General features: G+C 63.2%; 86 protein-coding genes and 17 pseudogenes (2 of these 103 cut by a window edge). 35 read left to right on the plus strand and 68 right to left on the minus strand.

Features of this window, described 5'->3' with window-relative positions:
• The 11 genes from OYT95_RS41885 to OYT95_RS41935 form a co-directional block, all read right to left on the minus strand.
• On the minus strand, positions 1-1,172 hold the 5' portion of the coding sequence (locus tag OYT95_RS41885; protein WP_268792465.1) for an acetyl-CoA C-acetyltransferase. The gene continues 52 nt to the left of window position 1, outside the view; 1,172 of the gene's 1,224 nt are visible here — the first part of the coding sequence; the start codon lies at positions 1,170-1,172; its stop codon lies off the left edge, out of view.
• A complete protein-coding gene (locus OYT95_RS41890) occupies positions 1,165-2,004 on the minus strand; it encodes an MBL fold metallo-hydrolase (RefSeq protein ID WP_037235769.1) in 840 nt (279 codons plus the stop codon). The genes OYT95_RS41885 and OYT95_RS41890 overlap by 8 nt, the downstream gene beginning before the upstream one ends.
• Before the next feature lie 5 nt (positions 2,005-2,009).
• A complete protein-coding gene (locus tag OYT95_RS41895) occupies positions 2,010-3,875 on the minus strand; it encodes an acyl-CoA synthetase (RefSeq protein ID WP_268792466.1) in 1,866 nt (621 codons plus the stop codon).
• A gap of 139 nt (positions 3,876-4,014) precedes the next feature.
• The gene (locus tag OYT95_RS41900; protein ID WP_268792467.1) at positions 4,015-4,290 is read right to left on the minus strand and encodes an enoyl-CoA hydratase/isomerase family protein; all 276 of its coding nucleotides are present in this window, start codon (positions 4,288-4,290) and stop codon (positions 4,015-4,017) included.
• On the minus strand, positions 4,280-4,816 hold the full coding sequence (locus OYT95_RS41905) for an enoyl-CoA hydratase-related protein (RefSeq protein WP_268792468.1): 537 nt from the start codon (positions 4,814-4,816) through the stop codon (positions 4,280-4,282). Before OYT95_RS41905 ends, OYT95_RS41900 begins: the two co-directional genes overlap by 11 nt.
• 46 nt (positions 4,817-4,862) lie before the next feature.
• Positions 4,863-5,297: a MaoC family dehydratase gene (locus OYT95_RS41910; RefSeq protein ID WP_268792469.1), complete on the minus strand. Its 435-nt coding sequence runs from the start codon at positions 5,295-5,297 to the stop codon at positions 4,863-4,865.
• The gene (locus OYT95_RS41915) at positions 5,294-6,613 is read right to left on the minus strand and encodes an MFS transporter (RefSeq protein ID WP_037235764.1); all 1,320 of its coding nucleotides are present in this window, start codon (positions 6,611-6,613) and stop codon (positions 5,294-5,296) included. The genes OYT95_RS41910 and OYT95_RS41915 overlap by 4 nt, the downstream gene beginning before the upstream one ends.
• Positions 6,614-6,919: 306 nt before the next feature.
• Positions 6,920-9,031 carry a 3-hydroxyacyl-CoA dehydrogenase NAD-binding domain-containing protein gene (locus tag OYT95_RS41920; RefSeq protein ID WP_268792470.1) on the minus strand — a complete coding sequence of 704 codons (2,112 nt, stop codon included), beginning with the start codon at positions 9,029-9,031 and terminating at the stop codon, positions 6,920-6,922.
• A 28-nt stretch (positions 9,032-9,059) separates the two neighbouring features.
• Positions 9,060-9,848, minus strand: coding sequence for a crotonase/enoyl-CoA hydratase family protein (locus OYT95_RS41925; RefSeq protein WP_037235759.1), 789 nt, complete (start codon positions 9,846-9,848; stop codon positions 9,060-9,062).
• A gap of 33 nt (positions 9,849-9,881) precedes the next feature.
• Positions 9,882-10,661 (minus strand): SDR family oxidoreductase, encoded by a 780-nt coding sequence (locus tag OYT95_RS41930; RefSeq protein WP_268792471.1) that lies wholly within the window; start codon positions 10,659-10,661, stop codon positions 9,882-9,884.
• Positions 10,662-10,753: 92 nt separating this feature from the next.
• Positions 10,754-12,529, minus strand: a complete 1,776-nt coding sequence (locus OYT95_RS41935; protein ID WP_037235755.1) for an acyl-CoA dehydrogenase family protein — start codon at positions 12,527-12,529, stop codon at positions 10,754-10,756.
• 269 nt (positions 12,530-12,798) lie between these two features.
• On the opposite strand from OYT95_RS41935, the gene OYT95_RS41940 reads away from it, so the two are divergent.
• Positions 12,799-13,431: a response regulator gene (locus OYT95_RS41940; protein WP_037235754.1), complete on the plus strand. Its 633-nt coding sequence runs from the start codon at positions 12,799-12,801 to the stop codon at positions 13,429-13,431.
• 18 nt (positions 13,432-13,449) lie between these two features.
• Here OYT95_RS41940 and OYT95_RS41945 read toward each other — a convergent pair whose 3' ends face one another.
• The 4 genes from OYT95_RS41945 to OYT95_RS41960 form a co-directional block, all read right to left on the minus strand.
• Complete coding sequence (locus OYT95_RS41945; RefSeq protein WP_037235753.1) at positions 13,450-14,556, minus strand: PAS domain-containing sensor histidine kinase; 1,107 nt, start codon at positions 14,554-14,556, stop codon at positions 13,450-13,452.
• 83 nt (positions 14,557-14,639) lie between these two features.
• Positions 14,640-15,110: a winged helix-turn-helix transcriptional regulator gene (locus tag OYT95_RS41950; RefSeq protein WP_037235752.1), complete on the minus strand. Its 471-nt coding sequence runs from the start codon at positions 15,108-15,110 to the stop codon at positions 14,640-14,642.
• A gap of 228 nt (positions 15,111-15,338) precedes the next feature.
• Positions 15,339-16,010, minus strand: coding sequence for a hypothetical protein (locus OYT95_RS41955; protein ID WP_037235921.1), 672 nt, complete (start codon positions 16,008-16,010; stop codon positions 15,339-15,341).
• Positions 16,011-16,103: 93 nt separating this feature from the next.
• On the minus strand, positions 16,104-16,370 hold the full coding sequence (locus OYT95_RS41960) for a hypothetical protein (RefSeq protein ID WP_156046646.1): 267 nt from the start codon (positions 16,368-16,370) through the stop codon (positions 16,104-16,106).
• Positions 16,371-16,754: 384 nt separating this feature from the next.
• Here OYT95_RS41960 and OYT95_RS41965 point away from each other — a divergent pair, with 384 nt between their 5' ends.
• A complete protein-coding gene (locus OYT95_RS41965; RefSeq protein WP_037235918.1) occupies positions 16,755-17,630 on the plus strand; it encodes a hypothetical protein in 876 nt (291 codons plus the stop codon).
• An 11-nt stretch (positions 17,631-17,641) separates the two neighbouring features.
• Positions 17,642-17,851 carry a hypothetical protein gene (locus tag OYT95_RS41970; RefSeq protein ID WP_037235748.1) on the plus strand — a complete coding sequence of 70 codons (210 nt, stop codon included), beginning with the start codon at positions 17,642-17,644 and terminating at the stop codon, positions 17,849-17,851.
• Between the two features lie 127 nt (positions 17,852-17,978).
• On the opposite strand, the gene OYT95_RS41975 is transcribed toward OYT95_RS41970, so the two are convergent.
• The 3 genes and pseudogenes from OYT95_RS41975 to OYT95_RS41985 all read right to left on the minus strand — a co-directional run.
• Positions 17,979-18,404 (minus strand): YciI family protein, encoded by a 426-nt coding sequence (locus OYT95_RS41975; RefSeq protein ID WP_268792472.1) that lies wholly within the window; start codon positions 18,402-18,404, stop codon positions 17,979-17,981.
• A 726-nt stretch (positions 18,405-19,130) separates the two neighbouring features.
• Positions 19,131-19,552 (minus strand): annotated as a pseudogene (locus tag OYT95_RS41980) (hypothetical protein); the annotation flags it as partial.
• Positions 19,553-19,716: 164 nt separating this feature from the next.
• A pseudogene (locus tag OYT95_RS41985) lies at positions 19,717-20,213 on the minus strand (SDR family NAD(P)-dependent oxidoreductase); the annotation flags it as partial.
• Positions 20,214-20,324: 111 nt separating this feature from the next.
• Here OYT95_RS41985 and OYT95_RS41990 point away from each other — a divergent pair.
• From OYT95_RS41990 to OYT95_RS42015, 6 genes and pseudogenes are all read left to right on the plus strand, one after another.
• Positions 20,325-20,813 carry a MaoC/PaaZ C-terminal domain-containing protein gene (locus OYT95_RS41990; RefSeq protein ID WP_037235739.1) on the plus strand — a complete coding sequence of 163 codons (489 nt, stop codon included), beginning with the start codon at positions 20,325-20,327 and terminating at the stop codon, positions 20,811-20,813.
• A gap of 141 nt (positions 20,814-20,954) precedes the next feature.
• A pseudogene (locus OYT95_RS41995) lies at positions 20,955-21,808 on the plus strand (SDR family NAD(P)-dependent oxidoreductase); the annotation flags it as partial.
• Between the two features lie 162 nt (positions 21,809-21,970).
• Positions 21,971-22,654, plus strand: a complete 684-nt coding sequence (locus OYT95_RS42000; RefSeq protein WP_217999448.1) for a group II intron maturase-specific domain-containing protein — start codon at positions 21,971-21,973, stop codon at positions 22,652-22,654.
• Between the two features lie 6 nt (positions 22,655-22,660).
• Positions 22,661-22,949: pseudogene (locus tag OYT95_RS42005) on the plus strand (IS1380 family transposase); the annotation flags it as partial.
• A gap of 372 nt (positions 22,950-23,321) precedes the next feature.
• Positions 23,322-24,446 (plus strand): oxidoreductase, encoded by a 1,125-nt coding sequence (locus OYT95_RS42010; protein WP_255221592.1) that lies wholly within the window; start codon positions 23,322-23,324, stop codon positions 24,444-24,446.
• 633 nt (positions 24,447-25,079) lie between these two features.
• Positions 25,080-25,415: pseudogene (locus OYT95_RS42015) on the plus strand (transposase); the annotation flags it as partial.
• A gap of 1,604 nt (positions 25,416-27,019) precedes the next feature.
• On the opposite strand, the gene OYT95_RS42025 reads toward OYT95_RS42015, so the two are convergent.
• The 6 genes from OYT95_RS42025 to OYT95_RS42050 form a co-directional block, all read right to left on the minus strand.
• Positions 27,020-28,156, minus strand: a complete 1,137-nt coding sequence (locus tag OYT95_RS42025) for a MalY/PatB family protein (protein WP_081792478.1) — start codon at positions 28,154-28,156, stop codon at positions 27,020-27,022.
• A gap of 375 nt (positions 28,157-28,531) precedes the next feature.
• On the minus strand, positions 28,532-30,238 hold the full coding sequence (locus OYT95_RS42030) for an ABC transporter substrate-binding protein (protein WP_052033373.1): 1,707 nt from the start codon (positions 30,236-30,238) through the stop codon (positions 28,532-28,534).
• Between the two features lie 45 nt (positions 30,239-30,283).
• Positions 30,284-31,864 carry a dipeptide ABC transporter ATP-binding protein gene (locus OYT95_RS42035; RefSeq protein ID WP_306303773.1) on the minus strand — a complete coding sequence of 527 codons (1,581 nt, stop codon included), beginning with the start codon at positions 31,862-31,864 and terminating at the stop codon, positions 30,284-30,286.
• A 35-nt stretch (positions 31,865-31,899) separates the two neighbouring features.
• Positions 31,900-32,685, minus strand: coding sequence for an ABC transporter permease (locus OYT95_RS42040; protein WP_268792473.1), 786 nt, complete (start codon positions 32,683-32,685; stop codon positions 31,900-31,902).
• 53 nt (positions 32,686-32,738) lie between these two features.
• Complete coding sequence (locus tag OYT95_RS42045) at positions 32,739-33,650, minus strand: ABC transporter permease (RefSeq protein WP_052033372.1); 912 nt, start codon at positions 33,648-33,650, stop codon at positions 32,739-32,741.
• Between the two features lie 135 nt (positions 33,651-33,785).
• The gene (locus tag OYT95_RS42050; protein WP_081792476.1) at positions 33,786-34,721 is read right to left on the minus strand and encodes a sulfurtransferase; all 936 of its coding nucleotides are present in this window, start codon (positions 34,719-34,721) and stop codon (positions 33,786-33,788) included.
• Positions 34,722-35,017: 296 nt separating this feature from the next.
• Between OYT95_RS42050 and OYT95_RS42055 the strand changes: the two genes are divergently transcribed.
• On the plus strand, positions 35,018-36,319 hold the full coding sequence (locus OYT95_RS42055; RefSeq protein ID WP_037235904.1) for an NtaA/DmoA family FMN-dependent monooxygenase: 1,302 nt from the start codon (positions 35,018-35,020) through the stop codon (positions 36,317-36,319).
• An 85-nt stretch (positions 36,320-36,404) separates the two neighbouring features.
• Here OYT95_RS42055 and OYT95_RS42060 read toward each other — a convergent pair whose 3' ends face one another.
• The 7 genes and pseudogenes from OYT95_RS42060 to OYT95_RS42080 form a co-directional block, all read right to left on the minus strand.
• A complete protein-coding gene (locus tag OYT95_RS42060; RefSeq protein WP_255221590.1) occupies positions 36,405-37,436 on the minus strand; it encodes an aminotransferase class I/II-fold pyridoxal phosphate-dependent enzyme in 1,032 nt (343 codons plus the stop codon).
• A 108-nt stretch (positions 37,437-37,544) separates the two neighbouring features.
• Positions 37,545-37,739: pseudogene (locus tag OYT95_RS44940) on the minus strand (GntR family transcriptional regulator); the annotation flags it as partial.
• A gap of 253 nt (positions 37,740-37,992) precedes the next feature.
• Positions 37,993-38,304: pseudogene (locus tag OYT95_RS44945) on the minus strand (transposase); the annotation flags it as partial.
• 54 nt (positions 38,305-38,358) lie between these two features.
• Positions 38,359-38,826: a hypothetical protein gene (locus tag OYT95_RS42065; protein ID WP_081792473.1), complete on the minus strand. Its 468-nt coding sequence runs from the start codon at positions 38,824-38,826 to the stop codon at positions 38,359-38,361.
• A gap of 10 nt (positions 38,827-38,836) precedes the next feature.
• Positions 38,837-39,625 (minus strand): annotated as a pseudogene (locus OYT95_RS42070) (IS110 family transposase); the annotation flags it as partial.
• Between the two features lie 549 nt (positions 39,626-40,174).
• On the minus strand, positions 40,175-41,215 hold the full coding sequence (locus tag OYT95_RS42075) for an LLM class flavin-dependent oxidoreductase (protein ID WP_037235727.1): 1,041 nt from the start codon (positions 41,213-41,215) through the stop codon (positions 40,175-40,177).
• Between the two features lie 80 nt (positions 41,216-41,295).
• On the minus strand, positions 41,296-41,601 hold the full coding sequence (locus OYT95_RS42080; RefSeq protein WP_231914093.1) for an ArsR/SmtB family transcription factor: 306 nt from the start codon (positions 41,599-41,601) through the stop codon (positions 41,296-41,298).
• A 177-nt stretch (positions 41,602-41,778) separates the two neighbouring features.
• On the opposite strand from OYT95_RS42080, the gene OYT95_RS42085 reads away from it, so the two are divergent.
• Entirely contained in the window at positions 41,779-43,050 is a 1,272-nt protein-coding gene (locus OYT95_RS42085) for an MFS transporter (protein WP_063748250.1), read from the plus strand.
• Positions 43,051-44,282: 1,232 nt separating this feature from the next.
• On the opposite strand, the gene OYT95_RS42090 is transcribed toward OYT95_RS42085, so the two are convergent.
• The 10 genes from OYT95_RS42090 to OYT95_RS42135 all read right to left on the minus strand — a co-directional run bounded on the left by OYT95_RS42090 (position 44,283) and on the right by OYT95_RS42135 (position 53,613).
• The gene (locus tag OYT95_RS42090) at positions 44,283-44,579 is read right to left on the minus strand and encodes a WhiB family transcriptional regulator (protein WP_081792488.1); all 297 of its coding nucleotides are present in this window, start codon (positions 44,577-44,579) and stop codon (positions 44,283-44,285) included.
• A 533-nt stretch (positions 44,580-45,112) separates the two neighbouring features.
• The gene (locus tag OYT95_RS42095; protein ID WP_037235718.1) at positions 45,113-45,973 is read right to left on the minus strand and encodes a fumarylacetoacetate hydrolase family protein; all 861 of its coding nucleotides are present in this window, start codon (positions 45,971-45,973) and stop codon (positions 45,113-45,115) included.
• Positions 45,974-46,161: 188 nt separating this feature from the next.
• Complete coding sequence (locus OYT95_RS42100) at positions 46,162-46,701, minus strand: YbhB/YbcL family Raf kinase inhibitor-like protein (protein ID WP_037235715.1); 540 nt, start codon at positions 46,699-46,701, stop codon at positions 46,162-46,164.
• 150 nt (positions 46,702-46,851) lie between these two features.
• Positions 46,852-47,838, minus strand: coding sequence for an alpha/beta hydrolase (locus OYT95_RS42105; protein WP_217999447.1), 987 nt, complete (start codon positions 47,836-47,838; stop codon positions 46,852-46,854).
• A gap of 123 nt (positions 47,839-47,961) precedes the next feature.
• Positions 47,962-48,990 carry an NAD(P)-dependent alcohol dehydrogenase gene (locus OYT95_RS42110; RefSeq protein ID WP_268792474.1) on the minus strand — a complete coding sequence of 343 codons (1,029 nt, stop codon included), beginning with the start codon at positions 48,988-48,990 and terminating at the stop codon, positions 47,962-47,964.
• Between the two features lie 84 nt (positions 48,991-49,074).
• Complete coding sequence (locus OYT95_RS42115) at positions 49,075-50,415, minus strand: MFS transporter (protein ID WP_268793295.1); 1,341 nt, start codon at positions 50,413-50,415, stop codon at positions 49,075-49,077.
• Complete coding sequence (locus tag OYT95_RS42120; protein WP_037235705.1) at positions 50,415-50,834, minus strand: RidA family protein; 420 nt, start codon at positions 50,832-50,834, stop codon at positions 50,415-50,417. The genes OYT95_RS42115 and OYT95_RS42120 overlap by 1 nt, the downstream gene beginning before the upstream one ends.
• Positions 50,835-50,901: 67 nt before the next feature.
• A complete protein-coding gene (locus OYT95_RS42125; protein WP_037235702.1) occupies positions 50,902-52,524 on the minus strand; it encodes an FAD-dependent monooxygenase in 1,623 nt (540 codons plus the stop codon).
• A gap of 94 nt (positions 52,525-52,618) precedes the next feature.
• A complete protein-coding gene (locus OYT95_RS42130; protein ID WP_037235699.1) occupies positions 52,619-53,062 on the minus strand; it encodes a cupin domain-containing protein in 444 nt (147 codons plus the stop codon).
• Positions 53,063-53,211: 149 nt separating this feature from the next.
• Positions 53,212-53,613, minus strand: a complete 402-nt coding sequence (locus OYT95_RS42135; protein ID WP_268792475.1) for a hypothetical protein — start codon at positions 53,611-53,613, stop codon at positions 53,212-53,214.
• A gap of 230 nt (positions 53,614-53,843) precedes the next feature.
• On the opposite strand from OYT95_RS42135, the gene OYT95_RS42140 reads away from it, so the two are divergent.
• Together OYT95_RS42140 and OYT95_RS42145 are read left to right on the plus strand one after the other, a co-directional pair.
• Positions 53,844-54,890 carry a helix-turn-helix domain-containing protein gene (locus OYT95_RS42140; RefSeq protein WP_037235696.1) on the plus strand — a complete coding sequence of 349 codons (1,047 nt, stop codon included), beginning with the start codon at positions 53,844-53,846 and terminating at the stop codon, positions 54,888-54,890.
• Positions 54,891-55,386: 496 nt separating this feature from the next.
• Positions 55,387-55,680, plus strand: a complete 294-nt coding sequence (locus OYT95_RS42145; protein WP_037235895.1) for a hypothetical protein — start codon at positions 55,387-55,389, stop codon at positions 55,678-55,680.
• A gap of 54 nt (positions 55,681-55,734) precedes the next feature.
• On the opposite strand, the gene OYT95_RS42150 is transcribed toward OYT95_RS42145, so the two are convergent.
• Positions 55,735-56,241, minus strand: coding sequence for an Lrp/AsnC family transcriptional regulator (locus tag OYT95_RS42150; RefSeq protein WP_037235693.1), 507 nt, complete (start codon positions 56,239-56,241; stop codon positions 55,735-55,737).
• Positions 56,242-56,404: 163 nt separating this feature from the next.
• On the opposite strand from OYT95_RS42150, the gene OYT95_RS42155 reads away from it, so the two are divergent.
• Positions 56,405-59,878, plus strand: a complete 3,474-nt coding sequence (locus OYT95_RS42155; RefSeq protein ID WP_037235690.1) for an indolepyruvate ferredoxin oxidoreductase family protein — start codon at positions 56,405-56,407, stop codon at positions 59,876-59,878.
• Positions 59,879-59,913: 35 nt separating this feature from the next.
• On the opposite strand, the pseudogene OYT95_RS42160 reads toward OYT95_RS42155, so the two are convergent.
• A pseudogene (locus OYT95_RS42160) lies at positions 59,914-60,781 on the minus strand (transposase); the annotation flags it as partial.
• Between the two features lie 135 nt (positions 60,782-60,916).
• Between OYT95_RS42160 and OYT95_RS42165 the strand changes: the two are divergent.
• From OYT95_RS42165 to OYT95_RS42175, 3 genes are all read left to right on the plus strand, one after another.
• A complete protein-coding gene (locus OYT95_RS42165) occupies positions 60,917-62,626 on the plus strand; it encodes a sigma-54-dependent Fis family transcriptional regulator (protein WP_268792476.1) in 1,710 nt (569 codons plus the stop codon).
• A gap of 100 nt (positions 62,627-62,726) precedes the next feature.
• The gene (locus OYT95_RS42170; RefSeq protein ID WP_275887629.1) at positions 62,727-64,232 is read left to right on the plus strand and encodes an aldehyde dehydrogenase family protein; all 1,506 of its coding nucleotides are present in this window, start codon (positions 62,727-62,729) and stop codon (positions 64,230-64,232) included.
• A gap of 149 nt (positions 64,233-64,381) precedes the next feature.
• Positions 64,382-65,206, plus strand: coding sequence for a GntR family transcriptional regulator (locus tag OYT95_RS42175; protein WP_037235688.1), 825 nt, complete (start codon positions 64,382-64,384; stop codon positions 65,204-65,206).
• 42 nt (positions 65,207-65,248) lie between these two features.
• Here OYT95_RS42175 and OYT95_RS44950 read toward each other — a convergent pair.
• A pseudogene (locus OYT95_RS44950) lies at positions 65,249-65,970 on the minus strand (IS481 family transposase); the annotation flags it as partial.
• Positions 65,971-66,022: 52 nt separating this feature from the next.
• On the opposite strand from OYT95_RS44950, the gene OYT95_RS42180 reads away from it, so the two are divergent.
• The 8 genes from OYT95_RS42180 (at position 66,023) to OYT95_RS42215 (ending at position 76,630) form a co-directional block, all read left to right on the plus strand.
• Positions 66,023-67,546, plus strand: a complete 1,524-nt coding sequence (locus tag OYT95_RS42180) for a sugar ABC transporter ATP-binding protein (protein WP_052033366.1) — start codon at positions 66,023-66,025, stop codon at positions 67,544-67,546.
• Complete coding sequence (locus OYT95_RS42185) at positions 67,543-68,682, plus strand: ABC transporter permease (RefSeq protein WP_268792477.1); 1,140 nt, start codon at positions 67,543-67,545, stop codon at positions 68,680-68,682. The genes OYT95_RS42180 and OYT95_RS42185 overlap by 4 nt, the downstream gene beginning before the upstream one ends.
• A gap of 18 nt (positions 68,683-68,700) precedes the next feature.
• Entirely contained in the window at positions 68,701-69,822 is a 1,122-nt protein-coding gene (locus OYT95_RS42190) for a sugar ABC transporter substrate-binding protein (RefSeq protein ID WP_162181214.1), read from the plus strand.
• 132 nt (positions 69,823-69,954) lie between these two features.
• Positions 69,955-71,580: an FAD-dependent monooxygenase gene (locus tag OYT95_RS42195; RefSeq protein ID WP_268792478.1), complete on the plus strand. Its 1,626-nt coding sequence runs from the start codon at positions 69,955-69,957 to the stop codon at positions 71,578-71,580.
• A gap of 70 nt (positions 71,581-71,650) precedes the next feature.
• Positions 71,651-73,270, plus strand: a complete 1,620-nt coding sequence (locus OYT95_RS42200) for an FAD-dependent monooxygenase (RefSeq protein ID WP_052033364.1) — start codon at positions 71,651-71,653, stop codon at positions 73,268-73,270.
• A 553-nt stretch (positions 73,271-73,823) separates the two neighbouring features.
• On the plus strand, positions 73,824-74,375 hold the full coding sequence (locus OYT95_RS42205) for a YceI family protein (protein WP_052033363.1): 552 nt from the start codon (positions 73,824-73,826) through the stop codon (positions 74,373-74,375).
• A gap of 3 nt (positions 74,376-74,378) precedes the next feature.
• Positions 74,379-74,975, plus strand: a complete 597-nt coding sequence (locus OYT95_RS42210) for an NADPH-dependent FMN reductase (RefSeq protein ID WP_268792479.1) — start codon at positions 74,379-74,381, stop codon at positions 74,973-74,975.
• Between the two features lie 569 nt (positions 74,976-75,544).
• Complete coding sequence (locus OYT95_RS42215) at positions 75,545-76,630, plus strand: alpha-hydroxy acid oxidase (RefSeq protein WP_328286575.1); 1,086 nt, start codon at positions 75,545-75,547, stop codon at positions 76,628-76,630.
• Positions 76,631-78,462: 1,832 nt separating this feature from the next.
• On the opposite strand, the gene OYT95_RS42220 is transcribed toward OYT95_RS42215, so the two are convergent.
• Entirely contained in the window at positions 78,463-79,152 is a 690-nt protein-coding gene (locus OYT95_RS42220; RefSeq protein ID WP_037235682.1) for a nitroreductase, read from the minus strand.
• A gap of 108 nt (positions 79,153-79,260) precedes the next feature.
• On the opposite strand from OYT95_RS42220, the gene OYT95_RS42225 reads away from it, so the two are divergent.
• Positions 79,261-79,851, plus strand: a complete 591-nt coding sequence (locus tag OYT95_RS42225; RefSeq protein ID WP_037235680.1) for a TetR/AcrR family transcriptional regulator — start codon at positions 79,261-79,263, stop codon at positions 79,849-79,851.
• Positions 79,852-80,179: 328 nt separating this feature from the next.
• Here OYT95_RS42225 and OYT95_RS42230 read toward each other — a convergent pair.
• Positions 80,180-80,515, minus strand: a pseudogene (locus OYT95_RS42230) (winged helix-turn-helix transcriptional regulator).
• A 120-nt stretch (positions 80,516-80,635) separates the two neighbouring features.
• Here OYT95_RS42230 and OYT95_RS42235 point away from each other — a divergent pair.
• Positions 80,636-80,968 (plus strand): annotated as a pseudogene (locus OYT95_RS42235) (peptidase M48); the annotation flags it as partial.
• A gap of 24 nt (positions 80,969-80,992) precedes the next feature.
• Here OYT95_RS42235 and OYT95_RS42240 read toward each other — a convergent pair.
• Both OYT95_RS42240 and OYT95_RS42245 read right to left on the minus strand, forming a co-directional pair.
• Positions 80,993-81,622, minus strand: a complete 630-nt coding sequence (locus tag OYT95_RS42240) for a DsbA family oxidoreductase (RefSeq protein WP_442972586.1) — start codon at positions 81,620-81,622, stop codon at positions 80,993-80,995.
• Between the two features lie 144 nt (positions 81,623-81,766).
• Complete coding sequence (locus tag OYT95_RS42245) at positions 81,767-82,912, minus strand: citrate synthase 2 (RefSeq protein WP_268792481.1); 1,146 nt, start codon at positions 82,910-82,912, stop codon at positions 81,767-81,769.
• 694 nt (positions 82,913-83,606) lie between these two features.
• Between OYT95_RS42245 and OYT95_RS44955 the strand changes: the two are divergent.
• A pseudogene (locus tag OYT95_RS44955) lies at positions 83,607-83,734 on the plus strand (IS3-like element ISRhosp5 family transposase); the annotation flags it as partial.
• Between the two features lie 86 nt (positions 83,735-83,820).
• Here the strand turns inward: OYT95_RS44955 and OYT95_RS44960 are convergent.
• The 12 genes and pseudogenes from OYT95_RS44960 to OYT95_RS42310 form a co-directional block, all read right to left on the minus strand.
• A pseudogene (locus OYT95_RS44960) lies at positions 83,821-84,343 on the minus strand (transposase); the annotation flags it as partial.
• A 261-nt stretch (positions 84,344-84,604) separates the two neighbouring features.
• Positions 84,605-85,469: pseudogene (locus OYT95_RS42260) on the minus strand (HpcH/HpaI aldolase/citrate lyase family protein).
• A gap of 183 nt (positions 85,470-85,652) precedes the next feature.
• Complete coding sequence (locus OYT95_RS42265) at positions 85,653-86,930, minus strand: Glu/Leu/Phe/Val family dehydrogenase (RefSeq protein WP_268793297.1); 1,278 nt, start codon at positions 86,928-86,930, stop codon at positions 85,653-85,655.
• A 156-nt stretch (positions 86,931-87,086) separates the two neighbouring features.
• Entirely contained in the window at positions 87,087-88,625 is a 1,539-nt protein-coding gene (locus OYT95_RS42270; protein ID WP_268792482.1) for an AbgT family transporter, read from the minus strand.
• Between the two features lie 246 nt (positions 88,626-88,871).
• Positions 88,872-90,122 carry a lyase family protein gene (locus OYT95_RS42275; RefSeq protein ID WP_268792483.1) on the minus strand — a complete coding sequence of 417 codons (1,251 nt, stop codon included), beginning with the start codon at positions 90,120-90,122 and terminating at the stop codon, positions 88,872-88,874.
• 439 nt (positions 90,123-90,561) lie between these two features.
• Positions 90,562-91,689: an ABC transporter ATP-binding protein gene (locus OYT95_RS42280; protein WP_268792484.1), complete on the minus strand. Its 1,128-nt coding sequence runs from the start codon at positions 91,687-91,689 to the stop codon at positions 90,562-90,564.
• Positions 91,686-92,498 carry an ABC transporter permease gene (locus tag OYT95_RS42285; protein ID WP_052033530.1) on the minus strand — a complete coding sequence of 271 codons (813 nt, stop codon included), beginning with the start codon at positions 92,496-92,498 and terminating at the stop codon, positions 91,686-91,688. Before OYT95_RS42285 ends, OYT95_RS42280 begins: the two co-directional genes overlap by 4 nt.
• Entirely contained in the window at positions 92,495-93,307 is an 813-nt protein-coding gene (locus OYT95_RS42290; protein ID WP_268792485.1) for an ABC transporter permease, read from the minus strand. Before OYT95_RS42290 ends, OYT95_RS42285 begins: the two co-directional genes overlap by 4 nt.
• Positions 93,308-93,387: 80 nt before the next feature.
• The gene (locus tag OYT95_RS42295) at positions 93,388-94,347 is read right to left on the minus strand and encodes an extracellular solute-binding protein (protein WP_268792486.1); all 960 of its coding nucleotides are present in this window, start codon (positions 94,345-94,347) and stop codon (positions 93,388-93,390) included.
• 403 nt (positions 94,348-94,750) lie between these two features.
• Positions 94,751-95,404: a GntR family transcriptional regulator gene (locus OYT95_RS42300; RefSeq protein ID WP_268792487.1), complete on the minus strand. Its 654-nt coding sequence runs from the start codon at positions 95,402-95,404 to the stop codon at positions 94,751-94,753.
• An 807-nt stretch (positions 95,405-96,211) separates the two neighbouring features.
• Positions 96,212-96,550, minus strand: coding sequence for a hypothetical protein (locus tag OYT95_RS42305; RefSeq protein WP_268792488.1), 339 nt, complete (start codon positions 96,548-96,550; stop codon positions 96,212-96,214).
• Positions 96,551-97,165: 615 nt separating this feature from the next.
• Complete coding sequence (locus tag OYT95_RS42310; protein WP_268792489.1) at positions 97,166-97,876, minus strand: GntR family transcriptional regulator; 711 nt, start codon at positions 97,874-97,876, stop codon at positions 97,166-97,168.
• Between the two features lie 143 nt (positions 97,877-98,019).
• Here OYT95_RS42310 and OYT95_RS42315 point away from each other — a divergent pair, with 143 nt between their 5' ends.
• Positions 98,020-99,441 (plus strand): aspartate ammonia-lyase, encoded by a 1,422-nt coding sequence (locus OYT95_RS42315; protein ID WP_268793298.1) that lies wholly within the window; start codon positions 98,020-98,022, stop codon positions 99,439-99,441.
• Positions 99,442-100,016: 575 nt separating this feature from the next.
• Here the strand turns inward: OYT95_RS42315 and OYT95_RS42320 are convergent.
• The 3 genes from OYT95_RS42320 to OYT95_RS42330 all read right to left on the minus strand — a co-directional run bounded on the left by OYT95_RS42320 (position 100,017) and on the right by OYT95_RS42330 (position 104,946).
• Positions 100,017-103,280 carry a protein kinase domain-containing protein gene (locus OYT95_RS42320; RefSeq protein ID WP_268792490.1) on the minus strand — a complete coding sequence of 1,088 codons (3,264 nt, stop codon included), beginning with the start codon at positions 103,278-103,280 and terminating at the stop codon, positions 100,017-100,019.
• A gap of 292 nt (positions 103,281-103,572) precedes the next feature.
• Positions 103,573-103,965, minus strand: coding sequence for a hypothetical protein (locus OYT95_RS42325; protein ID WP_268792491.1), 393 nt, complete (start codon positions 103,963-103,965; stop codon positions 103,573-103,575).
• Positions 103,966-104,544: 579 nt separating this feature from the next.
• Positions 104,545-104,946: a MerR family transcriptional regulator gene (locus OYT95_RS42330; protein ID WP_268792492.1), complete on the minus strand. Its 402-nt coding sequence runs from the start codon at positions 104,944-104,946 to the stop codon at positions 104,545-104,547.
• Positions 104,947-105,058: 112 nt separating this feature from the next.
• On the opposite strand from OYT95_RS42330, the gene OYT95_RS42335 reads away from it, so the two are divergent.
• The 3 genes from OYT95_RS42335 (at position 105,059) to OYT95_RS42345 (ending at position 108,689) form a co-directional block, all read left to right on the plus strand.
• On the plus strand, positions 105,059-105,769 hold the full coding sequence (locus OYT95_RS42335) for an SDR family oxidoreductase (RefSeq protein ID WP_268793299.1): 711 nt from the start codon (positions 105,059-105,061) through the stop codon (positions 105,767-105,769).
• A gap of 659 nt (positions 105,770-106,428) precedes the next feature.
• Positions 106,429-107,664, plus strand: a complete 1,236-nt coding sequence (locus OYT95_RS42340; RefSeq protein ID WP_268792493.1) for a winged helix DNA-binding domain-containing protein — start codon at positions 106,429-106,431, stop codon at positions 107,662-107,664.
• 734 nt (positions 107,665-108,398) lie between these two features.
• Complete coding sequence (locus OYT95_RS42345; protein WP_268792494.1) at positions 108,399-108,689, plus strand: hypothetical protein; 291 nt, start codon at positions 108,399-108,401, stop codon at positions 108,687-108,689.
• Between the two features lie 12 nt (positions 108,690-108,701).
• Here the strand turns inward: OYT95_RS42345 and OYT95_RS42350 are convergent, their stop codons facing one another.
• The 3 genes and pseudogenes from OYT95_RS42350 to OYT95_RS42360 form a co-directional block, all read right to left on the minus strand.
• On the minus strand, positions 108,702-109,025 hold the full coding sequence (locus OYT95_RS42350) for a ribbon-helix-helix domain-containing protein (protein WP_268792495.1): 324 nt from the start codon (positions 109,023-109,025) through the stop codon (positions 108,702-108,704).
• Positions 109,026-109,137: 112 nt separating this feature from the next.
• Positions 109,138-109,413, minus strand: coding sequence for a hypothetical protein (locus OYT95_RS42355; protein ID WP_268792496.1), 276 nt, complete (start codon positions 109,411-109,413; stop codon positions 109,138-109,140).
• A gap of 55 nt (positions 109,414-109,468) precedes the next feature.
• Positions 109,469-109,607 (minus strand): annotated as a pseudogene (locus tag OYT95_RS42360) (N-formylglutamate amidohydrolase); the annotation flags it as partial.
• Positions 109,608-109,684: 77 nt separating this feature from the next.
• On the opposite strand from OYT95_RS42360, the gene OYT95_RS42365 reads away from it, so the two are divergent.
• Positions 109,685-110,938: a hypothetical protein gene (locus OYT95_RS42365; protein ID WP_268792497.1), complete on the plus strand. Its 1,254-nt coding sequence runs from the start codon at positions 109,685-109,687 to the stop codon at positions 110,936-110,938.
• A 280-nt stretch (positions 110,939-111,218) separates the two neighbouring features.
• Entirely contained in the window at positions 111,219-112,127 is a 909-nt protein-coding gene (locus OYT95_RS42370; protein ID WP_268792498.1) for a hypothetical protein, read from the plus strand.
• A gap of 124 nt (positions 112,128-112,251) precedes the next feature.
• On the opposite strand, the gene OYT95_RS42375 is transcribed toward OYT95_RS42370, so the two are convergent.
• Complete coding sequence (locus OYT95_RS42375; protein ID WP_268792499.1) at positions 112,252-112,707, minus strand: YciI family protein; 456 nt, start codon at positions 112,705-112,707, stop codon at positions 112,252-112,254.
• A 64-nt stretch (positions 112,708-112,771) separates the two neighbouring features.
• Positions 112,772-113,571 (minus strand): annotated as a pseudogene (locus tag OYT95_RS42380) (phosphoadenosine phosphosulfate reductase domain-containing protein).
• A 174-nt stretch (positions 113,572-113,745) separates the two neighbouring features.
• Here OYT95_RS42380 and OYT95_RS42385 point away from each other — a divergent pair.
• Positions 113,746-115,343 carry the 5' portion of a hypothetical protein gene (locus tag OYT95_RS42385; protein ID WP_268792500.1) on the plus strand. 211 nt of this gene lie beyond the right edge of the window, so the window shows 1,598 of its 1,809 coding nt (coding positions 1-1,598); the start codon lies at positions 113,746-113,748; its stop codon lies off the right edge, out of view.

A 115,343-nucleotide genomic window follows, 5' to 3' on the forward strand; every position in this document is an offset into this window, starting at 1 on the left:
ATGGTTTCGAGTCCGAACTGCTTGTCGTGGAATTGCAGCGAGTTGATCAGGGTTGTCGCGATGCGCGCACCCGTCATCCCGAACGGATGCCCTACCGCGATACCGCCACCATTGACGTTGAGTTTGTCCATGTTGATGCCCAGTTCGCGAGCCGAGGGAATGACCTGGGCAGCGAACGCCTCGTTGATTTCGACGAGGTCGATGTCGTCGATGGTCAGGCCCGCGAGCACCAACGCCTTGCGGGAGGCTTCGATCGGCCCGAGACCCATGATTTCGGGGGATAGTCCGGACACCCCCGTCGACACGATCCGGGCAAGCGGTGTGAGCCCCAGTTCCGCTGCTTTGGTGTCGCTCATGATCACCAGGGCGGCGGCGCCGTCGTTGAGGGGGCAGGCGTTTCCGGCGGTGACGGTGCCGTCCGGGCGGAAGACGGGCTTGAGTTTCGCGACCGCCTCGAGCGTGGTTCCCGGGCGGGGGCCGTCGTCCTGGCTCACGACCGTGCCGTCCGCCAGGGTTACGGGCACGATCTCCCGGTCCCAGAATCCGTTGGCCTGGGACTTCTCGGTGAGGTTCTGCGACCGGACGGCGAATTCGTCCTGCTCAGCGCGGCTGATGCCCTTCAGTTGTGCGACGTTCTCGGCGGTCTGCCCCATCTGGATGTAAACGTCGGGGAGCAGTCCGTCGGCGCTCGGGTCGTGCCAGGTGTCGGCTCCGGCGTCGGCGCGGCGTTCGGACCGGGTGAGCGCGTCGGCGAAGCGCGGGTTCTTGGTGCCGGGCAGGCCGTCCGAGCGTCCAGCGGCCATGGAGCGGCTGACCGATTCCACGCCGGCCGAGATGAAGACGTCGCCTTCACCGGCCTTGATCGCGTGGAACGCCATCCGGGTGGTCTGCAGGCTCGAGGAGCAGTAGCGGTTGACCGTCGTACCGGGCACCTCCGTCAGGCCCGACAGAATGGATACCACGCGGCCCATGTTGTATCCGGCTTCTCCGGCCGGTTGTCCGCAGCCGAGGATCAGGTCGTCGATCTGGGTTCGGTCGAGCGCGGGAACCTTGTCCAAGGCTGCTGTGACCATTTGGGCGGTGAGGTCGTCGGGACGCACGTCTTTGAGCGACCCCTTCACGGCCCTGCCGATGGGAGAGCGGGCGGTCGACACGATGACTGCTTCAGGCATGAGTGTTCGTCTTTCTCTTGAATGCGGCTGCGGCGGAGCCGATGAGCGCGCTGAGGTTTCCGTAGTCGGGGAAGAGGGAGTGCACGTGGTGGACGACGTCCCGCGCGGTGTCCTTGTCGTCGACGGCGCCCATGAACGCTTCGATGAACGCGCGGGTCCCGCCGAGGGAGGCAGTCGGGTCGTCATCAGGGAGGTCGGGGCGTTTGTGGCCGGCGACGACGATTCGGGGAGACAACGCGGCTACCTCGTCGATACTGGCGATCCACTGCGGCCACTCGTTCGGGCCGGAGGCGGCAAGAAACGGATTGATCCCGTTGTAGACGATGTCGCCGGCGATCACCGCCTCGATCGCCGGGATGTGGACGACCGTGTTGTGCGGGATGTCGCCCTGGCCGATCGTGAGGATCCGCAGCTCCTCTCCGTCGAGAGGCAACACGGTGCCCTCGAGCGGCTCCGGGACGGCCGAATTGTCCAGTGCGAGGCCGCCGAACATCGCCGTCCAACGCCTCCGGGTGAGTTCGAGGTCCTGGGCGATCTTCTCCGCGACAGCGGGGACCGCCACTGCACGTGCCTGGGGGAAGCGTGTCAGCAGCCATTCGAGTCCGAGGTAGTGATCCGGGTGCGCGTGGGTGATGTAGATGGTGGTCAGCGACCGTGCGGATCTTTCGAGGCGAGAGGTGATCTCCTGCACGTCCTCGAGGGTGTATCCGGTGTCTATCAGGACCGCCTCGGTTGGGCCGAGCACCAGGGTCGCCGTCGTGGGGGAGAACGAGCCCCCGGCGGGTAGGTCGCGTTGCGGACTGGTGTAGACGTCGAGTGTCAGGGTCGGCATAGAGGTCACCTTGTGGTCGAGTGGATTCGGTGCCGGACGGTCACCGAGGACAGCGCGGCCTGGGCCCGGTCGAGCAGCGCCGGGTCGTCGGCGAGCAGTCGCACGACGACGTCGATTCCCGCGGCGCCTTGATCCTGGGAGTGCAGCTCGTATCGGCTGTGTAGTCCGGCCTCGTCGAGCAGTCGCGTGAAGGCACGTTCGACCGCGTCCACCCGCAGTTGGTTCTTCAGGATCTTGCCGACCGGCGATTTCGGCAGTTCGTCGAGGACGAAGAACTGCTTGGGCTGTGCTGCGCGTTCGCGCACCCGCTCCCGCATGTGCGAGGCCAGTTCGTCGACATCCAGATGCGCGCCCTCGACTACGACAACATAGGCGACCGGTACCTCCCCGGCATCGGGATCCGGCATCCCGACCACCGACGCCTCGGCGACGCGGGGGTGTTCGAAGAGGGCTTCCTCCACCGGGGCGGGATCGATGTTGTGGCCGCCACGGATGATCAGATCCTTGGCACGCCCGGTGATCCGGAGGAACCCGTCGGCGTCGATGCTGGCGAGGTCGCCGGTGTTCAGCCAGCCGTCGTCGAGGACGACCCCGTCGTTCTGTCGGGCGTCGAGATAGCCCGCGAACACCCCGGGGCTGCGCAGCAGCAGGATTCCCGGCTCGTCGGTGGCGCACTCGTGGTGTTCGCCGTCCGGGTTCTGCTGGACGATCCTGGCGGCGGTGTACGGTGCCGGAATCCCGATGATGCCGGGTCGCGGCTCCACCCCCCGTGGGCAGCCCACGACCGCGCCGGAGGTCTCGGTCAGGCCGTATCCCTCGGCGATGCTGACTCCGGTGAGGGCTCGGAAGCGGTCCGCCACCTCCATGGACAGCGGCGCGGATCCGCTCGTGACTCGGTCGAGGGTGTGGTTCGCCGGGACTGTATCCGGCCGCTGGACGAGCCTGTTGGCGATGGTCGGCAACAGGGGCACGCTGGTTACCGAGAACCTCTGCACAATCGGCCAGAAGTTGTCGACCACCCCGGGTCCTCGCCACCCACCCGATGTCGGGAAGATGTCGGTCCCACCGAGGGCCAGCCCGGTGAGTTGCGTGACGGCGATCCCGTGAACATGGAACGTCGGAGAGGCGCAGAACCGCACCGAGCCTACCGGCACCTGGTGCGATACGGCCATACCCCACGAGGAGTAGATCTGGCCGCCGTGGGTGACCCGGGCCAGTTTCGGGGTGCCGGTAGTGCCACCGGTGCCAAAGATCGCTCCGACGGTGTCCCACTGGATGTTCCTGGGTTCGATCAGTGCGTCGCCGGGGTGCTGGTCGAGTTCGTCGACCAGTTCGAGGAATCGCACACCACCGGGTACGGGGCCGGATCGCGAGCCGCCGGCCCGGATCACCGTGTCGACGGTCGGTGCGTGGGCGAGGATCGCCTCGATCTTGGGCCACACATCCGTGGGGGCGTCGCCGCCGAAGCTGACCAGGATCGTCGATCCGGCGGCGGTGATGAGTTCGCCGAGCAGTTCCGGCTCGAGCATCCAGTTCAGCGGATTGGCGATTCCGGCGGTCTGGGCGCCCCACAACGCGAACTGTGGTTCGGGCGTGTTGGCCGTCAGGATCGACACGACGTCCTCGCCGCGAACGTCGAGGGAGTGAAACAGGTTCGCGGCCTGGGTGATCCGGTGCAGTACCTGCCGATGGGTGATGTGTTCGACGTCGTCGAGATCATTCATGTCAGGGAGGTAGGTGAAGGCGATCGCATCCGGGTCGATCGTGGCGCCGTTGCGGATGTAGTCGTACACACTGGTCGGGAGGCCTCGCTCCGAGAGCGGGGTTCGCTCGTACTCTTCGATCTTGGCCCGGCTCGACACATCCTGCATGGCCCAATAGGGCGGGATGGGTGCGCCTGCAGTGCCGTCACAGTCACTTGTTCGATCGTTTTCGCGGGTCGCACTCTGTGCGTTGATCATCTGGGGTTCTCCGTCGCTTCCAATCGTGGCTGCCTGCGTCGATGACCGACTACGCCTTGGCGGTGAAGCGACCGAATGCGGCCTTCGCGTCATCGCTCACAAGTCGCTCGGCGAACACCGTGTACTCGTCGGTGAGCGCGTCGCGCACGGCTGTATGTCGGTGCTTGCGGAGCAGTGCCTTCGTCGCTTCGATAGATCCGGCCGGAAGTGCGGTGAGACCTGTTGCTCGGTCCAGAGCTTCGTTCAGTGCAGCTCCCTGGTCGACGACACGATTGATCAATCCGGCCTCGGCCGCAGCACCGGCGCCGAATATCTCACCCAGCAACAGCAGTTCCGCGGCACGTTTGTCGCCCGCAAGGCGGGGCAGTAGATAGGTCGATGCGCCCCTCTGGGCTCAACCCCAGTGAGGTGAAGGGAAGCCGGAATCGGGCGCCGTCGCCGGCGAACGCGAGGTCGCAATGCAGCAGCATGGTGACCCCGATGCCCACCGCGTAACCCTCCACCGCGGCGATGACCGGCTTGCGGGCATCAAGGAGAGCACCGAACAGCAGCGTTCCGCCGCGCGGCTCCGGTTGCGGGGTGCGCCGGAAGTCGTCGATGTCGTTGCCGCTGGTGAAATTTCCGTCGGCACCGGTAAGCACGATTACACGTACGGTGGGATCGTTGTCGGCCTGCTCGATTGCGTTGGCGAGTGCGACGTAGGTCGCGTGATCGAGGGCGTTGCGGCGAGTGGGTCGGTCGATCGTCATCAACCGCACGCCGTCCCGCACGTCCTCGATGCGCAGGCTTCCGTGATCGCCGGCCGACGGTGCGCTGCGGGGCGACGATGCTGCCTGCTGAATGCTCGTCATCAAATTTTCTCCTTGCGTTCCAAACGATTCAGGGAAGAAGTAGGGATTAGGTTTCGGCCACGCAGGCCGGCTTGTCGCTGCCTGCTCGCTCGATCGTGATTCGTGTGCGGCATCGGGTGCCGGATGTGCCGGTAGTGAGGTCGCGCGACTCCACGCCGGCGCGGAGTCGCGACCCCACCCGCACGACCGAGGGGAACCGCACCTTCTCGCTTCCGTAGTTGATGCTCATGGTGAGACCGTCGACCTTGTACACCTGCCACACAAGGGGCGGGATCAAGGACACGGTCAGAAAGCCGTGGGCGATCGTGGTCCCGAACGGCCCGTTGGCAGCCCTCTGTTCGTCGACATGGATCCACTGGCGATCGCCGGTGGCCGCCGCGAAGCGATCGACCTGGCTCTGAGTGACCTGGTGCCAATCGCTGTATCCGAGATGGGTACCGACGACTTCCTCGAGTTCGGAGATCCCAGCGAAGGTTCTCACACCGCCTCCGTGTCTGCTGTCGTCGCCGGGAGTACCCGGAGTCGATCTCTGTCGGGGTTGATGAACGTCAGCGCGAGCAGAGCGAACACTCCGGCGGCCGCACCGAGAATCTGGAAGGAGAGCGCGAACCCGTCCGCCTTTGTTGCGGCGTGGTCGACGATGACTCCGGCCAGCCAGGGGGCGATCAGGCCGCCGACCGACATGATCGCCATGTACACCCCCAACGTTCCGGCCAGCTGCCGCTGGGGGCAGATCACGCTGACCGCGGTATTGAGCAGCGGAGCGGCACCAGATGCGACACCGTAGGCCAGCGAGATCATTGCAACCACCACCAGAGGTGAGTCGACGTACGGGACGAACAGCAGGATCACGGCGCCGAGCGCTACACCGGAGGCGGCGACGACCGCGCGCGCCCGCCGTATGGTGGAGCCGCGGGCGATCAGGCGGTCGCTCACGCGCGAGATCGTCAGCATGTAGACGAGGGCGAAGATGCTGGGGATCCCGAACATCGACCCTGCCTGCTGGGCTGAGAAGCCCAGTCCGAGTTCGAAGTACGACGGCAGCCAGGTCAGAATCACCGTCTGCAGCGCGTAATAGGCCATGAACAGCAGGGCGCCGAAGATGAAGGTGGGCGTGCGGAAGATGGACAGCCACGGCACGGTGTTGTCGGACTGCTGCTCGCCCGTGGACTTGGCGGCCGGCGCCAAATGCGGTCCTTGCGACCAACTGGTCACCCACAGGATGCACCACAGGGCACCCATGATCGCCATGGTGATCAGGGCGGCCCGCCAGCCGAAGGAAACGGTGATGTAGGTCAGCAGTGGCGCGAAGACGATCTTGGCGATCGAGACGGAGCTGAGAAGAAGCGCACTGGGGAAGCCGCGCTTGTCCGGTGCATGCCAGGAGTACACCGCGGTGTGCATGAGGGCCGCACTCGGGCCTTCGGCGAAGCCGAGGAGCATCCGGCTGGCGATCAGCACCGCGAGGGTGGCCGACAGCACCACTGGCAGGACTGTGGCTGACCAGACCAGCGCGAGCGCCAACAGTGCCCAGCGCAGACCGAACCACCGGCTCAGGAGCCCTGAGGCGAAGCCGCCGATGGTGAACATCAGGAAGAACAGGCTGCCCACCATGCCGATCTGCGACGACGTCAAGCCCAGCTCACGAGCAAGCGGCTGGGCGATGATGCCGTACACGGCCTTGTCGGCGTAGTTGATCATGTACAGGAGAATGACCACCGCGGTCATCGACCAGGCAGTTCTCCGAGTCCCGGTCGACTGCGCGGCTGCCGTCTCCTCGAGTTTTCCGACGGTCACTGGATGTTTCCTTCCGAATGCGGGGCCGGTAGGCGCCCCGACGATGACGACACCCCCCGATGTCCGTGGCATGTGATCCGCGCCACGAAGAGAATTCTCGCCGGATGCCGTCACGGTGTCTGTAGGACAACCGAGGCCGCTCGTGTCGGAATCTTCTGACACCGCTTCCGGATGGCTGCCCGCAGGAAGAGAAGAGACTGTTCCTCTACCTGCGGGCAGGCCGATACCGGTGTCGGCCTACCCAGCTCCGAACGGGAGACGACACCGGTATGAACTGCCGCGCTGCGCCTTTCGCGCAGTGGCGGTCTACTGGAAGGTGGTTTCCCCGTCGCGGACGAGCTTTTCGAGCAGCGGCGCGGGAGTCCAGCACTCCCCATGCGTTGCTTCGAACTCGCGGATCTTGCGGAGCACCTCGGCAAGGCCGAGGTGCTCCGCGTAGTACATCGGCCCACCCCGGTAGGCCGGGAAGCCGTACCCGTCGACGTAGACGACATCGATGTCGGACGCGCGCTGAGCGATGCCCTCACCGAGGATCTTCGCGCCCTCGTTCACAAGCGCGAGGATGCACCGGTCGACGATCTCGGCGTCACTGATCTCCCGGCGCTCGATCCCGTCTTCTGCGGCGCAGCGCCGGATAACCTCCTCGACCACCGGATCAGGCACCGGATTCCGGCTGCCATCCCCGTACCGGAAGTATCCGGCAGCGGTCTTCTGTCCGAAGCGGCCACTCTCACAGAGAACGTCGGCAACCCGTGAGTACCGCAAGTGCTTGGGCCGCGTCGGAGCCAGGCGCTTGCGGGCTGCCCATCCGATGTCGAGCCCGGCCAGGTCGGACATGGCGAACGGTCCCATGGCGAGGCCGAAATCCCTTAGGACGCTGTCGATCCGATCCGGCGTGGTGCCTTCTTCGAGAAGGAAGTCCGCCTCGCGGCGGTACGGCGAAAGCATCCGGTTCCCGATGAACCCGTCACACACCTTCGACAACACCGGAACCTTCGCGATCTTCTGCGCGAGCGCCAGGCTCGTCACGACGACGTCGTCCGCCGTCGCGTCGCCGCGCACCACCTCGAGCAACTTCATCACATTCGCCGGACTAAAGAAGTGCAGACCGATGACGTCCTGCGGCCGGGAGACCGACCGGGCGAGTTCGTCGACATCCAACCGGGAGGTGTTCGAGGCCAGCAGCGCGCCCGGCTTGCAGAGGGCATCGAGTTTCGCGAACACCTCCTTCTTCACTGCCATGTCCTCGAAGACCGCTTCCACGACGAGGTCCGCCGTGGACGCGGTTCCGAGTTCGAGGCTCGGCGCGATCAAGGCGATTCGCTGCTCCACTTGTTGCGCGGTCAGCCGACCCTTTGCGGCGGTGGCCTCGTAGTTACGACGGATTGTCCTGACTCCGCGATCGAGAGCATCGGTGTTCTGCTCGATCAGATCTACCGGGAAGCCTCCGTTGGCGAAGGCCATCGCGATACCCGTGCCCATGGTGCCGGCGCCGATCACAGCAATCCGGTTGATCGGCCGTGGAGCCGTGGCACGGTCGATGTCGGCGACCTTGGCCGCTTGTTTTTCGGCGAAGAAGACGTGGCGCAGTGCCTTCGCTTCGGGGCTGTCGACCAATCGCACGAATGCGGTGCGTTCGAGCGCCAGGCCTTCTCCGATCGAGTGAGTGGTGGCAGCCTCGACCGCATCGATTGCCGCGAGCTGTGCCACCCCATTGCGCGTGCTCGGCCGAACGCGGCGGCGGGCGGCGTCAAAGTCGACGCCCTCACTGCTGGCCGGCGGGCGATCGTCGATGAGCGGGGCCCCCGCGCCCTCGGGGACGCTGTTGCTCAGGAAGGCCAGTGCAGCGTCGAGGGGGTCACCGGCCACACAGTGGTCCATGATCCCGAGTTCGGCGGCGCGGGCAGCGGTGACGGTGGCACCGTTCTGGATCATCTCCAGGGCCTGCCCGGTGCCGATCAGCCGCGGCAGGCGCTGGGTGCCGCCGGCCCCGGGGAGCAGACCCACGTTGACCTCGGGAAGCCCGATCGTCGCCCCGGTCTGGGCGATGCGGTAGTTGCACACCAACGCCAGTTCGAGGCCGCCGCCGAGGGCGAAGCCGTGGATGGCGGCCACCACCGGTTTGCGCAGAGCCTGAATTTGGTCGAACACCTCCGAGACGGACGGCTTCACGGCGGCGGCCGGTGTTCCGAACTGCCGCAAATCTGCCCCGCCGCAGAATCCCTTGCCGTCACCGACGATGACCACTGCTCGGATCGCATCATCGTGCGCCGCGGAGATCCCTGCGGACAGTCCGGTGCGGATGGTGTCACCGAGTCCGTTCACCGGGGGATTCGCCAGCCGGATCACCGCGACATCACCTCGCACCTCGTACTGCACGGTCGGTGACAGGTTGACGATCTGCGTTGTCTCACTCATACGAAAGCTCTTCTCTTTCTGATCCGGTTCAGCGACCCTGGAACACGGCTTCACGCCGCTCGATGAAGGACTGGATACCTTCCTTGCAATCCTCGGAGTTCATCACTTGCTCGCGAATGACCGGGATCTGCGCGATCGCGGCCTGCTCGGCCGCGTCCAGGAAGGCCATCGCACCGACCTTCGTCGCGCGGATCCCCAGGGGTGCGTTCTTGCAGATCTGACGGGCGAGTTCGATCGCGCGGTCGATCTGCTGCCCGAACGGTACGACCTCCTGGACGAATCCCATCCTCAGGGCGGTATCGGTGTCGAACTGGTCGCACAAGAACAGGTGGTACATCGCGTTTCCCCAGCCGGTGCGCGTCAGGTAGCGGAAATGGGCGCCACCGATCGGGGCGATGCCCCGCTTGGATTCGAGTTGCTGGAAGCGCGCCGTGTCGGCGGCCACGACGATGTCGGCGGCGAGCATCATCTCGATGCCCACCGTGAACGTGAGGCCCTGGACGACCGCGATGACCGGCTTGCGGCATCGACGGCCGAGCCCGAACGGATCGACCTTCGCGGGATCGCGGGGCTTCGCCGTCGCATTCGGACCGAAGAACTTGGGCATGTCCAGGCCAGCGGTCGTATCCTTGCCCGCCGAGCAGAACACGGCCACCCACAGATCGTCGTCGTCATCGAACGTCGTCAGATGCTCGCTCAGCTGTTCCATCATCTCCGGGGAATACGAGTTCTTCTTCGCCTCGTTCTCGACGGTGATCACGGCGATCCGGCCGTCGATCCGCAGGGTGACTTCGCCGGGCTTCGTGTCGGTGGTCATCGGGTACCTTTCGTGGAAGACAAAATAGGGCGGTCAGATCGCCGTGGCGCCGCCGTCGACGGCCAGAATCTGGCCGGTGATGTGCTTGCCGGCGTCACTGGCAAAGAGCAACGCGGCACCCTTGAGGTCGTTCTCGTCGCCGATCCGGCCCTGCGGAATGCGCGCGGTGATCGAGTCGAGCCGCTTCTCCAGCGTGCCGCGGGTCATGTCGGACGGAAAGAAGCCGGGTGCCAACGCATTCACGGTGATGCCATGGGGAGCCCACTCCGCGCCGAGGGCTCGGGTGAAGTTGATGACCGCGGCCTTGCTGGTGTTGTAGGCGATCGTCTTCGCGCCGGTGGGGGCGTTACCTTTCATGCCTGCGATCGAGGCGAGGTTGATGATTCGCCCGTAACCGGCCGGGAGCATTGATCGCTTGCCGATCTGCTGCGACAGCAGGAACAGCGAGCGGACGTTCAAATTCATGACCTTGTCCCACGCGGCGAGCGGGAGATCCTCGGCCGGCGACCCCCAGGTTGCACCGGCGTTGTTGACAAGGATGTCGATCGTGCCGACTCGCTCGAGGGCCTCGTCCGCCAACCGCAGGACCTCCTCCTCGCGGCTCGAGTCTGCGGCGATCCATTCACACTTGATTCCCTTGGCGGACAAACGCTCCTGCGCGCTGCGCAAGGAGTCGGCCTTGCGTGAGCTGATCACCACGCGAGCGCCCTGCTCACCGAGTGCCTCGGCGATCTGCAGGCCGAGGCCACGCGATCCCCCAGTGACAAGGGCGGTGCGTCCGTCGAGAGCAAACAAATTCTTGGTGTTGGTCATCGTGTGCGGCCTTCTGTGATCGTGCCTCGAAGAATCGATGTCATCGAGGCGTGCGGAGAGGAGGAGAGTCCAGTGGTGACGCGGCGGAACCCTTAGAAGGCAATGGCTGCGTCGTCCATCAAAATCCTTGTGTCCGAGCGGGCTCGGACCAGCAGCGAGAACGTATCGGGCAGCAGCTTGTCGAAATAGAAGCGCGCGATGGCGAGTTGCTGACGGTGAAAGTCGGTGGCCTGATCGCCCAGTTGCAGCACGGTGTCCGCGGCACGCGCCCAGAAGTAGGCGAGTACGTAGTAACCGACGAGATTGAGGAAATCGACCGCACTGGTCCCGACCCGGCAGTCGTCATCCTGCGCCCAACGGGCCAGGTCGGTGACGAGGGTGTCGATCTCCCCGGCCAGCGTTATGAGAGCGACCCGGAAGAGATCCATCTCCTGCCGGCCGTCGAGTGTCTGTGCATAGCCACTGACCATTTCGACGAGCTGCTTGAACCGGCGACCGCCGTCGCTGAGTACCTTCCGTTGCAGCAGGTCGTGGGACTGCACACCGTTGGTCCCCTCATAGATCGGGAGAATCCGGGTGTCCCGGAAGGTCTGCTCGGCGCCGTAATCGGCGATGTAGCCGGCGCCGCCGTGGACCTGCATCCCCAACGAGGCAGAATCGACCGCACGATCGGAGACGAATGCCTTGGCCACCGGGGTCAGCAGGGACAGCATGTCTTCGGCGTACTCGCGGACCGACGGATCGGGCGACGACTTGCGGAGGTCGACCTGCAATGCCAACCAGTACAGGAACAGCCGCGATCCACCCGACCAGGACTTCTGGGTGAGCAGCATGCGCCGCACATCCGGTTGATCGATGATCGGGTCCGCGGCCTGATTCGGTGTGCGCATCGACTCCGGGGCCCGAGACTGGATGCGTTCACGGGCGTACGTCAGGGCCTTCTGGTTCGCCACCTCGTTCATCCCGAGCGCTTGCACACCGGTGCCCAGCCGGGCGCCGTTCATCATCACGAACATCGCCGCCAAACCCTTGTTCACCTCGCCGACGAGGTGTCCGACGGCGTTGTCGAAGCGCAGCACGCAGGTCGCGCTTCCGTGCAACCCCATCTTGTTCTCGATGCTGTCGCAGAACACACCGTTGCGGTTGCCGACGGCGCCGTCGGGGTCGACCGTACGTTTCGGGACGACGAACAGGCTGATACCCCGGGTGCCCTTGGGGGCATCCGGGGTCCTGGCCAGCACGAGGTGCACGATGTTCTCGGCAAGGTCGTGTTCACCGGACGTGATGAACATCTTCGCCCCCTTGATCCGGTAGCTGCCGTCATCGGCCGGTACCGCGCGGGTGGTGAGTAGGCCCAGGTCGGTGCCGCAATGCGGCTCGGTCAGGCACATGGTGCCGGTCCACTGACCGGAGGCCAGTTGCGGCAGGTAGCGGCGCTTGAGTTCCTCTGACGCATTGGCGTTGAGGCATCGGTACGCGCCGGCGGACAGGCTCGTGTAGAGGGTCCAGGAGGGATTGGCCGACGCGAGCATCTCCTTGATAGCGGAACCGACGGTGGACGGCATACCACCGCCGCCGTGCTCGACATCGCAGTCCACAGCCGGCCACCCGCCGGCGACGTACTGGTCGTACGCCTTCTTGAACCCCGGGGGAGTCACCACCGTGTCGCCGACCAGACGGCACCCGTCGCGGTCACCCACGGTGTTGAGCGGAGCGAGTATGCGAGCACAGAAGTCGCCGGCACCCTCGATCACTCCGTCGATGGTGTCGCGGTCGACGTCGACCCCGGCGCCTTGAAGCGTAGCGGCGGCGTCGAGCACCTCGTGCAGTACGAACTGCATCTCACGGATCGGAGGTGTGTAGTTCATCGGGTTTCGGCCCTTCCCACTGGTATGCCTTGGCAAGGCCGATACTTCCGCGGTTCGCCCCTCGGTGTCTGTCGGAAGAACACCACGCTCGGCGTCGGAGTTATCCGACACACATCGACATCGATCGTCCGATCGTCACGCCGGAAATGCCGATCACGGGTTCTGCGTAAACCCGCCCGGCATCGGCACGCCCGGAAAATTCCAGGGTCCGGCGGTGCTCGGCGGGTCGCTACCATCAGGACCGACTATTCGGGAAGGGCACCGAGAAAATGATCAACGTGTTGCTCGTGGACGACCACACCATCTTCAGAGCCGGACTTGTGCGCCTACTCGAAGAAGACCGCAGCATCGACTCCGTGATGCAGGCCGCCGACGGAACCACCGCGTTGAAACTCATCCGAGAACATTCGTTCAGTGTGGTTCTCCTCGACATCAACCTACCGGTCCGCAGCGGTCTCGAACTCCTGCCCGCGATCGCGCGCATCGCACCGCATCTGCCGGTCATCATGTTGAGCATGTACTCGGCCAAGCAGTACGCGCTTCGCGCCTTCGAGGCCGGCGCGAGCGGCTATGTGTCGAAGGACATGGACGCCGAGGTGCTCATCGCCGCGATCCGTAAAGTGGTGGCGGGCGGCCGGTACATCACTCCCGACGTTGCGGAGCAGATGCTCGAGAACGTCGACGTCCTGCAGAGCGAAAATCGGCACCTGACACTGTCGGAGCGTGAATATTCGGTCATGATGCAGATTGCCAATGGCGTCAGTCTGACCGCTATTGCGCAGGAAATGCACGTCAGTATCAAGACGGTCAGTACCTACAGGTCCCGGCTGCTGAAGAAGATGGGGCTGGACGGAAATGCGGCGTTGGTGCAGTACGCGGTACGTAATCGACTCATCGATTGACCCCCCCGGTGCTCGTGGCTACTTCGCGAACGCCCACGGGACCCGTACCTCGATGCGTGCGCCACCCGCGGTCGAGTTTCCGATCGTCGTGTGCCCTCCGATACGCCGGGCGCGTTCGCAAATTCCCGCCAGACCCAGCCCGTCGGTCGACTCCTCGATTGAGGTCGGAAGCCCGACGCCATCGTCTTCGATCGTCGCCTCGAGGGTGTCGTCGTCACGCACGAGCGTGATGGTTACCTTCGTCGCAGATGCGTGTCTGGCGACGTTCGTCAACGCTTCCTGAATGATCCGGAACAGGTCTCGTTCCGACGCCGGGTCGGCCGCGGACTCGGTCTGCGGAACGGTGACCGAACAGCAAATGCCGTAGCGTGCCTGGAACTTCGCGGCGTGATCGCGGATCGCGTCGAGCATGCCCAGGTGATCGATGAGGGAAGGGCGCAGCTCATCCGAAATCCGGCGCACCGCGTCGATCGCTTCCTGCGCCGTACCGGAGATCTCGTGCGTCAACTGCAATAGTCCAGCGATGTCGGTGGGCTCCGATCGGGTTCCGGAATTCGGCGCATCCGCATCCGTAAGGCGTCGCCGCAGTCGCGCAACATCGAACTTCAACGCCGTCAGCAACCCCCCGATATCGTCGTGCAGCTCCAGGGCGATGTGCGCGCGCTCGGTGTCCTGAATCGTCTCGACGGCCGACATCAACGCCCGCAATTGCGATCGAGACGCCTCAATGTCCTTGAGCGCCTTCTCGCGTTCGGTCACATCGATACCGATCCCCACGACCGCCGACCGGTTGCGATAAATCACCTGCCGCCCATGGATCTCGATCAAACGAGGGCCTCGGCGTCGGACATTGGCACGAATGAGAAAATGAGACCCCTGGTCCGAGCCCTGAACTCGCCTTTCGTATTGCGCCACCAAACTCTGGCGTTGCTCAGGCGGAGCAACATCTGCCAACGGTCTACCGATGAACCGTGCAGGCGTGGTCCCGAAAAAGTCCGCGAACTTATCGTTCACGTACTGCATCGTGCCGTCCTGAATAAGATAGATACCAGCAACAGACTGCTCGACAATACCGTGAAACAATTGCGCGATATTTGCATGATCGCCGTCTTCGAATCCGTTCACCGCTCATACTTTCCGTCTCGTATTCGACTCTGCGCACGAACAACCGCTCGAGGGTCGTCACTTAGCCTGTTCCAGCGGCCTGGCTACCTCTGCAGGGCGCGGGCTGCAGGGCCGGGGACCGCCTGTGCATCACGTGGATGCTGCAGGTCATGTCCACCGGTGCAGCGCACAATCGCCTCGACCGGGTTTCCGCACTCGCGGTGTTGCACGGTCACCGCGGGACCCTCTGGATCGATGCGGTACTGGTCGCCCCACTGCATCAGGGCGATCAGTACCGGATACAGGCCACGACCTTTGGTGGTGAGTCGGTACTCTTGCCGCGTTCGCCTACCCGATTCTCGGTACGGCACCGTCTCGAGCACCTCGGCGTCGACGAGCCTTCGCAGCCGATTCGACAGTACTGGCTCCGAAATACCTGTGTGCCAGCGTATCTGGTCGAAACGGCAAACGCCGTTAAACAGCTCGCGGAGCACGATCATGGACCATTTATCGCCGACGACATCCAGCGTTCGCTGGATCGAGCAATTGTCAGTGCTGTAGTCGAGCCAGTGCATGTACGTAGCCTATCTGAATGTTATTTTGACAGTCAGCTCCCGAGGATCCTAGCTATAGACCCAACAGTTTGGAGGGGAGCACTCCACTCGGGGCGCCTTGCTTGGGCTGGGGCCGTGGTGCCACCGATGGGACGGCGGCCGCAGTGCCGACCGTCGTCGGTTCGACTCCCTGCGTGCTGCATTCGCGAAAGGCTTGGCCCGGTTTGCATGCGGCACCTCATGGCAGAGTTACGGCCGCTGTTGCAGGGTGCGGGGGACGGTGCTGTGTGCGCGGAGCCAGGTCTCGATCGTCGGGTCGATCCATCCGAGGATGGTGAGGAGTTCGTCGTGGAGGGCGGCGATGTCCTTGCCGGTGTCCCCGATGGTGGGTCCGTGGATGGGTTCGTGGTGGGCGATGCGGTTACGCAGGGTGTTGAGGTGATCGAGACGGGTGTAGACGTCGCTGCGGCGGCGCGGTGTTTGGTGGGGGTAGGCGTGCCGCAGGCTGGGTGTCCACAGTGTTGCCTCGTAGGACCTCGAGTGCAGGAAGCGCCAGAACCCGAACATCAGCTCGGCGACCACGCGGCCGTCGGTTTCTGGCCGCCGTCCGCGCGTTGCGCGGGTGCGGGCTTTGGTGACATCGTCTGCCGACCGCGGGGACAGGGCGGGGTGCCGATACCAGGGGACGGTCGAGTTCTGCCTGGCCGCCCACTGTTGGAGCTGGCGGTGGCAGGCGTTGCGCAGGATGACTTCGAAGTAGCTGAAGTCTGCGAAGAGTGCGGCGCTGACCTGGGTGTTCCATTCGTACAGGTCGAGAGCGCGATCGATGTTTCCACCCGCCGCGCGCAGGTAGGGAGCCAGCCTTTCGCTGGTCAGCCCGGTTTGCAGGCTGGTAACAAGGGCAGGGGGGCGGTTCGTCATCTCACTCCGGGTCGTGTACCGTTGATCGCGAAGACCCCGGATCGGCCTCTGCACTTCGTGCATGTCACCGGGGTTTTGTACTTTCTGGGGTTTCTACGATCCGTTCAGGTGGCCGGCGGATCCGCCCCCATCGTCCGGGCTTCCCTCACCACCAGCGTGAGCGTCCCAAGCTCCCTCGGGCGGCGGACTCATGGTCGGATCCCACGGCGATCGTGCGAGGCTGTCGAGCTCATCGAGAACCTGATCGACACTGGTGGTCGGGATGCGGAAGTCCTCGCCCTCCGACGCCCGGAGGCGGTCGCGTACGTAGGCGAGCATGGCGAGTTCACGCTCGAGGTCTGCTGCGGTTCGGTGGCTCACGACCCAATCCTGCCCTGAGCCGGTGGTGATCGAAATCGTGCCCTTCAATGGGTTCGCGAAGAAGGCCGCCGGTGCGGCGTTCACACCCAACCCCTACTTCAGGGGACATGCCGTCGCTGCAGGTCAACAGCCAGAACGGTGACACTCCGTCCGAGGGTGAGTGGATCGGATTTCCCACCGTGGGTTTCGGTATGCTCGAGTCGTCGTCAGCAACGCTGACGGTGCGCGTGGGAGCGAGTTACTGGTTTGGTCACCGGAATGCTTCTCCCTCGGTAGACCCGTCCTCTGGTTGGGTCCGAGCGTGGCAGGCCGTCAATTGGGACATTAATGCCTGCCACGCTTCGTCATATCTGGGGTGTGTTCGACGCAGCGGGAGGGGATCTGGTGGCGTACAACGTGAGTCCGGACGCGCCTCCGACCCGGTTGGATCCGGAGGCCGGCACCAGCAGCACGCCCGCATCGAAGCCCGCCGGCTATCGCCCGGCCGCCGCGTACAAAGACCGCGCACAGGAGCGTGATTCGGCGCGGGAACTGGACCGGATGGTCGAGGATGCCGAATTCACCCGTGCTCGGAAAGACCTGGAGCGGGCCTTCCCCCGAGCGACAGTGCCCGAGGTCTCCGAACGTAAACGCCGGGACTTGTCGATCCCGGATTCGATTCGCCAGCCGCTGAGTTCACGTCAGCGCAAGGTGCGCTCGGTGAACAAGCACAGGGCGCAGTCGCGGTTGCCGGCGGTCGGTTACACCGCCGTGCAGACCCTGATCGACAACCCGGACCGGTGGAACAACGTCGGCGAAGCCTTGTCGAAGGCACGCGGTGACGCCCAGCACCTCGACGAGAAGACCCGCTCGCAGGTCCAGCGGGTGGACCGGGCAATTCAGACCGCGGAACGGTGGGGCGACCGAGGGCACATCCTCTACTGCGCAGTCACCCTCCCGCACACGGCGCCGCAGGAAGCGGTCAACTTGCCCTCGACCCTGCAGCCGGGATCGCGGTTGGACTTCGACCGGCACACGATGGCCACCCACGCGGTTCATCAACTCGATCAGACACTCGGGGAACGGGATGTGGTGTTCGAGATCGAGACCGACCGCGGGATGTACTTGGGCCGATCGGACACCGTCGATGACACCGCGCACCTGTTGCCGCGGGGGATGCGCTTTGAGGTGGTCTCGTCCGGTGAGGGGCGCTACCGTCGCCCGGATGGCAGCATCGGCCGGCGGATGATCGTGCAGCTGCGGGACGTCACCGAAGACTGAGGAGGTTCGAGATGGGACTGTTCACCGACGACAAGGGCCGCCCCGAGCTGGTCGTGCACCCGGACATCGTGCTCGGGCGTGCGACCTTTCGACCGGTCGACGACGAGCCCGAACCAGAGGAGACCCCGAAGCAACGCGCCCGCCGGGAGCTGAAGAAGCGAATGACCGAGGAGCGGCTCGCGAAACAGAAAACCGAAGGCACCAACCCCGAGAAGGGGTAAACGCCTCCGGCTCATCCTGTGCATCGGCAGTGTTCAAACTCTAGCCCACTCTTGCTCACGCACTAGACAGCACGCCCTTGTTCGAGCGGCCCCCGGCACCGCGATCAGAGGATCGGGGGACGTGTCATCATCCCTGGTGAAAACCGCACTCCGTAGTGGTCGGTGCGGCGGTCAGGAAGGGGCGCACCTCGAGCCACTCGTGGATCGGCTTGCCACCCGCACCTGGGGCTGCGGACAACTCGCCGGCCAGCTCGAGCGCTCGCTCGTGGGTGTCGACGTCGATCACCATCCAGCCGGCGATCACGTCCTTGGTCTCCGCGAACGGGCCGTCGGTCACCGGCGGCCGCCCCTCGCCGTCGTACCGGACGAACATGCCCTCCGCGGAAAGTGCCTGACTGTCGACGAACTCGCCGGTGCCCTCCAGCCGGGCGGCGAAGTCGTTCATGTACTGCACGTGGTCCGAGATCTCCTCCGGCGTCCACTGGTCCATCGGTACGTCGTTGACCGATGCGGGCGCGCCGCTGTAGTGCTTGAGCAGCAGGTACTTAGCCATCGTGTTCTTCTTGGTGCGGTACGGCCCATTTGCGGCCGTGTTCGCTCGGGGGCCCGTGGCGGTCCGTGTGAGGCGATGACGGGGCGTGCCGGGAGATCGTGCGGCTAGCGTCGAACCTCTCTTCTGTGGCGAGATCCATTGCGCTTGTCCGGGATTGGGTGTTCTCCCGTCAGAGCCTCGATGACGCCGATGAGATCTGCCTCTGACAGGCTTTGCCGGTTGAGCGCCGCCTCTTGCTTCCGTTCCGAAGGGGTCTTGCGCTGGGTCGGGGGAGTAGGTGTGTTCATGGGTCCTCGATGTGGGTTGGGGAGCGCGACCGGGCAGCACTGAGCTGCCGATTAGAGGTCTCTGCCGACCGTTTCCGGACAGCGAACCAGATGGAGACGTCACCTGCCGTCCCGGAGGAAGCATCCATGCAGCCTGCTTCCCGTCAGACGACTACGCAGGCCGAAAAGAGGATTGGAGGTGTGGGGTGGTGACTTCAGGCTGGTGGCAACGACCCTGGTGTGGTCGTCCCGTCCCAATTCGGAGACGGGCGTAACCAGGCTCGCCGGGAGGCGTTCGGGGCTCGCGTCATGCAATGGTTGAAGCGAATCTGAGATCTGGGATCCGCTCCGGACGCTGAAGGGCGCGTTCCATGAAAGCCGACAACCGGCGACGGCCACGACCGATGGGAGCAAGGCGAAAACGACTGCGATGTCCTCGCCTCCCATGCTGTTACCCATGCGGATAGATCTTGTCCCCGTCGACATCGGCCAGGGCGGAAAGGTGCGGATCGGCGTTGGCGGCTAGGAAGTCGTCCCAGGCATGGACGATCAGGTCGTACAACTCTGAATGCAGGAACCCTTCGGGCACCAGGCCGTGATCGACCATGCTGAGGCCCGTACCCCTCGGCGCGATCTGCTTCGCCCGGTCGTGCCAGGGCGACGACGGGAGCCCGGCGTATCCGGGCACCAGGCCGGTCTCGTTCGCAGTTGGATACGACGGGAATCGACTTCGATGACCGTCGCACCCAAAGCCGTCGGGTCCTCGGCCGCTTTTTCCCGCAACGCGATGATCCAGGCACGGGTCTCGATCGGCTCGGCGGCGCCGGGGTCCTTGTTGATGTACATCCTCGGGACACCGAGCCGTGTACCTTGCAGCGCGCCGGGGTCGAGAAGAGCTGCCGGTAGTCGGCCGGTTCCACGCGCACAGAGTTGAGCACGTAAAGAGTAGGTCTGCGATGCGCTCGGGAGGTGACGATGCATGGTTCGCCGATCGATACCGAGGCTGCGCGCCAGGACGAGAGGTGCACCTAGGGTTAAGGGTCCGGTCAAGTGATGGTGATGCCGCCGTCGACAACTATCGTCTGTCCGGTGACGTAACCGCCCGCCTCGGATGCAAGCCACACCACCGTACTCGCCAACTCTTCTGGTTCGCCGGTTCGTCCGAGGAGCATGCGTCTTTCCAGTTGTTCGATGTGGCTTCTGGGTATTTCCAGCTGATGGCATCTGTGAAGAAGCCCGGCGCAATTGCATTGACGCGAATACCTTTTCGGCTACCCCATTGTTGCGCGAGGTCTCGGGTGACCCCGGCGATGGCAGCCTTGCTCGCGCTGTAGGCAGCTTGCGGCATGCCCGTGTTCGTGATTCCCAGAATGCTCGAGATGTTCACTATCGAGCTCCCCGGTTGCATCACCCGCCCGCATGCCTGTGCCGCCCAGTAGGAACCGTGTAGGTTCACATCAATCACGGATCGGAACCCGTGAACGCTCTCGCCGATCGCAGGTCCCACGGTCACGAGTTCGGCGTTGTTGACCAGGACATCGACCCCGCGCGGCACACCGACTTCGTGTAACCGCACGGGAAGACTGACAAGTGCGTCGAAGTCGCCCGCAATCGCTGCGCAGAGCGCCCAGCCGCAGCAGGGAAGGAAGTCGGAATGAACCATGCCGCACCCGGTGACGGCCAACTGCGCTATGCCGAGGACCTCGTCGTAGGAGACGAGTACGACCTCGGGGAGTACCTCGTAACTGCGGAGGAGATCATGTCGTTCGCCGACCACTGGGATCCTCTGCACATTCACACCGACGTCGCACTCGCCGAAGCAAGCCACTTCGGCACGATTATCGCGAGCGGCGTCCACACACTCGCGGTATTCCAACGCCTCGCTGTCAACCGAGTATTCGGAAACTGGCACGTCGTTGCAGGCGGAGCACTGCGTGAGGTGCAGTTCCGCGCACCGGTCCGTGCCGACACCTACCTGCGGGGTTCTTTCAGTATCACCGCAATCGGCAATACCCACCCTCACTGGGGTCGGGTGACCACCATCGGAACCCTATCGTCACGAGACTCGCAGCCTGTCATGACGCTTCAGATGGAGATGTACGTTCGTCGCCGTCCGCCTCCGAACGAACACAGCGCCCTCTAGTTCACGGGCGAGAGGCGGCACGCGGACGGTTCTTTTCATCTACGAGTATCCGAATCAAACTGACTCGGCAAGGAGATCACTATGACTGGTCGTCTGGAGGGCAAAGTCGCCGTAATCACCGGTACCGGCCGCGGAATGGCGCGGCAGGTCGCGTTACGGTTCGCGGCCGAAGGAGCGTCGATCGTCGGGTGCGACATCAACGCGGAAGCCGCCGAGGAAACGCTCGCAATCGTGCGCGCGGCCGGCGGACGGATGGAATCGCTGCACCCAATCGACCTCTCGAACGAGGAGGACGCGCACCAGCTACTCGAGTTCGCCGTCGAGAAATTCGGCGGCATCGACGTCCTACACAACAGCGCGATGCAGTTACGATTGGGAACAGTCGAAGACTCCAGCCTCGCGGCTGGAAATTCACCCTCGACCACACACTGACCGTTCCCTTCCTGGTCTCCAAACACGCCATTCCCCACCTCCGCGCACGCGGCGGCGGCAGCATCATCTTCATGGGCTCGGTGGCCGGTTCCGATATAGGGACGGGGTACCCGGGCAACCTCCCCATCATCCAGGCCTACTCGGTGGCCAAAGCTGGTGTCATCCGGTTGGCAAGCTGCCTGACGAACGAAGTGGCCAGCGCGAACATCCGGGTGAACACGATCTCACCAGGCTGTGTGGCAACCCCGAACGGCCTGCTGTTCTACGGCACGGAAGGCACCGAACAACGGCGCGTTACCATGACACCGAATCTGATTCCGCGCCTTGGGCAACCCGAAGATATTGCCAGCGCGGCTGTATATCTGGCCTCAGACGAGGCCTCCTGGGTTACGGGGCTCAACCTGGCCATCGATGGTGGTTCTTACGCATCCGGCGGCGCCGGCTTGGCGCGCCCGGAAGACATCGCCGCCTACGCACCCGGGATGGCCGAAATGTCCGAGGTCGACCACTGGGCTACGAGTGGGCAGCGCGTCCAATCCGGTGATACCCCTCTTCGTCAGTAACACCGGGAGGACCGTCAGGCCGGGCCCGAGTGATGGTGTGAGCGTGCAGTATCGGCTTCTTGACCTCACTGGAACCCGGATACGAGATGTGAGACCTCAGCGCTGAACCTCGTGAGAACGCCGATCTACTGTAACGGCCATGCCTGTCGCTGAGCAAACAGGATGGGGCAGGTCGGGTTGCGGTTGCATCCTGACAAGACACGGATCGTCTACTGCAAGGACGGCACGCGGCGCGGCTCGCGCGAGCACACGTCGTTCACGCTTTTGGGGTTCACGTTCCGTCAGCGCAGGGCGCCGAACAGGAATGGTGAGCACTTCAGCGCGTTCCTGCTCGCGGTCGGCAAGGACGCTGTGAAGAAGATCGGTGCGGCGGTGCGGTCCTGGCGGCTGCAGACCCGCTCCGGTCACGCCTTTCGGCCACGCCGAGCGACGCATCAATCCGATCGTGCGGGCTGGATGCAGTATTACGGGGCGTTTCACCGCTCTGCCTTGTATCAAGTCCTCTCACGCATCGACGCCTACTTGGTGCGGTGGATCCGCAAGGAATACAAACGGCTGCGAGCGGAGAAGAAACCATCGAGTGCTGGCAGGGGATCATCGCACGGTGTCCCCGCATGTTCGCGCATTGGAAATGGGCTCCATCCGTCTCGTCTGTCTGGTGACCAGAATGACAAGAGTCCGGTGACGGGAGACTGTCGCGCCGGGATCTGTTGGGAGCCCGGGGTGCGATTCCCCCGGGCGACCCGACCAGAGGGTACGGGGTGGGTCGTGACGGCGAGATATCTCTACGTTTTTGGAGGATTGGGCTTGTCTAAGGTCCGGTCCCAGAACGGGGAGCGTCTCTGAGGTGCACTATCCCGTACCCGCCCGGTGACCGTCCGGCGTTCGAGGACCGCAGTCTTCTTGCCTCGGCCGGGTTGGTTCCGGCGTTGGGGTTGGCCCAGCGATGCGGACTCGGAGCCCTGCCGACGACGGTCTGGCAGTGCCGACCGACAAGGGCGCGCGTGGGCCTCAAGGTGGGCGCACTGTCGCGGGCATGGTCACCGCCGACGACAGGAGTCGACCTGGCGCTTCTGTGGCACGGCGCCATGCCGTCCGTGTTCGACGCCCGTATGCCCAGTCGACTGTTGGCGCGGTTCTCGCCGAGAGCACTGTGGATCGAAAGCCCGCCGTCATCCCGGGCTCGGTGTCCTTGGCCGCTCTCGCGGCGCCAGCAGCGCGGGCAATACTCCGGAATTGGCCGAGGCGGTGACGCCCGCGGCGCAGTTCCTCCTCGCCGGGGCGGACTTGAGCCGTTCAAGGTTTGAACACCATTCACTAAGGCTCTGCGGAAGTGTGCAGTATCAGAAGAACGGGTGGCCGCAGCTTTCGGCGGGGCACCCGATGCAGAGATAGGGACGATCGAGATGGATCTCACGCTTACCTGGGTTGGCGCCGTCCCACGCGTCCACCCGGAGAAAGAGGCCCGAGTGAAACAGGATATTAACGCGCTGTCTAGGGTGAGGGATTGAGAGTGGAAGTGATTGACGACAAGCGGCTGCAATCCTTGTTCACGCCGGTGAGCGTGGGCACGCTGACACTGCCGAACCGGTTCGCAATGGCCCCGATGACTAGGTTCGCGTCCCCAGATGGTGTGCCGGGCCCGGACGTGGCCGCCTACTACGCCCGCCGGGCCGCAGGTGGAACCGCGCTGATCATCACTGAGGGCGTGCGCATCCCGCATCCGGCGGCTGGGCCGGACAGCGTTCCGCTTATCGATGGGGCCGAGGTATTGCGGAGTTGGCGCGCGGTGACCGATGCCGTGCATGCCGAGGGCGGCGCTATCGCGGCTCAACTGTGGCACGAGGGCTCGCAGCGCGACGTCCTCGACGGTGCGAGGGAAGGACAGGAGGCGGTCAGCCCATCGGGTATCGACGTTGCAGGTAACCAGGTCGGGCGGGCGTTGCGCATCGACGAGCTCGGTGCGCTCGCCGACGTGTATGCGAAGGCTGCCCGCAACGCGCGTGACGCCGGATTCGACGCCGTTGAAGTGCACGGCGGTCACGGCTATTTGCTCGACCAATTCCTCTGGGGGAACACTAATCGCCGCACCGACGGCTACGGCGGAACACTCACTGCACGTACCCGGTTTCCTGCCGAGGTGGTGGCTGCGGTGCGGGAGGCTGTCGGTTCGGGTTTCCCGATCATCTTCCGGTTCTCGCAATGGAAGATCAACCGCTATGACGCCCAATTGGCTTACTCTCCAAGCGATCTCGAGAAGTTACTCACCCCCTTGGTCGAGGCCGGGGTCGATGTGCTGCACCCGTCCACTCGTCGCCACTATCAGCCTGCTTTTCCCGATGACGATCCACGGCTGGGTATGGCGGGCTGGGCCAAGAAGCTGACCGGGCTGCCGGTCATCGCAGTAGGCTCGGTGGGTCTGGACACCGAGTTCGGGTTCTCGCTCGGCGAGGCAAAGCGGATCTCCCCGGCCCCGGTTTGCCGGCTGCTCGACCAATTCGATGCGGGCGAATTCGATATCGTCGCCATCGGTCGGGCGTTGCTTGCCGATCCTGGTTGGGTCAGCCGACTGCGTGACGGTGCGCTCGACGACTTCGCCGGATTCGACGCCGACACTGCGCTGGCGCACTTATATTGAGCTCACGAGCTGAGCCTAGTCTCGATCTTCGTCTTGCGCACTGACCTTCGAATAGATGGCCGGTAGTGAGGTCCTTCGGGCATGGCGTGCGGGAGCTCACCGGCGCTGCTTCGCCAGTTCTCCGTGGGTGGTCGGTGGGGGCGATGCGGAGCGTGGTCCAGGCGGTATCGATGCGGTGGTTGTAGGGCGAGCCTCTGGAAGTCGGAGTAGTTGTTTCCGGCCCGTGCGGATGGCTCGTCCTGCGACGGTGAGGATCCGCAGCGCGCCCAGCCGGAGCTGTTTGGGCCGGCGCCTCCGACCCGACAGTGTCACGACTGATCACCGCCCTCGCTGGCGACGTCGAGGCCGTTGTGCCCACGATCAGGGCTGCCCGCGCATGGGCCCACCGGGATGCGGCCGTTCACGACGGACGATGCCCCGCATCCCGGGGGGCTAGTTCTTCAGGCCGGGACGGGTGGCCCTGGCCGCCCTCACCGAGCTGCTCGCATCTGTCGTGTCGAGATGGAAGAAACGTGGCACCGTGCCCCGCCACGTCCTGTATTTGGGAGGTTACCGAACAGCGGGGTGCCGCGGATCGAGAGTTTACTTTTGGGCTGTACCGCGATCGACTGCTCTCGGACGAGAACCTCGGCGGCCATACCCACAGTTCGCCGTGCTCGGTTGCTGCAGCGCCGCAAGCGTGCCGAACGTGCCCTGACCTCGGTGGTGGCCACCTGCGACCTGCTCGGTGTCTCGACCCCGACGGATGGAGAAGGTCGTCGAGTCCCTCGGCATCCTCAGCCTGTCGAAATCCAAGGTGGCCGTGATGGCCGATGACCTCGACGCGAAGGTGGAGGCGTTCCGCAGCCGACCCTGGATGCCGGCCACGCAATTCGTCGCCGCGGACGCCCTTGGTGCTCAAGGTCCGGGAGAACGGGCGGGGTGGTCAACATGCACGCACTGGTCGCGGCCGGGGTCAACGCCGAGGGCTAGCGGGCGATCCTCGAAGTCGTGGGCACTGGTCATCGCGTGGTGCTTTATCGAGTGACCATGGTCGGTCTGAGTCACGCCGCGTTCACTGGGGCTACGACACGCCGGTCAGATCCGAATCCGGTCCGTACACAATCTTCATGGACACAACCTGCTTCTCGCGACTGATGTGAGCTTTGGGCTGTGCAATCTGGCTTCCCTACTCCGCTGCCGTTTAGGACTCCCTCCGAGAGCCCTAAACGGGTCGCTGGCGTCGACACACCACAGAAGCTAGCCGCGAGCCGAGGCGTCTTCCGGAGCGGACGCTCGCCGTTTGCTACCAGCTGCTACAAGATCAAGCAGCCCTGGAAAACGTGCGTCGAGATCTGCTCGACGCAGCATCACCTCGGCTCGGTTGCGGTAGTCGAACTGAGTGATCAGGCCCGACTCACGGAGAACCTTGAATTGGTGGGTCATCGTCGACCGGGAGACCCCCACCCCGAAGCTTGAGCACTTGCGCCGAGCCCCATCCGGTTCCCGAAGAAGGTCCTCGACAATCGATCGCCGATGTGGGTCCGCAAGAGCCGCGAACACCGCTCCTAACTCGAGCTGTTCCACAGCTGGCTGGTCTTTCGCTTCGCCCACTCTGACGCCTCCCAATCCACGCAGTTTGTCTGCCATCGTAATGAAAGACGTGTCATGGCAGAGGGCCGCTAGGCCAAAGCTAGGACGACGATGGGTGGTCGTCGCGGCAACGCCCACGCATGCGCGTCAGTGTGACGACTGGTGCTCGACACGCTCAGCGCAACTGACCGTAGAGCCCTGGCCACGATCGCAGCGAAGCTACAGGTGTGCCACGCCGGCCCGACATAGAACTCCTAGCGAAAGACCGTCGAGGTGGGCAGATTTACACCGGGGTTGAGGATCCGGGATGTGGGTGGTTCGGCCGAGACCCACCGGCTCATCCACGGTGCTCGGTGCGCGTCGTTGCGTCCAGAGACTCACGAGTGACAGCGCCGCTCGATGAATGGACAGGAGTGTCCTCCGCGTGCGTTCGGCGGTCTGGGTCAGCTCGCAGTCAAATCCCTGGTCAGCGCGTCTACAAGAAGAGGACGACGTCATCGACGGTGACGTCGGTGCGCGGGCTATCCCTGGTGCCGGGTTGAGGAGAATAGCGCCGGCGTCGGTGAGAAGTGCGCATTGTCAGCAGATGGGTCGACACCGGAGGCGATGACCGCGCGATTCAAGGTGTTCCATGTTTCATCCATATCCGGATGGCCTCGGCGGGCGTGCGGATGAAGGTTCGGTTGCCTCCTCACGCATGCGGGCGAGTCGATGCCTGTAGGCGGCGTCGATGAGGGCCTCCGAGGTCGGGAAGTGTCGGTGGAGCGTGCCCACACCCGCGCCTGCCAGGCGAATGGCGTCCTGCGCGTGTCCAGTTCCTGCTTGGCGAAATATCTCCGCAGTGGTATGGGCGAAGCCCAGCAGATTGGCCAGGAGCTTGACATCCTACAGGCGTGTCGGGGTCGAGTTCACTATCGTCAGATAGGGGAAAATCTTGTGACGAGGGAGGTTGCAGGTCTACGTAGGACCCCTTGCCCCACCAAGGAGCGTGCTCAAACACGTCAGCGCCCGAATGCCGTAGCGATGGAGTCGACCGCTTGCGATAGGCGGATTTCGCACATTGCGTAGTTGAATCGAACGAACTCGCGCCAGTCGACGCCATAATCTTCGCCGTGATTGACGATCACCTTTGCTCGTTCATCCAGCGCGGCTCCAGGGGAGGATCCTCGGCCCCATCCGGTGAAGTCGAGCCACGCAAGATAGGTCGCTGACGGTGTGGTCGGCCATACACCCGGCAGGCGGTCTTCGAGGAGGCGGGCAAGCAGGTTTCGGTTGACTGCCAGCCTCGCAACGGTGTCGTCAAGCCATTCCGCACCTGAACCGTAGGCGGCGGTTGCTCCAATTACTCCCAGTATGCTGTTCGCCGATGGCGGAAATAGTGCCAGATCATCCCAACGTTTTTGGTCTCTGGGATTGGAGAGAACGATCTGCGCGCATTTGAGTCCCGACAAGTTCCAGCCCTTCGACGGTGAGGAAGCCGTAATCGTGTGAGCCTCAGTAGTATCGGACACCGAAGCGTACGGTACGTGTTTTCCACTGTAGACGATTGGTGCCCACACCTCGTCTGCGAAGACAGCTCCGTTGTAATGTGAAATTACCTCGGACAAGGCGAGCAGCTGGTCAGTTCCAAGAACGGTCCCAGTGGGGTTGTGGGGGTTGCAGAGGACTAGAAGTTCGCCGCCTCTTTCGAATGCTTGAGAGATTGCGTCCAGGTCGAGACTGTACTGACTCTCCCGTCGGAGCATCGGGACTTCAACGACATTCCTGCCTAGACGCTCCGGAATTCGAGTGAATGGAGCGTAAGCCGGAGTCGGCACTATCACATACGATCCATGACGCGTGAAGTGGCGAATCACCGCTTCGTAGGCGCTCTGCACGTCATCGGCGAGTCGAATCGCGAATTCGTCAACTTTCCACTCGTACCTTCCCCTGAGGAAATCGGCATAGGTCGACAAATGGTCTCTATAGACATGATCTGGCGTGTATCCGGTATATCCATCGTCGATGGCTGAATGCAGTTCCTGCGCAACTGCAGGGGCGGTTCCGAAATCAGACTCGGCTATTCCGGCGCCAACCTTCCCTGGATAGTTCGCCCATTTGAAGTTTTTTCTAGGTGGAAACTTCTCGTTTATCGTCATGATTCTTCCATTCGTACTTCGGGGGCAGAACTCATGGATATCGACGTCATCCAGTGGACAAGCGGATGACCTCTCCAATGAATGGCTGCAGTGGTGGTCGCAGCACAAGGCAGTCCGAAATTCGTCGGTCGCACGCTGATAAGTAATGTCCCGACTCAGCGTTGATTAAAAGTGCGTTGCATTATCGCGGGGGGTTGAAGGTCGTAAGGTAGAAATTGCCGGGTTGTATTCCGATGAAAGCTACTTGCGCACGGATGGGCTGGAGGCGATGATCAAGAAACTTCACAATTTAGACGCGCGACCGTACTGCCTGGGATATAGACGCGTCTGATTTATCTTCTGGAAACCGGCGATGTCACAAAATCTGTCTTCGAGTCAGCGGTCGACAGCGATGTCGTATGACCATCCGTTCACAACGTTGCGAGGTGCATCGAACAGGGTGTGCAACCCGTGGACGTTGGCGGTGGCCGCGGCACTGTTTCGGTCTGTGTAGAGGGGAATGGCGACCGCGTTGTCGTGGACATACTGAGCGATTTTGTCAAACCATTGCTTTCGTGCGTCCTGGTCGGTGGCCTTCGTTGCGTTCAAGAGCCATTCGTCAACCTGTTTGTCGGCGAGTTTCGAGCCGGCAACTACCGATCCGAGCGTAATTCCGTCGACTTGACCGTATTTGATGTCGGGGGTGACCGATCCAAATCCGCGGTTCAACTGCAGAGATAGGTCGAGTCCTCCAACTTGCCGAGGAAAGGCTTCGTACTGATTCTGCGCCAACAGGTCGTACACGAGCGCGTTCTCGACATATTTCAACTCAACTTCGACGCCGAGATTTTGCCGCAATTCTGCTTGCCACGCCTTGAGAAAGTCGTCTTCCGGGTACCCCGGCACACTCGCCAGGACGCGAATCGTCAAACGATCGCCCGCGGAATTAACACGATAGTTGTCGCTGTCGCGATCCCGCCAGCCCGCTTCGTCCAGCACGGTGTTCGCGCGGACGATGTTCACGGAATTCGAGCCTTGGTACTTTCCATCGAAGTACCGACTTTGGGGCGAAATTATGCTCCACGCCCGGTCCTGGGTGCCTCGTGTAACGTTCTGAATTACGGAATTCAGGTCGACACCTGTTGTGAGTGCCTGCCGGACCCGCTTGTCCATGGTGGGTCCATTTGTGACATTCAGATACAGGAGCTTGGGTGATCCGCTGGAGCCCTTTTGTTCGTACTGATAACCGGAGATTCCCTGAAAAAGCCCGATATCCTCGGCCTTGACCGTGCCGATCGCGTCTACCTCGCCACTTTCGAGTAGGCCGGCGCGGGTCGAGGCCTCTGGAATGTACTTGACGACGAGTTCATCGACATACGCGGGCCCTTGATGACTCGCGGTGGCCGGCGGCCAGTTGTAGTCGGGATTCTTCCGAAAATCCAACTCCTGCCCGGGAACAGCCTTATCCAGCTTGAATGGGCCGGTGCCCACGAAACCTTCTCCGCTCGCCCACGAGTCCCTGTTGGACAGCGATCTCGGCGAGACAATTGCACCGCCGATCCCCGACAGTGTCGAGAGAAAGTCGGCGCGGGGAGTGTTGAGAGCAATCCGGACGCGGTAAGGGTCGACGACCTCCACGCTGTTCACACTGGAGTAGTTCAGTACGCCCACGTCGGAGTACCCCGGGTACTCCGGATTGTGGGCAAGGTCGATGTTGGCTTTGACGGCGTGTGCATCGAACCTTTCACCGTCTTGAAAAGTGACGTCCTGGCGCAATTGGAAATCGTATACGAGCCCGTCAGGCGAGATTGTCCACGCTGTGGCAAGCCAGGGATGAAACTGCTCGTTCTCGTCCGCGGAGACCAAACTGTCGTACACGTTTCGCAGCACCTGCGATGCGTCGAACGAGGCGCCGTAGTGCGGATTGAGCCCACGCTGAGGATAGGAGCTGAGCGCAAGAGTGAAGGTTCCGCCGGGTTGCGGTTGCGACGTGGGCGCGCCGCTTCCCGAGCCGGGTTCCGGGTCGGCAGTGCAGGCGGCGAGCCCGAGGATGGTGGCGGCGGTGACGCCGATCGCGAGGAGTTTTCGTACCCGCTTTGTCATGGTGTGGCTTTCGCTAGATCTTCGGAGTGTGGTCAGAGGGTTGATTCAGACGAGTTGGGGCAGGGAGTCGAGCAACTGCTTCGTGTACGGGTGTCGAGGGTTGGTGAAAACCGTGTCCGCCTCGCCATGCTCGACGACTGCGCCGCCCTCGAGTACGAGGACGTCGTCGCACAAATGGTGTACGACGCCCAGATCGTGGGAGATGAAGAGAAAAGACGTGTCGTGTGCGACCCGAATCTCAGCAATGAGGTCCAGGATCTGCGCCTGCACCGATACATCCAGCGCAGAGACAGGCTCATCGCACACCACCAACTTCGGACGTGAGCCCAGTGCCCGGGCGATATTGACCCGCTGGCGCTGACCACCGGACAATGTGCGTGGATGCCGATCGGCCGTCCCGGCTGGAAGATGAACCTCATCGAGCAGTTGTTCGACCAGCACGTTCTTTTCACGACTCGTGTCAGAGACTAACGCGGCGCTTTCGGCGATGATCTCACGCACGGTGTACCGCGGGTCGAACGAACCGAGTGAGTCCTGGGCAATCAGCTGAATTTGGCCTAGCAGTTCGCGGCGGTCGTGAAGTTGAACACCGTCGAACTCGATACTTCCAGAATCGGCATCCTCCAGTCCTGCGACTATTCGTGCGATAGTCGACTTTCCGGACCCCGATTCACCGACCACACCGAGAATCTGACCACGGGCCAGATCGAAGGACACGTCACCAACTGCACGAACCGTCGACTTACGTGCACGATAAGTTTTCGAGATAGACGCAACACGCAGCATCGTGCCTGGGCTGTCGGGTGCCGAGGAAGAGCGCGCTCGTATCGGCGCGTTACCTCCCCGTAGTAGGGAGCCCTTGGTCGAACGGCTGGGAATCGACTCGATCAATGCTCGAGTGTACGGATGCTTGGGTTGATCAATCACCTCGCGTGCGAAGCCCTCTTCGACGATGCGACCCTCGCGCATCACGATGATGCGGTCGGCGATCGAGGACACCACGGCAAGATCGTGGCTGACCAGAATCATGCTGCGCCCGTCACGAACCTTCTCTGCCAGCAGATCGAGGATCCGCTTTTGTACGGTCACATCCAGAGCGGTGGTCGGTTCGTCTGCCACGAGTACCTCAGGCTGCGCTGCTAGAGCAGAGGCAATCAGCGCACGCTGTCGTTGACCTCCCGAGAGCTGGTGCGAGTGCTGCCTACGTTTGAGGTGTGGGTCGCTGATGCCCACAGAGCGCAACAGTGATTCCACCTGGTCAACTCGTGCGCGCCGCGAAGCCCGCGGTCCGTGTGCAGTGAGCGCCTCGTCGATCTCACTTCCTATTGTGCGCAAAGGATCCAGTGCAGTCAGTGCGTCCTGCAGTATGAGGCCGATTCGGTTCCCCCGAATCTGCCGCCAGAAGCGTTCGCAGCTTTTGGTGGCGTCCTCGTCGAACAACTCGAACCGATCCGCTGTCACTCGTGCACCGATTCCAGAAAGACCTAGGAGGCTGCGCGCGGTGACGGACTTCCCGGAGCCGGATTCGCCGACGACGGCGAGGATTTCTCCTTGGTGCAAGGAAAAGCTCACTCCATGAATGACTTCGGTTGTACCAGTCGGTGAGGAGCTCGTATCGAAGCTCACTCGGAGGTTCTCCACGCGAATTAGGGGAGAGGCGCTCATTGGATGGATCTTCTCTCGAATCGGTGGTGCAGGTGACGACCTACCACTGTGGTGGCAATGACAGTTGCTGTGATAGCTAGGCCCGGAAAGAACACTGTCCACCAGGCCAGTCGAAGGTCATCACGCGACTCCGACAGCATCGATCCCCATTCCGGCAACGGCGGTTGTGTGCCGAACCCGAGAAAGCTGAGCGTGGCTGTGCCGAGAATGCTCGTTCCGAGACCCAGAGTCGCGAGCACCGGAAGTGTGACAAGAGCATTAGGAACGATGTGTTTCACGGTCAGGGCGAATTTCGATGTGGTATTCAAACGTGCCTGCGCGACGAACTCGGATTCGCGGACCGCGAGGATCTCGGCCCGAACGACCCGGCCGTACCGTGGAGCAGCCGAAAGTCCGATCGCGAGGATCAGATTCCACGTGCCCGGACCGGTAAATGCGATGAGCACGAGAGCGAACAATATTTCTGGGAACGAACCCAGAAGATCGAAAACCCGTGTCACTACTTCGTCGATGATCCGATTTCCGGTGCCTGCAGCCGAACCGAGAACGATGCCGACAGCCACCGCCACAGCTGTTGCGACCCCCCCGATGAAGAGCGAATACTGTGCCCCGTGAACGACGCGAACAAGCACGTCGCGCCCGAGCCGGTCGGTACCGAACAGATGCTGCCACCCAGGCTGTTGATGGGCCGCGGCGAGTGCCGTCTCGAGCGGATCGCTGGGGGCGAGAAGCGTAGGCGCCACGACTGCGATCGCGGCCAATGCCAGATAGCTTGTCGCCAACCAGAGTCCCCACTGCGCCCCTACTGTGGGGATCCGGGTTCGTGACAACAGACTCATCGCACACGGTCCTTGAGTCGCGGATCGATCCACAGATAGCTGATATCGACCAAGACGGTGACCACAATATAGACCGCCGAGGACAAGATCGCGACTCCGAGAACAACGGGAATGTCCTGATACATGACGGCTTCGACAGTCGCGCGGCCGATCCCGGGACGGCCGAACACCTCTTCGACAACGACCGTTCCAGTAAGCAGGCCACTGACGATCCAGCCCGCAAGGGTGGTCGCCGGAATCAGAGAGTGCCTGAGTGCGTGGCGAGATTTCAATCTTGCGGGGCCTATTCCTCGCGCTCGGGCTGTCAGTGAATGCGGTTGTTCGAGTGAGCGTTCCATTCCCTCGCGAAGGACCTGAGAGAGCACGGCGGCGGTTGGGAGGGCGAGAGTGAATGCGGGCATGATCAGGCGTTGGATCTCGTTTCCGGCGGTAACTGGAAGAACCTGCAGATTGAAGGCGAATACCGAGATCAAGATCAGGCCCAACCAAAAGTACGGCATGGACGCCAACGTCAGTTCCGAGGTCTGCACCAACTTGGGCACGAATCCTGCGCGGCCCGCGGTCGTCATCGCCAAAGCAAGCGCGATCAGGAGAGCAAAGATCAGAGCAGCGCCGGCCAACTGGGCTGTAGCGCTCAACCTCGTGCCGAAGAGAATTTCCGAAACGTCCTCGCCGCGAACGTACGAGCGTCCGAAGTCGCCATGTAGGACGTTGGTGAGATAGGCCCAATACTGCTCAATGAGTGGCTTGTCGAGACCCCAGTCAGCCTCGATCGTTGCGCGCAGCTCGGGATTGCTCGCGTCTCCCGTTACAACACTCACCGGGTCGCCGGGAGCGAGATGCATGGACACAAAGGCCAATGTGATGGCCGCGATAATCATCGCGGACGCCGATACGAGCTTGCGCACAATGTATCTGGTTCGAACACCCCTAAGGCGCGAGGTGTGAGGAGGGGTGGGTCCCTTCGGGGCCGACACCGTCCGGTGTGGCGCAGCCATCACCTCAGTTGTACTCATATGAACGTCCTGCTCTTGTATGGCCGGTCAGCGCTCGATGGGAAGCCCGACAACACTGCCCCATTCCGTCCATGACCCGTCGTAGACACGCACCCCTTGGGTGTTCAAGACGTCGGTGAGGATGAGCCAGCCGAGCGAAGCCCGGTGGGAAAGCCGGCAATAGGTGATTGCCTGTCGAGCGGAGTCCAGTCCCACTTGTTCAAAGGTGGCCTGCAGTTCCTCTAGAGGTCTAACTCGTCCCAAATCGTCAAGCAAGTCGCGAATGTGAAGGTGAACGGCCCCGGGAATGTGTCCTGCGCGCTCAGCGCCGTGGTCGAATCCCATCGACCACGGTGTCACTCGTTCACCGGAGAATTCCTCAGGTGATCGCATATCGATCAACAAGGACTGCGCGTCGTGGAGGGATTCACGCAGCTCCTCGCGGCCGATGGCGACGGTGCTGAAGGGATTGATCTCGTCGGCGCCCGGGATCGATAGCGGTAGGTCAGCAGCGAGCCGTGCAGGAACGTCGACGGCTGTTCCTAGGGGGAGTCCAAGGCCGTGCCAGGCCTCCAGGCCACCGTCGAGGTAGCGGGCGTTTTCGCTCAATCCCCTCGCTTGCAGTACCCACAGCGCATAGGCTCCGAACTGCGGCTCCTCGCCGTAGAACACGGGTATGGTGCCTTGTCCCACCCCGAGCTCGAAGAGCCGACTGCTCAGCGTCTCCGCCGTGGCAAACTCCCGCCGGTAGTCGTCCCACAGCAGCCTCTTCCAGTGCACCGCAACTGAGCCCGGAATCAGTCCAGGGGACCCGTCCTGGGTATCGGCAGAAAACCGAACCTCGACAGGGTGTACCTCGGGGGTACTCAGTCGAGCCTCGAGCCACGCGGTACTGACCAATCTTTGTGGAGCATGTGCGCCCACGGTGAGCCTCCGTTCAATCAAATGGATCACCTCTCGACCCACATGTTGAACATAAAGCATCGGACAGGTGCTTATGAACTGACCAAATCAGTGCGATTGTAACTCTTGTATCTGCAGGTTGCAGACGTGTCGGAGGAACTGCCGACTGGGATTTGTCGCGATTCGCCGCCTTTTTGGATGATACAAAATTGCGAACGGTCCGACTTGAGATTGAACAAATCGGCCGGATCGGCCGGCTGCTGTCAAGTCTCTCAAGAGCGGGCGCCTGGTTACGCGCCGCGACCAGTCACACGCGAAACGGCTTCGACAAGTCCAGCCGGCTCCTTAGCTCACTGGCAATGGGAATGGAGCAATACATGACAACAGATGCACAGGTCATCCTCAACGCGAATCTGATTCCAGGGGGGACAGTAGGGAGCCCCTGGCGACGATCCGACGCGCCTGGAAGCCACTTCATCACTATCGACCACTACATCGAGGTGGCAAAGATTGCCGAGCGTGGCCTACTCGATGCAATATTTCTTGCCGACAGCGTTGATTTTGGTTCCCGCGAATGGAACTCACCCGGTCGTCTCTTGGATCCACTGATTGCGCAGGCAGTGCTCTCGGCGCACACCGAGCGGATCGGCTTCGTCGCCACCGCAAGCACCTCGTACAACGATCCGTACAATCTCGCACGTCAGTTTGCCAGCCTCGCCGCCGCCAGCAGCGACCGGGTCGCGTGGAACATTGTGGTCTCCGGCGGCGATCCGGCGGCCCGCAACTATTCACGTGAGGCCGCGCTGCCCAAGGCAGAGCGTTACGAACGCGCGGCGGAGTTCATCGAAGTCGTCACCAAGCTATGGGGTTCCTGGGCTGACGGCGCTCTTGTAGCGGACAAAACCACCGGCGAATACCTCGACCCGACATTGATCGATCCAGTCGATCATGTCGGCAAACACTTCCAGGTGCAGGGACCACTCAAGGCCCCCCCACTCAGTCACGGCAGGCCCGTCCTCGTGCAGGCCGGTGCCTCTTCGTACGGAGAGGATTTGGCTGCGACCTACGCTGACGTGGTCTACTCCCCGCACCTGAACGCGGACAGCGCCCGGGAACGTCGAACAGCGTTGCGTAAACTTGCCGCAGCGAAGGGGCGCGAGCCCAATTCCATCAAACTGATTCCTGGGCTAATGACGGTCATCGCCGACACCGAAGAAGCCGCTCTCCGCCGCGAAGAAGAACTCGCCGACTTGATCCCCGAGTCGGTGCAGATTCTGAATCTGGCTAGAACCCTGGAAGTTCCGGTGGAATCGCTGACACTGGATGCTCCAATCCCGTGGGACCTCATGCCGGGCGATGACACTGCACGCGGATCCCGCGGACAACGCTCGGTGTTCATCGAGAACGTGCGAAGTCGAGGCCTCGACACCCGAGGAGCAGCTCGTCTACTCGCGGCAGGTAGCGGGCATGCAAGAGTTGTGGGTACGCCCGAACAGGTGGCGGACGTGATCGAAACGTGGTTCACCGAAGGTGCCGTTGACGGATTCAACATCATGGTCGATGAATTGCCCGACGGGCTCGAAGTGTTCGTCGACCACGTCGTGCCTCTTCTGCAGAAGCGCGGGTTGCACCGGACTGAGTACAGGGGAGCGACGTTGCGCGAGCACTACGGGTTGTGAGGCAGACCGGGTGACACCGAAACGGTCAGTGTGCCCTCACACCTGTCAACGACGGTTGGAAACTTTCCGGCCGTCGTTGGCGACGCTAAGCGAGGTACTCGCGATTTCTGCTGCACGACGCTTCTGCAATCCTTGTCGCCAGCTCTTCGGCGAGCTCGTCTTCGTCGGGCAACTGCGGAATCGCCACTCGCAGCAGTGCGCGTGAGTGCTTGCCGATGAAGGACTTGCTACCAGAGCCGACCACAATTCCTTTCCGAGCCAGACTGATGAGGGCCGAGTTTTCATCGGAGACCTCGACCCACAGCACGAGGCTGTTGTCACCGGCCTGGGCCCGCAATCCTTGGCGTGCGAGCGCGTTGATCAATCGTTCGCGTCGTGTCCGGTACTTGTCCCGTGCCGCTGCCACCGCGAATTTGGCCTCGTCACTGTTGATCAGGTGTGCCAGTGTGTTCTGCAAGATTCGACTGTTCATAGCGACCCCGTGAGTTCGCTTGTCAATGATGGCCGCGACGAGCTGCTCACTTCCACCAATCACACAGGTGCGGATATCGATGCCGTATGCCTTGCAGTAGCTGCGAACGCGAACGGTGTGGTCGGGCAGGAACGGTCCCAGCGAGGCCGCTTGGCGGACGGCCAACGGGCCGACGCCATCATCTTCGATGATCCACGGTCGAGTGGGTGAATTCATCAGCACGCGCGCCAGGTCGGCGGCCCGAGCAGTGCTCAACGAGCCCTCCATCGCGTACGACCCCTCCGGCTGCAGTACGAGAGCGACAGGTTCGAGCTCGAGCGCTTCCTGAAGCGATCGAATGAGGGGGCCTTCGGAGTCGCGGCAGAGGCCGACGGGCTGAATGTTCAACTCGGACAGCGTATCGAGGAAGCCGGGCATTGCGGGTTCTTCGATGGCCACTACGCCGCCTGCCGAGGCGGCCGCCTCGGTGGCCAATATCAACCCTTCCGAACCCCCGCCCGCTGCCGTCCAGGCCTGCGCCTGGAAGGGCCAGTGGGCTTGCACGGCGGAGAGTAAAGGCTCGGTGATGTACTCGCGACCAGGTCGATTCAGCTCATGAGACGAACTCAACCCCGCAAGCAAGGCTGCAGAAAGGTCGGGCTGCATTGCATAGTCGGGGCTTCCAGACAGTAGATCGCGCGCAGACCAGTCGACACTCCCGTGCGCGCCAGACTCATTTCGTATAGAAGGTCCGGCGCCAAGCACCATCGTTCCGCCGCGTCGGCGGGTCTCAACGAAACCGTCTCGCCGCAGAGTGCTCCACGCCGCGACGATAGTTCCTGTACTCACGCCGCACACATGCGCGACCTGACGAACAGTCGGCAGTCTGGAGCCTGGCCGCAAAGTACCGTCGTGGATCAAACTCGCGACGGCTCGGCCCACGGTTTCCGCGGTTCGAGGGCCCGTCATCCCTTCGAGGGCGGATATTATCTGCGCCTGGTCGTCTGCCACTCTCCACACCAGCCGTTCTTTGTTTCTGGTCAATGTGCGATATGTTCATCGTACCTCTCGGTATTGATTTGGCAGGGTGCCGGTCCGCCCGATCGATCGTGTGGCGCCTCGAACCCCAAGGATCGCGAACCGGTCCAGGCGCGCGCGACGGGTGTATAAGGTACTGCGGAGCGATGACAGGGTCGTGCCCGATTTCCGCAAGAATCCACGCTCACGCTGCAGTTTCGAGTACGGCTCCCTCAATGGGTGCTGGGACATCGGCAGATCGGACACTATTCGCCCGTGCCCACCGCGGTGTGCCTCCCTCAGATCCTTGGGCGGACCGCTCTCGCCTTGGCGTGCCGCTCGGGCCGAAGTCTCCGCCGTCGCGTCGACGGCACCGATCGGGCGGTGGATGGGCACGGGATTTGCTCATGGACTTGCCGGCCGACTGGTGGGTCTGCGGGCAGAACTTCGCCCACGACACCAGATGCGCGGAGGACCGGAATCGGGTCATGTCGATCCCGGTCTCGGAGATCAACTTGGCGGCGGCAACGGTGTTTCACGCCGACGATGCAGGTGGACGTGCCCGCACGCCCTACATGCAGACGATCAGCGAGGCGGGTCGCGTGTCGGGAGAAGGGCTGGTCGCGTCCGCGATCAGCGCGTCGCGTGCGGTTCTCTGGGCGCCGATCTGGTCGCTGTTGTCGAGCATCATCTTCAGAATCGTCGCGTGGTGGTCGGTGAAGAATCCGGGCAGCGCCTCTTCGAGTTGGTCGGTCTTCTTCCGCGCACCGCTCTTGGGGGCCAGCGTCCGCGGATCCCGCTCTCTGGCGATCAGGGCTTGCATCATCGCCCGCCTGGATACGCCGTGCAGGTCCGAGAGCACCGACGAGATCTTGATCTGGGGAACTTCGAGTAGCTTTTCGACCCGTTGCTGCTGGCGGGTACGGTCCTGCACCAGGGCACGGCGGTAGCGGGTGAGGTCGCGTAGCCGGCGGATCTCGGTCGGCTGCACCAGCGACGGCGGGCACATGCCACGCTCGACCACCTTCGCCAGCCACACCGCGCCGGCCCGAGCGGGAGGTGCCCGAGGGCGACTCGGTGGGCACCAGTCCCAGGTAGGCGCCGATCGAGCGGCCGGTCAGCCGGTGCCAGTCCCCGATCTCGACCGCCAGCCCGAACGCGGTCAACGTGGACACTCCCGCAGGCACCCGAGCCGGGTCACCACCGGGGTGTAGGCGCTGTCGGCGGCCATCCGGGTGATCGCGGCATCCAAACGGTCGCGTCGGCCGAGGGCGGCGAGCGTGGTGTCGTGCGCGGTCTCGTAGGCCAACTGCAGACCGGGCTCATCGAAATGCTGGCTGCGCAGCCAGGTGTCGTGCACTCGTCCACGCCGCACTAGACGCTCCCTTGCCGCAGAAGAAGTTTCGACAGCCTGTGCCGAGCCGCCATCAGATCTCGGCGCACGTCCTCACGGGCGCGCACCAGATCCCGGGCGGCCTTCTGTGCCACGCTCGGGACCGTAACCGGGTTGATCTGATCGAGGTACAGCAATCTCGCCAGAGCCGTGCATTTCGCACATCGGTCTTGACCCGATCTCCGGACGGGCGCTGCAGCTTCGAGGGTGCGGCCACCAGACACTCGATGCCGACCGTGTTCAGGAAACGGGCCAGCCCGAACCCGGTGGGCCCGGCCTCGTACGTCGCCTTCACCGGATCCGGCAACGACCGGATCCACTTGAGTATGTCGCGATGATCGGGCGCAAATCGGCGCTCGAGCAGCTCACCGGTCCGCCCGTCGAGGCCGCACGCGACGACCGATCGTGGGTATACATCCAATCCGACGCTCGTACGCTGTTTCATTGCTGGGGCCTCGCACATCTTGTGGCTCTACCGGCCAGGACCCATTTCCTGTCGGCAACCTACGTTCACATGTGGAGTGGCCCCCGCCAATACCCTCATACTGTCCAACTCGCCCCGTCCCGAGTATCTGCCTGATCCCGTTCGACGGGTGATCAGCGTCGGTCGTCGGCGAGGAACACCACTTCCACCGTCTACTGGCTGGCGATCGTCTCGTATGAAGATCGACGACACTATCGCCCGCAGTCGTACGCTCGACAACACCACAATGCCCAGAAGTGGCACAGTCAGGTTGGTAGTTGCGTCATGACGCTAGCGGCTTCAAAAGCGCAGTACCGGGCTGCTGGTCAGGCGGTGAAATTCGCTGGACTTCGGCACCCTGACTACTGCTTGCCGAACGACTTCGGACGTGCTGTTGCTGAGGCAGAACACCGAAACTGCCTCGGCAACGAGGTAGACCTCGACACCGTGACGCGTTCATGCTGGTGTGCGATTTGGGTGTCGATGGCCGGTCGAGTTCGATAGCCTTTGCGGAGCCTGACTTGTGGGGTATTACGGCGCGTAGGCGAGGTTCGGTTCCCACCCCAGGGCCGGAGCGATGTAATTGGCCACAGTTTGTAGAAGGCGAGCGTTGTAGTCAACACCGAGTTGGTTGGGTACCGTCAGCAGCACCGTATCGGCCGACCGTACCGCCGCGTCAGCGGCAAGCTGCTCGGCAATTCTGTCGGGTTCCCCGACATAGGTTTTGCCGAAGCGGGATCTCAGTCCGTTGAGGACGCCGACCTGGTCCTGTGTGTCCTCGGTGCGTCCACCGAAGTACAGGCGGTCCTCATCCGTTGTGATGGGTAAGACGCTGCGACTGACGGAGATTCGGGGCTCATGTGTGTGGCCGACGTCTTTCCATGTCTGTCGGTAGACATGGATCTGCTCAGCCTGCAGTTCGTCGAACGGAATGCCGGTGTCCTCGCTGAGAAGCGTACTGCTCATCAAGTTCATGCCCTGCTGCGCTGTCCACACTGCAGTTGCCCGTGTCGCCGAGCCCCACCAGATGCGGTCGGCGAGACCGGGGGATTGCGGTTCGATCGCCAGCCCTCGCGAGACTCCCGAAGTCTTGGGGTCTGACATCGTGACGGGCTGTCCCGCAATCGCTGTACGAAACAATTCCGTGTGCGACCGTGCCATGTCAGCGTCTGTTGACCCTTCGGGTGGAATGAATCCGAAGGACTCGTAGCCCCGCAGCGCTGGTTCCTGTGAGCCTCGGCTGATACCTAGTTGGAGCCGACCGGAGCTGATCAGGTCGGCTGCTGCGGCCTGCTCGGCCATGGAGAGCGGGTTCTCGTAACGCATATCGATGATTCCCGTTCCAAGCTCAATGCGCCTGGTGCGGGCAGCCATGGCGGCAAGCAGAGGGAAGGGGCCGGCAAACTGTGGTGCAAAGTGGTGCACACGCACGTAGGCGCCATCAATCCCTATCTCCTCTGCGGCGACTGCCAGCTCGATCGACTGGAGCAGCGCCTCCTGTGCGGTCGTTGTACGAGAGCCGCGGGCGGGCTGATAGTGGCCAAACGACAGGAATCCAATTCTCTTCTTCATTACTGCTCTCCAACTCTGGGCGCACCTCGTTAGGTGCGCTGCGATAGTTCGTCTATAAACTCTGGCGGTGGTCGGGCTGGCTAGTCGGTGTCGGCTCCTGCGACCAGGACATCCAGCAGGCCTGGAAATCGTTGGTCGATGTCGTGCTTCCGCAGTGAGATCGCTTTTCGGTTGCCATAGTCAACCTCTTTGATCAGGCCGGCGTTGCGGAGAATCTTGAAGTGATGCGTCACAGTCTGTTTCGCCAGTGGCATCCCGAACGACTGACACGTTCGCTCGGCGTCCACTGGAAGACGCGCGAGTTCGACGATGACACGTCGTCGGTGTCCGTCGGACAGGGCGCTGAGCACGGTGCCGAGTTCGAGGTCTGCGGTCGCTGGGTGCATGGTCCTCATCTCTCTCCGAAGGTACGACTTGCATCATACCTCTTCGCCTGGTTCACTCTCGAGGTACGACTTACGTCATACCTTAGGAGAGGGTGAATGTCTAACAATGCTCAGCATGTAAGCGGAAATCGGTCAACCTCGATCGTGACACCTGTTGTCCTACTCGCAGTCTTCGTAATGCCTATCAGCATCTCCGGCACAGCCATTGCGCTACCGGCTATCGCGGCTGAGCTCGGCGATTCCCCAGCCGCTCTGCAATGGGTCGTCAATGGGTTCAACATCCCGTTCGCGCTTTTCACCCTTATCTGGGGTGCTGTGGCCGATCGGGTCGGATATAAACGTACCTTCGCGCTCGGTGCGCTGATTAGCCTGGTCGGGTCGGCTCTAAGTGTACTTGCGTCACACTTGCTGATCTTGGACGCAGGTCGCTTGCTCGCGGGAGTTGGCGGAGCGGCAATCGTGACTGGTGGAACCGCGTTGCTGTCCACAACACACTCGGGAGCAAAGCGGGCCAAAGCATTTGCGCTACTCGGTACCGTTGTGGGCCTCGGCTTGGCGACTGGACCCACCATCTCAGGGGGTCTGGTGGCCCTTGTGGGATGGCGAGGAGTCTTCGCCACCGCCGGTGTCATTTCTATCACGGCGGTCATTGCCAGCGTCGTTCTTCCGGCAGACGCCGTGTCAGTCGCGCGTGAACGTGGGAAGGCGATCGACTTTTCCCCCCTGCGCAACAGGTACTTCCTGTCCATAGCCTTGGTTCCAGTTGCTGTCGCACTCGGGTACGTGCCGATCTTGACTTACCTCCCGGTAGCTCTCAGTGCGGTCTCGGGAATGGACGCAGGCCGCGCAGGTCTGCTCATGTTGCCTCTGACTGTGCCGGTACTGATCGCACCCGCCCTCGCCTCGATGCTCGTTCACCGAGTTCAGTCGATCACGCCGATGATCATTTTCAATGTCGCAATGGCAGCACTGGTGGTCGGCGATCTCGGCCTTCTCGTTCTCGGGCCCGAACGTCCTGTGCAACTACTTGTCCTACCCATGCTCCTTCTCGGATTTGGATTCGGTCTTCCCTTGGGGCTGATCGATGCGGAAGCGTTGGCGGCCGTGCCGACGAACAAGAGCGGTGCCGCAGCAGGAGTGCTTAACTTCCTACGACTGGGCAGCGAAGCTGTCGTCGTCGCAGCGTATGCCGCGTTCATGACCGCGCTGTTGGTTGCTGGAGTCGACAATTCGACCGACGCGCACCGTGCGGCGGCAGGATGGGACGGGGCAAGTAGCGCCTACGCAGCCGCGTTCCATCTGGTCGTGATTGCCATGTCAGTGCTGACGCTGATCCTTGCAACCCTGATCAACCTGTTGCATCGGTCTCACCGTCGGCGGGGTGGTGGAACTGCCCAGCGGCAGCAACTGGATGGCGACCCGGACATCGCGACAGTCAGCGTTTCGTAATAGCAGGACACCACGACCCTGCAGGCCCACATCCAGTACGCGATCCTGCCCTTAACGGCGCCAACAGCCGTGGTGAAGAAGACATAGACGTTGTTGGCGTTGACGTGCTCGGACCTCCCGAAGAATCAACGCCGACAACGTCAATGCCGTAACTACGGGAGCTCGGAAGCCAGCCGAAATCCGCGACTTCTGCGACTTGTCTCCAGATGCAAACGTATGATGTCACATTCTTTGTCGGGAACGTGATTCTTATCGCGGCTGTATCTCCAGTCGGGTGGGAATCGAGCCGTGCGTCTGGTCCGGGAGCAACCGTGGTGGCGAGACGATCTGCACAATCGCCGAGCAGATGGCGCTGTATGCAGCGATGGGGTGGATGCCGGCAGTGTCGGTGTCGAGCCATCGTGGCGGAAGAACGCCGGCCTGGACAAGACCGGCGAAATGCTCAAGGCCACAACGCCGTCCCCGGCGCGGGTGTACTTACCGGCGATGGAAGTGATCTTCCGTTTCGTCGCCGATCACCGCAATAGGTTTGGCGTCGCACCGATCTGTCGGATCGCACCGAGCGCAGGTGCGCGATCGCTCAGACAGTCTGCTGCCCTCGGCGCATGCGCTCGCTATGCGGTGTAAGAGCCGCCATCACCGCAGTCCTTCTCGTACTTCGCCGAGCTCGACTAGCATGGTCAGGCCCGGAGGGAGACCCTGCATGGGTCGTTGAAGATGGGGCCATCAACGCGGGTGTCGAGTTGGCCATCCGTCGGTGTCCGGCACCGAGAAGTACTTCTTCGAAGTCTGGACCGGTAGCAGTTGCCGCTGTCGGTCACCAACCACTGAATCCGACCCGACGGCACGGATGGTGAAGAATACTCGCGGTCGATGCGCGAATATGATAGCGAACTATTCCTTTTCGTCGTTGAGCGCTGGCAGCAGTCGGTTTATGGCGTGGTGTCGAGGAACGATCGTCGAGTCCGAGCTGGCCAGACTCGCGCTATCGGCTCACTTACTTCGATGTGCACCCACGGGAGGTCACCATCTCGGCATCGCGATACCGTCTGGTGTGGCAGCGTTCGACGAGGCGGCGGCTCGCAGGGGAACGGGCTTTGTGTGGGTAATTGACGGGTCCTTCTTCGACGCAGACGAGTCTGGTGGTTCTTCTCATCTTGCCGTCGGGTAAGCCCCGCCCCGTCACGGAGACACTCCGCCGCGGTGGCCACAAACGTCATGACCCGCACCAGCTAGCTGGGGGATCCCTTGTCCCGGCGATCCCGTTCGGAGGTCCCACCCCAAACACCGTGGTATTCGCGAAAAGACAGAGCGTGGGTGCGGCACTCCGCACGGACAGGGCAGTCGGCGCAGATTTGCTTCGCGCTTCGCTCCCGGCGGATTCGTTCGCCATGTCCTTCTCCCTCACGAGGGAAGAAGAGGTCTGTTCCAAGTCGACGGCATTGTGCTTTGAGCTGCCACGCCCATACGTCGGTGAGCGGACGTAACGCCTTCGCGTCGTGGACCTCAGTAGAGGTGATTGGTGTCATGTGGACCAATTGCTAAAGAGTTTGTCATTGAATTGAGCGATCGAGTTCGACCGTGTCTGGTGTTCCAAGTGATCGAATCAGAACGCTGTCATTGGACTCAAAAGTATCCCGGACATCGCCGCTCGAACGGCAACCCGCTTGAATGAACGATTCCGATGCGAGGTGTCGTTGACCCTTCGTATCCGGGATTGTGGGTGTCTGATCAAGACTTTCGCACGGGGACAGCGAGGCACGGGAGGTCCCTGGCCGCCGAATGCGGGGAAGGCTAGCAGGAGCGCATCGCGGAGCTAATGTGTGAATCGCTATCCGCCCCGTCGGAACTTGGCGGCGGGGCGGATAGGCGAGACAATAAAGGTGGCGAAAGTCCGAAGGTCGCCGCACAATGCTGGCGTGTAGCTCATTCAAGCGACTAAGTCGGGCGGTCGTCGTTGTAGGCCGAATCTATCGGTCACACGGATCGCGTCAAGTATCCGCGGGACCGATAGATGAGGGATTTGGAAGGTGCGCGGCACCGGTCCTCAGGGCACTAAGAATCAGCCAACGCCTTCGCGTGTGCTGGTAAACGTGTGGACCATTTCACCGATACCTTCGATGCGGGTGCGGACTGTATCGCCGGAAGCTAGGTAGCGGGCGGGGGTTCGTCCCATGCCGACTCCGGCTGGAGTGCCGGTGAAGATCAGATCGCCAGGGTAGAGGGTGCAAATTGAGGAGATAGTCTCGATGAGGGCCGGAACGGGGAGGAGCATTTGTCCGGTGTTGCCGTCCTGGACTAGGTCATCGTTGACCCAGCATTGAAGGCGTAGCGGAGTGTCCAACGTGAGTTCGTTGACGGTGACCAACTCGGGTCCGGTCGGGCCGAAACCTGGGTAGCTCTTGCCGAGCGAGAACTGCGGCGGCGTCCCGCTCATTTGCACGTCGCGGTCGCTGAAGTCCTGACCGACGGTCACGCCGGCGACGTGCTGCCACGCGTTCGTGGCCGCAACATTTCGTGCTTCGTGACTGATAACGACGACCATTTCCACTTCCCAGTCAACGGACGGTCCAGTGAGAGTGATCTCTCCGGTGGGCCCGATCAGGGAACTGGTGAACTTTGTAAATACCGAGGGAACGCCTGGTGCGGCGTGGAGACCGGTCTCGGTGGCGTGGTCGGCGTAGTTGAGGCCGATGGCGAAGACCTGACTCGGACGGGGTACCGGCGCCTGGAGATCTTCGGTTCGGTAGGGGCTGGTCGGACCCGTGGGATCTACACGCTCCGCCCAGGCGCAGAATTCTGGCCACCGGGTGAAGAGGTCCATTGGATCGGGACCGAACTCAGAGTTGCTGGCCTTGGCGATGTCTATTGCGCCCTCTGGTTTCAGTAGGTGGGCGCGTCCGTTCAAGTTGGCGAGGCGCATTCAATGTTCCTGTGAGTGGGAGATCGTTGGGGTGCGGAAAAGCAACGCTTGTTGACCCGCATGCTCGTCGATCAGGGAAAATGGAGCAAGACGTTTGGAACCGTGGTTGCCAGGTTGGGGCGCTTGGGTGCGCTGTGAGCAACCGGCTGAAAAAGGATTGTTCCGGAGTCGGATCGCCGGAGTCGGCCTTAGCCCTTCGTCTCGGCGGTTGCGGTCAACACCGCACGCCCGAGGATGTGGCTGGCGATGTTGAATCCGAGGAACGCGGGCGACGTGCTCGGGTCGACGCCGATTGACTCTACGTCCAGGGCATGGATGACGATGAAGTAGCGATGCGGTCCGTGTCCGGCCGGAGGAGCGCCGCCAATGAATCGTGCTGCTCGCGCGTCATTGGGGATCTGAATCGAGCCCGAAGGTAGGAGATCGCCGGTACCGTTTCCTGCGTCGGTGGCCAGTTCGGTGACCGAGGCGGGAATATCTGTGACCGCCCAGTGCCAGAAGCCGGAACCGGTTGGCGCGTCTGGGTCGTATACCGTCACTGCATAGCTCTTCGTTTCGTCTGGTGCACCGGTCCAGGACAGCTGCGGTGAAATGTCCTGGCCGCCTGAAATTCCGAAGATGCCGGACAGCTGCGCAAGCGGAAGTGGCTGTCCCTCCACGATATCCTTGCTGGTTACAGTAAAGCTCGGGACTGGTGGCAATCCCGCGAACGGATCGTTCTCGGACATGGATCTCTCTCTCGAGTCGTCGGTTACCGGCGTGGGCATATCGGCCTGCCGGATGGGATAATGCGATCGGAAACTAGCGGCGCGGTGGCGGTGTCGAGTAGTCCCGCTTGCCTCGGTGCCGGATTGTTCGGGACGTTCGTGCCTGGATAGTCATTGACCAGGTCGGTCTTTGGACGGACTAGGTGTTGTCGACGAGATCGGAGTGTTCTGTTCCCACACCGAGTGCAGGAACTTGACCGCTGATTCGACGACCGGCGGCGTGCTGAAGACAGGATCCGCGTGGTTCGCACCGGCCACGATGTTCATGAGGGAGCTGCCGCCCTCGGCGAGAATGGTCTCGTGTAGTCGTGTGCTCTGCCGCAGTCCGCAGCGTTGGTCGGCGTCGCCATGGCTGAGGTGGGTCGGTGGCAGGTGAGATGCCCGCCGAGCCGCGCTGGGAACGGAGGCGCCGGCGAGGATGTCCTCGCTTGCGCTCATGGGTGCGCCAAAGAATCGTGAGATGACGTCGATCGCATCGTTGTGTGCGCTTGCAGGTTGGATGGTGTCGCCGACCAGAGTTGCGAAGTCCGTGACCGGATAGTGCAACACTACAGCCGACAGCCGTGCCGTTTGTTTGACGTGATCTCCGATCGGACGGCCGGGAGAGATGTCGTCGCAGAGTGCAGCTCGGGCCATTAGATAGCCCCCAGCCGAGCTGCCCCAACCAGCTATTTGGTCGCTGTGCAAGTTGTAGGTTTCGGCGTTTGCTCGGATCCAGCGAATTGCCGCCAGGACGTCTTCAATGGGTTCGGGGTAACAGACCTCACCCGTAAGGCGGTAGTCGATCGTGGCTACTGCGATTCCCTGGCTGGGCAGTTTCGACCACGGGCCCATTTCCTTGATACCACCGGAAAATCCTCCCCCGTGGGCGTACACGACAACTGGTGTCGGACCGTTGGAGCGGAGAGGAAGATGTAGGTCCAGTGTCAATGGTCGCCAACCGGGTGCAATCGCGTAGCGCAGCCCGAGGTGGGATGTCGCTGCGTCGACGATCTGAACGGGTTTAGGCGCCCAAAGCGCTGGATCTGCAAGGTCCGTCGGTTTCAAGGCGGGAAGTCCACTCTCCGAAGGATGGGGCACTGCGCGAATGGCGGTCAAAGCTCCTCCGATACGGTGGATAGGGGATGAGGGCTATATGAGAGTCGACGCTGGTCGGAACGTATATCGAGTCGCTGGGTATTGCACAGCATTGAGGATTCAGTCCTCAGCGCCGAGGAGCTCTTATGGAACGAGAATTGCGCGGCCTCGTACCCGATCATTGGCGAGGTCTTCGAGAGCTTGTGCGGCTTTCTCTAGTGGGTACTGCTGTGTGTGTAGGGCTACTTTGCCTGCCTCGACTAGTGCCATCAGTTCTACGAGGTCGCTGTAGCTCCCGACACTGTTCCCGACGACGTTCTTCTGCCCTAACACGAAATCAACTGTGGGGATGCGTAGCTCACCGCCGTATCCAATGATGTACTGGGAGCCGCCCGTCGCTGTCATCAGCCAACCATCCTGCTCGGCTCCATGCTCTGCGACGAAGTCGAAGACAACGTTCGCGCCCACCCCATTGGTTAGGTCTTTCACGGCTTGGACGTGATCGCCGTCAGCCAGCACAACCACATCTGCACCGACCTTCTTCGCCAGTTCGAGAGCATCGGGATGGGTGTCGATGGCGATGATTCTGGTCGAGGTGGTCGCGGCCAGGGCCTGGATTCCGATGTGCCCCAAACCGCCGGCGCCCTGCACAACGGCGGTGGTACCCGGATGCAGTAGCGGAATAGCCTTCCGCACTGCGTGGTACGCCGTGATACCGGCGTCGGCCAAGGCGGCTACGTCGGCAGGATTGGTATCGGGGCTGAGTTTGACACAGGCTCGGGCAGTGGTGCGCATGTATTCTGCCATGCCGCCGTCATTGTTAGATACGCCGGGGAAGAAGGCGTCGGTGCACTGCATGTCTCGTCCGGCGCGACAAGCAAGGCACAGACCACAGGACGGTTGGGGGTGAAGAATGACCGTGTCTCCGACCTTGACATTCGTCACGCCCTCGCCGACCTCATGCACCCAGCCGGCGTTCTCATGGCCGATCGTGTAGGGCAGTTGTGGGCCCATGACCTTGTCGAACTGGCCCTCGATGATGTGGAGATCCGTGCGGCAGACTCCGGCGCCGCCGATCTTCACGATCACATCCAGGGGACCCGAGAGTACCGGCTCTGGCACTTCTTCCACGATTGGCTGCTTGTGGTAGTTGTAGAGACGAACGGCTTTCATAGTTCCTGTTCCTCTGGATATGTCGGATGGATCGGTCACAGCCGAATGGTCTGCAGAGCATTGGTATTGCTGTTTTTGCTGTGTTCAGCCGGCCGGCGATCTCACCCCGGCAGCTTCGGTCACAGGGGTGCGCTCCTGTGTGGGGACCGTGACAACGAGGACTACAATTGCGGCGGCAATCATGGGCACGACGAGCAGACCGAACAGAGACCTCGGCGACCATGAGCTGTCGAGCAGCACGCCCGCCAGAATCGGAGCAGTAAGCGCGCCAATTCTGCCGAACGCCATCGCCCATCCGACTCCGGTAGCGCGCACAGGCGCAGGGTATAGCCCGGGTGCGATTGAATTGAGGCCAGCTCCGCTGGCGTTGATGAACATCCCGATAGCGACGGCAGAAATGAGCGCCGCCGTCAACGAATCGAGAGTAAGATTCATCGCCAAGAACGAGAGTCCAGCCCCCACGAAGGCGAGCGCGGTGAGGGTACGACCTGCAACCTTCAGCGCGAGGACCCCGAGTAGCAGCGTTCCCACGAGACCACCGAGATTGAGCAGTACCCCTCCGCTCATGCCCTGCTGCGCCGAGAACCCACTTTGTTCCAGAAGACGCGGCGTCCAACTCGCGGCGAAGTAGAAGCCCGCCATCACGATGAAGTAGGCGATCCACAAGAGGGCGGATCGAATAGCCATGCGACGATTTAAGATATCCCGAGTGGTTCCACGCTGCTCCTTCGACTGTGGGGTCGGGAGTGCAGTGAGGCGCGCCATGTGCATGCGATCGAGTAGTCGATTGACCTTCGCCAGTGAATCCTTCGGCCGGCGATGAAGCAGGTAGTCCAGAGACTCGGGCATGAGGACGGCGACAGTCACTACCAGGACGAAAGTGAGCACGCCGCCCACGATGAAGGGTGCCCGCCAACCATATTCCGAGACGAGAAGTTGAGCGGCAGCGCCACCCAGAATTCCACCCACCGGCAAACCCGTCGCATACAGGGCTATCATGGTTCCCCGCAACCGCTTCGGCGTGAACTCGGTGATGATCACCGGCAGACTGGCCACCGTTCCGCCAATACCGAGGCCAGTAAGCAAACGTGAAAAGCCCAAGTCGACGGGTCCGGTGCTGAGGGACGAGAGGACCATACCGAAGGTGCACAGGGCAAGGCATACGAGTGTTAGTCGACGCCTGCCGACCCGGTCCGCCAGTGGGGCCAGGAACGCCGAACCGAGCGCCATACCCACGAGACCACTGCTCAGCAGCAGACCCACCTCTGACTCGGACAGTGCCCATTCGTCGGCGACCCCTGATGCCGCAAAGGACATCACTAACACATCGAAACCGTCAATGACGTTGATGACTAAACAGATTGCGACAACCGAAATCTGGAAACCGCTCATTTTCGAGCGGTCGATCCTATCCTGAATCAACATCACGGACGGTCCTTCACCCTGAGATGTGCCGTGGCGTCAATTTCCACCAATAGGTCGGGGCGCACCAACCCCTGAACGATGAGCAAGGTGTTCGGCGGGTATTCGCCTTTCGGGTAGTGGGCGGCGAAGAAGGCCTCTCGCGCCGCATAGAACTCAGGGACGCTGTCGCGCGACACGAGATAGGTGACGAATCGCACCACCTCCCGGAGGGAGCCGCCTCGGGAAGCAAGGGCTTTCTGCACGTTCTCGAAAGCGCGATAGGTTTGGCTCGTCACGTCCGGTCCAGCCACAGCGTTGTCCTCGGTGAGACCGCACTGGCCGGCGACGAATACGAGGTCACCTGCGTGTGCGACGTGTGTATACGAGCTCAACGGATCGCCGAGGCCTTTGGGGTTTGCGTATGTCGGCAGGGTAGGCATAGTTCTTCCTCTTGAAGTCAATTGCAGTGGAGCGGAGTTCGGGCTATGCCCGGTATTCTTGATCCTGTTAGGCCGTGACAGCCACTGGATCCTTCGGTGTTAGAGTGCCGCCGGCAAGCACGCGGCCGAGTGCACGGGCTAGTTCAATCTCGGCGCCTGCGTGCTTGGCTCGCCAGGCCACGTGACCGTCGGGCCGCACGAGAACGGCGCCATCAGTTCCGATTTCCAACGGACCCAAAAGGTGCGGCAAACTCTTGACCTCAAGAGGAACTGATGTTGTGGCAATGAGGCTTTCGCCTGCCTGTTGCCACGCTTCGGCGTCGGGCCCGCACACCAGTACGAAAGTCGTGTCGAACCAGTCGATGCTCGATTCGGTCTTGGCGACATCCATCCAGAAGTGGGGAAACCGAGCGCCTGGGCGGTCCGTGGGCCAGTAGCGCTGTGAGTCGTGTTCGGGTACCGGCGTGCCGTCGTCGACGATCGCCCCGTTGGTGTAAATGAAGCCCATTGATTGACCTTCACTGTGGAGTTGTTTGTCCATGTCGACCAGTAGCTCGCGCCAGGCACCTGGGTCTTCGTTTCGGTGCCGGAAGGCTTGGTCCATCTTGTCCATACGCTCCTGATTGCGGACCGCGAACGCCGTGTTTGACTGCGCAACTGGTCGGCGCTCGGACTCGTAGGTGTCGAGTAGCGTGTCGTCGGCGTGGCCCGACAACACGGCCGCCAACTTCCATGCAAGGTTGTGCACGTCTTGGACTCCGGAGTTCAGCCCGTTCCCGCCGGCGGTGGGGAACTGGTGGGCGGCGTCTCCGGCGAGGAAGACTCGACCCTTGCGGAACTGTTTCGCCACTTGGGCGCTCAACTTCCAATTCATCACGTTGATTCGCTTGACATCGAGGTCGGGAATCCCCCACTGTTCGCGAACCATTTCGATCAAGCGAGCCTCGGAGATCGGCTCCTCCCCATCTCGGAGCTTCTGGACCGCGAGCCAGCGATCACCGTCTGGCCCTGTGGCGAGCACGTTGGTTTCTTCCTTCGACGGGTCGCTTGGGCGGACCAGGAATCCGATGGCACTACGCACATGGGGGAGATGACTGACATCGGCGCGGTAGTAGTGGTTGGCCATGAGCGCCATTTGCTCTCGGCCATCCATTTCCACTCCGAGCGCGGAGCGCACCGTGCTGGATGCACCATCGCAGCCGATGAGATATTGAGCTCGAACCTCGTACTCGTCGCCATTGGCGACGCTGCGTAACAGCGCCCGGACGCCGTCGGAATCTTGATCGATGGATACCAGCTCGGTCGATCGAAAGACCTGTGCACCGGGGCGAAGGGACAGTTCGTGATCGAGCGCCTCTTCCACCGCATCCTGGGGCACGATTGATCTAGGAGCCGGTGTGTTCAGGCTGGGTGCGGGTTGCGTGTACGCCACCAGTGGTCCGTTCAGGCTTTCACACCAACAGGCGACGTCGGACTCTTGCGGCAGGCCTGCCCGTCGAATTCGTTCTTCGATGCCCCAAAGGCGGAACTGCTCCATCGTCCGGGCATGACACCCACGGGCCTTGGGATGGGTCGTAGTGGCTGCGCGGCGCTCGGTGAGGAGGCTGTTGATCCCGAAGCGATCAAGGAGCAATGCCATGCTCATCCCCACCGGTCCACCGCCCACTACGAGTACGGGCACATCAATCATCACTTACGTTCCTTTTCGAAGAGGGCATGAAGTGCCCGATCTGAGGGGCTTGCTTCGACTGCGAAATCACCGTCGTCGGTTCTTCCAGGGGCTATCAGTCGCTGTACGACACGCGACTCTTGCAGCGATCGTCGTCGAGCTCGGGCAAGACGACTACCCGTTCCTGTTCGTATGCGTCGGTCCGCGCCGTGACGAATGCCGCATCGATCGTATGGCTGCGGTTGTAGGACACGTGCGGGCAGAACGGCGGGATGTACAGGAAGTCGCCCTCGCCCAGAATCAGGTCGTGCTCGAGCTCTGCGCCCCAGAAGAAGTGCACGCTCCCTTTAATTCCGTAAAGGGCTGACTCGTGCTCGAGATGGTAGTGCGCGTTCGACTTCTCGCCGGGGCGCAGTGCCGTTACCAGCAGGGACAGATGCTTCGACGGTGTGCTGACACCGTTAACCCCGAAGAGCGCGTTGACGTCCTGCTTCGCGCGAACTTCCTTCTCGGGGCGGACCCGTGTGACATCGCCATCCCATTCGACCTTGAAATCCATGATTGTGGTCCTTTCCTGTTACTTGATGAAACCGGAGCTGCGGGTTTGCGCGGTGGATCTGGTCCGCTCGTACTTGTGCGTCAGCTAAAGATGCGTATTGAGCCAAGACCGACATCGGTGCAGTACGCCTGGTAAAGATGCACGAAGCTCTAGAGGTCCACGGTCCTATTGAGCGAGTCGTCATCGTTGAGGAACTCGATCGTCCCGTCCACGGTGAACTCCACCTCGGTGTCCTCGAAGATTTGAAGCCTATGGATAGTGCCAGGGTTTTCCCGCACGAAGTCACCTGGAGCGGCCACCCAGTCGTACTCGAGGTACCTCCAGCGTCCACGTTGGGGTGACCGCCTTGACTGGCCCACGGTTTCGGTGCTTACCCAGAACAGAGTCCCCAGCGGATCTCGGTCCCAGGACAAACTGGCCGTTACGGTGTCAGCCCGAAGTAGGTTGATCTCAATGCCGTCAACCCAGGGAACCTCGTCTGTGGAAATGTATCGGTCCTCTGCCGCAAGGCGCCGCGTGATGGACAGTTCGGCGCAGTCGAGATCGCTCAATGCACTGTAGACCGCAGACCCAACGGGTGTCCCAGTCACATTTATCCCCTCTTTCGCATGGAGGTGGTCTTGTCGTTACCCGCTGGACAGATCTTGCGCCAGAGTGAGCCGACGTCGAGGATGGTGTGCAAACTTTGAACGATGAGAAATCTGGCGGCGGCGTTCATCGACATACTGAGGGTGAACGGCATCCCGTTCGGGACTTGTCATTAATGAGTAGGAGGCGCGCGATGACATCACGGGCGACTCGGGACGCGTGGGAGCGTTTTCAGTCAGGAGCGGTCGCAACTGCTCGCGCGGAGATTCTCGATTCGTGGCGGCGTTCGAAGAGCAACGGTGTCGACCCGGAGCGGCTCGAACTCGTCCATACGGAGATCGACTACGAGTCTCCCTTCGTTCGTGTCGGCGCCCCCGTTCTGCTGGGCATGGCAGACCTACTGGTCGGAAACTCCACGTCCTTAGCGCTCGCAGATGCTGACGGAACGGTCACCTGGCGTTGGGATTCCGACCGGACAGTGGGTCGAGAGCTGGACCGAGTGGACTTCGGTCCCGGCTCGCGGGTGGGGGAGTCGTTAGCCGGGACCAATGGGATCGGGATAACAACGAAAACCAACCGGCTCGCGCTGGTCGTCGGCGCGGAACACTACAAACAACCGTGGCACTCGTGGGCCTGCGTTGCTGCGCCAGTGGTGCACCCAGTCACACGCCGTGTCGCCGGCACAGTCAATGTCGCCTGCCGAGCCGAGGACGCCAATCATCTGCTCCTGGTGGTCGTCCGTTCGCTGGTCGACGGGGTCGCTTCGGCGCTGAGCGCCGCATCTACTGCACGAGAGAAGCGCATGCTCGATGCTCACCTGTCATTCCGGGCGACAGCGACCGGGCCCGTCGTAACCATCGATCGCCAGACCATGATCATTGAGGACTCGGCGGCCGAGTTCGGGTTGGACCGAGCTGAACTATGGTCGGTCGTTGCTGAGGCAGGCCCATCCGCAACGGAAGTCGCTGTCGGCGACGGCTTGCATGCTCGTCTCTATCCCGTCGTGCCAGGACGCCTCGACGACGGCGTCGTCCTCGTCATCCGACGAGGAAAGTCGCGCGGGCTGGCTCCGTCTACGGCGGCGCCCGCAGTTAGCCTTGGGCCACTGGAGCAGGCTGAGCTAAAAGTGATTACCGAAACGCTGGCGGAGTGCGGGGGTAACAAGACCGAGGTTGCGGCCCGCCTCGGGATTTCCCGAGGCACCCTCTACCACCGACTCCGCCGTTACCGACTCGCCTGAGCGAGAACAGCTGCACGGGACCCTTCCAGGTGACCCGATGCCTCCTGAAACTCCTATGCCGATGCACTGCGTGCGCGCTTGGACCGCCCCGTCGGAGATCTGAGAAACATCATGACCGCTACCTACGAGATCCCGGACAACGCTGAAAAGCTTTATCCGCGGCGGACGAGCCGTTCGCGCACGTCGCCCGTGCCTCGTCCGACATCAAATTTTGCGGTCTTCCTTCACATTAGCGGATGCGGCTCCCTCAACTCCAACACCCAGACCAGCGTGGGCGCAGTACAACGTCTTTCGATGAAAGTTCGACGAGCCCGAATTGTTTCAGATGATCAGATGATCAGATGACCACCACCGCAGGGGACTGCGTAACCCCTCGACGGCCGCTCTCCGCGTCGCCGCACCAAGTATCAACAAACGGAACAGTCAACAAGCAGGAACAACTATGAACACTGAACAAGATTCTTCCAACGCCTGCGCCTCCCATACGGGCCATCAGGTGACGCTCGACCTTCAACTGCGACGGTACCGGAACGCTCGGCGGCGAAAAGTGGCGGATAGACTGGCTAGACAGGAGCCGATCGAGTTCACCGGCGAGGCCGGAGAGATTCTCCGATTCGCGCTCATCTGGGCCCCGTACGGCGGAGCGCCCGCCGAAGAGACGTTCCAGAAGTTCGGCATGGCTCCGCGCAGATTCGCAGAGAAGCTTTGGCAGACAGTGGAAGAACTCGGCTGCGGGAGGACGATCACCAGTCAGTTCGCGTCCGTGTACGCCCATCCCGGATCCGGCTGACTGACGAGGCATGCCGAAACCCTGACGGACAGAGCGGATGCCCAGTGCGCTCCGTCAACTCGTCGACAACGGATTCGAGCGTCCCCATCCTGCTCCTCGCGTGATCTCCTCCAGTAGGGGGATCGACCGATGAGGCAGGGGAGTGGTCAGCGCGAGTCTGGTACTCGAATGAACAACCCCAGCAATGGCGACGACGCGCTCGATCAGCACCTGCAGGTCGGCCTGTGTTGGTGTAGCGACCCGGACGAGAAGATCCTCTCGTCCGGTCGTGGCGTAAACCTCGAGGACCTGGGCGATAGCTGCCAGACTATCAACCACTGCGGCCAGCCGGCCCTGCTCGATCTCAAGCGCGATGAACGCTTGCACCCCGATGCCAGCCTGAGCTAGATCGAGCTCCAGCCGATAGCCGGTCAGCAAACCCGCGTCCTCGAGCCGCCGCACACGGGACTGCACGGTGTTTCGAGACACGCCCAGGGCTGAGGACAGCTCGACGACACCAGTGCGAGCGTCGAGGGCGAGCAGACGCAGGATTTGAACGTCGAGCCTGTCGATGCTGAGCATTCTTCTCACCTCACTGTGTGACAGGGATCCTCAGATGACCCGATGGATCAGTTGCGTCGACTTGAGTTGACCGGAGCGTAAACCCCAGTCAGCCTTAGTGTTACATCACGATCACGTCGTCGCGCACGGACTGTGTGCGGAATCATGGACGGTGCACCTAATTATGACTCAGTTGACCGATGCCGCTCCGGCGTCAACCCAATTCGACCTTTCCAGCCGTTACCGGGTCTCCTCCGGGCCAGTGCTGATGACTGGTGTTCAGGCCATCGCGCGACTGCTGGTCGAACAGCACGAGCAGGATCGGCGAGCCGACAAGCAGATCGCCACCTTCGTCTCTGGCTATCAGGGCAGTCCGCTCGCCGGACTCGACAAGCTGTTGGCAAGCATTCCCGAATTGGCCTCTGAGCATGACGTGCGGCTCGTGCCAGGCATGAACGAGGAACTCGCGGCTACCGCGGTGTGGGGCAGCCAACTCGAACTTCCCAAGGGCGACCGCACCCACGATGGAATTATCGGCCTCTGGTACGGCAAAGGACCAGGCCTCGACCGGGCCAGCGACGCATTTCGCCATGCGGCCATGTACGGCGCCCATCCTGCGGGCGGTGCGCTGGCCTTGGTCGGCGATGACCCTGCCGCCAAGTCGTCATCCGTCCCTGCCGCGAGCGAGCGGTCGCTGGCAGCACTGTCAATGCCGATCTTCTTCCCCCGCAACGCAGAAGAGATCATTCAATTCGGGCTCTACGGCGTCGCCCTGTCCCGAGTATCAGGATGTTGGCCCGCGATGAAACTGGTCGCAGACGTTGCAGACGGCATCTGGACCCTTGACCGCGACTTCGCCGACCTCGATATTGTCGTCCCCACAATCGAATGGGAGGGCCGACCTTGGATCTACCGGCAGCGGGTGCTCGCGGCCCCACCGGACAGTGTGCTGGCTGAGGCCGATCTGTACGGACCCCGGTGGGCGATGGTTGAAGCTTTTAACGCCGCCAACAATATCGACCGGATTGAGGTCGACCCGGCGGACGCTTGGCTTGGCATAGTCGCCGTCGGCACCGCGTACGACTCCGTCCGCCAGGCATTGCTCGAGCTCGGCCTCACCGAGGCCGACCTGCACAACTCTGGCATCCGCATACTCCGCGTCGGAATGCCCTATCCACTCGGCGCCGACAAGGTTCGTCGGCTCGCGGCCGGGGTGGAGGCGGTCCTTGTGGTCGAAGACAAGACGGCGTTCGTGGAGTCCCAGGTCAAGGACATCCTCTACGGTCAGGCCGCCGCACCCCGCGTGCTCGGCAAACGCGGTGACGGTGGAAGCCGTCTGATCCCGCCGGACGGAGAACTGACCGCGGCCCGCCTGACTGCACCGCTGCGGAGAATCCTCAAGGACCGAGTGGCCGTCACCACTCCACCCCCGCCGCCGTTGCAGCTGACCGTGCTACCGGCTAAACGCACCGCCTATTTCTGCTCCGGGTGCCCACATAACCGCTCCACCGTGGTCCCCGAAGGATCCCTCGCGGGCGGCGGCATCGGCTGCCACACTTTGGTGACGATGTCCTCGCGCACAGACTCTCAAGTCACCGGACTGACCCAGATGGGAGGCGAAGGCGCCCAGTGGATCGGCCAGGCACCGTTCACAGACGTCCAGCACATCTTCCAGAACGTTGGTGACGGCACTTACTTCCACTCTGGACAGCTCGCCGTGCAGGCCTGCGTGGCAGCTGGGGTCAATATCACCTACAAGATCCTGTACAACTCCGCCGTAGCGATGACTGGCGCCCAGGACGCCGAGGCAGCACTCACCGTGCCGGACTTGACCCACAAACTCGCGTCCGAGGGTGTCACCAAGATCATCGTCTGCGCCGAGGAACCGCATCGACACAAGGGCGCCTCGTTTGCCCCGGGGGTGGTGCTGTGGGACCGGGACCGCCTGGACGAGGCTCAGCGGATACTGCGTGACACCAAGGGCGTCACGGTGCTGATCTACGACCAGCAATGCGCGGCCGATGCCCGACGTAAGCGCAAGCGCGGTGACCTGCCTGCGCGCCGCACCCGGGTGGTCATCAACGAGGCGGTTTGCGAGGGCTGCGGTGATTGCGGCGTCAAGTCCAACTGTCTGTCCGTCCAACCGGTCGATACCGAGTTCGGCCGCAAGACGCGCATCGACCAAACCAGTTGCAACACCGACTACTCCTGCCTGGACGGCGAATGCCCGTCGTTCGTGACAGTCGAGCTGCCCGAGAACACAACTGCCCCACGCAAGGACGTGCCGGCTCCACCACTGGTGGCGGAGCCGAACCTCCCGGCGATCACCGCCACCCACAACGTATTCCTCGCCGGCATCGGCGGTACCGGCATCGTCACCGTCAATCAGGTCCTCGGCATGGCCGCCCTGCGTGCCGGACTGCATGTCGAGGGGCTCGATCAGACCGGGCTTAGCCAGAAGGCCGGCCCAGTCACCTCACATCTGCGGGTGAGCATCGACGCAGCAGAATCCTCCAATCGGATCAGCCCGGCCACTGCCGACTGCGTGTTGGCATTCGATCTGCTGACCGCCGCCGACGCGAAGAACGCCGGAATCGGAAACCCCGAGCGTACTGTCACGGTTGCCTCCACCAGCAAAACAGCTACGGGTGACATGGTCTACGACAGCACGGTGGCCTATCCCGCGGATGAAGGGTTGCTCGAGCGACTCGACGCACGGGCCCGCACACTCACCGCGTTCGACGCGCTCGCTGCGGCGGAGGCGATCTTCGCGAACACCGCCGCAGCGAACTTCCTGCTCGTCGGTGCCGCCTATCAGGCCGGTGGGCTTCCGATTCCGGCCAGCGCCATCGAAGAGGCCATTTCAATTAACGGTGTCGCGGTCAAAGCCAATCAGACGGCGTTCCAGTGGGGACGTGTCGCGGTCGCCGATCCGGCGGCGTTCGAGGCGGTTACCACCGCTGCCAAGGCCGCCCACCGCAGCGACACCGCCGTCCCCGTCCACCTGCTCAGCGTCTCGACCGTGACAGGAGCGAGTCGGGAACTGCTCGAACGGCGCGCGGCGAACCTCGTCGCGTACCAGGGAGATCACACTGCCGTCCGCTACATCGACGTCGTCGAGTCGGTGTGGGCTGGTGAGCGGGCCGTCACCGACCGTACAGATCTGTCAGAAGCGGTGGCGAAGAACCTTCACAAGCTGATGTCCTACAAGGACGAATACGAGGTGGCCCGTATGCTCACAGACCCGGCGTTCCTCGAAGCCGTCGAGGCGGAGGTTCCGGGCGGGGCGAATCTGACTTACAAGCTTCATCCTCCGACGCTGAAGGCGTTGGGGCGCAGAAAGAAAATCGGCATGGGCCCTCGCACCCACATCGCACTCAAGGTGCTGGCAAAAGGTAAGTTTTTGCGCGGAACAGCGTTTGACCCGTTCGGATACGCGCGTGTACGTAAGGTTGAACGGCAGCTGATCGCGCACTACGAATCTATGGTCCTCGACCAGGTGAGGTCACTGACCGCCGAGTCCTACGATACCGCGGCGGCGGCGGCATCGGCGCCGGATCTCGTCCGCGGATACGAGGACGTGAAGATGCGCAACGTCCACACTTACATCCTTCGGTTGGAGGAACTCGGGATCGACACCGCCGCACTGCGGAAGTAGTCAGGCGCTCCCCCCGGGGGTCCCTATGGTTTTCGTCAAGCCGCTGAGGGGGTTGGATTCCGGTAGAGTTCCTTGTTCTTGAGCATGGCGTAGAGGACGTCGCAGCGGCGTCGGGCGAGGCAGATCAGGGCCGCGTTGTGTTTCTTCTTCTCGTCCCGTTTCTTGTCGTAGTAGGCGCGACTGATGGGGTCGTGGAGGGCGGCGAAGGCAGACAGGAACAGGGCGCGTCCCAAGTTTCTTGTTGCCGGAGCAGGCGGGGTGCTCGCCACGGATGGAGGATCCCGATTTTCGGGTGACCGGTGTGATGCCGGCATAGGCCGCCAGGTGGGCGGCGGACGGGAAGGCGGAGCCGTCGCCGACCTCGATCAGGATCCGAGCTGCTACCGAAGACGCCGATGCCGGGCATCGAGGTCAGGACTGGGGAAAGAGGGTGGTCATCGAGGGCCCTCTCCACGTCCACGGCGACCGCTTTGCGTTGTAACAGGGTCTCTTTCAGTGAATCCGCAAGTTTGGGTAGAACGGTTTCGGCGGCCGTGGTGCCGGGCGCCACCACGGCCTGCTCGTCGAGGACGGCAAGGATGTCGGTGGCCAACCTGGCGCCCATTCGGGGTGCGTGCTTGACCGCGATCGTGGTGAGCTTGCGCTTGCGGGCCTGCCGGATTCCGGCCGGCCCGCCGCAGCGGGAGAGGACCACGAGGACCGCCGGATGAGTAATGCGGGGGCCGAGGACCCGCTCGAGGGCCGGGTGGATGGAGGTGAGCAGGCCGCGGATCCGGTCCAATGATGCGGGTGGCTTCGCCGGCGAGGTCGTCGTCGAATCCGACGAGGACCACGGGGTTCGGCGAGCGCCTCGTCGCCGGTATCGACCCGGCGCCGGGTGTGCGGCATGGTGCGGGCGGTGGAGAAGCGCGGGCGTGCGTTCCTGGTCGTTCGCGTCGGTCCTGGCGGGGGTGAACGTGGCGTCCGGCTACGGTTGTAGGAGACGGGGGGCATAACGCCGAGGTGTAGAGAAAGTCCGCCCACTCCCACGTCCAGGTCGTGCACCCGCTGCAGGATCGGAGGTGTCAAACCGAGCGTGCGAAGACTGGAGGGGTCATGAGGGCCAAAATCAGCAATGACGGATCCGGGGACATGAGACCTGACATCGCCGAGTCATGGCGCCGGGCCAACCTTGCCGGACTTGATCCCACTGCGCCGTTCCAGGACCCGGCAGACGTGGAGATCGACACCGAGAGTTCGTTGCTCGTCGGAGCCGCGCCGGTGCTCGATGAGCTCGAGTCGAGCCTGCGAGGAAGCAGCTACGCGACCGTGCTCGTCGATCGAGACTGCCGGGTCGTGCGACGGTGGTTCGACGACAGACGCGTCGGGGAACGCTTCGACACACTCAACCTCCGAATCGGCGCAAGTCTCCTCGAGGACACGATAGGCACCAACGCGCTCGGGACAGTCATGGAGACTCGTCGTTCAATCGCGATCAATGGAGCGGAGCATTTCGCCCAGTCGCTTCGTTGTTTCAGCTGCTACGGACATCCGATCCGCCACCCGTTGACGAAGCGTATCGAGGGAGTGCTGGACATCTCCGCGAAGATCAACAAGGCCAGCCCGCTGCTTCCGCCGCTCATCGCTCGCGCCGTCCACGACATCGAGCAGCGACTGCTCGACGGGAGCCGTGCCTCGGAAAAGAGCTTGTTGGCGGCCTTCCAGGTCGCCGCTGGTCTGAGGAGGCGCGCCATCGTCGCGATCGGCGAGAACATCGTGCTTTCGAACCAGAGTGCATCAGACCTGTTGAGCGCCGCTGACATTGCGCTGCTCCGAGTCCTCATGGACGGGCCGACAACGCGGCAGGACAGCAAGGTCGAGCTGTCTCTTGCGTCCGGGCAGCCGGTCAAGATTCACATCACCAAGATCGATGGGGGAGGGGCCGTACTCCGTGTGGATCCGTGCAGCTCCGGTCGCACTCGGTCCGTCAGACGATCCCGATCAAACCTTGCGTCGGCTGCGGCGCGGACGATCGTGGCCGGCGAGCCAGGCACGGGCCGCACCACGAGAGCGCGCCAGCTCGCGGCGCGTCCGCCGGCGAAGCTCCTGAGGCCCGCCCTCGCACTCGTTAATGGTCGTGAGTCCTGGGCGCAGGACTTCCAGAATGCGGTGCGGGACTCGACGGGGTCGGTGTGCATCGATGGCATCGATCTGTTGCCCGACGAGCTGCTCGACCTGGTGATCGAAGCCGCCGGTGCCCGGGACAGGCCGCAGCTGATCTTCACGTCCGGTCCGATCCGCGGCTTGACCGGCCGGGCCGCCTTGCTCGCAGGCATGGCCACGCAGCGTGAGGAGCTTCTCCCGCTCTCCGTGCGGCGTACGGATATCCCCGAGATCGCCAATGCGATGCTCAGGTCCATTGGGGCGGATAAATCCGTCCATTTCACTCCGCGAGTAGTTCAGGCGTTGTCCGCACAATCGTGGCCGGGCAATCTGCGAGAGCTCAACGCCGTGATCGAGTACATGGCGAATCGGCGCACAGTAGGTGGTCTCGTGATGGACGATCTGCCCGAGCAGTACCGTTCGGTGGATCCAGCGACCCCGATGGCGGCGCTCGACCAGGCCGCACGTGACGTCATCGTGGCGGCGCTCAGGCATGCCAGCGGCAACAAGGTCAAGGCCGCAAGAGCCCTAGGTATGTCACGCACAACCTTGTACGCCCGCATGCGGACTCTACGGATCGCGACCTCTGACGCCTGGACGTCGTAGTCGGACTGTCCAGAGACTGAACACCTCTCAACGCGCAGAGCGTGAATGCTGTGTGACGCAAGCAACCTAGACAGGTGGCGTCAACCTCCGGAGGTATTTTGTGACCGCACAATTGACAGACCTGCACGACTCGGTCGTTCCGAAGGTTCGGGAGTTCCTGAGCCGACCCAAGAAGCTCTTCATCGGTGGCCAGTGGATTGACGCGGCAAGCGGCCGCTCCTTCGAGACCATCGATCCCGCGACCGGACAGGTCCTCACGACCGCGGCGTGGGGCGAGGCCGAGGACATTGACCGAGCAGTCAAGGCCGCACGCACCGCGTACGAGGGAGAGTGGAGCCTCTGGACTCCAGCGCAGCGCCAGCGACTGTTGTTCCAGATCAGTGAGAAGATCTACGAGCGTGCCGAGGAGCTAGCGCAGCTCGAGGCTCTGGACAATGGCAAGTCCGTCGGCGTGGCGCAAGCCGTCGACGTCACGTGTACTGCGGAGCTCTTCGCGTACTACGCGGGTTGGGCCACCAAGATCGAGGGTCGCACAATCCCGGTATCCGTCCCCTGGGCTCCGGGCACGACGTGGCATGCCTACACGCTCCGTGAGTCCGTGGGCGTGTGTGGGGCTATCGTGCCCTGGAACTTCCCTCTCCTGATGGCGGCGTTCAAGATCCCCGCTGCACTCGCGTGCGGAAATGTCGTCGTGCTCAAGCCGGCCGAACAGACTCCACTTTCTGCCCTCCTGCTGGCCGAGATCATGGCCGAGGCCGGGCTGCCCGACGGGGCGTTCAATGTCGTCACCGGGTACGGCGACGCCGGGGCCGCCCTTGCCTCGCACATGGACGTCGACAAGATTGCGTTCACCGGGTCGACCGAGGTAGGCAAGCTCGTCGTCGACGCTGCGAAGGGAAACCTCAAGAAGGTCTCGCTTGAGCTCGGCGGCAAGAGTCCCCAGATCGTGTTCGCAGACGCCGACCTCTCGACCGCGATTCCAGGAACTGCCAGCGGATTCTTGTTCAACCACGGCCAGGCCTGCACATCTGGCTCTCGTCTCCTTGTCGAGGACTCGATCTTCGACGAGTTCACCCAAGGCGTGGCCGAGGTCGCGAAAGCCAGCAGGATCGGCCATGGCTTCGACCCCGAGGCTGAAGTCGGACCCCTCATCTCCGAGGAGCAGCTCACCCGAGTGACGGGCTACATAGATGCGGGCCTACGGGACGGCGCTCGTGCGCTGTCCGGGGGCGGTCGCCACGGCACGGACGGTTTCTACGTCGAGCCGACCGTTCTGGTCGACGTGAAGGACGATTTCAGTGTCTATCGCGAGGAGATCTTCGGCCCCGTCGTGGTCGCCACCCCGTTCAACGCCGAACGGGGTGTCATCACGCAGGCAAATGACACCCCGTTCGGGCTGGCGGCCAGCGTCTGGACCCAGGACATCTCGAAGGCGCACCGGACAGCTCGCCAGATCAAGGCAGGCAGCGTGTGGATCAACTCGCACAACGCGTTCGATGCCGCTCTGCCCTTCGGCGGGTATAAGCAGTCCGGCTGGGGCCGAGAGCTGGGCGAAGGTGCGATCGACGAGTACACCCAGACGAAGACGGTGAACGTCGCACTCTGACAACGGTGTGGCTCTCGTCGACTCCACAATGGATTCGACGAGAGCCACGTGACTGTACGACCTTCGCGGGACGAAGGTGTGAACTCACTTCTGAAACCTATACCCTGAGGGCATGTGGATCCTAGAGGCCCTCGAGGACGGTGACCTCGGTGAGTGAGTTGTCTGACCGGCGACGATTTGATCGCGGTGGCGACATCCCTGGCCTAGACGCCGATCTGTGCGAGTCGGAGGAAAACGGAGCGAGCCGTGCGGGGCGCACGAACACCGAGTGGGTGTACGAGACGCTGAAGGGCGCGATCCTCGACGGCACCCTCGAACCGGGCACGGCTATCTCACAGAGCACGCTGTTTCAAAGCATCAGCGTCAGTCGCACGCCGGTGCGCGAGGCGATCCGCATGCTCCAGGCCGAGGGGTGGCTCGAATCCCAGCCCAACAAGCGCGCGCGGGTCGCGCCGCTGTCGGCCAGCGATGTCGAGCAGCAATTCGCCGCGCGCATCGCGCTGGAAGGGCTCGCGGTCGGCATATCCGTGCCGCACATGGCTGACGACCTGCCAGAGATGCGGGACCTCCTCAGACAGATGCGGGTGGCAGTGGAAGCGCACGACTACGAAGCGTGGGTCACCCCCCACAAAGCCTTCCACCGCGCGCTGACACGGGGAGCTGGCGAGATGATCGGCCAGTTGTGTGCCTCGTTGTCGGACTCGACGCAGCGCTACATCAATCTTTGCATGAAGGACATGCCGATGGCCTACATGCTCGGCGAGGCTGAGCACCAGACGATCTACGAGGCGTGTGAGGAAGGCAATTCGCTGGTGGCATCGTCGCTGCTCGCCAAGCACCTGGCCCGCACTGCCATTCAACTTGTGGGAATATTGGATCCATCTCGGGAGCCGACGCCGATTCGCACGGCGGTCAAGCTGATCGGCGATCCGGGCATCGATGCCCCCTCCACGAAGTCCCGCGGGGCGCTTTAGTTTCTGGGGATGTTGTGGCCGGTGAGGTCGATAGGTGACTTTGCCGCCAATCCCGGTGTGGGGTCGGGTGGTGATGGAGCCAGGCCCAGTCGGCGGCCAAGGTGCGAGTGAAGCGCTCGACCTACCTGTTCGGCGATAGGGGCGGGTGTAGCCGTGGTTGAGGTTCGGACTGTGCGCCGCTGCGAAGCAAGATGAGCGATAGCAGGATCCGTTGTCGGTCAACACTGCCCGCACCTCGATATGGTGGCCGCGAAGAATGCTCGGGCCCCGTTCCCAGAACGCGGCGGCGGTCTCGTTGTGTTCGTCATGGTGTTCCTCCGAGTCCGCCACGCCTGGCGGCTGGGAGGCGCGTAACCCACGCCCTGCTTCTTGTTGCGACGGTTGCCGATGCTCCGCCCGACTTTGCGGTGCCAGCCCCCGTCGGGAATGCGGCCGAGTTTCTCAAGGTCCAGGACCCGTGCGCCCGTGGTGTTCTAGTGGTGGGCGGCGAACGGGAAGTCCGGTGTCCTGATCAAGCTTCGACAGTGGATCGGGGCAGGTGCAGGTAGCTGAAGCGGGGTGGCCGCCAGCGGTGGGTGAACCGAGGCCTGATGATCCGCCGTTGGTGCCGTTCGGTTTGCGAACGCGGTGCGGTGTGGGCGGGACTCCTCCCGCCTTTTCGATGAACTACGGCTAGACGCTTGTTGACGGTCCATGAAGCGGCGGGCCCGTTTTTCTAATGCCTGAAGGTCATCGATTTCGCTTGCATCAATCAATTCGCACAAAGTGGATACATGTCGTTGACGTTCACGAGATGAAAAGTATACAGTTTCGCGCATGGTGACGAAGGACACATCGACGGTTCATCGGGTACCCGCTCTGCGGCTCACCGGGATTCGTAAGAGCTATGGCGGTGTCCAGGCTCTTCGTGGCGCTGATCTGACGATCCCGACCGCCGGCACGGTGCTCGGCCTGTGCGGGGAGAACGGGTGCGGCAAGTCAACCTTGCTCCGGGTGTTGGCGGGACAGGTCCGACCGGACGCCGGACGCATCGACATCGACGGCGAGCCCGTCACGTTCTCCAGGCCGCAGGAGGCAATCCGCCACGGCATCGTGACCGTGACCCAGGAAACCACGCTGGCACCCGAGCTGACCGTCGCGGAGAACATCTACCTCGGCCACCGGATGGCCCGCACACGATTCGGCATCGACTGGAAGCGCACCATGCGGGACGCCCATGAGCTGCTTGCGCGATTCGGCATGGACATCGACCCGGCATCGCCGGTGCGACAGTTGCGACCGGACCAGCAGCAGCTGGTCGAGATCGTGCGTGCACTGTCGATCGACGCTCGGGTGCTCATCCTCGACGAGCCCACCAGCTCTCTGACCGACGATGAGGTCGATGCGTTGCTCGACCGTGTCAGAGGCCTCGCAGACGGTGGGGTGTCGACCATTTTCGTGTCTCATCGGCTCGAGGAGGTCTTTCGCGTCGCGGATCGGATCGCGGTGCTGCGCGACGGCCTCCTTGTCAGCGAGGGGCCGATCGCCGACTACGACGAAACGTCTTTGATCGAAGCGATGGTCGGCGCCAGCCACCAGACGCTCGCAGAGAACCATCGTGTGCGCCCGACGGCAGACCCCGTCCTCCGCATCCGTGAGGTCACAGTCCCTGGGGTGATCGAGGAGATCTCACTTGACGTCGCTCCCGGTGAGATCGTCGGACTCGCCGGACTTGTGGGTGCCGGCCGCAGTGAGCTGCTCGAGACGGTGTTCGGACTCCATCGACCGGCGACCGGGGTCGTCGAGCTCGGCGGCGCGCCATTCCATCCGAAAGGGCCCCGTGACGCGATCGGGGCCGGCGTGGGTTATGTCCCGGCCAACCGCAAGGAGCAGGGGCTGGTCCTCGGCATGAGTGTCCGCGAGAACCTCGTCATGGCGTCGACTGCATGGTCCCGCCGCGCGAGAAGGCACCGCGCCAAGGAGGAAGGCCCCGTAGTGGCCGACTCCATGGTGTCGATGCAGATCAAGGCCGTGTCACCTAACACCACTGTCCAGACTTTGTCTGGTGGTAACCAGCAGAAGGTCGTGATGGGCAAATGGCTTGCGATCAGGCCGCAGGTCCTGCTCCTCGACGAACCAACCCGCGGAGTCGACATAGGGGCCAAGACCGAGATCCACCGGCTGCTCATCGCCGCTGCCGACGACGGCCTGGGAATTCTCGTTAGCTCGTCGGAGAATCCCGAGCTGCTGAGCATCTGCGACCGCATCGCCGTGATGTTCCGTGGACGGATCCGTGCGGTGCTGTCACGGGCGGAAGCCACCGAATCCACCATTGCCCACTACGCCGGAGGTCACGAGTGAACACCATCGACAGCACGTCAACAAAGAGCATCAACAACAGTTCCACGATCTCCAAGCTGCCGCCCGAACGCCCGTCGTGGGCCAGCCGACTCCCGCGACCGACCAGCGATGGCTTCGGTCGCTACGGCGCGGTGCTTGCTCTGCTCGTGATCATGTTTCTCGTGCTCAGCATCACGCAGGACCAGTTCCTAACGGACCAGAACATCAAAAACCTGCTCGCGAGCGTCTCCGTCGTCTCGATCTGCGCCTGCGGGATGACGTTCATCATCCTCACGGCGGGCCTTGATCTCTCGATCGGAGCCACGCTGGCACTCTCCGGGATCTTCCTGGCGAAGGTCATCGAAGCTGGTGTCCCCGGAGCGGTGGCTGCCTGTCTGACCGTGGTCTTCGGCTTTGTCGTGGGCGGAGTGCTCAACGGCATACCGATCGGGAAGTGGCGACTCTCGTTCTTTGTCGTAACGCTCGGGGTGGCCTCCGTGCTCACCGGTGTGGTGAACATCTGGTCCGAGAGCAAGACGACCTACGTCACGTCGTCGTTCGTCGACAGTGTCGGATTCTCGAACATCCTGGGGCTTCCTGTCCCGGTCTGGATCATGGGCGCCTGCTTCGCGCTGTTCGCGTATGTCCATAAGAGGACGTACTTCGGTCGGGATCTCTGTGCGATCGGCGGAAATGTCGAAGCTGCACGTCTCACGGGCATCAACGTGGCCTGGACGACGGTGTCCGTGTACGCGATCGCCGGAGCGTGCGCCGGGCTCGCTTCCGTGGTGCAGACCGGCCGACTGGGGGCTGCGAGCCCGCTCGTCGGCACCGATATCGCGCTCGCGGCGGTCGCAGCGGTGCTCCTTGGTGGCACTACGTTCACCGGCGGCGTCGGGGGTATCGGTGGGACGGTTGTCGGTGTGCTCTTCGTGGGCGTCCTCCAGAACGGCCTCGGCATCGCCGGGGTCTCAGGCTACTGGCAGCAGGTCATCACCGGCGCCATCCTCGTCTCCGCGGTCGGCCTTGACCGCCTGCGCCAGACCGGATGGTCGGCCCGCCTCTCACGCGGTAGCGCGTCGGGAGGAGACGGCCCGGACGCGGTTATCACAGGCGGGCCGCCATCGGCCGCCGCGACATCCGACCAGCTCACCTAGATCGAAGGAATTATGTACATGTCCAGCCACACAAGAAACCGACCTGGGCGCGTCCTCGCGGCTGCTGCGTTCATTACGAGCGCCTGCCTGTTGATGATGACCGCGTGCAGCTCCAGTGACACCTCGACCGGCGACGGGTCCTCGCCGGGAGCGGACGCGGCAAGCATTCCGCCCTATTCGGGCCCGGAATCTGATCTGCCCACCAGCTACGGCCTGCCGGCGAAGAAGCCGGGCAAGACGCTGACGTTCGGCTATCTCAACAACACGTCCGGCAACGAGCTGACCAACGCGTTGGGCGAGGGCTTCGAGGCGGAAGCCAAGTTCCTGGGGGCCAAGACGATTGTCCTCGACAGTCAGCTGAAGGTCGACCGTGAGGTCTCGAACTTCCAGCAGCTGCTGGCCCAGGGGGTGGACGGGATCCTCGTCAATCCGCTCGACCCTAAGGCGCTGTCTCCCCTCATCAAGCAGGCACAGGAGAAGGGCATCCCGCTGATCGGGGTCGATGTCGCCCTCGAGAACGGCGAGCTGCCCGAGGGCTTCACCGGTCAGATCATGAAGGGCGCGGACCATCAGGCATACGAGACGGCCAAGGCGATCGCCGCTGAGAAGGCGGGGGCCAAGTTCGGGATCCTCAACATCGCGTTCCCCGTCGCGGGGCCTCTGTACCAGATGGAGCGGTCGAAGTACTGGGCCGCGAAGTTTGGGCTGGAGTTCGCGGGAGAGCGGTCCAACGCCACCGACGACTCGAACGGAGCAGCGGCGGTATCCGGTCCGATGCTCAGCAAGGATCCCGACCTCGACGCCATCATCGCCTACAACGATCCGAGCGCACTCGGAGCCGTGACCGCGGCGCGAGCGAGCGGCCGAGAGCTGATCGCGGCTGGGTCGAACGGTGGCAGCGACGGAATCGGTGGTGTCAAGGCCGGCAAGCTTCTCATGACGACATCGGTCGACGCGGTCCGTATCGGCGCGATGGCGCTGGCGGGTCTCTACAACGTCCGGACGGACCAGAATCTCCCATTGCCCAAGTCGATCTTGGTCGCTGCCAAGGTCGTCACCAGGGAGAACGCCGACAGCTTCGCGAGCTTCGACGAATTGGCCGATTCGATCGAGCGGACCGGCCTCACCGCGACGCCATGAGCCCTGCTTGCGGCCCCGGATGCGTTGGGCATCCGGGGCCGCAAGGGCATCGCCTGGAACACCACCGCCCACGGGCGGAATCGAACACGGCACTGCAGTCCTGAGAGACCGAAGCAAAGGAAAGAAAAGAAAATGACTTCCACGATCGATGTTCCAGTCCTGATCGTCGGCGGCGGACCTGCGGGCATGAGCCTCGCGCTCCAGCTCGACCGCCTGGGGATACGAAGCATGCTCGCCGAGCGACGCCCGACGACTACCAAGCATCCGAAGGCCTTCGGATGCCAGGCGCGGACCATGGAGCACTTCCGCGTGTGGGGGATCGAGGACCGGGTCCGGGCGGCAGGTCTGCCCGCCACGGCCGACGTTGTCTGCTGGTGCGAGAGCCTCAGCGGTCCACTGGTGGCCTACACGCACCCAGAGGCGACGCTCAACACGCCCGCCCCGAAGTCGATCGTCTCGCAGGATGCGGTCGAAGAGGCCCTCGACGCGGCCCTCGGCACGAGTCCGGCCGCGAACATCCGCCGGTCGACCGAGCTGGTGTCCTTCGAGCAGGACGTCGACGGGGTCAGTGCCCGTTTGCGGAGCGTAAAGACCGCCGAGGAGGTGCTGGTACGCGCTCAGTATCTCGTCGGCTGCGATGGAGCCGACAGCGTCGTGCGCGACCGGCTCGGCGTGGAGATGGACGGTCCCGAGACCATCGCGCTCTGGGCCAGTCACTACTACCGCGCTGATCTCAGCCGTCTCCCGCACGTTCGCAGTGCCATCGGGTTCCTCGTTCGGCCGTCCGACCCGTCGCGGCCGCACATCGACGTGCTGGCCAGCGGCCCGGACGCGGACCGCTGGCGTTTTCTCGAGAAGCTGAAGGAGGGGCAGGAGCCGCTCACCGAGCAGCAGCTCATCGCCCTCGTCCGCGACTACTGGGAAATCCCGGACCTGAAGGTCGAACTCATCAACGTCATGCCCTGGCGAATGAGTGCCCAGGTGGCCAAGGAGTTTCGCAGAGGACGCGTCTTCCTGGCAGGCGACGCAGCCCACCGCTTCCCGGTCACGGGCGGCATGGGGCTGAACTCGGGCATCCAAGATGTACACAACCTTGCGTGGAAGCTCGCGATGGTGCTCGACGGACAGGCCGAGGAGACGCTGCTCGACACGTACGAGGCCGAACGCCGTCCGGTGGCGCAGGACAACACCGAGTGGTCGGTAGGAAACTTCCGCAGAATGCAGGAAATGGACGTGGCCTTCCAGAACCGCCGCGAGGACCCCCGGACTTGGCGCGACCTGTTGGTCGACATGGACGAGCAGATCAACTGCGAAGGCCAGTCGCTCGGATACATCTATGCCGACGGTGCTCTGATCGACGATGGTTCCCCGATGCCCGAGCACGAGGCCCAGTACTACTGGCCGACGGACCGACCCGGCGCGCGGTTTCCCCACATATGGATCGACGCGGATCAGACGGAGTCGACGATCGACTGGTTCGACACGTCGTTCGTCCTCGTCTGTGGTCCTGGGGCGCAGGGGTGGGCGCGGGCCGGCACAGCCCTGGCAACCGAGCTCGACCTGGCGCTCGAGATCAAGCAGCTGACGGCGCTGCTTGGTCCGTTGACGATTGAGCGCGACGGTGCGGTGCTGGTCCGGCCTGACGGCTATGTCGCCTGGCGGGCGACAGGCCCCGGAGACCCGGGCGAGCTCCGAGATGCACTTGAGCGTGTTGTCGCCGGTGGGACGCTCGCCCGAGAACTGCTGGAGTCGTCGTGAACTCGTTGGGCATTTATCCGGCCCGTACGGAATCCCAAACCACATCCGTTGTCACACGAAAGGAAGCGCGATGATCGAGGTGCCTGTTCTCGTGGTCGGTGCCGGTCCTGTCGGCATGAGCCTCGGGTTGTTGCTCGACCGCTTCGGGATCTCGAGTCTCGTTGCAGAGCGCCGCCCGGCGACCACGGTGCACCCGAAGGCGTACGGCAGCACCGCGCGCACGATGGAGCACTTTCGAGTATGGGGCATCGAGGGCCAGGTGCGTGGCGGCGGGCTGCCGCCGAACTCCGACGTGATCAGCTGGTGCGAGAGCTTAAGTGGCCCGATCGTCGCGCTGACTCATCCGGAACCCAGCAACAACACGCCGTCCCCGAAATCGATCGTCGCGCAAGATGTCGTCGAAGAGGCACTCGACCACGCGCTCTCGACCCGGCCCCGGGTCGACCTTCGTCGTTCGACACAGGTCATCTCGTTCCAGCAGGATTCCGAGGGGGTGACCGCACTACTCCGCCATGTCGACACCGGCGAGGAGTTCGAGGTGCGATCTCGCTACATCGTCGGGTGCGACGGAGCTGCGAGCCTCGTACGCGAGCGAGTCGGCATCGAGATGGAAGGGCCCGAGACGCTGCAGGTGCGTGCAACCCACTACTTCCGTGCGCCGGTGGGACACCTGCCTCACGTTAGGCGCGTCGTGGGATTCCTGTGCCGCCCGAAAGGACGTCCAGCCCTTGACGTGCTCGGGACCGGGCCGGACGGGGACCGGTGGCGCTTCATTCAGCTGCTCGGCGACGGAGAGGAGCCGTACAGCACCGATCATCTCATCGACCTCGTACGCGAGTACTGGGGGATCCCCGACCTCAAGGTCGAGCCGATCAACGTCCAGGTGTGGAACATGAGCGCGCAGGTCGCGAAGTCGTTCCGCCGCGACCGGGCGTTCCTCGCTGGCGACGCCGCCCACCGTTTTCCGCCAGCGGGCGGTATCGGGATGAACTCCGGCATCCAGGACGTGCACAACCTCGCCTGGAAGCTCGCTGCGGTGCTGGACGGCAGTGGCACTGATGCGCTGCTCGACACTTACGAGACCGAGCGTCATCCGGTGGCGTGGTCGAACACGAACTGGTCGGTCGAGGGCTTTGACCGGATCGAGGAGATGGATGAGATCTTCCACAACCGTCACGATGATCCCGAGCCCTGGCGCGCACTCCTGATCGATCAGGACCGACAGATCAACTGCGAGGGGCAAGCGATGGGGCTCATCTACGCCGACAGTGCCGCCGTGGTCGACGACGGTTCACCGGTCCCGCCTCACGACTCACGGTATTACTGGCCGACCGATCGACCGGGCGCTCGGTTCCCACACATGTGGCTGGATGCGGCCGAGTCCGAGTCGACCATTGACTGGTTCGACACGGCGTTCGTCCTGGTCTGCGGCCCCGACGCGACTGGCTGGAAAGCAGCCGGAGAGGATTTGGCGCGCGAGGGGAAGGTGCCACTCCTGGTCAAGGTGCTGCCGCACCTGGTTGGACCTTTGACCCTCGGGCACGAGGGCGCAGCACTGGTTCGACCCGACGGGCACGTCGCGTGGCGCTCGCAAGGGTCTGGTGCGCCCGAGGACCTCGTCGCGGCGTTGGCAGATGTGCTCGCCGGCGCGGCAGGTGTCGCCTCACTGGCACTCGCTGTTCGCGGGTAACCATTACGTTCGGCATGTCGGGTGCGCACGGCAATCGTCGTGCGCACCCTTTATCTAAACCGTTGACCCATCCGTGATACCGCTCTAGCGACGCAACCGGAGGATGCGCCCAGAATCACTTCTCTTCGCAGAGAGGTCTTGCGGAAGCACTTGAAGAAACCGGCGGTTCTCGTGCGGCCCTGCAACTTCTGGATATATCTCTTGACCCAAGTAGCTCGAAAAGTATACACTTTATGAGTATTTACAGAGACCAGCGGGTGCGAGCCATTGGGAGTTCCTACCGTCTGGAGTACGTGAAGAAGGGGAATCCTTCTCGGCAGGACAGGGCGCCCAGGCGGCAGCGCTCACACCTTTACGAGGTGAACCAGATCCCGCCGATCCTTCGAGAGTTGGCTCTCGTCACGAGGGAACCCTGCCCGGCCATTAGGTCAGATCAGCGATCTGACCTAATGGCCGGAACTCAAGGCCAGATCGCTGCGAATCCTCGTGGTTATCCGCTGACGGACACGTCCGGAGCAACAACCCACCAGACCACCTCGACGAGAGGCGAACGATGAGCGAAGACACCTTCCCCCGGGCTACGCCGGGCACCTATCGGCTGGACCCGATCCACTCCACCGTGGGGATCTCGGCAATGCACAAGATCTCCCGATTCCGTAGCGGGGTCGCCGAGTTCGACGCCACCCTTGAGGTGGACGACTCCGGCGAGATGACCCTGAACGGCTCGGCTAGAGCCGCCAGCATCCAGGTCAAGAACGACGAACAGTACACGCATCTGCAGTCGCCAGAATTCTTCGACGCCCTGCGCCACCCGACCGTTCAGTTCCGGTCGACGTCCGTGACCCTCGCCGATGACGAAACACTCGTCGTCATCGGCGATCTGACGGCGCGAGGTCACACCGAGCGTGTGGAGTTGCGTGGCCGACTGTTGTACGTGGCAGACGACTCCCACGCCACTGAGCGTGTCGGGATCGACCTCGAAACGGTGATTGACCGCAGGCGGTTTGGCGTGACATGGAACCAGCGACTCCCCGGAGGACGGTATGCGCTGTCGAACGAGGTTACGCTTACAGCCGAGTTCGAGCTGCCGAAAGCGAAGGTATAGGCCGTGACTCAGGCGATCACTCGGGTCCTGGGAATCTCGGGCAGTCTCCGGCGCGACTCGTTCAACACCAAGCTGCTCGCAGTCGCGGCCGATGGGCTGCCGGCCCGCGTTGAGTATCAGCGCTATGAGGCGCTCAGAGACATCCCGCCGTTCAATGCTGACGATGAAGGGACGCCGCCGGCTGCCGTCAGTCACTTTCGCAGTCTGCTCGATTGGGCAGACGCCGTGATCATTGCGACGCCCGAGTACAACGCGTCGATCCCCGGCCAGTTGAAGAACGCGTTTGACTGGGCGTCGCGCCCGGTGACAACGGCAGCACTACGTGGGTTGGCAGTCGCAGTGATCGGTGCCAGCACGTCCAGCTTCGGAGCGACCTGGGCCCAGGACCAGCTTCGCGGCTCTCTGGGAGCAGCCGGCGCGCGCGTGGTGGACCTCGAGCTTGCCGTCGCCGAGGTGGAGGATCAGCTCTCGGATGACGGCATATTCAGAGACCCACAACTCTTAGACCAGTTGACAGCGATCCTCGACGCGCTCATGGCCGAGGCAGACATTGCTGCAACGGAGCGGGACGCCTCAGCGCCGCTGGGTGCGTCGCGCTAGCTCAGCCGCGCTGCACGTTCAATGACTGACTACCTCGATGATGGCGCGAAAGGTATCGGAAGGGATTGCAACGTTGAATGGGATGGCGATGTTGCCCGGGTCCGTCCGAAGATAGAGGCCGCGGCAAGCAGGACATCCATGGACTCTTCGGCGTGACGGCGTCTGGACGCCATCGAAGCGCCTATTCCTGCTGGTCACGGGCCTCCGGCCAGCTGAGACCAACGCGCAATACCAACACGACCACCTGTACGGAATCGCGGGGGAGCGCCCACTTCTTTTGGGGCGCGGCAAGATACTCGAAAATGGGCCAGTATGTGGCACCGCCACGACATGGGCAACGGAGGGTAAGACCGAACATGACTGTTGACGCCGAGCGGACAGACACCGCGCCTCCACGCTTCCCCCACCCGGACGCCTTGGGACCCCGGCCGCGGTCCCGAAGGCGGTTTCCCCGATCATCCGAGCTGGCACCGTTGCTCAGACCACGACCATTCATCCTCGACAGAACCGATCGACGGCTAGCTCGCGCCGAATCAGTCAGCGCACTGCGCGCCATCGCACGACAGCGAGTGCCACGTGCAGTCTTCGACTACACCGATGGTGGCGCCGGAGACGAGATCGCGATGGAACGGTCTGCGGAGTTTTTCCGCGACATCGAATTCCACCCACGCGTGCTGCGAGACGTGTCCCGGGTCGATACCCGTACCCCGGTGCTGGGATCGGAATCGGCTCTTCCCTTCGGCCTGGGACCCACGGGCTTCACCCGGATGATGCATCACGAGGGCGACATCGGGGTGGCCAGAGCCGCCGCCAGAGCCGGTGTACCGTACGCACTCTCGACCATGGGAACCACATCGCTCGAAGACGTCAGCGATGCCGTCCCTGCGAGCCGAAAGTGGTTCCAGCTCTATCTGTGGCGCGACCGCGAGGCCAGTCGAGACCTCGTGCGGCGAGCCGCCGAGGCAGGATACGAGGCTCTCGTCCTCACCGTCGACACCCCGGTCGCCGGCCCCCGTCTCCGCGACGTACGCAATGGGCTGACAATACCCCCGTCGCTGACACTTCGAACCGTCGTGGACGCCAGCCGCAAGCCGTCGTGGTGGTTCAACCTGCTCTCCACTCCGCCACTCGAGTTCGCCTCGATGAGCTCGAAGGACGGGACGATCGCACAGCTCGTGGGGTCGATGTTCGACCCCGCTGCAACGGTGGCCGACCTGGGCTGGCTGCGCGAGATCTGGGGCGGCAAGTTAATCGTCAAGGGCGTCCAGGGCGTTGCCGATGCGCGCGCTGTCGTTGATGCAGGTGCCGACGCGGTCGTGGTGAGCAACCACGGTGGCCGCCAGCTCGATCGCGCACCGGTCCCCATGGAGCAGCTGCCGGCGATCGCGAAGGCCATCGGGGATCACGCCGACGTCTTGGTTGACGGTGGGATCAGGTCCGGAGCCGACGTGGCGGTGGCGTTATGTCTCGGGGCCGACTTCGTGCTCATCGGCCGGGCATACCTGTTCGGCCTCATGGCCGGAGGCGAGCGAGGTGTCGATCGAGCACTGGAGCTGATGGCTGTCGAGCTCCGGAACACGATGCAGCTGTTAGGAGTCGACTCCATCGACCAGCTTCAGGACAGTCACGTTCGGCGGCGCGACCAAAGAGGCTGAGCCGCACACGCTCACGCTGTCGATGATCAACTAGGGCGACGACGGATATTCCCTGCTGGCACAGCCAACGAGAATACCAAGAACTCCGACCACGTTCGCGTCGATGAGGCTCCCCCCGATTGATGCAATTCCGAGCCGATGCTGGTTGACTGACTGCAACCGGAATTCTCGACTGGGTTCGAGGTGAGGGGGATGGTTTCCCAAGTCTGCGACGACGATAGCGGACATTGCAGCGCTGAATTCATCTCTCTTCTGCTTCGAATTCGCATGGGCGGGCGCTCGCTGAGTTACGACGGGTTCAGTGGACAACCGCTAGGGCTACTGGGTTCGTGGTCCGGTGTCGGTATATCAGGATTTGCATAGGCCAGCTCGTGTGAGGGGTCACCGCTGGCCTATGCAAATCCCTTCACCTACGCCGAGCCTGCAAAGGAGACCGAGTTGCAGCCTCGCTTCTCTGAAGTCTCGCCGATGTCCTTTGTCAGACTGACACCCTATAAGCGCAAGCAACTCCCGCCGATGTACGGGAATCTGCACGATTGCAGAGATCTTTCGGGGAACTTCGCGCAATCAAAATCACGCGGTCGAGCACGGTTTTGACGGCGTAGGTTGATCGTTCCACCTAGGTGTTGTCTAGGTGGAGGGTTCACGTCGCAGTGGTGGGCCTTGTCCGCGTGCATGTAGGTGGAGGTTTGGTGTGAACGCTGCCGTTCGTCTGCATCTCTCAACGCCGCAGTCTTGCAGTCGTGCTGGTTAGTCCGTGCGAGATCATTGTCGGAATTGGTGCTCGTTCTGACAGCAGCGCGCATCTCTCGATGGCCGGACACAGACGGTCAGGATTCTGGTGGAACGGAGGGTGTGCTGCGCCTCGGCTTCGAGCTTGGTCGCAGCGCGACCGATTATCCAATCATGGTCGCTGCGAGCGATACGACGCCAGCTGCGAGTGCGCCTCCAAAGGCGCCGAGGTACGGGTTCCCTACTGCAGCACCCAGCAATGTCATGCCACCGATCAGGGCGGTCCAGAACATTCCGTAGGTCCTCCATTCCGAGCCGTCCGCGGCTGTCACGCGAGGCGTCCATGCTGGGTCTTCGTTTTGTCGCCTTAGCGGCGGCGGGGGAGTGGACGATGCGCGGGTGCATCCCGTGACCTGGTTAGCTGTCCTTTCGGAACGACCACGCAAGCGGACCTCTTCAAGCGCGGGTCCGGTCGGCATAGCGCGGTGTTCTGATGCGTTGATCGTGTTGTACCCGATAACAATTCCATCGGAATCTCTCATCATGTTTTCGTTCAAGTGTGATGTTGTAAGTGTCTTCGGCTGGTGCAGGGCGACGAGTTTCGGCAGTTTCGCTGAAGTGAGTGTTCGATAGCCTCGGTCGGCTTCGGACCCCTGCGGGGCCATTGCCCTGCAGGAAGATATACTGCGGGGATAGTGCTACGTACACTCTTTCTATGCGTCGAGTGTCCATCCCCCCAGCGGGAACTCACGCCGTCGTGTTAAGGACGAGGCATTCCGTGGAAATCGGAAGGTCCACGAAGCAAAAGGCTTTGAGTATCGGCATGGGTGAGTCGTCCGGATGGAAGAGATGACTTAGTGCGAACGGTCGAGTTGTGTCCATACCGGATCGACTTCCTCGGTGTCCGCGGGTGTCGATCGCAAACGCGGCTTCATCGAGAGTGGCACGAGTTGGAAACCGTCGAGGTAAGCGTGGCCACCCTCACTGTATTCGTTGACTACGCCTGGGCCGCGCCCGGTGTCTGGACCAGGCGAGCCAACGCCAGGGGGTGACCGACAACATCCCAATGGAGGATTTCCTCGATCCAAATAGGGCGCGGGCTAGGGGTGGAAGGTGGTCGTGGCGTCGAGGGCGGCGCGGCCGGTGGTGATGTGGTTGACGGGCGCGTCCTTGTCTGCGTAGCCGAAGGAGATCCCCACGAGCAGCTTTCCCTCGTTCATGCCGAGTTCGTCGCGGACAGTGTCGGCGTAGAAGCTGAGCAGTCCCTGGGGGCAGCTGTCGACGCCGTACGCGGTCAACGCGAGCAGCAGTGTCTGGGTGTAGATGCCGACATCGGCAGCCAGCCGGGCTGCGCCGTCACCGGTGGCAAAGAGGAACGCAACGTGCGGGGCACCGTAGAAGCGCAGGCTCTCGGCATCGTAGGCGGCGCGTGCGGTGTGGTCGTCCAGTCCGATACCCAGTGCACCGTAGAGCTCGCCACCGAACTCGGCACGGCGGTCCTGCTGCTCCGGGGAGTACATGTCATCGTGGTAGGGGAAGTCGACGGTGGTGCGCTGCTCGGCGTGGGCGGCCACGATCGCGTCGGCGAGGCGGTCTTTCCGCGCCCCGCTCGCCACCTCGACCCGCCAGGGCTGCGCGTTCGAGTTGGACGGCGCGGCACCGGCGAGGGCGAAGACCGCGCGCAGAGTTTCCTCCGGCACCGGGTCGGGCCGGAACGCGCGGGTGGCGCGGCGGCTACGGATCAGCTTCTCCGCGTGGCCGCTCAGTTCGGTCGTGTGGGACGGGCTCATGGGGGCACTCCTCGAAACGACTTATGTATACGTGAACGTTTACCTAACGAAGGGTGACTCTAGCAGCACTTCCGCCAAAAAGTAAACGCGTGCGTATACTCAGGCGTTATGGATGCGACGACGAAGGTCACTCGCCGCGGGCGCGGCGGGCGGGAACGGATCCTGGCTGCCGCCGCCCTGCTGTTCTCCAACCAGGGGATCAATGCGACTGGAATGGAACAGGTCGCGGACGCGGCTCCGGTGTCCAAACGCACTCTCTACGCGCACTTCCCGGCCAAAAGCGACCTTGTAATGGCGCACCTGCGGGAGCTGGCCACGTCGGGGCGGACCCTGGAAGGCGTGCTCACCCGCGAGGATCTCGACCCGCGGGAGCGGATTCTCCGACTGTTCGATCCCCCGGTTCCGGCCACGTCCCCGGTGCGGGGGTGCCCGTTCATCGACGCCGCGGTCGAGTTCCCCGACCCGCAGAGCGAGGTCCACACCTACGCACGGGAGCAGAAGCTGCTGATGGCGCAGCTCGTCACCGAGCTGGCTGCGGAGCTGGGCGCCGCCGACCCGGCCGCACTCGCCGAGCAGTTGGTCACCCTCGCCGACGGCGCCGCCAGCCGCGCAATGGTCCTCGATCAGCCGGGCTACGGTCGGCACGCGCGCGTGGCCGCGGAAATCCTGCTCGACCGGACCCCCACACCCACAGGCTAAGAATAGGGCGGGCTACGAAGCCGACCCGGCGGAACCGCCACCCCCTGAGGCAACCCCGCCGCTGCGACAGTCTCCCGAGCCTCCGCTCATCACGCTGTAAGGCGCGGAAACAATTTGGCGACATAGACCTGACGCCAGCCTCGACACGTTCCGTTCACGCGTCGATCCGGAATGGCGGCGGCGTGGCGGAACGGTCAACACCCGCGGTCCCGCAGTACATGCCGAGAAAGGCGCGTAGCTTCGCCAGCCATTCGCTGCACGCGGTTGACCGGACCACGTCGCCAGCCGTCGCCAGGCCCAAGTTCCCAGTCCGATCCAGATTTGCCGCTCAGGCATCTAAGCTCCGACGGGATGCCTTGATGTGACCGAGGTTCCGGAGGGTCCAGGCGCACATTCCATCGATCGCCGCTCGGAGGGGCGTGGCCGGGCTCGGTGAGGGTGTGGGCGGCCCGTAGTGGCACGGTGGGATGCGCTTTCCGCTCGACCAGGCCGTCAACTCAAGCTCCGCAGTTCTGGGTGAGCATCTTGTAGTTGATGCCCTCGACTGCGTCCCCCCAACTCACTGAAGCACAGGGTGCGCCCACCGAGACACTCGATGACCAGCAACGTCCACTTGTTGGCGAGGTCCGTGAAGATTTCCGGACTAAGAGTCCGCACGCGTCAAATCTGCGTCCTGAGGCGAGCCCGCCGATCACGACTGAATCTTCGCCGCCCAGGCGCCGCACCTCGACGTACGCGGACCCTGGACGACGACGCCGCCAACTACATTGCCGTGGTCGGGTCGGCGCTGTTCCGATCGATGGAATACACCGCAGACAACCACGGCTACTGTGTGCGGCCCCAGAGCGCCCGCGGCGCGAGAGGTGTTCTGGGCGCGGACAAATATCTCGTGAGCATCGTCGGATTCGACGAACTCGCCGACCGTGCCACCACCGAACGCGGGTTCTTCCCGTGGTTCGTGAATCTGCTGTCGGGACATCCGGTGCTCACCTGGCGCGCCGCCGCCCTGCGGAACAGGACCCGGCACGGTCACCTGTTCGTGAAACCCGGCCAGATCTACCGCGATCCGCAGCAACTGCAGTACGCGGCCGACCCGGCCGGGCCCGGCACTCGGTGACCGTGCCCAGGATCGGAGCTGGGCTCAGTCGAACTGAGGGTCCTCGGTCCGGGTGCGCTTGAGCTCGAAGAAGTGCGGGTAGCCGGCCAGCGCGACCACACCGTCCCACACCTTGCCCGCATCCTCGCCGCGGGGAATCCGCGACAGGACCGGCCCGAAGAACGCGACACCGTTGACGTGGATCGTCGGGGTTCCGACGTCCGGTCCGACGGCGTCCATGCCGGCGGCGTGACTCTCGCGCAGTGCGGCGTCGTACTCCTCCGATTCGGCGGTCTCGGCCAGTTCGGCCGGCAGCCCGACCTCGGCGAGCGACTTGACGATCACATCGCCGAAGTCGTTGTTGCCCTCGTTGTGGATGAGCGTGCCCATCGCCGTGTACAGCGGCAGCAGGATCTCGTCGCCGTGCTTCTGCGCGGCCGCGATCAACACCCGCACCGGGCCCCACCCCTTGGTCATGAGCCAGCGGTATTCCTCCGGCAGATCTCGGCCCTCGTTGAGGACGGCCAGGCTCATCACGTGGAAGTTCGCCTGCAGGTCGCGCACCTGCGTGGCCTCGAGGATCCATCGCGAGGTGATCCAGCACCACGGGCACAGTGGGTCGAACCAGAAATCAGTGACGTCCTTGGTGGTCCCGGCGTTCGTCCCAGCACTCACGTAATGCTCCTTCTTGGTAATGTATATATTCTTGAACATTCAACACCTTCCCTGCCGGGAATCTGTCCGGGAGACCCCCGCTCGCGGCAGTGGGTCGGAAGTGGTCGCGAGTCTGCTCATTCTTCAGTCGAATACGTCGAATGGTCAGCTGGTGTGGGCGATCTGGTCCCAGCCCTCGACGGATTCGGGGGTGCGGGGTGCGGGTCCGGTGTAGATGGCGGCGGGGCGGACGAGTTTGCCGAGGCGTTTCTGTTCGAGGATGTGGGCGCACCAGCCGGCGGTGCGGCCGCAGGTGAACATCGCGGGCATCATGTGCGCGGGGACCTCGGCGAAGTCGAGGATGACCGCGGCCCAGAATTCGACGTTGGTTTCGATGGCCCGGTCCGGGCGGCGTTCGCGCAGTTCGGCGAGGGCGGCCTGTTCGAGGGCGGCGGCCGCCTCGTAGCGGGGGGCGTTCAGGCGTTGGGCGGTGGCGCGCAGCACCCGGGCGCGGGGGTCTTCGGCGCGGTAGACGCGGTGCCCGAAGCCCATCAGCTTTTCCTTGCGGTCGAGGATGCCCTTGACCAGGGTGCGGGCGTCGCCGGACTTTTCGGTGTCCTCGATCATCGGCAGGACGCGGGCGGGGGCCCCGCCGTGCAGCGGGCCGGACATGGCGCCGATGGCCCCGGAGAGGGAGGCGGCGACGTCGGCGCCGGTGGAGGCGATGACGCGGGCGGTGAAGGTGGAGGCGTTCATGCCGTGTTCGGCGGCGGAGACCCAGTAGGCGTCGATGGCGGCGACGTGGGCGGGGTCGGGGTCGCCCTTCCAGCGGACCATGAACCGTTCGGTGACGGTTTTCGCTTCGTCGATCCGTCTCTGCGGGACGGCGGGCTGGTAGATGCCGCGGGCGGATTGGGCGACGTAGGACAGGGCCATGACGGAGGCGCGGGCGAGTTGTTCGCGGGCGGTGTCGTCGTCGATGTCGAGGAGGGGTTGGTATCCCCAGATGGGGGCGAGCATGGCCAGGCCGGCCTGGACGTCGACGCGGACGTCGCCGGTGTGCACGGGCAGGGGGAACGGTTCGGCCGGGGGCAGTCCGGGGCCGAAGCGGCCGTCGACGAGCAGGGCCCACACGTTGCCGAAGGTGACGTGCCCCTCGACGAGTTCTTCGATGTCGACGCCGCGGTAGCGCAGGGCACCGCCGTCCTTGTCGGGTTCGGCGATGTCGCTGGTGAACGCGACCACACCTTCCAGACCAGGATTGAAATCAGCCGGTACACCTGTGCGGTCGATTGTCTCTGCGGTAGTCATTTCCTATTGTTCCTCAAAATTTGTGACGTCGGTGGGTCGTCGGGTGGACGGTCAGGAGCCGGGTCGAGAATCGGAGCGTCGCTCTGTTCGCCGCAGTGGAGAGAAGGGGCGACTGTTCCGCCGCCGCTCTGTGGCTTCAGCTCAAGCACAAGGTGCCGTCGGACACGTCCGCGATAGCTACTTCCGGGGTTTTGAAGACTCTCGATCCCATGTGCATCCTTTCTTGGCCGAAGTGCCCAGCGTTACCGTCTTTTCGCGAAGGCTCGTCCACCCAATGAACGGCGCAGTCGGATTGGTGTCGCTTCACTAAAAGGGGTTTGCCATTGCATTTCAAGTGTGCGGGAAACAGTGCTCGCGGTTTGAACGCCAAGCTTGGGAGTGTTCACTGAGTGGACATGGGACTGCTGCACCAATAGGTGACACGTTAGGTCACGCAGCCTGAGTGGTTGCTGTGGTCATGATGATCTCGAATTCGATGGAGGGCAATCGGCAAGAGCTGTCTGCCAGCGGCGCTTTTGATAGGTGTGTTCGATCCAGGTGGCGATCGCGATAAAAGGCTCTTCATGGGTGGCCCCCCGAACGGCGGTCGAGGATGTTCTTCTGTAGGAGCGCGCAAAACGATTCAATTGCGGCATTGTGGCAGGCCTCTCCGCCTCTGCCCATCGAACCGACCAGGCCGTGGCGGCCGAGAAGGACGGACAAACGGAAGACGCTGCAGGGGTGGAAGCGCTGGAAGGGGCAGGTGCGGCTCGCGCCGCAATCTTTCGCTGTGTCACGCGCTACAACACAGGCAGGAGGCACTCCGCGCTCGGCCGGATCTGACCGATAAACTTCGCGCAGCGATCGGCGACGCTGGCCACCGCCGCATAGGAACTGGGTGCCCGCACCTCAGGGGTGCCTCTCTATTGTCAAGCCGCCCTGTCGGATTCTTCCTCGCGTTGTCGGCAGCTGCGCCTTTCGTCGGCGAGCATGATGCGCCACACGTGATCGGACAGGTGGCGCTTGAGGCTGCGGGTCGTTGCACGGGGACTCTTGCCCTCGGCGATCTTCTTGTCGTAGTAGCCGCGGCCGGCGCTGGAGGGCATCCGGATCTGGACCATCGCGACGGTGTCGAGCGCGCCTGTCCCCGTACTGGGACAGGCGGTGGCGGTCGGTGTCGGCGCTGGCGACCTGCACCGGTGCCGATCCGTTGTAGTGCGCGTAGGCCACGGCAGTCGGAAACCGGCTGGCTCGTCCCGTTCGGCCGATCAGGCGGTCACCGGCCCGGTGCCGTGCTCGTCGAGGGTCTTGGTTATGTGCTTCTCGATCTCGGCGAGCCCGATCATCGAGGCGCCGGATGTCGGCGATCAGGTCGCGGCACAGGCCGACGCGGATGCGATCGACCTCGCTGCGGGCGCGGAAGCCCCGTAACAGTGTGGTTGCCGCGGCCGCGACACGGGGTGAGTTGGCGACGGTAGGCGGTCCAGCTGGTTCAGTACTGGGTGGTGTGACTCAGTGGTTGCGCCGGCGCTACACCTTGCACGAGTCGTTGCTGCCTTGAACTCCGGGTCCGGGTCGTACTCGTCGTTGGTCGTTCTGTGAAGTCGGGGTCCGGGTCGTACTCGTCGTTGCTGGTCCCTCCGTATGAGGAGTCTTGAGCCGGTATTTCGCCGCCGGGACAGTGTGAATCCGTTGCGGCTGAATTGGTAACCGTCACTGAAGTTCGGATTGCCGACCGTTCGGGTCGGTATTGAACACTGCCGACAATCGGCTGACTTTTTGGGCGCGCTTCAAGAGGGGGAGATCACTTCCGTCGCGTATGGTGCCTCCCCGGGAGTCGAAATCTTCCAGGAATTTTGTCGCCCACGCGGTTTCCGAGGGGCTTGGGCTGACTATTTCATTGATCGTTGGTGCCTGTGCGGTGTCAAGGCAAAGTTTGCCTGTGAGCCCGAGCCCCACTGCGGTCGTAGTTCGCTTGGAAAGTAGACGACGACTGCTGCCGAGTGTCGGGCCATCAATCGGTCCTGGTAGGCGTCCAAGTCGGCTGGCGACGACGAGTCGGGAACGCGGATAGGCCATTGCGAGATCGTTGTCGCTCGTACCGGTGTCGCGGCGGTAGTCTCCGCTACCGAAGGCGAGCCGGAATGTTCCGCGAGTCGAGGCGATGCGTGGTGATTCTTCGATCCCCAATGCTGATTCGATCAGGCCTGACGGGTGTTGTACCACCGAGTCGATCGAAGGTCTCGGTAACCTGCTCGACAGATTCCGTCTTCGCGAGCATGACACCGGTCAGCCCAGGTAAGCCCTTGAGTTGGTCGACATCGTCGGACCAGAACGACGTGGAGTGATCGTTGATCCGCACCCATGCCTCTTCGCGTTCGAGCCACCGGACGACTGTCGCGCGAGCTTCCGGTTTGTGTTGGGGAGCAACAGCATCCTCGATATCGAGCACGATCTGGTCGGCTGCGGAATGCTGTGCGTCCTCGAGTCGGTCGCGGCGAGTGGTATTGACAAGTAGCCAGGACCGAGCGAACTCGGAGGAGACTCGGCGGGATGTAGCCGGGGCTGAAAGCGACATGTTGTGTGCCTTTCCATGCAGTGGTGCGCCCGCAGTGTGGTGGCGTGGGAGATGGGCGAAGCTCTGGTAGGGAGTCGACGAGCGAGACCGACCTTCTCGTCAAGGTCTTCCGGTGCGTTCTACTTTTTCCTTTCTGGTATCGGCAGGTGCGCACCCAGCCGGGCGGTGATCAGTGTCCGACTCTCACGGGTAGAGGCCGCGGATGCGGTGCGCGTCGGCTACTCGTTCGACGGCAATCAACGTCGCGGCCGAGCGCAGTGACACCAGCTCTTGCGTCGCCACGTCTGCCACGTGCTGCCACGCTGCGAGGATTCGGTCAGCGAGGCGGGCTTCCAATTCGTCTCGACTCCACCAGTGTGCCTGGTCGGCGTGCGCCGACTCGAAATACGAAGCGATCACTCCGCCGGCGTTGGCCAGGATGTCCGGGACCACCTCGATGCCGCGTTCGGCGAGGATCGAGTCGGCGGCGGTGCTGGTCGGGCCGTTCGCACCCTCGACGATCACCCGAGACTGGACCCGGCGGGCGTTACCCTCGTGCAGCACGCCCTCGATGGCCGCCGGGACCAGCAATTCGACTTCGAGCTCTAACAACTCGTCGCCGGAGATGGTGTCGGTATCGGGTAGTCCGGCTACCGATCCGGTGCTGGCCAGGTGGTCGTCGAGTCGGTCCGGATCCAGTCCACGGCGGTCGTGCACCGCGCCGAACCGGTCGGAGACCGCGACCACCCGTACGCCGTGCTCGTGCAGGAGCCGCACCACGCCGCGGCCGACCTTGCCGTAGCCCTGGACCGCGGCCCTCGCCCCGTTCAGGGTCACTCCTGCCCGCTCGAGCGCCGCCTGCGCGACGTGCACGACACCGCACGGGGTCGCGTCCGCCCGGCCCCGCGAACCGCCGATGGACAGAGGGCTGCCGGTGACGATCCTGGGGGCCGTGTATCCGCGGGCGGCCGAGTAGGTATCCATCATCCAGGCCATTGTCTGTTCGTCGGTTCCGATGTCCGGGGTCGAAATGTCGCTCTCCGGGACGAGGAACGACATCAACTCGCCCGTGTACCGGCGAGTGACCCGCTCCAGCTCATGTTGCGAGTAGCCGTTCGGGTCCAGTGTAATCCCGCCCGTCGCCCCACCGTAGGGGAGGTCAATGAGCGCGCATTGCCACGTCATCCACATGGCGAGGGCACGTACTGCGTTGAGATCGACGTCCGGATGGAACCGGACGCCGCCCATTGCCGGGCCGCGTGAGAAGTTGTGCTGGACAAGGTATCCGGTGAGTAACTCGATTTCACCGGAGTCGCGGCGCACCGGGACACTGACCCGGGTCTCGCGGCGGGCGTTGGCCAGCATGGCATGCATGCCGGCGTCGTAGCCGAGCCGAGCAACGGCCTCGGTTAGCTGAGATTGTGCGGCAGCCAGCGCCCGTAAACCCGCGGACGAGGGGGGTATGGCGGCAGGAATCAGGATGTCCCTCACGGGGGGCTTCTTTCTGGATCGGCGGTTGGGGCGTGCACAACCGCCGATCCCCAGACTATTGGTAGTCAGCAGAGATGTTGTCGAATTACGTAGTTGCGTAACAGTGTCGGACGGTCCCTTGGTTACGCCGATGTAGGCGGGAGGGGATCAGTAGAGGGAGCCGCCGGGGCCAAGCGGGACACCGAGCAGGTACCAGACGACGAACAGTCCAGACCAGGCGATGAGGACGGCGATGGATATGGGTATCGCGAAGGAAATGACCGTTCCGATTCCTGCGTTCTTCTTGTATTGCTGCACGTATCCGAGCGCAAGAATGAAGAAGGCGTTCATCGGCGTGACCGGGCCGGTAGCCGAATCTCCGATCATGAAGGCCGCCAGCGTCGCCTCCGGCCGCATCCCGACGTACATCATCATCGGCACCAGAACCGGCGCGAGTAGGGACCACATTGCGGTTCCGCTTGAGATAACCAGATTCAGGACCGCGATCGCGAAGATCACGATGACCAGAACGACCAGATGAGGAGCGTTTAATTTGTGCAGGAGCTCAGCGCCCTCGACCGTGATAACGGAGCCCAGCCCAGTCCATTCGAAGTAGCCCAAGAACTGTGAAGCGGCGAAGAATAACACCAGTACCGGCGCGACCGGAATGATGCCGTCCGCCATGATTTTCGGAAGCGCTGATAGCGACGCCACGCTCCCTGTCGCCCGCCCGTACACGAATCCCGTTAGTGCAAACAGCAGGCCGATAAACACAGTGATGTTCAGCACCACCACCGACTGCACAATACTGCCGTTCTCGCCGAGCAGAGGGGAGCCCGGAACCAGCATAAGCCCTATCACAGCCGCCACATAGACGACGAGCGCGACACCGGCCCGCTTCAGCCCCCGGCGTTCCATCGGGGTGAGCTGAACATCCAAGTCAGTCACGTCATCCGCGGCCGCATCGTCGGCAGACGAATCATTTTCTGCCGCAGGCCACTGACTGAACTCAGGACGTTTCGCCAGGACAAACTCGACCACCAGCGTGATGACGATCGCCAGGTACACAGACGCGACTGCGGCATAGAAGTACGTCGCAACGGGGGTAACCACATAGTCGGGATCGACCGTCTGCGCGGCCGCAGTTGTCAGTGAGGCGCGAATCGCTGCGGACGGCGTGACAAGTGGACTCGCGTTGAAGCCCGCCGAGACCGACACAAATGCAACGAGGACACCGAGGACAGGGCTCCGCCCCACGGCACGGAAGGCCAATGCTCCGAGCGGAATCATCACCATGTATGCCGAATCATTCATTACGTGCGAGATCATCGAGCCAAAAGCGACCGCGAACGTCACCCAGCGAGCCGGCATGCGGATCACGGTAGCTCGGAGGAGAGCGGTCATGAGTCCACTCGCCTCAGCGATACTCACGCCGAGAATCATTGAGATCACAAGAGAAACAGCCGGAAACTCCGAATAGTTGTCTAGAGCGGACTCCGCGGCATAACCGATCCCCTCGAGGGAAAGTAGGTTCTTGACCTCCACGACCTCACCGGAGTTCGGCAATGTAACCGATACTCCGGCCAGGGAGAGGACGAAGCTGAGACCGCCCACGATTCCGGCCATGATCCAGAACAACCAGAATGGGTTGGGAAGCCTGTTTCCGGCACGTTCGATCGCGCTGATCGCCCGGAAGAGGATCTTCATCGTCCTACTGCTGCTGTCGACGACAGGGGCGGTGGTGCTTTGCATCTTTCTGGTCCAATCCGGTTTCCTGTAGGGACGATGCGCTGTCAGGCGAACGATGCTCTGGACTGTGACAGCGATTCGATCTTCAGTTCCCCGACTTCGAGACGCCGGGTATTGTGAGAGTGAGGCGAACAAGCCTGAGCCGCTCTAATATTCGCGTGGCGATACGCAGTATTCGGCCAGGTGCTGATCGCGGGAAGCGCCTTAAACCGAGTAGCTGGCGACGGCGTCATAGCCGTCTTCTTCCGCCTGGGTAATGAGCGAGTCAAACGGGCGAGAAGCGAGGATGGCAAGTCGGTCCCTGTTCCATTCCAAGCCGTCGATGCACTTCTCGGCAAAGACCGGAATCACAGCGGCCAGCTCGGTTAGCGCCGGCGACAAGGACGCGACGACCGAGGGGCTGTTCGAGTTGAAGTCAGGCTCGCCTCCGGCGACTGCCAAACTTACCGCCGTAGCTGCTGCGCGAATTGAGAAGCTGGCCTGTCCCACCATGCTGGGCACGACCGGATTGACCTTGCCCGGCATGATCGACGACCCAGGCTGAAGTTTCGGCAGAATTACCTCCGACAACCCACCGTTCGGGCCAGAGCTCAAGACCCGGAGGTCGTGGCTCAGCTTGTACAAAATGCTGCCACACCGGGCGGCGGTGTCGGCTAGCGCCGAGTATCCGTCAGCATGCGCGAAGGCGTCGATCGGGTTAGCGCTTGGACGCAGGGGCAGGCCCGTAATGTCTGCCAGTTGCTGTACGACTGCGGCCGCGAATCCGTCTGGCGCCCCGACTCCGGTCCCGAGAACCGTCCCGCCGAGCGGAACGACGTAGAGTGCCTGCGCTGCGACCTCGAACTGATCGGCGAAGCGCTCTGCAGCGGCCGCCTGCGCCATGTGGATCTCGGACACCGAAACCATGACAGCGTCCTGCCAGCCGGTGCGCCCCATCCTCTCCACCCCAGAGTGTCGCTCGGCCTGTCGAATGAAGCTACGCGCAAGATTTCGCAGGGCGGATGCCACGTCCAGCGCCTGGCGGGCAAGGAGCAGCCTTGCGGCTGTTGGATAGGCGTCGTTGGAGGACTGGGATCGATTCACGTGGTCATTCGGGTGAATCGTCAGCTCGGATCCACTCGGAAGAAGCTGGGTTGCCCGGGAGGCCAGCACTTCGTTGACATTCATGTTCGTTGACGTTCCGCCGCCAACGGCAACGACTCGCAGCGGAAACTGATCCAGCAGCTCACCGCGCGCGACTTCGACGGCCGCCTCCTCGATGGCGTTCGCGCGGGTCGTATCGAGCAGGCCCAGGTCTCGGTTCGTGCGGACCGCAGCGAGTTTGATTTCGGCGAACGCACGGACAAATTCGGGCAGTTGGTGCAGGCGGAGCCCGATATCCGGCGAGTTCTGGAGCGCTAGCGATGTCACCTTGCCCCACAGCTGAGCGTTGGTGAGGTCGGTCGATTCTCGCACTTTGCGGCCTTTCGGTAATTGGAGAGGAGTCGAGCTTGGGGGACCGCTGCGCGGAGGGCCGTGAGTCTCAGATGTCCTGCCGTGAGCCACGCCCTAGCTGTCCCGCTCGTGTAAGGGAAATCATAGAACGAGCCAACTAGGTTGTCTAGTTACTAGGTTGTCACCTTGCATTCTCCGATTTATCCCCGCCTCCCACCGGTAACGTCTCCGCAGGTACCGCCGCCGAATAAGCGCCCAAGGAGCGGGTGATTCTGCCGGGCTCGCCGGTCGAAGACTGAGCGCGCAAGGTCGGTTACACGCCTCGGGGAGGACACGTCTCAGACAGATCAGTCGGCCGGTAACCCCCCACCGTGCAGTCGACCGGAAATCGAGTTGAGAGCGCGCACAGTCGGTGTCGCTGACGTTGGGGATTGCTGTAATTTCCAGCCGATTGTGGTTGCTAGTTGCCGGCAGGTAGGGCGCGAGCGGCGCCCTCGGGAACGGTGACGTCGATCTCGTTGCCGAGCGCGGGCAGGCTGAGCGCGCCGGGATCGGGCACGGATACCCGGAGCCGAACGTCTGGGGTGATCTCCAGGACAACGGTGGCGTGACTGCCTTCGTTGACGACCTCGATCACCCGCCCCGCGATCGACGTCGCGGCATCCGTACCGCCGAGGCGGAGCGCCTCCGGCCTGAGCAGGACGCGGACTGGGTCACCCGCTGCGACCGTTCCGGAGTGTCGCGCATGCACTGTGTCGGTAGTGGATAATCGGACGAGGCATTCACCCGACCCGACCTCGACACACACGCCGGGGATCAGGTTGGACTGCCCGATGAACCCGGCCACGAACGCGTTCGCCGGTTCCTGGTAGATCGTCTCGGGCGTACCGAGTTGCTCGATCCGGCCGGCTCGCATCACCGCTATCCGATCGCTCATCACCAGTGCCTCGGTCTGATCATGGGTGACGAAGATCGAGGTGATCCCGAGTTCGCGTTGTAGGTGCTTGATCTCCAGTCGGAGTTGCTCGCGTAACTTGAGATCCAAGTTCGATAGTGGCTCGTCGAACAGTAGTACCTTCGGGCGCACTACGATCGCCCTGGCGAGGGCGACGCGCTGTTGCTGCCCGCCGGAAAGCTGAGTGGTCAGACGATCCTCGGCCCCGGCGAGGCCGACAAGATCGAGCGCGTCCGAAACACGCTCGCGGATCTCCACTTTCGGGCGTTTGCGCATCCGCAGCCCGTATCCGACGTTCTGGCCGACGGTCAGATGCGGGAAGAGGGCGTACTGCTGGAAGACCATCGCGGTGTCGCGCCGATCCGGTGGCAGGTGGTGGACATCCTGGCCGTCGAGCAGGATGCGTCCGGCGTCGGGCATCAGGAAGCCTGCCACCATGTTCAGGGTTGTCGTCTTGCCGCAGCCCGAGGGGCCGAGCAGAGTGAGGAATTCGCCGGGATGCACGTCGAGATCGAGGTTTTCGACGGCCGCCGACGAACCGAATTCCTTACGGATACCACGCAACGCGACGGCGGAGCCGCCGGTGCTCGCTCGCGTGGCTGCCTCCGTGGCGGTGCGTACGTGGGCGGTCACGTGGTACCTCCGTGGATGAACTCGGTCAGGTGAACGAACCGAGATGCCACGCCCGTGATGAGGCAGATGCCGACGACGCTGGTGACCGCGACGCAGGCGAGGGTCGGCGAGTACTCGTACTCCATGTACTGCAGTAGTCGGATGGGCAGCGTGTTCGAATCGCGCGTGGTGAGGAACAGGGAGAGCTCGACGTTGTTGAACGAGACGATGAACGCGAACAGTGCTCCCGCGAACATCCCCGACTTCATCATCGGCAGCGTGATCGTGGCGAACGTGCGCCACGCCGAGGCGCCGAGGTCACGGGCCGCGCGTTCCCACAGCGGGTTGACACCGAGCAGGCTGACTCCCACGGTGCGCAGGACGAAGGGGATGCCGATCGTGACGTGGGTTATCACCAGCAGGGTGGGACCGATCAGTTCTCTTGCGCTGAGGAGTGAGATCAGCTGGACGACGGACAGGCTGATCACGATCTCGGGTAGCAGTAGTGGGCTGGCGAGGAAGCCTTCCAGGAGGGAGCGGCCGCGGGCCGGTCCGCGGGCGAGCGCATAGGCTGCGGCTGAGCCCACCACGACCGCGCACGCCGCGGAACCGAGCGCGATCTGGGCGGACAGCGCCATGGGCAGGAGCCACTCGGGGGTGAGCGCGGAACTCCACCAGCGCAGGGAAAGCCCGCTGGGCGGAAACGCGGGGTAGATGTCGGGCTGGATGGAGGTCCAGACCACGACGATCATCGGCACAGCTACGAAGGCGAGTACGAGCACGAGTAGCGCGGTGCGCAGCATCAGCCAGGGATGGAAACGCATCGTCATACCCCCTTCGGTGAACGGCGGCCGGCCCACGCCAGCGCGGAGACCGTGATTGCACTGATCAGGAGGATGACCGCGGCGATCGCCGCGGCCTGGCCCCATTCGAGGCTGACCACCATGCGGTCGCGAACCAGGGTTGCGAGCGTTTGCACTCGTCCTCCGCCGAGGATTGCGGCCGAGGCATACGCACCGAGACAGATCGCGAACGTGAGCATGAAACCGGCGATCAGGCCGGGCCGGATCAGCGGCAGTGTGATCCGGTAGAACGTGGTTACCGGTCCGGCACCGAGATCGCGGGATGCGCGCTCGAGGACGGGATCGACGCTCTGCACACTCGCCATCGCGGTGAACACCGCGAATGGCAGTAGCACGTGCACGAGCCCGATGATCACCGCGAACTTCGACCCGATGAACGCCACCGGTGAGTCGGCGAGCCTGGTCCAGAGCAGGATCTGGTTGACCAGCCCGTCGTCCTGCAACAGCACCAGCCAGCCGTAGGTACGGACCACGACGCTGGACACCAGGGGAGAGACAACGACGAGCAGGACGAGTGTGCGGAACCGTGACCCGGATCGGACGATGAAATGCGCCACCAGCAGTCCTGCGGCCGTGCACACCGCTCCCACCACGACCGAGATCGAGACGGTGTCCCACAGCACCGACCAGAAGTAGTTATCGCCGAACAGGTTCGTATAGTTCGCGGTGGTGAGCGGGCCCGTGACCTTCGCGCCGTCGAAGGTCAGCACGCTGCTGGCAAGCAGCATCGCGGTCGGGATGGCGAAGACTGCCAGAACCCAAACCGTGGCGGGCAAAGTCAACCACGGCAGCCCCGAACGCCTACGCGTCGGCGAGCGCCTGGACGTAGGAGTGGGGGTGGGTGAAACAATCGCGGTCACCGGACGGCCTCCGCCCACCGCTGCGACCACTCGGTGCGGTTCTTCACCACTGTGGCCGCGTCGGCGATCTTGATCTCTTCCAGCGCCTCAGGGGTCGTGATGTGTTTGGCTGCGAAGTCCGGGGAGAACTGCAGACCGGTGATCGCGGGCCCGACGTTGTACGCAAGCGCCCAACGCTGCTGCACTTCGTCGGAAAGCCAGTAGTCGATGAGTTTGTAGGCCGAATCCTTGTGCGCGGCACCGACCGGGATACCGAGGGAGCCCAGTGACGCATACGTTCCTTCACGCGGAACCGTGAAGTCGTAGTTGTTGGTTTGGGCGTAGATCGCGGCGCGTCCATCCAGGTAGGGGAAGGCCGTGGCGGTTTCCTTCGCCATGAACGGCACCGCCTCGGCCGACCTTGTCGGCGTGGCGAGGGCATACTTGGCCAGCTCCGCTGTCCGGGCGAACCCAGGATCGATGTCGTCGATTCCTCCGCCGTCCAGCTCGGCGGCGGTGAGCAACGCGTAGACACCGAGAATATTGGCTGGGTTGAAGATCAGCGCACCCGAGCGATATTCCGGGTCCCATTGCACCCCCCAGCTCGTGGGCGGCTGCGGAAATGCTGTGCGGTTGTACATCAGCACGACCTGCTGGATGTCCTGGATCGCGCCGACGCCGTAGGTGTTGTTCAGAAGTCTTTGCGGCAGGCGGGCCATATTCGGCACCTGCTGCGGCGTCACCGGGGTGAGCATCTCGTCCCGGCTACCCTGATACAGCTCGAGGCTGGTCATCACAGCAAGATCGAAACCGGGGTCGCCATTGGTGGCCCGGATGGCCGCGTACTGTTCCGCGCCCGACCCGCCTGCCGAGTACTTGACTTGGATACCGGTTGCCTCTGTGAACGGCTTGGCGATCTGCTCCTCGAAAAGGTCCTGGTACTCGGCGCCGAATCCCTCGACGAGTACCACATCCACTCCATTTGCACTGTCGCTGGTACTCGTCGATACGCACGCGACTAGCGTCGTTAAGACGCCGAGCGCGAGTGCCGCGCAGGCGAACTTCTTCACCACGTCGGCCTCGGCTTCGAGGTGTAAGCAGGATGGGCGAACGTGGTTTCTTTGTCCCCGATTGCGCTGATCCCGTGGAACGGGATGTCCACTCTGCTCTTGGTGGCGGTGCCGCTACTTCGTATCCCTGTTGTCGGCATTTATTTGTCCGATCAGGTGTTTCGTGTGAATAACTCGCAGTCGACGGATTGTTGGCTATGGCTCACCCCGGTCGGGAAGGGGTGGGTGAGTGGAGACAGACGCGACCAGCTGTGCAGGTGCGCCATCGACAGTTGTCGATGACGTATCGGAACTGTTGCAGCCCGGTTGGTCAGCCGGGAAGGTTCTGCAAGACCCGCTCGCGTGCAACGTTCATTCGCCTTTCGAGCTGCTTACAGGCGGCTTCTGTCTGCCCTGCCCGAAGCATGTCGACAAACTCACGGTGGTTGGCCACGGCAACTACGCGATCGGCGCCGCGCGATGTGACCGCAGCCAGTCGAGCCTCCACCAACAGCTGGGTATGCGCGGCGACCAATCGTCGAGAACCGGTCAGGCCGACAACTGCGGTATGGCATTGAGAGTCGAGCCGAACCTGTGCGAGCCGGTCGGACGAGGCGACCGCGGCCTCGAGCTCCTCAAGGCTTCGATCCACCGCCTCGCGAGCTTTCTCGGTCGCGGTGTCGAATGATCGGGCGCCGGCCGCTTCGAGATGAAACCGTGCGGTGAAGATATCGATGAGGTCTTCACGGCTGATGCGGGTGACGGCAAGTGGCAACCCTCGGCCCTGCTTCTGGACCAGGCCGTCGTTCTGCAGCCGCAGCAGCACTTCGCGGACGGTAGGTCGGGCGATGCCTAGCGAATCGCTGATCTGCCCCTCGGGCAATGGGGTGCCCGGGGTCAGTGACCCAGCAATGATCTGACTACGCAGTTGTTCGACGGCCTGGTCTACTAGGCTCGTCCGCTCTAATCTCGTTGCCGGTTGCATCAATGACCGATCCTAGAATCCAGCCGTCTGTAGGTGTTCATTGCCCTGCCTTCTGTGTCGAGAAATACGTGCGGGGGATAGGTGGCGAGGTTCTGCCCGAGTGACCAGTCACTGAGTTCTCGGCTGGCTCGATCTGACGGCTCACTCAAGACGAGAATTGCGACTTCGTGGATACGGCTGGTGCCACGTTAACGCGGCCCGGAAGGCAGCGTGTGGCGCAGTGCTGGTGAGGTCACCGGACCCCGCAGTGGACTGACAGGCATGTCGTACCTCGATTGGTCGGCTGCTCGGAAGAGCATCGGTTAGCGAATCGCAAAGATGTCGACGTTGATTTTGATCAGGCCGGGCGAATTCCTCTAGCCTTCGCGGTCCGTCGCGTGGACGCCAACGCAGCTCTGGCGTGCTCCTACTCACAGCGACAACTATAAATCGTTTCAACCTGGTTGTCTAGCTGTCTAGTTAGTGACTAGGGTCGCGGACTGTGGTGTAGGTGATCGAGTTGTTCATCCAAGCCCCGGCGGTAATGGATCAAGCGGGAGCAACCGATGTCGAACTTCGGAAGGGGCTTCTCGTACGGCTGTTATTGCTGTGGCAGTCGCCCCCTAGCGCTCGCGTTCTCGTGTGACCTTGCGAACGACAGAATTGGCTTGAGCGAGCGTCAGCGCAACGTCAGGGACGCGCCCCTTGTCCGCACCACTCGGCGATGGAGACTTCGATTGCAACCTGAAGCCCGCCGCTGCGCGAGTTCGCGACGACGAGCGGAAAACGCAGCGTGCACGGGCGACGGCTGCGGTTCATCGAGCGCCATCAAACGTCCCACCGCGCCGATCGCCGCACGTGCTCCGGATGGCGCTGACCACTCGATGGACGACTGAGCGGCTGGTCCGCATCTCCGCCCTCGATTGCGGTGCAGGATTTTGCTTCTAGCGCGCGGATGGCGGGTTCGTTGCACACTAGCTGGACAAGTAACTCACGGTCCGATTCCGTCAGGTCATCGGGAGCGCCTTCGGCCACCAGCGGCAGAAGGATCTGCGCAGCGCGAGGCATGCTGATGCCGAAAATGCCGATGAAGTCTTCGTTCGTCGGGCCACCATATGGTAGCCACGCCAGGATGAATCGGGCGAGATCTTTTTCGTACGAGTTCATTCGATGTGTACCTCCAGGTCGACATCCGATCGAGTGGTACTGCGAGCAAGCACGCGGTAGCCGCTGATGCGGCGGGTGCACGGATCCTTGTGACAGGGGCGACAAGAAGGGTGAACACGAGACGCGCGACGCCGACGATTTCAGTGAGGATCCAAAGAACCAGAACGGATGGGGCAGTTTGTTCCTTGTACGCTCGATCGCTTCGGTGTACCGATCACCGTGCCGCGGGCGCGAGTCCTCTGTCCCCTTGCCTGAACCTCGTGGAAGCGCCGGTGCCCGCGGGTGCGGAAGAAATGCCTAGGCGGCTCGTTCTCGGAGTATGTGAAATGGACACTGCCGCTTCGGAAGTATGACGGTGTGCCACTGGCTTGGGTTCAGTGCGGCGTGTTCCTCCGTGTCCACTACGTTGAACCGGTTGTAGTTCGGTTCTAGCTTCCGGTTCGAGTTAGTCCAGCAGGATGTCGTTGCGGTCGGGCCGGCGCCGATTCCCGTCTCTCCAGTGCAGTGACTTCCTCGCCCGCAATCGTGAGCGACAGGGCGAGCTTGGACCCAAGATTCCGGCACCTGCAACAACGATTTTCATGTGTTGCCTTTCTTGCAGTGACACAGCTCTGCTCATATGGAAGGGAAGGGAATTTCCACGAAGAACTCGGCAGTTCCCGGGCGAATCAGGGTCGCGACGACTTCGACAGCGCTCCCGTCCTTGAGCTGGGCTTCCCTGCGCCTCAGCAGGGCTGGCGTTCCGGCCTGGCTGTCCAGCAGTTCGGCGTCGTACTCGCTGATTATCACCGGGTCGAGGTAGACCCGGACCATGTCGATCGGCACCTGTCGGCTACGGAGATACGGCATGCTGCGGAGTTCTTCAAGGTCTTGTTCCAAGAGATCGGGGGCGGCCGAGAAGAGAATGACGTGCCGCTCGACGGAGCGTGGCCGGTCGTGTATGTCCAACTTGCGGCGGACCATCTCCACCACGGCGGTATCGGGCGCTGCGCCGGGGAGCGCCAAAATCGCGTCGGTCGCCCTGACGATCTTCGCGGAAATGACTTCGTGTCTTCCCGGAACGCCTTTCTCGGAAGTCTCGGGCGCGACATAGTTGAGCAGATTAACCTGCTGCATCGCGTCCGCGACGAACGTTCCATGACGTCGACGACGGATGGCCAGACCCGCATGTACCAGATCGTTGAGGACGCGTTGAGCGGTGGCACGGCTGACGTCGTGCTGTTCGCAGAGTTCTTTCTCGGTCGGCAACCGCGCTCCGGCGGTGAGGATCCCTGCGTGGATCTGTTCTTCTATCTCTCGTCTGATCTGTTGGTGGAGCGGCGCCATACAATGACCGTATAATATGCGAATTGCTAGGTCAATTGACGCCCGCTGAAAATCCGCAAGGTGCCGCCGGTGGTCGAGTCCGGCCTGGCTCAGGCCTGACCGGGCCGATCAATACAATGAAGGGATACACAGTGAGCACTGCTATGGACCGAACTCGTATCGAGCACGATCTCCTCGGGGATCGTGAGGTACCAGCCGACGCGCTGTACGGAGTGCATACGCTGCGGGCACTGGAAAATTTCACGATCAGCGGCACCCCGATCGGCCGATACACCGAGCTCGTGTCAGCGCTCGCCTATGTCAAGCAAGCAGCTGCGGTGGCTAACCACGAGCTGGGCCTCCTTGATAACCAACGCTGCGCCGCCATCGTGCAGGCGTGCGAAGAGATCCAGCACGGCCGCCACCACGAGCAGTTCGTCGTCGACGCCATCCAGGGAGGCGCCGGTACATCGACGAACATGAACGCCAACGAAGTGATCGCCAACAGGGCACTGGAGATCCTGGGGCACCGACGCGGCCAGTACGAATACCTGCATCCGCTCGAACACGTCAATCTGTCGCAGAGTACTAATGACGTGTACCCATCGGCACTGAAAGTTGCACTGCACTTCGCCGTAGCCCGACTCCGCAGAGGCATGGAGGTGCTGTCCGGCGAATTCGGCTCCAAAGCAACCGAATTCGCCGACATCCTGAAGATGGGCCGGACCCAGCTGCAAGACGCCGTCCCGATGACACTGGGACAAGAGTTCGGTGCCTTCGCTGTGATGGTCAACGAAGACAGCGCCCGGCTAAGTGAAGCGCTGGTCCTCATCTCCGAAATCAACCTGGGGGGCACAGCGATCGGCACGGGACTTAACGCCCATCCCGACTACGCCGCTAAGGTGTGCGCGGAACTGCGGCGGATAACGGGGCTCGAGTTGTCGACCGCGGCGGACCTTGTCGAAGCCACCCAGGATGTCGGCGCGTTGGTTCAGTTGTCGGGTGTACTCAAACGGACCGCTGTAAAGCTATCGAAGATCTGCAATGACCTGCGACTCTTGTCGTCTGGTCCCCGGGTTGGTTTGGGTGAGATCACTTTGCCGACAGTGCAGGCCGGTTCGAGCATCATGCCCGGTAAGGTCAATCCGGTCATCCCCGAAGTGGTGAGCCAGATTGCGTTCGAGGTGATCGGCAACGACATCACGATCACCATGGCCGCCGAAGCCGGGCAGTTGCAACTGAACGCCTTCGAGCCGATCATCGCCCATAGCCTGTTCAAATCACTCAACCATCTGACAGCGGGTTGCGACGCTCTTGCACGACTCTGCGTGCCCGGAATCGCGGCTAACGTTGAGTATTTGCGCTCCAACGTTCAGCGCTCCATCGGTCTGGTGACCGCTCTCAACCCCCACATCGGGTACGAGGCTGCCACGCGTCTCGCCGCTGATGCGCTGTCGAGCGGGCAGGCTGTGGCCGACCTCGCGGTGTCGCAAGGCCTGCTCAGCCCCGAAGAACTGGCATCCATCCTCAACCCAGTGACGTTGGCCTACGCATCACGGCCTAGTGCAGCATGGGAAACCATGTAAGGGAACGGCAGCAAGTGAGCAAGTGTCAGACCGAGCGTTCCGGGCGGTCATCGTTGGCGCCGGTCCGTATCGAATTGCGGTAGTGGTACGGCAATCGCGCGGCGGCCGGGACTGGCGCACACCTGTATATAACCTGATCGATCGCATCAGATTCGTAGGTGGCAGCCGAGTCTGCGTTCGGCGAGCGGTTGGCGAATACCGGACACCGGCGTAATTCTCACGTCTACGACCAAGAGCTCTTAAGGACGCGTATTCGCGTCGCATAGGCGAATCAAGGCGAATCTGCGAACCGAAAGTCACGGTAAGTCATGCACAATCTGCTTTGTCGAGCGTCGACTCGAACGACACCGTCATTCCGGGCGCAAGTCAGACCCGGGCGGTCATCCTTGTTGCCAGTCATTTCCTGCGCTGCCACACACACCGATGGAGGGCGGCGCCACTTTGGTGCCGCGATGGTCCCGTTCCGCGGGACTGCGGTCGCCATTTTCGGTATGACTACTTGTCCCTGTCTCTCGAATGATCTGGGGGTGTCGCCGAACATGATGGCATCGATGGACGTGTCCCTAGCCACCTACCTAGTCGTGTGCCTGCTCTACGACCCAGGCCGCGATCTGTGTCCGGGAGGTGAAGTCCAGTTTGGCCAGGATGTGCTCCACATGCCCCTGTGCGGTGCGCGGCGAGATCACGAGGCGGTCGGCGATGGCCTGATTCGTCAGGCCTTCGGCGATCAGGTCGGCGACCTGGCGTTCCCGCTTGGTCAGTCGCGTCGACGCGTCGGAGTCTCGTGTCGTGGCGCTGGGTGGTTGCTCGTGGAGGGCGTAGGCGATCGCCGCGTCGAAGCCGAGATGGTCGCCTTTGCGGCGGGCCGCTCCGAATTCCTTATCGCCGAGTTCCTGTCGGACCGACTGAGCGCATTCCTTCTGGTAGACAAGAAGAGTGGAATGTATGACGGCGGCACTTCCCACTGACCGTGCCAGACTGTCTGCGGCTCCCATCAGCACCGCGGCCCGAGTTGGGTCGCGCCGGTTGCAGGAGATCCAGGCCAGTGCCTCGAGGGAGGCTGCGGCGAAGCGGGGGCTGTGCACTTGCCGGGACAGCTGCAGCGATTGTTCGAGTAACCGGACCGCGCGATCGGTATCACCCTGTCGCCACACGGAAATTCCCAAGGCCCACAGCGAATGCGACCGATACACCTTCTCGCCGTGCATCTCCGTGATCGCGAGAACCCGTTCCTGACATTCGATCGCCTGGTCCGTGAGGCCGGACAGTTCATAGGCCAACCCCAACGGATACAGGGCAGCTACTTCGAGCGTTCGATTTCCGCGTTCGCTGAACGCGGCGAGCGCGGTTTCCAGGTGCGAGCATGCTCGCGTGAGATCACCACTAAGGAGGCCGAGCATGCCGTCGGCACAATCGACGTAAGCACGCATCACGGGGTCGCTCGTGTGCGCAGTGAGGGTCCGTGCCTTCTCGACGAGTGTTGCCCCGACCTCGAGGTCGCCCTGCACATTCGCCATGACGCTGTCGAAGTAGAGCCCCTTGACCCACTCGAGGGTGGGTGGCCCGCTCTGGCGGGCGAGCAGTTGGTCGAGCCAGCGTCGCCCCTCGTTGTGAAGGCCCTGGGCGCTCCAAAACCAGCGGAGTGCGGCGGCGGTGCGCAAACCGGCGGCGGGATCGTCGTCGATGCTGAACTCGAGGGCCTCCCGAAAATTCGGCTGTTCCCGCTTCAGCCGGGCGATCCAGTCGAGTTGGCGGGCGCTGATCCACTCCGCCTCCGCATCGAGCGCCAACGCCTCGTACCAGTCCCGGTGCCGGCGACGCAACGCCACAGCCTCACCGGTCTGCTCGAGCTTCTCGAAGCCGTACTCACGGAGGGTCTCGAGCATCCGGAACCGCACCACCGACCCGTGCTCCTCCCGGATCAGAATCGATTTCTCCACCAAAGACGTCAGCATGTCCAGCAACTCGCCCGGGTCGAGGTCGGCGCCGCACACCCGCTCCGCGGCATCGAGTTCGAAGGTTCCCGCGAACACCGCCACCCGCCCCCACACCAGTTGCTCACCGGCGGTGCACAATTCGAAGCTCCAGTCGATGCACAACCGCAGCGTCTGTTGCCGCGTCGGCGCCCCCCGGTTGCCGCGGGTCAGCAGGGTGTAGCGGTCGGTCAGCCGCCCCAGGATCTGCTCGGGTGACATCGCCCGCAACCGGGCCGCCGCGAGTTCGATCGGCAACGGTAGTCCGTCGAGCCGGTGGCAGATCCCCGCCACCGCCACCACGTTTTCCTCGGTGAGCGCGAAGCCGGGAACGGCGGCAGCGCCGCGTTCGACGAACAACGTCACCGCATCGTACTTGGGCAACGCACGCGGAGAGGGTCGCCGGTCGGGGTCGGGGGTGGTCAGCGGTGGGACCCGCAGCACCGCTTCCCCGCCGATGACCACGGGTTCGCGGCTGGTCGCCAGAATCCGCAGCCGCGGACACACCCGTAACAGGGGGTCGGCGAGTTCGGCGACCGCGTCCACGATGTGCTCGCAGTTGTCGAGGACCAACAACACCTGTCGCGGGGCGAGGAACTCGATCAGGACCTCGCGCAGCGGCCTCGCCGAGTGGTCTCGCAACCCCAGTGTGCCGGCGATGGAGTCGACCAGTGACGACGCGTCACGCAGTTCACCCAACTCGACCAGCCGCACACCGTCGGCGTACTCGCGCTGCACCGCCGACGCGACCCGCATCGCCAGCCGCGTCTTGCCCACACCCCCGATCCCAGTCAACGTCACCAGCCGGGATCCGGTCAGCAGGTTCTTCGCCTCGGTGAGCTCGTGGCGGCGACCGACGAAACTGGTCAATTCCAGGGGAAGATTCCCCGTCGCGTTCCGAGACGAGGGATCCGTGGACCGAACCCGACCGGACACCGGCTGTGCGTCATCGCTTGCCGCACCTGGGGCGGTGTGCAGGGCCATCTCGTCGACCGGAAAGCCATGATCGCGTTGCAGGGCTCGCAGTTTCTCCCCGAAGGCTGCGGCGGTGGCCGGGCGCTGACCGGGCTCGCGGGACATCGCGCGGGCGATAACAGCGGACACATCCTCGGGGATCCCGTGCTCACGCAGGTCGGGCACCTCCTGCGTGGTGATCCGCAGGAACTGCGCGACCACCTGCTCACCGCTGCGACGTTCGAACGCGGCATGCCCGGTCAGCGCACTGAACAGGGTGGCACCGAGCCCATAGACATCGGCCGCCGGACTCGGCGGATCACCCCCGAGCACCTCCGGCGCGGTATACGCCGGAGATCCGGTCACCGCACCGGTCGCCGTCTCGAAACCACCGCTGATGTGCGCGATACCGAAATCCGCCAGCTCCGGCTCGCCGTACTCGGTGAGCAGGATGTTCGCGGGTTTGACGTCCCGGTGCAGGATCCCGAGCCGGTGCGCCGATTCCACAGCACCGGCCATCTTCACCCCCAGCCGCAACGCCTGATCCAGCGGCAACGGCCCGTCACGGCGGATCCGGGCATCCAGGGAATCCTGCGGGTGGAAGGGCATCACGATGAAGGGGCGGCCGCTGTCGGTGGCGCCGACCTGCAGAATGTTGACGATGTTCGGGTGCCCGGTCAGCCGGCCCATCGCCCGCTGTTCCCGGAAGAAGCGGGCCCGGTTCTCGTCGTCGAGTTCGACGGTGAGCACCTTCACCGCCACCGTTCGGTCCAGGTCCGCCTGGGTGCAGCGGTAGACGGCGCCGAACCCGCCACGTCCGATCTCTTGGGCATCGTCGAAGCCGGTGTCTGCCAGCTCCGCGGCCGGGGAGGCCGGGTACCGCTGCGTGTCGAGCGGATCACCTTCACCCATCGGACGGTCTACTCACCCCGTCGGCTCATGGATCCCGCGCACTGGTCCCGACGGCACGACCAGCGCAGATACAACCGTGCACTCACTCTCGATGGCGTGCTCATAAGGATATCGCTGCCATCGGTTTCGACGTGTATAGGGATGCCGCGGTCAACGCGGTAGCTCTGGCGAATCACGCGATGGCCGCCCCAGTTCGGTACGCCCACGCACGCTCACCCGGCGATCGCGACGGAGTCGGCATCGCTGCCGACACTACTGGTGGGCTGGCCGGCCTTGGGGCCGGTGCATGGCCCTAATCGGGCGAAGGGTGTCCCCAGTTGCTGCCGCGGCGCAGCCGTGTTCCGTCACAGTGGGGCATGGCGGTCACCGGGATGGACACCGCCATCACCTCAAACTCGGCATTCGCGTTGACCTTCGACGGGTGTGGTGGTCCGAAAGCAGTGGCGTGACCACACCTTTCCTGAGTTGCTTGGTGGCGTGAACAGCCCGGCGACAGCGTTTCTGAGCAAACGGTGGCGAACCCGGCGGTGACCGAATACCTGGCCGCGAATCCGCGGCTCGAGATTGCCAACCACGGCATAACCCACCGATCGATGTCGGCAACCGGTCGCTCCTCGTACGGGATCGCCGGCACCAGATCGGTGGCGGCGGTGATCGACGAGGTTGGGCCAATCACCAACTTCATCGCCGAGGCGACCGGGGACGCGCCGTGCTGATTCCGTCCCGAAACCGCTGACCTTGACGATAGCGCCGCCGAAATCGTTGCCCACCTCTGCGAACAGGTCGTCTGGTTCACCGTAAATGCCGACAGCGGAGCCACTGCCTCCCTGGGCGAGGTCGGGCCGCCCTGGCCGGTGTCGCGGCTGGGTCCCTTGTGCTTGGTTGCGCTGCTGGTGGTCCCCGTCTCGTTCGGTGTGGCGGCACGAGCGGACGCGAAGGCCCGCCGCCTCTCGGAGTCCGGAGCGTCCGACGCGGACCTGGGGCGAGCGATCGCTGTCGCGGAGGCGGCCAGCTCACCACGCAGGCGTGGTTGATCTGCGGCGGCGCCCTCACTGGTCGCGGTAGTGGTCGTGGGTGCAGTGATCTGTGCGGGCAAGGACAGTGACTGACACCGTGAGGGCGTGGTTCACGGCTCCCGGGGAGGGTCGCGCTGAGCGCTGTCGACGTCGAGCCTGGCCTCGAAAGCCGTCGGAATCTGAAACCACTCGGACGGCCGCCCCACGAAGCCGTTCGATTGCGCGACGTGCGAGCGATCTATCGGAGTTCAGGATCCGACGGGGTCTGGCGCCGTCCCCTGGTCGAGTGATGCCGGGCACGCGGTCGTTCCCGGGTAAGTGGCGAGGTTGATCAGCGTGTCAAGTCTGCGGCCCGCCTCCTGCAACTCCACGATCTTCGCATCGATAAAGGCACGCTCGTCGTGCAAGCGCTCCAGCAGATCCCGGTCGACGTGGCGGGTGTCTATGGCGGGCAGGAGGACTGCGATCAGTCGGCTGGCTAGACCGGCTGTGTACAGCTGCTGGATGAGCCGCACCCGGTCTACGGCTGATTCTGCGTAGACCCGCTGACCACTTGTCGTCCGCTGGGCGTGCAGAAGGCCCTGTTCCTCGTAGTAGCGCAGGGCGCGCGTGCTGACCCCTGCCCTTTCAGCGACTTCGCCAATACGCATCGCGTCTCCTTCCGGTAACGCCGTTGAATTGCCCTTGACGTTAACGTCAAGTTTTAGAGTAGGCGACGCAGGCGGGATCATCCATCTCGCCGCCTGAGGAAAGGACATGATCGTGGATATTGTCGGTTCGACCGCACTCGTGACCGGAGCCAATCGAGGAATCGGGCGGTGCTTCGTCGACGAGTTGCTTGCCCGGGGGGCCAGGAAGGTCTATGCCACTGCTCGTCAACCTGAGCTGATCGACTCTTCCGACCCGCGGGTCATTCCGCTGCGCCTGGACTTGCTGGACGAGGAGTCAATCGTGGATGCCGCCGCTGCAGCGCGGGATGTCACGTTGCTGGTCAACAACGCCGGCATCGCCACAGGAGCCAACCTCATAACCGGCGACCTGGGCCTGATCCGTAAAGACCTGGAAACCCATCTCTTTGGCACGCTCCGGGTCGTTCGCGCCTTCGCCCCGTCCCTCGCCTCCAACGACGGAGGAGCGATCGTGAATATCCTCTCTGTGCTGTCGTGGGTGGCCACACCAGGAACGGGGTCGTATTCCGTGGCCAAGGCGGCAGAGTGGAACATGACCAACGGCATACGGCTTGAGCTTGCCGAGCAGAAGACCCTGGTTCAGGGTGTTCATCTAGGGGCTGCGGACACCGACATGATGGCGGGACGCGACGCTCCCAAGATCGACCCATCCGACGTCGCGCGCGCAAGCCTTGACGGCATCCAGGCCGGGGACATCGAGGTTCTTGTCGACGACCCCAGCCGCTTCGTTAAAGCAGCTCTCTCGGGTGACCTCACTCAGCTCTACAGCCCGTCCGGGAACTAACCCTTTCCTGCAGGGCTTGTTTCGCGGTACCAACTTGGTGGCTCTCCCCACGCAGATGTCCGTCAGCTGAGAGCACCGATATCGACAAGGATGTCTCCGCCTGCGCGGTTCCTTCGGTGAGTCGGACGCACACCACCGACAAGGCTCGTGCCGAACCGGCGCACAGTGGCTTCCAGACGCGAAGCTTGTATATCTACTTTGGATCAACAGTTCAGTAGCGCAACGATATTCGATGCTGGGCTTCCGGCGGTGGCTCGTACGACCGGCAGGATCGGAGGCTCATCGCCCGCCTGCCGGGAGTTCCTCATGGGGATCCATTACTCGGTCTCGTAGTGAGCGCACCTAATCGAGTCACCATGTCTCGTACATGCGAGTCGACCGTACGGGCGGACGACGCTGCTGTTTTGCACGGTGTCCGACGCCGGGGCAGCGGCATCGATTTCGTCTCCCCGGAACCCGGAACACAGTGTCCGTTGGTCGTCGAGGTGCTCACGGATTCATCACGGCCGTAATGGCCGGAGCACGGAGGTGAGCATGCGCCGCCAGGCGCATGCTCACCTGGTGGAAACCGGCATTCTTGCCCGGAGTTCCGTGACAACTGTCGTGGAAGATTTCGGAAGTCGCTGGTCGATTGAACTAGTGCCTCGAAACAGACGACGATGAGACACGTTCCCGACAGCGAACGTCGTGCGCGGCTGGCGACCCGCCACGCCCTCACTCCTGACACCAGCGTCCGGACGCCCGAAGAAGCGGCGCGCGCGATCGTGGCCCTGCACGCCACCGACGCACCGTCTGTCTACCTGTCGACCTGGGCGAGAACGACGGGCACCACGCGCGCCGACATAGACCGGGCCCTCTATGGCGACCGCTCCCTGGTGAAACAGCTGGCCATGCGCCGGACCCTGTTCGCCTTCCCCCGCGACCTGATCTCCGCCGTCCTACCAAGCGCTGCCGCCCGCGTCGCGATATCGGAACGTACTCGGATGATCCGCGATATCGAGCGAGCCGGCATCGCCCCGGACGGAAAGGCTTGGCTGGACGAGGCACGCAACGGCGTGACCGCGGCTCTCTCCGAGAGTCCCGCCGGCCTCTCCGCCGCCGAGCTGCGCCGGGCAGTCCCTCTCATCGACGTCGTGGTGCCCAGTACCGCGGGAGAGAGTTGGTCCTCACCCCAGGTCCTCACACTCTTCGGTGCCGAAGGCTCCATCGTGCGCGGCCCGTCCACCGGCCGCTTTCCGACGGCCCGCCCCCTGTGGACCCTCCCATCCCTCTGGCTCGGTAAGTCGACCGCGGTGCTGGATGCAGCCGACGGCTACCGCGAACTCATCCGCCGGTGGCTCTACGCCTTCGGCCCCGGAACTGAAGACGACATCGTCTGGTGGCTCGGTTCCACCAAGAATGCCGTCCGCACTGCCCTCCACGAACTCGGTGCCGTCGAAGTTCTTCTGGACGGACTCGCCCCCGGATGGCTTCTACCCGACGATCTCGACGTCGAGGACGAGGCCGACTCTTGGACCGCGCTTCTGCCACCCCTGGACCCGTCGGTTATGGGCTGGAGGAACCGCGACTTCTACCTAGGTGGGCACCGTCGGGCGCTCTTCGACACCCGCGGCAACGCCGGCACCACCACATGGGTGGATGGGCGGATCGTCGGCTGCTGGATCCAGGACAGCGACGCTGTAGTACGCGTGCACCTGCTCGAGCCGGTATCGGACGAGGCTCGGGACTCGTTGTACAACCAGGCTTCACGCCTCACCGCCTGGCTCGACGGAGTCCGGAATCCGACCGGCTACCGGTCTCCGGCCATGCGCGACCAGGAACGCGAATGGGGAACACGTCCTGACACTCGGTCCTTGGCTGATACCAAAATCAATCCGGCCATCCAGGAGATCTAGGTCCGAGGCTGACTTGCATCGGTGCAAAGAGCTCGTCGCGAACGAGCGCACTTTCAGAATGGCCCGCTCCACGGCGGGAGCAACTCGTCAGAACAACGAAAAGGACACCGCTACATGAAGATGCGAACCCTGGGCCGGACCGGCATCCGCGTGAGTCCCTACTCCAGGGACGTGTTGCGGCCCTCTCCGGCTGGCCGCAGGGTCCCTTCGATGCTCGATGCGGATTTCCGCCCGCTGAATGGTTCTCGCCACGGACAGTGCGCGTTGGTTTCTGGCGGGACTGCTAACCGCAGGGATGCGAGTCCTCGTCCCGTTGCCAGCTGGCGCCCAACCGTCCCCAGTTCGTGCCGAGCACCTCCCCGAATGAAGGAGGCGGCTACAGCATCACGGGCTCACCGGGAACGGCAAGCTTTCGCCTCCCGGATGCCGGTAGCTCTTGCGACGGCATTGAGGGTCCTGCTGATTCTGGCGGCAGTGCTGGTGGTCATGGGGATTTTCGGTTCAGTCTTCGGTGGCGGTGACAAGAAAGACGACAAGCCGGCGGCCGCGGCGGCGACAACGACCGCCACAACAACACAGGCCACCACGACCCGGCCCACAACGACATCGGCGGTACCCTCTCGTCGACCACTCCACCGGCCGCGGCCGCACCGACGACGCAGGCCCCTGCCCCGGCGCCGCGACCCGCGGTTCCCGCTTCCGACGCGCGCTGCGCCCCGGCGAACGAAACGCTCGTGGCCCTCGTCGAGTCAGGGTTCTCCGCGTCCGGCCTTTCCCTCATCAATGGCACGGTGATCGACTCCGGCCCGTACACCTTCCTCGGCGGCACCACCGTCGACACGACCGGCAAGATGAAGAACCGCTCCGACGTCTGGGTGATCGCGAACGGCGCCGTCTACTCGTCGACCGGCGGTGCCCGCAACACCACCACCTGGCCCAAGGCCAGCACCGCCCCCCTGAGAATCTCCCCCGGTGACGAAATCGTCCAAGCCCTCGACACCTGCATCGTCAACCTGACGCGATGAACAGAGCGTGTTCTAGGCGGAGTGCTTCTGGATGTATTCCTCGACTGCCTCGCGCATGAGTTCGCTGGGCTTGCGGTGCTGACGCTGTGCGAGTTCGTCGAGTTTGTTGCTCAGCGGCTGTGGCAGCCGGACTTGGCGTTTGGGTGAGGCGCCGCTGATGCCCGCGTCCTTGGCCAGGGACGGGCGGCCGGCGCCGACCCTCTCGAGCAGGGCCTTACCCGCGGCGGCGGCGTCGTCGCCGCGCTTGGCGGTGGCCGAGTCCTTCGGCAGCGTCATGTCGTGCTCGGCCCACTCGGCGAGCTCGTCGTAATCGGTGTTCTTATCGTTGCTGTTCATCGGTATGTCACCTCTTTTAGGTGGTGGTGCTGGGCGATTTTTCGGATACCTGCGTGGTGGGTGGTGCATCGGGTTGGGATACCGGGCGTGTTCGCTCCCGGGACCTGACGGATCAGGGATGGTCTCGCATCCGGGCCAGGTGCTTTTCTCGCGCCTCCATCACGTGGAAGACCACCATGCCCCTCGGCGGAACGATCTCCACCATCACTTCGAGCAGCGGCCCACCCAGTGTCCGCGGGGGACCGATGAACAGCCAAGGCTTCGCGTGACCCGGTACGTGGGGTTCGTCGAACTCCTGCTCGACGTAGAGCGCGTTCTCGATCGCATGCAACGCGTCCTCGTGGTCGATCCCGTGCTTGTCCGCGCTGTTCGCCCATTCGACTGCCACACGAATACTGTACTACAAAATTAACGATTTCTGTAGTACAAAATTGTAGGCCGGGTCAGGCCGTCGTGGCAATGGTGCATCTCGGCTCTGCCGTCGACGGCCGATAGTAGGTAGTGAGGGCAGGTGACTACCTGCAGAGGCACGGGAATCGCTTGCGGGTCGGTGTCGAGGTAGAGGCGGCATGCGAGATGTCCGTCCGTCGCGACTCGACAGAATGCTGGAAGCGATCGCAACAGTGCTGTTGTCCGACACGGGAGCTATTGTCCCTGCCATGACCAGCCAGAATCCTCCGACGCCGTACGGGTCGGCCGGTGATCTCCCGTCGTTAAAGGAGATCGAAGCGCAGCTCGCCCTGTACCGGAGTTGGCGCGGATCGTTTTCCCCTGCGAAGCGCGAGGAGATCGAGGCGGCCGAGAGGAACTACCGCAAGGTCGTGGACATGGTCGATGCCTTCTACGCGCTCCTCGGCGAGAGGAACTGGATCTTCACCGACGATCTGCGTCTCACCGATGTTGAACAAATCCTCGAGACCTCTACAGATCCTGCTGAGGCCGAACGAAAACTCATCGACTACTACAAGGCGAACGACCGGATCGACTTTGCGCTACTGCTGCTCAACAAGATCACGGCTTTGAAGCCCCGGATGACGCTTATTGAATTGGCACTCAAGGACTTCCGTGCCGGACGGTACTACAGCACCGTGCTGGTACTTCTCGCGGTAATGGACGGTTTCGTCCAAGACGTCGACATAAATGACCGGAAGAACCTCAACGCCCGCCCGCCCGAGGACATGGTGCCCTGGGATAGCGTCGCCGGGCACCACCTCGGCCTGACCCACGCGCACCGAACCTTCCTCAAGGGCTGCTACAAGACCGACACAGCAGATGCCACCGAGCTGTATCGCAACGGCATTATGCACGGGATGGTCGTCAACTTCGACAACGATGTCATTGCGGCGAAAGCGTGGAACCGACTGTTCGCGCTAGCCGATTGGGCGCGTAGTCGCGAGAAGCGCGCCCGACCGCCCAAAGCGACGCCCACCAGGGCCGAACTCCTCGAGCAGGCTCGCGAGCTTCAAGCCAACAGGCGACTCCTGCGGGCATGGACTGAACATCAGCACGACGTCAGCGAAATAGATGACGAGCGTACCGACCTCGACCGCACCTGCATCGACTTCCTACAACAGTGGGAGCGTGGGCAATGGGGGCTGCTCGGCGGCCACTTCATGAACCCCGGCAGGAACCGCACCACGGTCGGCAAGAGAGCCGAACTGGCCAAACGCCTCTACAGCAGACACTCGCTTTCGGAGTGGACCCTGCATCGCATCCACCACAAAGGCGCGGCGATGGCGGAGGCTTACGCCACCGTCACTGTAAACGGTGCACGCCGGACCGCGACCCTTCGCTGGACGTACACTGACGGACAAGGCGGGGTGAACTACGAATGGCAACACGGCGGGCGGTGGGTCCTCGCACAGCACTACTCTGACAGTCTCCTTGACCCAGCCACGGAGACGACCTCATGATGTCGTTTCCCGTACGTCATTCTTTCGGCTACCTTGACCGAGCTTCCACGGCGACCCGCCCTCAGCTCCGCCGCGGAGTCCTCCGGTAAGCTCAAGGTGCTGGCGGAGACGCTGGCAGTGCACGTGGGAGCGAGCCACTGGTTTGGTCACCGGAATGCTGCTCCCACAGCAGACCCACCTTGCGGTTGGGTCCGAGCGTGGCAGGCCGTCAATTGGGACACTCATGCCTGCCACGCTTAGTCATCTCGGGGTGAGATCGAAGCGGGGAGAGGAAAAATCGGTGGCGTACAGCCTCAGCCCGGACGCAACACCGACCCGCCTGGACCCGGAGGCCGGCACCAGCACCATTCCGGCGGCCAAGTCGGCCGGCTATCGGCCGGCCGCCACCTATGACGACCGCACTCGGGAGCGTGAGGGGGCTCGGCAGCTGGACCGGATGGTCGAGGATGCGGCGTTCACCCGGGCCCGCAAGGACATCGAGCGTGCCTTCCCGCGCGCGACGTTTCCCGAGGTGTCCGAGCGCAAGCGCCGGGAGCTGCCGATTCCGGATTCGATTCGCCAGCCGCCGAGTTCACGGCAACGCAAGGTGCGGTCGGTGAACAAGCACAAGGCGCAGTCGCAGTTGCCAAAGGTCGGCTACACCGCCGTACAGACCCTGGTCAGCGACCCGGACCGGTGGAACACCGTCGGTGAAGCACTGTCGAAGGCGCGCGGTGACGCTCAGCAACTCGACGAGAAGATGCGTTCCCAGGTCCAGCGCGTGGACCGGGCCATTCAGACCACCGAACGGTTCAACGACCGCGGCCACATCCTCTACTGCGCGGTCACCCTCCCACACCAGGTGCCGCAGCAGGCGTCGAATCTGCCCGCGACCCTGCAGCCGGGATCCCGATTGGATTTCGACCGGCACACGATGGCCACCCACGCCGCTCGCGAACTCGATGCCACGCTCGGGGAGCGGGATGTGGTGTTCGAGATCGAAACCGGCCGGGGCATGTATCTGGGCCGCCCCGAGCTGGTGGTGCACCCGGACATCAAGCTGGGGAGGGCGACGTTCCGTCCGGTTGATGATGAGCCCGAGCCGGAGGAGACCCCGAAGCAGCGAGCCCGCCGCGAGCTGAAACTACGCCTGGGTGTGGAGCTCCGCGCGAAAGAAGAAACCGGAGAAACCAACCCAGAGAAGGGGTGACGACGCCTCCGGTCAACAGATCCGCAGTGCCCAAAACTCTAGCCCATTCTTGCTTATGTACTTGACAGCCCGCGTTGTTCGAGCGACCCGCGGCATCGCGAGCAGAGGCTCGGGGGACGTGTCATCATCCCTGGTGAAAACCGCATTCCGTAGTGGTCGGTGCGGCGGTCAGGAAGGGGCGCACCTCGAGCCACTCGTGGATCGGTTTCCCGCCCGCCCCCGGGGCCGCGGACAACTCGCCGGCCAGCTCGAGTGCCCGCTCGTGGGTGTCGACGTCGATCACCATCCAGCCGGCGATCAGGTCCTTGGTCTCCGCGAACGGGCCGTCGGTGACCGGCGGTCGTCCCTCGCCGTCGTAGCGGACGAACATGCCCTCCGCGGAAAGTGCCTGACTGTCGACGAACTCGCCGGTGCCCTCGAGCCGGGCGGCGAAGTCGTTCATGTACTGCACGTGGGCCGAGATCTCCTCCGGCGTCCACCGGTCCATGGGCACGTCGTTGACCGATGCCGGCGCGCCACGGTAGTGCTTGAGCAGCAGGTACTTGGCCATCATGTTCTCCTTGCGTGCGGTGCGGCCCATTATGGCCGTTTCACTCCGGGGACGAAGCCGCGTGCGGGTTCTCGACATCCCCCGGCGACATTTCCTAGCTCAGTTGTCGGATGCGGGGGAGTACATCGACGAGTTGCTCGAAGAGGGTGGGCCACCCGCGGCGGAGCCAGGTCAGCCGACCGCGGTCGAGGTGGCCACCATCGATGAGGTGGGAGAGGCGGTGCTGCTGTTCGGGGACACCCAGCTCACGGAGTTTTGGCGTAGACGGGATTTACCGGGAGCCGGTGGCGGGCGATGTGTGCCCAGACGTCGTCGGTGGTCCAGTTCCAGATCGGCCCGTACGGGGTGGTGCCGTCGCCGCGGGCGATGACGCCGTCCGGGCGGCCACCGCGGGTGTACAGCATGCGGCGGGCGGCGGATTCATCGGCACGCACACCCCACAGCTCACCCGGCCCCAGCAATGAGTGCGCGCGACGGGCGGGTTGAGTGTTCAGGACGTTGTGGAGATCGACCCTCGCGGTCGCACCGTCGGTGGGGGCGGAATGATCCCAGAGTCCGGAGTCGGCGAGCACCTGCAGTAGTGGCGGGTCGGTGGGGATGCGGTGCAGGTCCAGCCGCCAGGTGTGTGCGAGTTCGTTGAGGTAGTCGTAGGTTTCGGGGTAGTCGAGGCCGGAGTCGAAGAACACCACCGGCACATCCGGTTCGGCGCGGCGGGCCAGGTCGAGGACGACGAGGGAGTCCTTGCCGCCGGAGAACGCGACGTACCCGTCGTGCGAGGTGCGCCTCGATCCGCGGAAGGATGGCGTCGATGGTCGCCGGGCCGGATTTCGCCGACGGAGTGCGCAGCCCGCGAAGCAGCGTCAGGTCCAAGCCGGGTTCGGATGTGTACCCCACAGCAACTCAGGCTACGACCCCGGTTTCACGCACATTCGTTCCCCTCCGGCGTGACACCCGCCTCGCACGGTGTCTCACGTATGGGCACCATGCGGCATTTCGGTTCCGAAGGTGTCGGCCCGACGACCAGCAATAATTATGCGGCCGTCCGAACCGTGATAGGGGAACCGCCCGATGACAAACGCCATCGAACCGCAGATGACTCGACTTGTCGTCGCATCCGATGTTCTCGAAGAGCACATGGATCTTACGAAGCGGCAAGAGGTGTGGGCGCGGGCTGGTGTGGTCCCGACACTCGCAACGATCAGCCGCCTCCTCGCCGACCTCGACCTGTCCGTCATCACCAACTCATGGGGGCGAGTGGAGAAGACATGGACCGGCACCGTGCCACGACCCCTTCGCGCGGATCTGCGCAAGCACCTCCGGCGCGGCCACCTGATCCTGTGCCCCACGGCTCTCATGCAATGCATCAAGGAAGTCATCGAGTTCGGTGATCCCGGCGGAGAAGTGGCGCTACCCGCGCTCGAACTCGCCCGATGCGTACTGAGTATCAACCAGGACAACGACCAGAGCATCGGCCCCTCAACCGACTGGAACAACATCGAGAACGCGTTCACGCTCAACTACATCGCGCAACAGTCGTTCAATCATCCCGACACCTTCGAAACCCTCGCGGCCGAGGTCGATCAGACGTGGCGACAGCCGTGGCCAGCCACCACGGGGCGAGGACTGATCCGCGATATGGGACATGGGCCGGCCGACCTGTTCAAAGACGTCATCGGCGTCGAACTCGACGATTTCCTCAGCGTGGGATGGGCGATCTGGAACCTCGTCAGCAACGACAAGCTCATCTCGTTCCACCCGGATCTTCAGCTGCGATCGATGGGAGCGACCCCCGAGATGGTCGAGATCTTCCTCGAACGCTGCACGTTGACGCTCGACGAGTTGCAAGACCAGCTTTCCGAGGAACGAAACAGCGGCGACGGGACACCGTGGACCCGCTACAAACTGCAGATGTACCCGTTCATGCGCTTGCCGGACGGTTCGGTGCTGCTATTGCGCCTGCAGTACTTCGTTCGGCGGTTCTTCGGGCAGCTGCCCTTCGTTGATGTGAACGAAGTCCTGAAGGCTAAGGACGAGGGCAGATCGACGCGGTTCCGTGGCGCGATGAACCACGTCTTCGAGCAGCGGGTGGGGGAGACACTGCACCGGATCAGCGGCTTCGCCGGGTCCGGAGGCGGCGGCGGAGTGATCTCCGAGGACGAAATGATGAAAGCCTTCCAGATCCGGAAGGGCGAAACCGAAAGTGTCTGTGATTGGGCATACGTTCGCGATGAGACCTGCGTGTTGATCGACGCAAACAACCGACATCTGCTCCAGTGTTTTGCCGAGGGCAGCGGCTCGATCGAAGAGTTCCACACCGAGGTACGAACAAAGTTCAGCGAGAAGAAGTTCCTGCAATTGACCTCGACGATCCGACAGTTCCGCGACCGAGGATGGGATGCGAACGGAGTCCGAGTCGACGAACGCACGACGTTCGTTCCACTCGTCCTCGCACCCGAGGACGGGATGCCGTGCAATGGATTCATCGAGCGGCTGATGCTCACCTATGCGCGGCCGCTCGTGGCTGAGTTCGACGGATCGGCGCTGCCGCCGACGATCATCACCCGCCGCGACCTGCGGATCCTGGAAGGTCTTGCCTACCACCGCGGCGAAAACATCGCAGTCCTCCTGCGCGAGTGGCGCGCCCACTGTAACGACGACCCGTTTCC

The sequence above is a fragment of the Rhodococcus sp. JS3073 genome, from assembly GCF_026810085.1.
GTDB lineage: Bacteria > Actinomycetota > Actinomycetes > Mycobacteriales > Mycobacteriaceae > Rhodococcus_F > Rhodococcus_F wratislaviensis.

What these genes read in the sequence shown, in the direction of transcription:
- OYT95_RS42225 (WP_037235680.1), top strand. Translation starts at nt 79,261, where the DNA reads ATGGATGCGACGACGAAGGTCACTCGCCGCGGGCGCGGCGGGCGGGAA.
- OYT95_RS42155 (WP_037235690.1), top strand. Translation starts at nt 56,405, where the DNA reads ATGACTCAGTTGACCGATGCCGCTCCGGCGTCAACCCAATTCGACCTT.
- OYT95_RS42090 (WP_081792488.1), bottom strand. Translation starts at nt 44,579, where the DNA reads ATGACACCAATCACCTCTACTGAGGTCCACGACGCGAAGGCGTTACGT.
- OYT95_RS42060 (WP_255221590.1), bottom strand. Translation starts at nt 37,436, where the DNA reads ATGCAGCCCGACCTTTCTGCAGCCTTGCTTGCGGGGTTGAGTTCGTCT.
- OYT95_RS41970 (WP_037235748.1), top strand. Translation starts at nt 17,642, where the DNA reads ATGGGACTGTTCACCGACGACAAGGGCCGCCCCGAGCTGGTCGTGCAC.
- OYT95_RS42205 (WP_052033363.1), top strand. Translation starts at nt 73,824, where the DNA reads ATGAGCGAAGACACCTTCCCCCGGGCTACGCCGGGCACCTATCGGCTG.
- OYT95_RS42030 (WP_052033373.1), bottom strand. Translation starts at nt 30,238, where the DNA reads ATGACAAAGCGGGTACGAAAACTCCTCGCGATCGGCGTCACCGCCGCC.
- OYT95_RS42140 (WP_037235696.1), top strand. Translation starts at nt 53,844, where the DNA reads ATGACATCACGGGCGACTCGGGACGCGTGGGAGCGTTTTCAGTCAGGA.
- OYT95_RS42350 (WP_268792495.1), bottom strand. Translation starts at nt 109,025, where the DNA reads ATGAACAGCAACGATAAGAACACCGATTACGACGAGCTCGCCGAGTGG.
- OYT95_RS42025 (WP_081792478.1), bottom strand. Translation starts at nt 28,156, where the DNA reads ATGACGATAAACGAGAAGTTTCCACCTAGAAAAAACTTCAAATGGGCG.
- OYT95_RS41925 (WP_037235759.1), bottom strand. Translation starts at nt 9,848, where the DNA reads ATGACCACCGACACGAAGCCCGGCGAAGTCACCCTGCGGATCGACGGC.
- OYT95_RS42190 (WP_162181214.1), top strand. Translation starts at nt 68,701, where the DNA reads ATGTCCAGCCACACAAGAAACCGACCTGGGCGCGTCCTCGCGGCTGCT.
- OYT95_RS42195 (WP_268792478.1), top strand. Translation starts at nt 69,955, where the DNA reads ATGACTTCCACGATCGATGTTCCAGTCCTGATCGTCGGCGGCGGACCT.
- OYT95_RS42120 (WP_037235705.1), bottom strand. Translation starts at nt 50,834, where the DNA reads ATGCCTACCCTGCCGACATACGCAAACCCCAAAGGCCTCGGCGATCCG.
- OYT95_RS41940 (WP_037235754.1), top strand. Translation starts at nt 12,799, where the DNA reads ATGATCAACGTGTTGCTCGTGGACGACCACACCATCTTCAGAGCCGGA.
- OYT95_RS42000 (WP_217999448.1), top strand. Translation starts at nt 21,971, where the DNA reads ATGGGGCAGGTCGGGTTGCGGTTGCATCCTGACAAGACACGGATCGTC.
- OYT95_RS42270 (WP_268792482.1), bottom strand. Translation starts at nt 88,625, where the DNA reads ATGAAGATCCTCTTCCGGGCGATCAGCGCGATCGAACGTGCCGGAAAC.
- OYT95_RS42310 (WP_268792489.1), bottom strand. Translation starts at nt 97,876, where the DNA reads ATGGCGCCGCTCCACCAACAGATCAGACGAGAGATAGAAGAACAGATC.
- OYT95_RS41990 (WP_037235739.1), top strand. Translation starts at nt 20,325, where the DNA reads ATGAACCATGCCGCACCCGGTGACGGCCAACTGCGCTATGCCGAGGAC.
- OYT95_RS42150 (WP_037235693.1), bottom strand. Translation starts at nt 56,241, where the DNA reads ATGCTCAGCATCGACAGGCTCGACGTTCAAATCCTGCGTCTGCTCGCC.
- OYT95_RS42315 (WP_268793298.1), top strand. Translation starts at nt 98,020, where the DNA reads ATGGACCGAACTCGTATCGAGCACGATCTCCTCGGGGATCGTGAGGTA.
- OYT95_RS42340 (WP_268792493.1), top strand. Translation starts at nt 106,429, where the DNA reads ATGAGACACGTTCCCGACAGCGAACGTCGTGCGCGGCTGGCGACCCGC.
- OYT95_RS42325 (WP_268792491.1), bottom strand. Translation starts at nt 103,965, where the DNA reads ATGAAGTTGGTGATTGGCCCAACCTCGTCGATCACCGCCGCCACCGAT.
- OYT95_RS42180 (WP_052033366.1), top strand. Translation starts at nt 66,023, where the DNA reads ATGGTGACGAAGGACACATCGACGGTTCATCGGGTACCCGCTCTGCGG.
- OYT95_RS41930 (WP_268792471.1), bottom strand. Translation starts at nt 10,661, where the DNA reads ATGACCAACACCAAGAATTTGTTTGCTCTCGACGGACGCACCGCCCTT.
- OYT95_RS42365 (WP_268792497.1), top strand. Translation starts at nt 109,685, where the DNA reads ATGACCAGCCAGAATCCTCCGACGCCGTACGGGTCGGCCGGTGATCTC.
- OYT95_RS42115 (WP_268793295.1), bottom strand. Translation starts at nt 50,415, where the DNA reads ATGTTGATTCAGGATAGGATCGACCGCTCGAAAATGAGCGGTTTCCAG.
- OYT95_RS42305 (WP_268792488.1), bottom strand. Translation starts at nt 96,550, where the DNA reads ATGAACTCGTACGAAAAAGATCTCGCCCGATTCATCCTGGCGTGGCTA.
- OYT95_RS41950 (WP_037235752.1), bottom strand. Translation starts at nt 15,110, where the DNA reads ATGCACTGGCTCGACTACAGCACTGACAATTGCTCGATCCAGCGAACG.
- OYT95_RS42125 (WP_037235702.1), bottom strand. Translation starts at nt 52,524, where the DNA reads ATGATTGATGTGCCCGTACTCGTAGTGGGCGGTGGACCGGTGGGGATG.
- OYT95_RS42085 (WP_063748250.1), top strand. Translation starts at nt 41,779, where the DNA reads ATGCCTATCAGCATCTCCGGCACAGCCATTGCGCTACCGGCTATCGCG.
- OYT95_RS42330 (WP_268792492.1), bottom strand. Translation starts at nt 104,946, where the DNA reads ATGCGTATTGGCGAAGTCGCTGAAAGGGCAGGGGTCAGCACGCGCGCC.
- OYT95_RS41975 (WP_268792472.1), bottom strand. Translation starts at nt 18,404, where the DNA reads ATGGCTAAGTACCTGCTGCTCAAGCACTACAGCGGCGCGCCCGCATCG.
- OYT95_RS41920 (WP_268792470.1), bottom strand. Translation starts at nt 9,031, where the DNA reads ATGAGTGAGACAACGCAGATCGTCAACCTGTCACCGACCGTGCAGTAC.
- OYT95_RS42375 (WP_268792499.1), bottom strand. Translation starts at nt 112,707, where the DNA reads ATGGGCCGCACCGCACGCAAGGAGAACATGATGGCCAAGTACCTGCTG.
- OYT95_RS42320 (WP_268792490.1), bottom strand. Translation starts at nt 103,280, where the DNA reads ATGGGTGAAGGTGATCCGCTCGACACGCAGCGGTACCCGGCCTCCCCG.
- OYT95_RS42095 (WP_037235718.1), bottom strand. Translation starts at nt 45,973, where the DNA reads ATGCGCCTCGCCAACTTGAACGGACGCGCCCACCTACTGAAACCAGAG.
- OYT95_RS42300 (WP_268792487.1), bottom strand. Translation starts at nt 95,404, where the DNA reads ATGCAACCGGCAACGAGATTAGAGCGGACGAGCCTAGTAGACCAGGCC.
- OYT95_RS41905 (WP_268792468.1), bottom strand. Translation starts at nt 4,816, where the DNA reads ATGACGAGCATTCAGCAGGCAGCATCGTCGCCCCGCAGCGCACCGTCG.
- OYT95_RS42245 (WP_268792481.1), bottom strand. Translation starts at nt 82,912, where the DNA reads ATGACTACCGCAGAGACAATCGACCGCACAGGTGTACCGGCTGATTTC.
- OYT95_RS42075 (WP_037235727.1), bottom strand. Translation starts at nt 41,215, where the DNA reads ATGAAGAAGAGAATTGGATTCCTGTCGTTTGGCCACTATCAGCCCGCC.
- OYT95_RS42220 (WP_037235682.1), bottom strand. Translation starts at nt 79,152, where the DNA reads ATGAGCCCGTCCCACACGACCGAACTGAGCGGCCACGCGGAGAAGCTG.
- OYT95_RS42055 (WP_037235904.1), top strand. Translation starts at nt 35,018, where the DNA reads ATGACAACAGATGCACAGGTCATCCTCAACGCGAATCTGATTCCAGGG.
- OYT95_RS41895 (WP_268792466.1), bottom strand. Translation starts at nt 3,875, where the DNA reads ATGCAGGATGTGTCGAGCCGGGCCAAGATCGAAGAGTACGAGCGAACC.
- OYT95_RS42100 (WP_037235715.1), bottom strand. Translation starts at nt 46,701, where the DNA reads ATGTCCGAGAACGATCCGTTCGCGGGATTGCCACCAGTCCCGAGCTTT.
- OYT95_RS42130 (WP_037235699.1), bottom strand. Translation starts at nt 53,062, where the DNA reads ATGGATTTCAAGGTCGAATGGGATGGCGATGTCACACGGGTCCGCCCC.
- OYT95_RS41935 (WP_037235755.1), bottom strand. Translation starts at nt 12,529, where the DNA reads ATGAACTACACACCTCCGATCCGTGAGATGCAGTTCGTACTGCACGAG.
- OYT95_RS42285 (WP_052033530.1), bottom strand. Translation starts at nt 92,498, where the DNA reads ATGACGATGCGTTTCCATCCCTGGCTGATGCTGCGCACCGCGCTACTC.
- OYT95_RS42050 (WP_081792476.1), bottom strand. Translation starts at nt 34,721, where the DNA reads ATGCTTTATGTTCAACATGTGGGTCGAGAGGTGATCCATTTGATTGAA.
- OYT95_RS42200 (WP_052033364.1), top strand. Translation starts at nt 71,651, where the DNA reads ATGATCGAGGTGCCTGTTCTCGTGGTCGGTGCCGGTCCTGTCGGCATG.
- OYT95_RS41890 (WP_037235769.1), bottom strand. Translation starts at nt 2,004, where the DNA reads ATGCCGACCCTGACACTCGACGTCTACACCAGTCCGCAACGCGACCTA.
- OYT95_RS42110 (WP_268792474.1), bottom strand. Translation starts at nt 48,990, where the DNA reads ATGAAAGCCGTTCGTCTCTACAACTACCACAAGCAGCCAATCGTGGAA.
- OYT95_RS41955 (WP_037235921.1), bottom strand. Translation starts at nt 16,010, where the DNA reads ATGACGAACCGCCCCCCTGCCCTTGTTACCAGCCTGCAAACCGGGCTG.
- OYT95_RS42080 (WP_231914093.1), bottom strand. Translation starts at nt 41,601, where the DNA reads ATGCACCCAGCGACCGCAGACCTCGAACTCGGCACCGTGCTCAGCGCC.